Raw genomic sequence first — 115,343 nt, 5'->3', positions numbered from 1 at the left:
CTGATCCGCGAGCACAAACTCGAAGACGCCACCTACGTGGTCGGCCCGGAAGTGGGCATGACCTACCAGATCGGCAAGCTGCCGTACGCCGCGCTGATCGATAAGTCCGGCACCCTGCGCGCCAAAGGCCTGGTCAACTCTCGCGAGCACCTGGACAGCCTGTTCGAAGTCGAGCATTTGAAGCACGCCACGCTGCAGCAGTACCTCAATGCGCAACCGCACGCCCACGATCACGACCACGGCCACGGCCATAGCCACTGATAAGGCAGGGAGACCTTTATGAAACTGCTGGATCTGTTGTTTGAGCGTTCGTCCCGCCGTGTCGCCGACACCACTTCGCGCCGCAAATTGCTGGCGCGCATGGGTTCGCTGATGGTCGCCGGTGCCGCCCTGCCCCTGCTGCTGCCGCTGGACCGCACCAGCAAAGCCCTTGCCGCAGAGCCGGCACAGGCGGGTGATCCGGGTGATCCGAACAGCTGCGACTACTGGCGCTACTGCTCCATCGACGGCTTTCTGTGCAGCTGCTGCGGCGGATCGGTGACGTCCTGCCCTCCGGGCACAGAAGCCTCGCAAGTGACCTGGATCGGCACCTGCCGCAACCCGGCCGACGGCAAGGACTACATCATTTCGTACAACGACTGCTGCGGTAAGCAAAGCTGCGCCCAGTGCGCCTGCACCCGTAACGACAGTGAAGAACCGGCCTATCGCCCGTTCAACAACAACGATGTGAACTGGTGCCTGGCCGCCAAATCGCACATCTATCACTGCACTGTTTCGGTCATCCGCGGCGTCGCCGTTTAAACGCGCACTTTCCGCCGGTTGCTCACGCAATCGGCGGTTTTTTTTATCGGTCAATAACAGTCAACTGTGGCGAGGGAGCTTGCTCCCGCTGGAGTGCGCAGCGCTCCCAAAAGCTGCGCTTGCCTTAACTCTGGCAAATGGTTTTGGGGCTGCTTCGCAACCCAGCGGGAGCAAGCTCCCTCGCCACAGGGTGCAATTTCTTTCAAGCTGACTTTTTTCTTTATCGGCCACAACAACAAGAGAGGCCCTTCATGCGCACGTTGCTACTCCTCGGTCTCGTCTGCACGCTGACCGCCCCGCTCGCTTTCGCCCGTGCCATTCCCAATCCGGCGCAGGGCCATGCGCCGGGTAACGAAGAAGTCCAGAAGCCGATCGCCCAGGCCGGTTACAGCAATACCGTGAATTACCAGTTGCAATGCGCCGGTTGCCATCTGGACGATGGCAGCGGTTCTGCCGCCAACGACACGCCGCGGATGAAGGGTTTTGTCGGCAACTTCCTGAAAGTCCCCGGCGGCCGCGAATTCCTCGTGCGTGTTCCCGGCATGTCGCAATCGGCGCTGAACAACGCGCAACTTGCCGACCTGCTCAACTGGTTGATGCGCGAAGACGGCATGGCCGGCAGCAGCCGACCTGCGGACTACCAGCCTTACACCGCTGAAGAAGTCACGACATTGCGCGCCAAGACCATGCTCAACCTACCCGGCACCCGTGGCGAGTTGATCAAAGCCATGCGTGCCCAGGGCATCGACATCAATGACGGTATGAATTACTGACCATCGCGAGCAAGCTCGCTCCTACAGGATCAGGGGCCTCAATCACGCGATCACTGTTGCATAGACCGATCGATCAACATTTCCCCCGGACAGAATCACCCCCACCTTTTTGCCCTGCATCGTTTCACGCTCCTGGATCAGCGCAGCCAAGGCCGCCGCGCCCGCCCCTTCGGCGAGGTTGTGGGTGTCGGTGTAATACACGCACATGGCCTCGGCGATCTGCGCGTCAGTGACCGAGACGATCCGCGCCGCGCCAGCGGCATAAACGGCAAACGCTTCGGGGATAGGTTTGCGCACGGCCAGACCGTCAGCAAAGGTAGTGGCCGAAGCGGTTTCGCGGAGGCTACCCGCCTCGAACGATAGTTTTGCAGCCGCCGCCTCGCTGGACACCACCCCCACTACCTTTGTGCTCAAGCCCAACGCGTCGCGGGCGGCGATCACGCCACAAATCCCCGAGCCACAGCCAATCGGCACATAGACCGTGTCCAGGTCCGGCGCGGCCTTGAACAGCTCCAGCGCATAAGTCGCCACGCCTTTGACCAACTCGGTGTGAAATGGCGGAACCAGGTAGAGGTCATGCACTTGCGCCAGGCGTGCAGCCTCTTCACGGGCCTCATCGAAATCACGGCCATACTCGACCACCTCGCCGCCAAAACCGCGCATAGCCTTGTTCTTTTCGACCGAATTACCTTCCGGTACCACGATCAACGCTCTCAATCCCAGCGCGCTCGCCGCCAGTGCCAGACTCTGACCGTGATTGCCGCGAGTGGCGGTGACGATGCCTTTGACGTCTGGGTGCTCGCGCTTGAGCCAGTGCATGAAAGTAATGCCGCCGCGTACCTTGAAAGCACCCGTCGGTGTGTGGTTTTCGTGCTTGACCCACACCGCGCAACCCAACCGTTCGGCCAGCAAGGGCCAGGCGTACTGGGCGGTGGCAGGCATCACCTGGTAAACGTGGCGAGAAGCTTGTTCGATATCGTCGCGGGTCAGTCTGTGCATGAGAAGGTTCCCTGAAGTTTTGCCCAGTCTAGACTCGTCTGCCGCGTGGCGGCTTTCAAAAAACTGACCTGACTTTTGTGCTTCCACTTCACTACTATGCGGTTATGAGCCATCGAAACCATCCGCCACCACCGCTGCCCTCTGAACCGGTCCGCCGCATCGAGGCCGGGCCATGGGCGATTGAATTGCTGCCTGCCTCAGCCTACGCGACCCGTTATGTGGCCGCCCAATCGGCGATCGGCTTTGCCTTCGACAGCCAACGCGGCCGGCACGCTATCGGCAGTGACCGGGTGCTTCCCTTCGAGGCCATGCCCAATGGCCTGGCGTTCGTTCCTGCTGGTTGTGATGTTTTGTCCGAGTCGCCCAAGGGCGGTGAATACCTGCGGGTGATACGCACCGACGGCATTGCACTGGTGGGTGATCGCGCCTTCAACAATCGCCTCGACCCGCAAGCAACAACCCTCGCGCTGCAAATGCGCAGCGCGCTGTTGCGGGCCTCGGTTGAAGACGACTGGGAGGCGTGGGCGCTTGCTTTGTCTGAACGGGTAAACGCTAGCGACCCGTTGGCGACGCCGCCCCATGGCTCGATAACCGGTAACCGGATGCGCCTGCTCGATGAGTTCATCGACGCCGGCCTCGACAGTCCGCTGGGTGTATCGGCCATGGCGCAGTTGCTTGGATTGTCCGAAGGCTATTTCATCCGGGCCTTCAAGCACGCAACAGGCAAAAGTCCCCACAGCTACCTGATCGACCGCCGCCTCGCCAAGGCCCGCGCCTTGATGTGCGATTCGACCGCCAGCCTGTCGGCGATCGCCCACACCTGTGGTTTCAACTCTCAGGCGCACATGGCGACCACCTTCAAGCAACGCCTTGGCGTCAGTCCGGCGCAGTTGCGAGGTCACTCGAAGAGTTTTTAGCGCCTGGGTAACGGTAGATTGTTGCTAGGCGCATGACGCGGCAATGCGATCGAAATCAACGCTGCAAACAACACAAATGCACTCGATATCCATAAGCACGCTTGCAGTCCATACACCTGATAAACCCAACCGGAAAGCACCGTGCCGATCAAGCGCCCCATCGCGTTCGACATGTAATAGAAACCCACGTCCAGCGACACCCCGTCTTCCTTGGCATAGGACACGATCAAGTAACTGTGCAACGACGAATTCACCGCGAACAGCACGCCGAAAACCATCAATCCGCCGAGCAGCACAGCCTGTTGCGAAAGGCCGGTGTTCAGCCCTAGGGCGATTGCCGCAGGCAGGCCCGCCAGAGCAAGAGCCCAAAGAAATGCCGCACGACCATCGGGCACATGCCCACGTTTCTTGCCCGTGATGTTGGGCGCGAACGACTGCACGATGCCGTAGCCAATCACCCAGGCTGCAAGGAAGCCGCCAACCTTCCAGAAGTCCCAGCCGAAGACACTGCTCAGGTACACCGGCAACGCCACCACAAACCAGACATCGCGGGCGCCGAACAGAAACATACGCGCCGCCGAGAGGATATTGATCGCCCGGCTCTTGGAGAGAATGTCGCGAAACTTTGGCTTGGCTTTCGCTTTGCCCAGATCCTTCTTCAACAGGATCAAGCTGCCAACCCAGATCAACGCCAGTACGCCCGCCATGGCCAACAAGGCACCTTTGAAGCCGATCAAGGCCAGCAAGGCGCCGCCAAGAAAGAAGCCAACGCCCTTGAGTGCATTCTTCGAGCCGGTGAGGATCGCCACCCACTGGTAAAGCTTGCCCTGCTGCCCATCGGGGACCAGGAGCTTGATCGAGCTTTTGGCACTCATCTTGTTCAGGTCTTTGGCAATCCCCGACACCGCCTGAGCGCCCATCACCCAGGGGATGGTTAGCCAGGCCACCGGAACCGTGAGCATCAGCAGTGCCGCAACCTGGAGGCCCAGCCCGATGTTCATGGTTCGGTTCAGGCCCAGCCGGGCGCCGAGGTAGCCACCCACCAGGTTGGTGATCACACCAAAGAGTTCGTAGAACAGAAACAACGCCGCGATTTGCAGCGGGCTGTAGCCCAACGCGTGAAAGTGCAACACCACCAACATGCGCAAGGCGCCGTCGGTGAGGGTGAAGGCCCAGTAGTTGCCCGTCACGAGCAGGTACTGCCGCACTTGCGGCGCGAGGGCTGACAAGGCTTTCATGACCGCTCCTTAAACGGCCAGACCGACCATTTTGGCCAGCTCGACAGTGCGGTTGGCATAGCCCCACTCGTTGTCGTACCAGGCATAGAGTTTGACCTGGGTGCCGTTGATGACCATGGTCGACAGCGCATCGATGATCGATGAGCGCGGGTCGGTGCGGTAGTCGATGGACACCAGCGGGCGCTCCTCGAAACCGAGGATATCTTTCAGTTCATTCTCGGAAGCGTCCTTGAGGAACTGATTCACCTCTTCGACTGTGGTGGGACGCTCGACTTCAAAGACACAGTCCGTCAGCGAAGCGTTGGCCAACGGCACGCGCACGGCGTGACCGTTCAGGCGCCCACGCAGCTCCGGGAAAATTTCGGCAATAGCCGTGGCCGAGCCGGTGCTGGTCGGAATCAGGCTCATGCCTGAAGCACGTGCACGGCGCAGATCCTTGTGCGGTTGATCGAGAATGCTTTGGGTGTTGGTCAGGTCGTGAATGGTGGTGATGGAACCGTGGCGAATGCCCAGCTTCTCGTGGATGACTTTCACCACTGGCGCGAGGCAATTGGTGGTGCAGGAGGCGGCAGTGACGATGCGGTGCTGCGCCGGGTCAAACAGCTGATGGTTAACGCCCATCACCACGTTCAAGGCGCCTTGCTCCTTGACCGGCGCGCAGACCACCACACGTTTCACGCCTTGGTCTAGGTAAGCCTGAAGCACTGCGACGGTTTTCATCTTGCCGCTGGCTTCAATCACCAGATCGCAGCCCGACCAATCTGTGTCGGCAATCGCCTTGTTGGCCGTTACTTTGATCCGTTGACCGTCGATGATGACGCTGTCGCCCTCGGCGCTGGCTTCGTTGTTCCAGCGGCCATGCACCGAGTCGAAGTTGATCAGGTGGGCATGAGTCGCCGCGTCACCTGCTGGATCATTGATCTGCACGAATTCGAACTCTGGCCAGCTCCAGGCCGCTCGCAGAGCGAGTCGACCGATCCGGCCAAAACCATTGATGCCAACTTTGATAGTCATGTTGTTGTGCTCTGTATCTGTTGTCAGTGGGCGTTCGACTGGCTGTCGTACGGACCGGTGTATTCGATGCGGGGATCAGGTGATTTTGCTTTCACAGCACGCGGCTGCGCGTTCAGGGCGGTCGCCCATGTCATCAAGGCGTTTGGCATCAGGGCTCAACCAGTGCTTGTTGCTTTCCAGCACAGTGGTCAGCACGAGATGAACCCAATCGGGGAGATTCGGGTGCAGCCGGTAATACACCCATTGGCCTTGCCGCCGGTCCGACAACAGGCCGCAGGTGCGCAGTTGCGCCAGGTGCCGGGAGATTTTTGGCTGACTCTCGTTCAACGCGCAGGTCAGCTCGCAAACACACAGCTCGCCCTCACGGGTGATGAGCATCATCGTACGGACCCGAGTGTCGTCAGCCAGGCATTTGAAAACAGTGGTCGGCGTCAAAGGCTCAGCCATATCGAGGCCATGGGCTTTGCTGGTCAAGGTGAAGTCTCGCCTAATATACGGTTTGGCGAATATATGGTTATCCGCATATAAGGTAAAGAGGCAACGAACGACTAATCCATGAAGTCGATTGGCTGTCGTCCTGGAGATGGCGGGACAGAGGGCAGTCCCTCCCCCCGCCTCGATCGCAGCGACGCTATTGGCGAGTCATTTAATCGCCCATTTACTTACGGATCTGCAGCACCCGAAACGGCGAAAATGTTGCAGGGCACTTGATACAGCACATGCTCCGTCGTACTGCCCACCCATTTGCCCAGTCCCTTGCGATGGGCATTTCCCATGACGATCACATCGGCCCGGTGATGGGCTGCAAACTCGGCCAACGCTTTGCCCGGTGGCCCTTCAACGAAGTGTTGTCGCTCAAGGGGCACACCGTAGTGGTCGGCCAATGCGCTGAATGACTTTTGTAGCGACTTGCGCACATCGCTGCTGAAACCCGGCATCGTCACGGCCCCCGCGCCAGCGTCGGATAGATGCGTCTGCGACAGATCGTAGGCATGCAACAGATGCAACTCCGCGTTGCACTGCATGGACAACCCGTTCGCCGCCTGGATGATGCGGTCGTTGATGCCGGTGATCTGAGTCTCGGGGTGTGATGGATCGACTGCCGCCACGACCACCCGTGGCAGTGGGCACCTGACTTCGCTGACCAAGTGCACCGCCACTGGACATTCGCGCAACAGGTGCCAATCCAGGGGCGTGATGAAAACGCGTTTAAGCGCAGACTCGTGTTGCACGTCCTTGATCACCAGATCCGGCTGCATTTCTGCCACATGCCGAAGTATTTCTTGCAACGCGGTTCGCGTGACAAGCACTTCGGTACTCACCGTGACCCCGCGCCCGCGGATCAGATCGGCTTCATCCTTCAACCATTTTTCGTTCTCTTGCTGACAGGCCTCACGAAAACGCGCACCCGCACTCGTTAACTCCAAGAGGTGGGAGTCTTCGATGAACACCGTGATGTGCAGCGCCGCGCCCGTGGCCTCGGCAATGGCGACAGCTCGCTCCAACGCCGGGGTATGACGCATGGCGGGACCGACTATCAGAAAGAGTCGTTGATATTGGCTCATGTAACACCTCCAAACGTTCCGGGATATCCAGCGCCCCCAGCACTCTGGTCAGTCACGCCACCGACGATTGACTATCGCCTCAACTTTTTGGATCGACACTATCAATATACGCCTGGATACCATGGCGTGCCTGCCTTGTAGAGCACAGCTCCGGCGTGTTGCTGCGGCTGTTTAACCAGGCCATAACCAAAGGTAAACACATGCTGATTTAGTCAACCTTCAAACGGTGGGAGTATCGGCCACCATGATTTCGCGCCTGCGCTTGATCCGTCGCCAGTTGCGCCCTTCCTTCCCGAAATCAGAAGATTCGAACCAAGTTGCCCCGATATCAGCCCTTCAGATGGACCGGCGGGCAGGCACCTCGAGAGCAGACCTATACTGCCAAGTCATGTTGGGTCAGTGACAGCTTTGATCTCGAGGATAGGCGACATGGACCTTGATCAATTTGAAATGCTCCTCGGCGACATCTATGAGTCCGCCTGGTCAACGGCACACCGGAGCAAGGTGCTGAACCGGCTGGCGCAAATGACCGACTGCACAATTGCGCACCTGTATATTTCCGACCATCGCACCCGCAGGATCCTCGAGTCCTACTGTGGTGGGGATGAGCGGCCACTCAAAGAAAATGATATCGCTGTAGGTTCGCGTGGAAAATCGCATCCAGTAAACAAACATATAGCTTCGCAAATCGAGTTTCGGATATAGGTCTACGCTTCTCCATTTACACACACTTGGAGACACCGCGATGATCCGAGCCCTGCTGATCGCTTCCATGCTAGTTGCCGTCAGCTTTCCAGCGACTGCTGAAGTGACGCCATTCCCTTCATCGTTTCGGACGCAAGACATCGCAGTAGACGGTGCCAAAATCCATGTGCGCGTGGGCGGCAAAGGGCCGGCTGTCGTGATGCTGCACGGCTTCGGCGATACCGGTGATATGTGGGCGCCTTTAGCCGCCGACTTGGCCAAGGATCACACCGTTGTAGTGCCTGACCTCCGCGGCCTGGGCTTATCGTCTATTCCGGAGGGAGGCTACGACAAGAAAACCCAGGCGGGCGACGTTCGTGGGGTGTTGGCGGCGCTGGGCATCGAGAACGCGGTGATCATTGGCCACGACATAGGCACCATGGTCGCCTTTGCCTACGCCTCTCGCTATCCGCAACTGACCGATCAGTTGGTGGTGATGGACGCGCCTGTGCCGGGTATACCACCGTGGAACGACATTGTTCGCTCGCCAATGCTCTGGCACTTCGACTTTGGCGGCCCCGACGCCGAGCGCCTGGTGGCCGGCCGCGAGCGCATTTACCTCGACCGTTTCTGGAACGAATTCGCAGGTGACAGTGCCAAGGTCGATGAAGCCACCCGACAGCACTACGCCAAACTCTATGCCCGCCCTGGCACCATGCGCGCAGCCTTTGCCCAGTTTCGCAGCATTCGCCAGGATGCGGTGGACAACGAAGCGTCTATGAAGACAAAGCTGACCATGCCGGTGCTGGCCGTGGGCGGCGAAAAGTCCTTCGGCAACAACGAAGCGATCGTGATGCGCAATGCCGCAGACAACGTCAAGGAGCTGGTAATTCCGGGCGCAGGACATTGGCTGATGGAGGAAGCGCCCACTCAAATCATCCAGGCGATTCGCGATTTTATAACCCAGTGACGGAGTCTGAGTCTCGCCCGGCTCGACTCCGGAGTTGAATCTGCTGCGAGAGGCGAAAAAAGGCGCCGTATTGGCGCCTCAAAGTTATTAAGCGATTTTGATCACAACCTTTCCAAATGCTCCCCTCGCGAGATGCTCGTAAGCTTCTCGTGCTTTCTCGAACGGATATACCTGGTCGATCACGGGACGGATCTTGTATTCGTTGAGGAACGTATTCATCCGGTCGAACGATGAGCGCGGCGCTACAGCAATACCGCGAATGGTCGTCTGGCGAAAGATAAGTGGCATCAGATTGAGTTCAACGGTCTGGCCCGGCTGGATTTGTCCAAAGTCCACTAGCGAATACCAGGCCGTGAGCGCAGCAATAGGAAGTGTTGCGGCCTCTTCGTCGCTCATGTTGTCAGGTGCACCGACGGCGCTGTCCTCATGGATAATCATGTATTCGGCCAAACCACCGGGCAATGGCGAGCCGAAGCAGTACTTGCCGAACTCGGCAGCTTTACCAAAGCCGCAGAATCGCTGGACATCGGGCGACCTCAGGTCACTCGGTATATCCAGGAGTTGGAGAGGTCATTAGGTGTGCGCCTGTTCCAGCGCACCACGAGAAAGGTGGCACTCACCGCCGAAGGCGAGAGGTTCTATGAGCGGGTACAGGAAATTCTGGCGGGTATTTCTGCTGCGACCTCGATGTTCGACCGATCCGGAGCAACGCTCGCAGGCCGACTTCGCGTCGATATCCCGACCGCTTTCGCGCAAATGAAATTCATCAAAAGCCTTAAAGAATTCACCGCCTCCTACCCCGGTATCAACATGGTACTGGGCGTGACTGACCGGGCCGTCGATCTGATCGGTGAAGGCATCGACTGTGCGTTGCGTATCGGCGATCTATCGGATTCGACTTTGATTGCTCGCCCTATTGCGATGGCGACCATGGTGACGTGTGCAGCGCCCGAGTATCTGCACGAGCATGGTGAACCCGAAACACTCGACGATCTGGCCTCCCATCGTGGCGTTAACTTCTTGTCCGGTCAGAGCAACAGGACATTGCCTTGGCATTTCTCGGTAAAAGGTCAGGATCGCGCGTTTGTGAGTAACGCCGGCATCACCGTCACCGAGTCGAATGCGTACGTTCAGTGCGGGGTGTCGGGCTTCGGAATAATCCAGGCACCAGGAATCACCGTGGCCAAGCATTTGGACAGTCGCGGCTTGGTGGAAATTCTAAAGCCCTATCGACCAGCCCCTCGGCCTGTGTCATTGCTGTACCCAAGCCGGACGCATCTGGCGCCACAGGTTCAAGTTTTTATTGAGTGGCTGCGAGAGCGTTTTCCGCAGCTTCATTCTGACTGGCTGAAACCATAGCGATCATTGAACCAGTTCCGTGAGCGCCTGCTCTGGGCCGGCTGCAGCCCTTCGAAACAGGCAGCAACCAGTCAAACGCAGCCACTCAAGACGCCTAAAAATCCAAAGGTCGTTCAGCTTTGTGCTGAACCACGTGAATGTTAAACCGCCCCGACAACGCTTACGGGTAGGCCGGGACTGTCTTTGCCTGCTCGATCAGCCAATCGATGAGCAACGCTATCTCAGGGACATCGCGACTCTCTTCGTTGCAGATACAGAAATAATCCATCCCCGTCGGCACTTTCAGTGCAAAGGGCTGCACCAGGCGGCCCTCGTCCAAATCGCGTAATGAATTGATCTCGTCGCTGAGTGCAACACCATAGCCATCTCGCGCCGCCTGCAGGGCAATGCCGAAATCTTCCAGATGAACATCGGCATCACCTGGGTAAGGCAAGCGCGCCTCAAGTAGCCAGCGCCGCCATTGAGCGCCATCATCCTCATGCAACAGGCGGTGGTGAACAAGGTCGGACGGCTGCTTGAGCGCACGCGGGCCGCGCAGCAATTGCGGGCTGCAGACGGGAAACATATGCAGGCTTTGCAGTGGCCGCCACCAAAACCCCTCCCACGTCGGAGCGTCGTAGAGCACGGCGATATCGGCCCTGCGCCAGTCCACTTCGCTGATGTCGTCGGCAGTAATGACGCGCAGGTGAATGTGCGGATGTTCTGCACGGAAGGCGAACAACTTCGGCATCAGCCAGGCCGCGCCAAAAATCGGTTCCGTGGAAACGGTCAGGACTTTCGTCACCGGCTCCTGGAAGTACGCCTCGGAAATCTGTCGCACCCCTTCGGTGATCTCGCCGATGCCGCGGGCTACCGAGCGTTGTAGCGCCAGGCCTCGCTCGGTCAGCACCAAGTGGCGGCCCTGCTTGTAGAAAAGATCGATGCCGAGTGAGCCCTGTAACGCTCTTATCTGCTGACTGACAGCCCCGGCGGTGACATGCAGCTCAGCGGCAGCCGCACCGACATGGCCCAGCCTTGCAACACATTCAAATACGCGAAACGCATGGAGCGGAGGTAAGGGCATGCGGGCCAACCGTTTAGTTTTTCTACCTGTTTTACTGTCAGTTTATATAGATTGATTGGAATTCGAGCAACCGCAACAATTCATCCGGAGCCAGGCCAAAAACAATAATTCAAAAGGTGAGAAATTGATCAAGCACAAACTCCCCCGTTCGCTCCTCGCTACGATCTGCAGCCTGGGCCTGCTGACTGCTAACGCGTATGCGCAAGAGCGCACGCTGCGTGTCTACAACTGGTTCGACTACGTCGCCCCGCAGACGCTGGACAACTTCAAGAAGGAGAATGGCGCAAATCTGGTCTACGACATCTTCGACAGCAACGAAACCCTGGAGGCCAAACTGCTTACCGGCCACTCCGGCTATGACGTGGTGGTGCCGTCCGACAGTTTCCTCGCCAAGCAGATTCAGGCCAACGCTTTCCAGCCACTTGACCGCAGCAAGCTCCCCAACTGGAAGCATCTGGACCCGCAACTGATGAAGCTGATCGAGGCCAACGATCCGGGCAACCGCTTCGCCGTGCCTTACCTGTACGGAACCGTGCTGATCGGTTTCAACCCGGCCAAGGTCAAGGCTGCGCTCGGCGAGAGCGCGCCGGTGGACAGCTGGGACCTGATATTCAAGGAAGAGAACATTGCCAAGCTCAAACAGTGCGGCGTGGCCCTTCTCGATTCGCCGACGGATATGATCCCCATCGCCCTTCACTACCTGGGTCTGCCGCCCAACAGCACTCAGGCCAAGGACTACGAGAAGGCCGAAGAACTGTTGAAGAAGATCCGCCCCAACGTCGCCTACTTCCACTCCTCCAAGTACATGACCGATATCGCCAATGGTGACATCTGCGTGGCCGTGGGTTATTCCGGCAGTTTCTCCCAGGCGGCCAATCGCGCCAAGGAGGCCGGTAACGGCGTGGTGGTGGACATGCGCTTGCCCAAGGAAGGCGCACCGGTCTGGTTCGACGTGCTGGCCATCCCCAAGGATGCGAAGAACCCGGAGGATGCCCATGCCTTCATCAACTACTTGCTGCAGCCGCAGGTGATCGCCCCGATCAGCGACTTCGTCGGTTATCCCAACCCGAACAAGGACGCCACTGCCCTGGTCAGCCCGGAAATCCGCAACAACCCCAATCTCTACCCCGCCGCCGACATCCAGACTTCCCTGTTCCCGCTGGTGCCACTGCCGTCCAGTGCAGAACGCGCTCGCACCCGTGCATGGACCAAGCTCAAGTCAGGAACCTGACAGTAAATTGCGCTGTGTGAGCGTACACATTTCTGGGTCTGCTTCAGTTAAACCGCATTGAGAATCCCATGCTAAATGACAATTCAATAATCGATCAGGCGATGACGCGTGACAGCCTGTATGGCACCGACGGTGAACCGACCTACGGTGGTATCACCAGTTTTATGCGGCGTCGCTACACCCGCGATTTGCGTGGCGTGGATATCGCCATCAGCGGCATCCCGTTCGATACCGCGACCAGCAATCGACCGGGCAGCCGCTTCGGACCACGGGCCATCCGCGAAGCATCGGTACAGTCCGCCTGGGCGCGTCACTGGCCTTGGGAATTTGACCCGTTCGATCTGCTGGCGTGTGTCGATTATGGCGACTGCTATTTCGATTACGGCACCCCGGAGCAGACCCCGGCGGCGATCAGGGCCCATGCCGAGCGGATCCTGGCGGCGGGTACTGCGATGCTGACCCTGGGTGGCGATCACTTCATCAGCTATCCGCTGCTGCAAGCTCACGCGGCCAAGTATGGTCCGCTGTCATTGATCCATTTCGATGCGCACCATGACCTGGAGTCGGACGGCGAGGACAAGCGTATCGACCACGGCTCGATGTTCTATCACGCCGTCCGCGAAGGGCTGGTGGATCCTGCACGGTCCATCCAGATTGGCCAGCGCACGACCAATGACGACGTCATGGGCTTTCAGGTGCTCAATGCCAGCGAAGTGCATGATCGCTCTAGCAAGGAACTGGCGCAGATTATCCGGGCGCGCGTTGGCGACCATCCGGTCTATCTCACCTTCGATATCGACTGCCTCGACCCGGCGTTTGCCCCAGGCACGGGGACGCCGGTCTGCGGTGGACTATCGAGCCATCAGGCCTTGGCGATTCTGCGAGGTCTGCGCGGTATCAACCTGATCGGCATGGACGTGGTCGAAGTGGCACCGCCCTATGACCACGCCGAGATTACTGCGCTTGCCGGGGCCGCGCTGGCGATGGAGATGATCTGCCTGTATGCCGCGCGGCATAAGCTGTAAACCAGGGGGCTGGGCAGGCAACCCCGCCCGTTGAAACACCGCGTCCTGCTTAGTACCCAGGGGCTACAGAGGAGTGAATGAGCTCCGCAGGCCTGAGGGTAGTTTTTTATAGCTGGCCGGGCGCCCCGCAACAGATCGAAGCCTTCGCGCAGACCTACCGGGGCTTCGCGGGTGTCATCTCCTCGAAGGTGCCGGCCACTGGATACAGCGAGAACGCGCATCAGTGGTCAACGAACTGCTGTTGGGCTTTCTGAACGAGCCTTGATGAAGCAATTGAATGTCTATCCCAAGTGGGAGGGTTGTCAGTTAGCTGACCTGTCACGCTTATTTTTCCCTTTCTTTTCCGATGACCAGAAAATGCTCACCTCCATGACCAACCAGACAGCCCCCCTTGAATAAGCGCGAAAAGTGCCAGCTCGGGACTGCATGCTGCACACCTGCTTTAATACTCACCTCTCATTCATCCTGCAGTAGGTGCCATCATGGACATCAAGCAACTCAAATTCCTGATCGCCCTGGAGCAGACTCGACACTTCGGCCAGGCAGCTGCGCGCTGCCACATTACTCAGCCGACGCTGTCCATGCGCTTGCGCAATCTTGAGGATGAACTGGGTCTGGAACTGGTCACCCGAGGCCAGCGTTTTGAAGGATTCACCCAAGCGGGTGAACGCGTGCTGGCCTGGGCCAGAACCTTGCTGGCCGCCCATGACGGGTTGTTCGCCGAAGCCGCTGCGTGTCGCGGTCAGTTAGTCGGTAATTTGCGCCTGGGCCTGGTGCCACTCAGCGGCTTCAATCCAATCGGCTACATTCAGGCGCTTGCCAAAACCTTTCCGGAGCTCAAATACAGCCTGTCTTCCATGAGTTCAGACCAGATCATCGAAGCCCTGGGCACCAACCAACTGGACTTGGGTGTCTGCTATCTCGACCATGTGAACCCCAATTACCTGGAGTTTTTCGAACTGGGTGAAACCCGCGTCGGTTTACTGTACGACACGCGCCACTTCCATTTCGAAGGCACTGAAATGAGCTGGGAAGATGCCGCCGAACTGCCCTTGGGGATGATCAGTAATGGCATGCACTATCGAAAATCCATCGACCTGAGCTTCCGCAGCCGCGGGCTCGATCCGCAGCCGATTCTCGAAAGCGATTCGACGTATCAGTTGTATCAGGCAATCCACGAAGGTTTTTGCTGCTCGATCATGCCGCTGGACAGTGTCCTGGAAAACCCGATCGAGAATCTGGCCTTTATCAACCTGCCGGATGCCAGCGTGCTCGCCCCCCTGGGCCTGGTCATGCGCAAAACCGAACCGCGCTCGGCCATCGCCGAAAAATGTTTTGCTGAAGCCCGAAAGCTGTTTTGCGCACAGTCTGGGAGCTGATGCCGACTTCCCTAAAGCCCGCCTCGCGGGCTTTTTATTCCCTGCCCTCTGAACGTCTTACCGCCATTGGCGTTTTTTCTTTTTGGCGCTCTTGCGTTTTACGCCAGCAGGCTCAGCGCCTGGCGCTGGATCCTTGAGGGCAACCGTGGTCGATGGCCGCCGGAATCGATCCAGATCCCTGGTCCCCTTGCGCGCCACTTTGGCAAACAGCCAATAGAAGACGATGAGCAAGGGCACTGGCATGACCGCCATCAGCAGTGCGTGTTTGACGTCCGATAGACCGCTGGAGTCCACGTCCTCCAGCAACGAGACCAGTAGAATCATGGTCACCAACCACGAAAACAGGTTGCACATGCAGAGGGTCATCAACCGATAAAAAATCCGCCAGGGCCTGGAGGGATGATCGATGTTCTCGGAAGATGGCGGGATGACTTGTTGAGGTATCACGACACAGCAGCCAATGATTCCGGCGGCAAACTGAAAGGCTAAAACGTAAGGTGTCAGTGTCATGAGGAGGGGCAATCAAGTGCAGTGGCGAGGAGCACGCTGAGGAGTACACATGCGCTCTGGGCTTGAATCAGGGTCATATTGGCTATGACCCTGAAGCTCTGTTTCTGGAATTGTTTACCAGCGCATGCCTTTAAACGGATTCCATCCCTGTTCGCCTTTTCGTTCCTTGAGGTAGTAAGCGTAGTTGGTCGAAAGGGCGTAAAGCAGATTGAAGCAGAAGCCCACGGCAAAGTTGATTTGCTTGGCAAAGCTGACGTCGACGAGAGCGAAGACAACGTCCAGCGCGAGGGAAATGGCAATGAGGATCGCAAGCAGCGTCAGGTTTTTCTTCCACAGGCCCAGCACAAACAGGTAAATCGGCCCAAAGAAGAACGCAATGATGTTGGCGTTGATCTTTATCTTCTGTTTGAAGGGAAGTTGCTGCATTGCCGATTTGTAATCCGGTGCATTGGGCGCACCGTGAGCATCAAAAAACGCGAAACGCTCCTGCCATTTTGCGTTGTACTTGCTGCTGTCTTGCACTTGATCTGTCGTGTTCATTCAATAAGTCCTTTAATCCCTGAATGGTGTGTCTTCCAGATGTCCTTGGTGCTGCGTTGTATCTGGCCTGTTTCATATAGCCATTGCCAGTGTCATGAATGACCGGCAGATATGTCAAGTAGCCACCAAGCCACCGTATGAGCGCTCCTCCCGAAGTAAGTTCCCACGCCAAACCTATTTTTTACACACCCTGTTCGGCGCTGGCGCTACTACGATACCGGACTTGTCCGCTTGCCCGCCGGGAACCAGGCCGTGCTGGTCAATGACCGGCAGGATGGTTCGGGAAATCAGATTCCACTCGTCGTTGATACTGAAAGGCAGCACCGGCCGGATATTGATGACGCTTTGATAACCCTCCCCGCGGGGGCCGAGTTTCTGGTTCCAGTTGTATTGAATAGGCACGCTGTAGAGTGCGGCCACCGGGTTGAGCGATTGCTTGGCCAATTCTGCCTGGCTATCGGCTGACAGGCCGATATCGGGATAAATGAATGCAAAAGCCACCACCGGTGTGTAGCGATTTTTTTATTCATCAGCAACGCTTCCCGACTTGGAGAACATGGACTACCACTTGATAGGTGTGGCTGATCCAGGCCGGTTCAGCTTAGTTCAGGTTTTCTCGACTATAACTAAACGAATTGAGAAGGACAGCGCCGCGCCAGCGGGCTGAATGCCGATCTCTGGGTATTCATTCGCAGTTGCGCCTGATTGAACGGCCAACAGACGTTGGCTCAATACACTTCCAGCAGAGGATGCTGACATGCCCCCGTCTTCATCGCTTCGACTCTCAAGATGGCAGCGACCGTTGCTCGTCGCGGCCCTCGTTGCCAGTGTGCTGGCGTTAGGTGCCTGCGCATCGGTAGATGCACAGACCACAGCTTATGTCGGCGTCGAACACCCTGAGCCGACCCTGCCCAATGAAGTCCAGGTGCTACGCACTGAACCGACAAGACCCCATGTGCGGTTGGGCGAAATCCTGGTCGATGCCTCGGTCGACCCGGCACCGCCGATCACCGAGGTCGAACAAAAACTGCGTGAAGAAGGCGCCAAGCTTGGCGCGGACGCCGTGGTTGTCGTTTACGACCGCATTCAACCCGTCGCGGCCTATGTCACTGGGCCGTTGTGGAGCCGGGACATCGAAACGATTCAAGGACGCAAGCTGAAAGGCATTGCAATCAAGTACCAATAACGAGGTGAACCGCAAGGCAGTTAAGCTGTACCTGCCTTCTGCAAAAATCTTGTAGGAGCGAGCAAACTCGCACCTACAAGACCTCCCCCGGCAAATAAAGCAAAATTGCCATGTGTTCCCCTCGTTCTTTCATACGTCGCAGTGTTCACTGCCCGTTTTTGTCTGTCTGGAGTTTTCTCGATGTCCTCGCCCAATTCCCTGCCCGCAGCGCTGCTGGGGCTGGCCCTTGTCTGTCCGGCCATGACCCAAGCCCAAGGCCTGGAACTGGGGCAAGTGCTGATCGGCGCCGAGGATCAGAGCGACGAAGACCAGACGATCGAAGACGCCAAGGCCCGGCTGGCCGAAGTGCCCGGCGGCACCAACGTGGTCGACATGCGCCGTCCGCTGCAAGGTCGCGTCGCCAGCAATCAGGATGTATTGGCCTATCAGCCCGGGATATACGCCCAGTCTGCCGGCAACGAAGGCACCAAGATTTCGATCCGCGGATCGGGGATCAACCGTGCACCGGGCGCCCATGCTTCGGGGTTGTACGCCATGCTCGACGGTCTGCCGTTGACCGGTCCTGGCGGTACGCCCTATGAATTGCTGGAGCCGCTGTGGCTCGATCATGTGGAAGTGTTGCGCGGCGCCAACGGTTTCGACAGGGGTGCATTGGCCTTGGGCGGGGCCATCGACTACATCAGCCATACCGGCTACGACGCGCCGAAATTGCAGGTGCGCTACGCGACAGGCAGCCACGGTTATCAGCAGCGTCAGGTCAGTTCCGGGCAGGTGTTGGGAGCGTTCGACTACTACGTCGCCCTGACCGATGCGAACACCGATGGTTATCAGGACCACACGGCCAGCAAGAGCCAGGGCGTCATCGCCAACTTCGGCTATCGCTTCAACCCGAACCTGGAAACGCGCTTCTACCTGCGCCATCGTTCGACCGACAATGACCTCGCCGGCCGCGTGACCAAACACTCCATCGAACACGACCCACGGGCAGCCAACCCCGCCTACGTGAAGCGCGACGACAGCCGTGACCAGCCGGGCAGCACGTTTATCGGTAACAAGACCACGTTCTACATCGATGACGATTCAAGCATCCAGACCGGCCTTGTCTACCACGACTACCCCATGGACCTGCGCGAAGGGCCCAACCGCCTGAAGGTCGCGTACACCGATGTCAGCGGCACGTTCGATTACAAACGCCGCGACACGCTTTGGGGCCTGGCGAGCAACAGCACGATAGGCCTGCGCGTCACCAAACATTTGCCCAATGCCGGCGCCAGCGAGTTCGTGCGCATCCCCACCGGCAACACCGCCGGTTATGCCCCGGGCACGCTCATGCGCAACTTCACCTATCAAGGTTCGGACACCGTCCTGCATGTGGGCAATGATCTGGAAATCGCCGATGACCTGTGGCTGACCACCGGCCTCGCCGCGATCTACACCCGTCGTGAAAGTGATGTCACCTACCCGCAAGAAGGCGGCAAGACCAGCCTCAACGATTGGGACTACGCCCCGCGCGTGGGCCTGCGTTATCAAGTGACGCCGGACCTGCAACTGTTCGGCAACCTGAGCCGCTCGGTCGAGGCGCCACACCCGTGGTCGCTGATCTACAGTTCCAACATTCGTTTCCCGGTCGGCAGCGGCCCGGCCACCGGCACTCAGCGCGACCCGATCGAGCTGCAAAACCAGACCGCGACCACCCTGGAACTCGGCGGTCGTGGCGACAGTGCGATGGGCCAGTGGAGCCTGTCCTGGTACTACGCTCAAGTACACCACGAATTGCTGTCGGTGCTGCCAGATGCCAACGCCACCACGCCTTACGAACTCAACGCCAGCCCCACGGTGCATCAGGGCGTGGAAGCCAGCCTGCAAAGCAACCTGTGGTCCGGCGACGATGGCGGCCAACTGAACTTGCGCCAGAGCTACACCTTCAGCGACTTCCACTACAGCGACGACGATCACTTCGGCGACAACCGCCTGCCGGGCCTGCCGATGCACTACTACCAGGGCGAACTGCGCTACGACTGGACGCAGGGTTTCTTCACCGCGCTCAACACACAGTGGGTGTCCAAGGTCGCGGTCGATTACGCCAACAGCTACTACGCCGATCCTTACGCGATCTTCGGCGCGACCCTGGGCTACAACGCCCCCAAGGACGACTGGCAGACCTGGCTGGACATCCGCAACCTGACCGACAAGCACTACGCCGCCACCGTCACGCCGGGTTACGACGACAAAGGGTTGGACGCGGCGCGGTCGACGCCTGGCGAGGGAATGGCGATGTACGTCGGGGTGTCGTGGAGCCTGCGCTGAGGCCTCGCTGCACAGCTGAAATGTCGCTGAACAAACGGGGAAAAACAGGTTTCGATCATCGAAACTTGCGAAAAGCGACAGTCAGCTAAGCTTAGGCTCAGCTAATTGCCCACGATGCTCGCGGCGGCAGTGTTTGGATTTTTCTGGAGAGCGTCTGCAACAGCTATTCAGAGAATTCCAACATTAGCGCAGGACTGCCGTGATGACCGAGCCTCTCCTCAGTTTTGACGAACTCAAGCGTGCTGCTGCCAACGGCGAAATCGACACCGTGCTGGTGTGCATGGTCGACATGCAAGGTCGACTGGTCGGCAAGCGATTCCAGGTCGAGTTTTTCATCGACAGCGGCCATGAAGAAACCCACTGCTGCAACTACCTGCTGGCCGACGACATCGACATGGAACCGGTGCCAGGGTACGCGGCCGCCAGCTGGAGCAAAGGCTACGGCGACTTTGTGCTCAAGCCCGACATGCGCACCTTGCGCAAGGTGCCGTGGCTCGAATGCACGGCGCTGGTGCTGTGTGACGTGCTCGATCATCACCATCGGCAAGACCTCCCCCACAGCCCGCGGGCGATCCTGAAAAAGCAGGTCGAGCGCCTGCGCGAGCGCGGCTACACCGGCATGTTCGCCTCTGAACTGGAGTTCTACCTGTTCGACGAAAGCTACGAGGCCATCCACAAACGCAATTACCTCAAGCCGAAAACCGCCGGGCACTACATCGAGGACTACAACATCCTGCAGACCACCCGCGAAGAACCGGTGTTGCGGGCGATCCGTAAACACCTGCAAGCCTCGGGTATTCCCGTCGAGAATTCCAAGGGTGAATGGGGGCCGGGCCAGGAAGAGATCAACATCCGTTATGCCGATGCCATGACCATGGCCGACCACCACGTGATCATCAAGCACGCCTGCAAGGAGATCGCGCAGCTACAGGGCAAGGCGATCACGTTCATGGCCAAGTGGCGTTATGACGCGGCCGGTTCCAGCAGCCATATCCACAATTCGCTGTGGGACAAGAACGCGAAAAAGCCGCTGTTTTATGACGCCAAGGCCGAGTTCGGCATGTCCATACTGATGCGCTCCTGGGTCGCCGGGCAGCTCAAATACGCCAACGACATCACCTGTTTTCTCGCGCCTTACATCAACTCCTACAAGCGTTTTCAGGCGGGCACGTTCGCCCCGACCCGGGCGGTATGGAGCCGTGACAACCGCACCGCCGGCTTTCGTTTGTGCGCCGAGGGCAGCAAATCCATCCGCATCGAATGCCGCATTGGCGGCGCCGACCTCAACCCGTACCTGGCCTTCGCCGCCCTGATTGCGGCAGGGCTGGCCGGCATCGACGAAAAACTCAGCCTCGAAGCGCCCTTCGAAGGCGATGCCTATGTCGACGAGCATTTGCCGGAAGTCTCCAAGACCCTGCGCGAGGCCAGCGCCGCGCTCAAGGGCTCGAGCATGTTGCGCGAGGCGTTCGGTGACGAAGTGATTGACCACTACGTGCACACCGCCGAGTGGGAACAGAAAGAGTACGACCGACGGATCACCGACTGGGAACTGCAGCGCGGCTTCGAGCGCTATTGAGTAGCTCATGACTTCAATCATTCAACTGATCTCACCGGTCGATGGCCGGGTCTATGCCGAACGTCAGTACGCCGATGCGGCCGCGATCGAACAAGCGCTGGCCGCCGCCGCAAACGCCCAGAGCCAATGGAAACGTCGACCGCTAAGCGAACGCGCGGCGTTTTGCAGCGCTGCGGTGGACGCGATGTTGGCCATGAAGGATGAAATCGTCCCGGAACTGGCCTGGCAGATGGGTCGCCCGGTGCGCTTCGGCGCTGGCGAACTGCGCGGTTTCGAGGAGCGTGCACGGCATATGATCGCCATTGCACCTGACGCACTGGCGGCGCACGAACCCACGCCCATCAACGGGTTTCGACGGCTGATCAAACGTGAGCCACTGGGCACTGTGCTGGTGGTCGCCCCGTGGAATTACCCGTACCTGACGGCGGTCAACACGATCATCCCGGCACTGATGGCCGGCAATGCCGTCATCCTCAAGCATGCCTCGCAAACGCTGCTGGTCGGTGAGCGTTTCGCCGAGGCCTTGCGTCGCGCTCATCTACCCGATGGGTTGTTCCACAACTTGCTGCTCGATCATGCCCAGACAGCCGCGATCATTGGCTCCGGATGTGTGCAGCAAGTGAATTTCACCGGGTCGGTGGATGCGGGCAAGGCCATGGAAAACGCCGCCTCGGGACACTTCCTCGGCGTGGGTCTGGAGCTTGGCGGTAAAGACCCGGCCTATGTGCGAGCGGACGCCAATCTGGAGCATGCGGTAGAAAACCTGGTGGACGGCAGCTTCTTCAACTCAGGACAGAGTTGCTGCGCCGTTGAACGGATCTACGTCGATGAAAAAATCTACCCGCCGTTTATCGAGCGCTTTGCCGAGTTGACCCGACAGTACGTGCTGGGCAATCCGCTGGATGAAGCCACCACGCTCGGTCCGTTAGTGACACCGGGGGCGGCGTTCTTCGTCCGTGGGCAGATCGCCGAAGCGTTGGCCCAGGGCGCCAATGCCCTGATCGATTCGCAAGCCTTTGCCGCCGACGTGCCGGGCAGCGCCTACCTCGCGCCGCAGGTGCTGGTCGACGTGACCCACCAAATGTCGGTCATGCGCGATGAAAGCTTTGGTCCGGTGGTCGGCATCATGCCGGTGAGCGGCGATGACGAAGCCATCGCCTTGATGAACGACAGCGAGTTCGGGCTCAGCGCGTCAATCTGGACCCAGGACCTCGATGCCGCCGAACACCTGGGCAACCTGATCGACACCGGCACCGTCTTCATGAACCGCTGCGATTACCTGGACCCGACGCTGGCCTGGACCGGGGTGAAAAACAGCGGGCGCGGCGTCACGCTGTCGCGCCTCGGCTACGAGCACCTGACCCGCGCCAAATCCTTCCATTTGCGCCACGAGATTTGAGCCATGAGCCTGACTGGAAACTGGAATTACCCCACGAGCATTCGTTTCGGTGTCGGCCGCATCAGCGAGCTGGCCGAGGTCTGTCGCAGCCAGGGTATCCAGCGACCGCTACTGGTCACCGACAGTGGCCTGGCCCGGGCCCCGATCACCACGGCCGCACTGAACGCGATGCGCGATGCGGGCCTGGGGGCCGAGTTGTTTTGTGACCTCAAGCCCAATCCCGTCGAAGCCAACCTGGCCGGTGGGCTCGACGCCTGGCGTGCGGGAAAACACGATGGCGTCGTCGCCTTTGGCGGCGGCAGCGGCCTGGACATGGGCAAGCTCATCGCCTTCATGAGTGGCCAGACCCGCCCCGTCTGGGACTTCGAAGACATCGGCGATTACTGGACCCGCGCCGATGAAAGCCGCATCGCCCCGGTCATTGCCGTGCCGACGACCGCCGGCACGGGCTCCGAAGTGGGCCGCGCCGCCGTGATCATCGACGAGCTGACCCACACCAAACGCATCATCTTCCATCCGAAAATGATGCCACGCGTGGTCATCAGCGACCCGGCCCTGAGTGTCGGCATGCCGGCCAAAGTGACGGCTGGCACCGGCATGGATGCCTTGTCGCATTGCCTGGAAGCCTACTGCGCCCCCGGTTTTCACCCGATGGCCGACGGGATTGCCGTGGAAGGCATGCGCCTGGTGGCCCAGGCGTTGGTGCGCGCGGTACTCACCCCGTCCGATCTTGAAGCACGCGGGCAAATGCTCGCGGCGGCGGCGATGGGCGCCACTGCATTTCAGAAAGGTCTGGGCGGTATGCATGCGCTCGCGCATCCGATCGGCGCGCTGTACGACACCCACCACGGCATGACCAATGCGACGCTGATGCCCTACGTTCTGAAATTCAATCGCCCGGCCATCGAAGAACGCATCACCCGTCTGGCTGCGTACCTGCGTCTGCCCTCCCCGGGCTTCGACAGTTTCATGGCCTTCGTCCTCAAGCTGCGCAAGGACATCGCCGTGCCGCACACGCTGTTCGAGTTGGGAGTGGATGAGCAGCAGGCCGAGCTGATCGCGGACATGGCAATTGTCGACCCTTCCGCCGGGGGCAATCCGTTGCCCTTGACCAAGGCCGGCGTGACGGAGATTTTCCAGTCGGCATTCCACGGACGTTTGTAGGCGCGAGCTTGCTCGTGATGGACTCAAGGGCGACGCGGCTATTCAGAAAGCACGCGTTATCGTTGACGTCCATCGCGAGCATGCTCGCTCCTACAGACAGGTTTATCGGTTGCAAACAGGAGCAGTACGACAAGGGGTTGAAGGCCAGACCATCCGGTATTCCGGATGGATGCGTATCAAAACCTGAAGGGGCACACAACATGAACCCAGCAAGCCAGCCCGGCACCGGCGCACCGCCAGACGACGACACCAAGGTGCTGCACAGCATGGGCTATGCCCAGCAGCTCTCGCGAAGAATGGGCGTTTTCTCCAACTTTGCGATTTCCTTTTCGATCATCTGCATCCTCTCCGGTGGCATCAACTCTCTCGCCCAGGGCACTTCCGGGGCGGGCGGTGCCTCAATCGGCATCGGTTGGCCGATCGGCTGCCTGATCTCCGGGGTGTTCGCCCTCGCCATGGCGCAGATCTCCTCGGCCTACCCCACCGCTGGCGGCCTGTATCACTGGGGTTCGATCCTTGGTAACCGCTTCACCGGATGGCTGACGGCCTGGTTCAACCTGCTGGGGCTGGTCACTGTGCTGGGCGCAATCAATGTCGGTACCTATTACTTTTTCTTCGGTGCCTTCGGCCCGGGATTGGGCATGGAGGACACCACCACGACCCGGGTGATTTTCCTGGCGATCCTGACCGGGGTGCAGGCCTTGTGTAACCACTTGGGCATCGGCCTGACGGCCAAGCTCACGGACTTTTCCGGTTACCTGATTTTCGCCACTGCGCTGGCGTTGACCATCGTTTGCCTGATCTCGGCACCGAGTTATGAGTTCGCCCGACTGGTGACGTTCGCCAACTATTCCGGTGAGGCCGGCGGCAGCGTCTGGCCAGCGGTGTCCAACGGCTGGATTTTCATGCTCGGCCTGCTGTTGCCGATCTACACCATCACCGGCTACGACGCCTCCGCGCACACCTCCGAAGAAACCCGCAACGCCGCCATGTCGGTGCCACGGGGCATGGTGATGTCGGTGGTCTGGTCGCTGCTGTTCGGCTGGGTGATGCTCAGCTCGTTCGTGCTGATGCTACCGAACATGGATGAGGCTGCCAGCAAAGGCTGGAGTGTGTTTTTCTGGGCCATGGACACTCAGGTGAACCCGACATTGAAGCTCGCGTTGTATGTGGCGATTTTCATCTCGCAAGTGCTCTGCGGATTGGCGACGGTCACCTCTGTTTCTCGCATGATCTTCGCCTTCTCCCGTGACGGCGGCCTGCCGTTTTCCAAAGCGCTGTCTTCGGTCTCCCCGACCTTCCGCAGCCCGGTCGCGGCGATCTGGACCGGTGCCACCCTCGCCGTCCTGTTCGACTGGGGTTCGTCGGTGATCTCGGTCGGTGCGACGCCGGTTTATACGATCGTGGTTTCCTGCACGGTGATCTTCCTGTTCTTCTCCTTCATCATTCCTATCGTGCTGGGTCTGTTTGCCTACGGGACACCGAAATGGCCGACCATGGGGCCCTGGAACATCGGGCGCTTCTGGTACACCGTGTTCGCCCTGCTCTCGGTGCTTTCGATGGTGATCATTTTCATCATCGGCATTCAGCCACCAAATGATTGGGCGCTGTACATCACCATCGGTTTTCTGGTGTTGACCGCCATCGTCTGGTTCGGCTTTGAAGCCCGGCGCTTTCAAGGCCCGCCGGTGGGTGACATGATCGTCAAGCGCCAGGCCGAGATTGCGGCGGCGGAAGCGGCGTTGAACACGCGCGCGGGTGGCTGACGCCATTGCGTTCGGCCCGTTGGCGACACAGAGGGGGAAGCAGGATGACTGGAATAACAGAGCGCAAAGGCTCGACCTGGGGCCTGCTTTCCCTGCTCGCCATCAGTCTGGTGTTGATTCCGGGCTGCTCAGGCAACAAGTCCACGACTCGCTATGCGGCCCCCCGCATTGGCTCGGCGTGTTATGCAAAAGCGCTTCCCACTGTAGGTGAAGGCGGCCTGGCCTGGGGCGACACCTTGAGCATGGCGCGGCAAAAATCCCTGAGCAATTGCGCGCGCTTTGCGGGGCGATCCGGTGGAACGCCGAGTACCTGCCAAGTGGTGCTGTCAGAGTGCAAGCATTGATACAGCGGATTTTCGTTTGTGCGCCGCTTTTGCCGTTCTGTGCGACAGATCGCCTTTCAGGGGCTCCCGCATCACGCCCTCACGGTGGTAGTTTTGGAAATATCTGATTAAACGATCAGACTTTTCCCACAAACCGCCTGCAAAGGAATGCCACCAGAAATGGACTTTTCACTCAAGCACCTGGCCGCGGCCAGCCTGATGCTCGCCAGCCTGTCGTCGTTCACCACGGCCGCGCACGCCAACATCACCCCGCAACAGAGCGCGATCATCCTCAAGACCTTCAGCGATGCAAAGGTCACGGATTTCCGGCAGTTCCTGGGCAGCCTGGCCAAGAGCGACATCGCCAAATCCGACGACCTCGGCCCGGCCATCCGTGCCTTCCTCGACAACAAGCCGTTGACGGCAGAGCAGCAAAACGAAATCCATCGTTTGCTTGGCCTCTATGCCCGTGTGAAGTACGGCAGCGCGGCCACCGAAACCTTGAAGGAACTGGTGGCCATTCCGACCGTGCGCGTGGACGGTGTTGAGCAGCACGACAACCCCGAATTCATCAAGATTGCCGAGAAGATCAAGGGCCTGGCCAAGTCGTTCAACCTGAACTTCCGCAACATCGACAACCGCGTGTATGAAATCTCCCTCGACGGCACCGGCGATGAAGTCGTGGGCATTCACGCCCATGCCGATGTCGTGCCGGTCACGCCGGATAACTGGGTGTTGCAGGACGGCACCCGCCTCGACCCATTCAAAGTCACCCTGATCGGTGACCGCATGTATGGCCGAGGCACCGAGGATGACAAGAACGGCATCGTGGTTTCGCTTTACGCCATGAAAGTCATCAAGGAAGAGAAACTGCCGCTGGCGAGAAACTTCAAGCTGCTGGTCGACACCACCGAGGAAACCACGGGCGACGCCATCCCCTACTACTTCGAGCGCAACCCGACGCCGAACTACAACCTGGCGCTGGATGGCGGCTACCCGGTGGTGATCGCCGAGAAAGGCTACGGCACCGTCATGGCCAGCTTCGCCAAGCGCGCCGCGCAAGGCAAAGGCGCAGAAATCACTTCGATGACCGGCGGCCTGGCCACCAACCAGATTCCGTCGACATCGGTCGCGACCCTGGTGACAGACAAACCCGCAGAACTGGCGGCTGACCTGCAAAAGGCCGGCGCGGAGTACGCCAAACGCAATGGCGGCAACTTCACCGTCGTCGCCAAGGTCGAGGGCAAGGACGTCAAACTGACAGTCACCGGCGTTTCCGCCCACTCTTCCGAGCCCGAGTCCGGCGTCAACCCGGTCGCCAGGATGCTCGACTTCATCAATGGCCTAGACGGCAAGGTTGCGTTCAAGCACAACGAGATCACTGACGCTGCCCGCTACGCCGCTGATAACTGGGGCCTGGATTACCTGGGGGGCAAATTGGGGGTTGGTTTTTCCGATGAGTTCATGGGCCCGCTGACCACGTCCCTGACCTATGTCGGCATGGATGAAAAAGCCTTCAAACTGGCGATCAACCTGCGTGTACCGAAGGGCAAGTCGCCTGAAACGCTGAAATCCGAAATCGCCGGAAAACTGGATGCCTGGAGCAAGAAGAGCAAAATCGCCCCGGCCTTCGACTACGACATTGCCGAACCGATGTTCCGCAACCCCGAGGGTGAATGGGTCAAGGCGTTGCTCGCCGTGGCCAGCGAAAACCTCGGCATGGAACACAAGTTCGGCACCTCTGCCGGCGCCACGTCGGTGCATGAACTGCCCAACGGCGTGCAATTCGGCCTGGCCATGCCAGACGTCAAATACACCGGCCACAACGACAACGAGTTCAAGACCACCGAGCAGTTCCTGCTGGACTTGCAGATCGTGACCGAAATGATGGGCCGCATCGGGCAATTGCCGAAACTCTGATATCCCTTCGGACCCGCCGCCCTGGCGGGTCCATTTGCCTTCGCTTCCACTCCAAATGACATCCCTTCCCCAGTAGGAGCGAGCCTGCTCGCGAAAAACCAGAGGACGCCGCATTGCGTCTGGTTTCCCGCGTCATCGTTGGCCTCCATCGCGAGCAGGCTCGCTCCTACACGGGTGGATTCGGCGGATTGATGAACAATCCTCATGAACCCTTGCCGATTTACCCGTCTAGTTTCTAACCCTTCGCTCACTTACTGTTTGCACGATGTCAGTCACGATCCATCACGCTGCACGATTATTCAGGAGCAACATTGATGAATCCCCTGATCGCCCCATTGGTTGCGTTATCGCTCATGGCTGGAGAAACCAGCGCCCGGGCCGCCAGCGAGATCCGCATCACCAACGCGGGTTCCCAGCCCTCAATCAAGGGCGCGGCAGAAAACTTCACCGGTACGGTCCGGGTTGACGGCCTGTTCAAGGGCGATGCCCCTGCCCGCATCGGCGGTGGCACGGTGACCTTCGAACCCGGCGCACGCACGGCGTGGCACACCCATCCGCTGGGCCAGACGCTCATCGTCACTGCCGGCGTCGGCTACGTGCAGCAAGAGGGCGGCCCGCGTCAGGAAATTCGTCCGGGTGACATTGTCTGGATCCCGCCGCAGACACGTCACTGGCATGGCGCAACGGCCGCCAACGGGATGACCCACATCGCCATCGCCGAAGCCGAGGACGGCAAGGCTGTCACCTGGGCGGAAAAAGTCTCGGATGCGCAGTACCAAGGGCAATAGCCTGCGCAAGACCTGTAATGGATGGAGCTTTTTACGATGACCACTGACTCACCGAATGCACATCGCAAGACCGGCCCCCTCCCCGCGCTGATAGCCCTGTGTCTGGGTTTTGGGTTGGTGTCAGGGGTTGCCACTCGGAACGCCGAGGCATCGCAACCCATGGTCAGCACACAACCCGCATCAGAAACGTTGTCGACCCGGCAACAGGCCATTCCACTGATCGCCGCGTTCATGGCGACCAGCGACATGCCCAAGCTCAACGAAGCCTTGAACCAGGGCCTCGACGCGGGCCTGACGGTCAGTGAAACCCGGGAAATCCTGGTGCAGCTCTACGCCTACGTCGGTTTCCCACGCAGCCTCAATGCATTGAATGAACTGATGACGGTGGTGCAAGCGCGCAAACAACGTGGCATTCACGATGAGCCTGGACGCGAACCAAGCCGTGCCATTCCCACCGGTGAGGCTTTGCTCACGGCAGGCACGGCCAATCAAACCCGAATTTCGGGCGGGCCGGTCAAGGGGCCGGTGTTCGAGTTCGCCCCGGTCATCAACCAGTTCCTGCAAACCCACCTGTTCGGCGACATCTTCGAGCGTGACAACCTCGACTGGCAAAGCCGTGAACTGGCGACCGTCGGGGCGTTGGCCGCAACGCCGGGGGTGGAGTCGCAGTTGCGCTCGCACATGCGGGCGAGCCTGCGGGTCGGGCTGAGCGCAGCGCAATTGCGCCAGCTCACCGAGCTGCTGGCAAAGGGCGACGAACCCGCCGCCAAACGTGCAAGCACGGCCCTGGCACAGGCGCTTGACGCCTCGGGAGGTTGAACATGAAGACCGGAAAAAACCTGCTGAGCGCTGCGTTGCTGAGCTCGCTTGCCGCCTGTGCAAGCCATGCCAATGCCGCCGCGCCCTTGATGATTCAGGAGCAAGGCAGCTTCGCCGCTGGCGGGACGATGATCACCGCACCGGGCACGTTCGATCCACGCAAACCCATGACGCCAGATGGCCAGACTTACCACGGCGACCATGCCTACACCTTCTACCAAATCCCGGTCGATACGCGAAAACTGCCCATCGTCATGTGGCACGGCGCAGGCCAGTTTTCCAAGACGTGGGAAACCACCGCTGACGGCCGCGAAGGTTTTCAGAATATCTTTCTGCGGCGCCAATACGGTGTGTATCTGATCGACCAGCCGCGCCGGGGCGATGCCGGGCGCAGCATGGTCGAGGCGACAGTCAAGCCTGTCCCGGACGAGCAACTGTGGTTCAACCAGTTCCGCATCGGCCTGTGGCCCAACTATTTCGAGGGTGTGCAAGTTGCCAAGGATGCGCAAACGCGCGACCAGTTCTTCCGTGCGATGACACCGAACACCGGGCCGTTCGACATGAACGTGGTCTCCGATGGCGTGTCGGCGGTCTTCGAAAAAATCGGCCCGGGCATCCTGTTCACGCACTCGCAGGGTGGCGGGCCGGGTTGGTTGACGGCGATCAAGAACGACAAGGTCAAGGCCATCGTCGCGTTCGAGCCGGGCAGCAGTTTCGTCTTCGCGCAGGGTGAAGTCCCCGCACCGATTCCCAGCGCATTCGACACGGTGCAAGGCGCAGCGGTGCCGATGGATCAATTCATGGCGCTCACGCGCATTCCGATCCTGATCCTCTACGGCGACAACATTCCGGAGCACGCCGTCGACCTGCCCGCCCAGGACAGTTGGCGCGCCCGCCTCACCATGGCCCGACTTTGGCGCGATGCCGTCAACCAGCATGGCGGTGATGTGCGGCTGATCCACTTGCCGGAGATTGGCATCAAGGGCAACACGCACTTCCCCATGTCGGATTTGAACAACGTGCAGATTGCGGATCTGGTGTCCGGGTTTCTGACAGAAAAGCATCTGGATTGACGGCTACAGAACTTTTTTCAAACGGCCTTTTTAGTGCTCCGGAGATGCTTATGAGATACACCCTTTTGAAAGCTTCGCTGATGGCCGCCATGGTTGGTATGTCTGCTGGCGAAGCCGGTGCCGCCGACTACAAGAAGAACCCGTTCACCCTGGCCTACGACGGCGCCATTGCCAGGAATGAACCCGGCAAGGTCAACATCCATCCGGTCACCTACAAGCTCAATGACCTCGACATTGCGGCCAACGTTTACACCCCTGCCAACTACGATGCGAAGAAGGCTTATCCGACGGTGGTGGTGGCGCATCCGAACGGCGGCGTCAAAGAGCAAGTCGCCGGTTTGTATGCCCAGCGCCTGGCGGAACAAGGCTACATCACCATCTCCGCCGATGCCGCGTATCAAGGCGCAAGTGGCGGACAACCGCGCAGTATCGACAAGCCGGGGTACCGCATCGAGGACATCCACGGCATGGCGGATTTCATCACTCAGTATGCCGGCGTCGACGGCAAGCGCCTGGGCCTGCTCGGTATCTGCGGTGGCGGTGGCTACTCGCTGGCCGCCGCGCAAACCGACAAGCGATTCAAGTCGGTGGCGACTGTGAGCATGTTCAACTCCGGCCGGGTGCGTCGCAATGGCTACAACGACTCGCAACTGGACACCCTCGCGCCACGCCTGCAACAAGCTTCCGCTGCCCGCGCCCAGGAAGCGGCCGGCGGTGAAGTGCTGTATTCGGGTGATGCCAATCTCACTGACGAGCAGATCGCCAAGCTTCCGTTCGAGCTGTATCGCCAGGGTTATGAGTACTACTGGAAAACCCATGCCCACCCAAACTCGACGTTCAAATACACCACGAGCAGCCTGCTGGATCTGGTGCGCTTCGACGCGACCAACCAAATCGAACTGATCAATCAGCCGTTACTGATGATCGCCGGCAGCAAGGCCGACAGCTTGTACATGACCCAGGATACATTCCCCAAAGCCACCGGCACGAAAGACAAAGAGTTGTTCATCATCGACGGCGCCACGCACATCGAAACCTACTGGGTGCCCAAGTATGTGGACGCTGCATTCGGCAAGTTGACGCCGTTCTTCGCAAGAACCTTGTGACGGGCTCGTCGGGGTCGCGCATCCATGCGGAACCTGATTACATGGAATAATCCCGCGCTCCGCATGAGAGGCTCTCATCAATGTCCCGCGCCAACCTCAACGACCTGCAAGCCTTCGTGGTCATCACCCGCGAAGGCAACTTCACTCGCGCCGCCGCACAACTGGGCGTCTCGCAGTCCGCGCTGAGCCACACCATGCGCGCGCTCGAAACCAGGCTCGGCGTTCGCCTGCTCACCCGAACCACCCGCAGCGTTTCCCCTACGGAGGCTGGGCAACGGCTGTTTCTTTCGATGGCGCCGCGGTTCGAAGAAATTGAACTGGAGTTGGCGGCGGTCAGCGAGTTTCGCGACACCCCGGCAGGCAACGTGCGGATTTCAGCTTCCGAACATGCGGCGAACAACATCCTTTGGCCCAAGCTGTTGAAGGTCCTGCCCGACTACCCGGACATCAAGGTCGAAATCACCGTCGACTACGCCCTCTCCGACATCGTCGCGCAACGCTACGACGCCGGCGTGCGCCTGGGCGATCAGGTGGCCAAAGACATGATCGCCGTCCCGATCGGCCCCCCGTTGCGCATCGCGGTAGTGGGGTCGCCCGAATACTTCAAACAGCGGCCAATTCCAAAAGAGCCAAGGGATCTGGCCGCCCAAAACTGCATCAATCTGCGGCTGCCCACCCACGGGAGCCTGATGCAATGGGATTTTGAAAAGGAGGGTCACGAACTCAAGGCCCGTGTCGAAGGACAATGGACGTTCAACAGCAGCGTGCCGATCCTGCGCGCTGCCGTCGCGGGATGCGGCTTGGGGTTCCTGCCAGAAGATATGGTCGCGAAGGAACTTGCGGACGGAAGCCTTGTGCGGGTACTCGAAGATTGGTGCCAACCGTTTGCCGGTTACCACCTTTACTACCCCAATCGCCGTGAGCATTCTTCAGCGTTCGGCGTCGTGGTGGATGCGCTGCATTACAAGCGCTGAAGCGTCCATCGCTGAAAATGGCTCGTTACTTTGTCTCGTCCTTGGGGGTGCAGACGGTGTGGATATGGAACTGCACCCCGTCGAGTGATGCCTTGACCTGATCGGCTGCGTGCTGACAGGCCTCCTTGTTCTGATACTCGGCATGGTCGAGCGCCGGCGCTGGCAATGGGCTGTTTGTGCCAAGAATGATCCAGAGAATGTAATTCATGTTGCCTCGGATGCTGCGGGTAGATGAAGGAGTCTAGCCGTGGATTGATGACCGCGACACCGGGCATTTTTGAGTCTGTAGTCGATACCCGTCATGCAGGGACGTGGGCCGAGGCTGAGGGCCTGAGCCCGGATGCGATCGAGAAAATGTACAGCGGCCTGGTGAACCACGCCATTGCAGAAGAGTTGAAACACTGCGGCCCATCAACCCGACACCTGTCGCTAGTGTCAGGACTATCCGCCATGGATCGATCGCAGCCCTTCGCGACAGGCAACAATCGGCCAAAAACAGCCCGTCAGGTGTGCCTATGAAACCAGGACCGATTCAGAAGTCGCTCTGCTGGCGATTCAATATTATGATCGAAAGGCCAGCGAGGCTTGTACGATCGTGGCAGGCCAGGAGTTAGAACGGTTTGCCTAAGCCTTGAGAGCGCTTGCAAGGTCGCTCTTCACCCTCGCATTAATATTGAAGAATGTTTATGCGATTAGCGGTGACTCCTGCAGTAGACAATAACTATCGAGGGAGCGAAACATGAATGGTGATGGGGTAATGGAAAACAAGATTGGCAAAGGACAGTCTTTTGCCAAACGAATCTACCTGCCACGCCTTATTGGCCTGGCGATTGGCATGCTGAGCGTACTGGCCGCCATTGCGCCGCTGGGCCTGCCGGGATGGGTATGGGTACTGTTGCTTTTCAACGGCTTGGTTTGGCCGCACCTGGCCTATCAATTGGCCACCCGTGCTAGTGAGCCATATCAGGCGGAGCGGCGCAACTTACTCTACGACTCAGTGATGGGCGGGTTCTGGACCGCGACCATGCAGTTCAATCCGTTGCCTGCCGTCACCATTCTTTCGATGATGACGATGAACAACGTCGCTGCAGGCGGCCAGCGTTTATTCGTGCATGGCGCGCTGGCCCAAGTTGTCGGAATTCTGCTTGCGATAACACTGTTCGGCCCGCAGGTGCAACTTACTGCAACCGCCCTACAGATCTACGCCTGCTTGCCAATGCTGACGCTCTACCCATTAGCGCTGGGCTGGGTCTGTTATCGCCTGGCCATTAAGCTCGCCGACCACAAGCGCCGTCTTAGCGCCCTGAGCTGTACCGACAGTCTCACCGGCCTGCTCAATCATGGGGCGTGGAAGGATTTGCTTCACCTGCAGTTTTTCGCCTTCCGGCAGGAGAGCTTCGAAACGGTGATCGCGATCATTGATGTCGATCACTTCAAACAGATCAACGACACTTACGGCCATCTCGTTGGCGACAGCGTGCTACGCCAGCTGAGCGCCGAACTTAAGAAAAACCTTCGCCAAGGTGACCTAGCCGGTCGCTTTGGTGGAGACGAGTTCTGTGTGATCCTGCCCAACAGCCCACTGAGCCAGGCTGGCGAAATTATGGAACGACTGCGAGGGGCAATGGGCAACTACCGCAATGAGCAACTGCCTGAGCTGCGAGTCACCCTGAGTATCGGCTTGGCATCGTGCTGCAGTGCAATGACCGACGCCGCAGACTGGCTCAACGAAGCCGACAAGGCACTGTATGCGGCCAAGAACAGTGGGCGCGACAAGGTCCATTTCACCTTAGGCGACATCGTCAACGCACCTTGAATCACAGTGGATTCGCTAGACACCTAGTAAACCAATTTTTTGATCTGTAAACCAATGAGGTTAACAACTCAAAAAAGTGGTTTATAGCAACCAGGTAATTTCCTCGTGGAAACTGCTGGGATAATGCCCCGATGGAGCTCGTGTTTCGCAGCTTGAAAACGGAATGGACCAGCACACGCCGTAGTTACGACCGGCAGAGAACGGCCAATAGCGGTCACTCAGGTAAACACGAATTCGCACCTTGAGCCGGGTAGCTCGCAGATCCTCATGTTGTAAAACAATACACCTAAGAATGTGATCGCCAGAGCCCACCTAGCTTGTCGACAATGACCAGAGCCACCCACTATGGTTTGAAGTTGATATTGAAGTACCAACAGGCCAATTTAAAAGGCTTTTTTTGGCGCTGGACGTCGATACACGGAGCAATAAACATCAAGATTCTGCATCCTCGAGCCTTTCTGGTGAAATGCGCGACCGGTTAAATCAGTTCAGATCAGTCGTTTCCTTTGTGCCTGCTTTCTTCTCGGCAGGATAGATCTCGTACAGCCCGATCAATCCGCATAAAGACTCAATATGTCGTCATACTTGCCGCTCTGTTTGATCTGGTCGAGTGCCCGTTGCCATCGAGCCACTTCCGAACCAGGTGTGCTTTTGGACAGTGCTATGTATCCATCGGAGGTGAGGATCGTCACCGGCGTTAGACGCAATGCAGAGGCAGAGACCTTGGCTTCGGCCAGCTTATGTTGTAAGCCCCATATCGATGAAGCTACAAGCAGCACTCTGCCCGCTTGCAGCATCTTGAAGCAGCCCGAATAGCTATTGCTACGGATGATGGCAGTAAAACCTTGGCTCACAAGGGCAGCATCATCCACGTTGTGGTTCAGCACACAGACGGGTAAATGGCGAGCATCAGATAGCGTTTTGATTCCGGTTGGATGTTCGGCGCTTTCATATAGCCGATCCGTTTCGCTGGAAATCGGCCCTACCCAATTGACGGTCGATTCCCTGTCCGCCGTTCGGCTTACATTGAAAAAGGCAATGCCTTCGTTTTGTTGTACCAGCGCCAGGCCTCGAGCCAGTGGCACTTCGGTAATCTCCATAGGCTCGCCGAGCTCTGACAACAACGCTCGTACCAGCTCTAGGTAGAAGGCGCGCTTCCCACTATGTGGCAAGCCGCGCAGGCTCCCGCTCGTACGGGACACCTCAAGGCCGGTACTGTGCGTCAATACCTGCCACTCATCGGCCAGGACATGGGATGAGCTGAAAGCCAGAATCGCGGCCAACATCCTCCTTTTCATACATCCCACTCGGGCCGCTCCTGTTCATCCTTCGAGTCACTATAAACGCGTCACCAGATGATTCAAGTCGACAGCGAGCATCGACAACTCGCCCTACGGTCATCGATTGGTGCCAGCGTTTTCAGGCACTCAGATTGGGCCTCCGATTCCCATCGAACGACGACAGAGTGCCAATGTTTTCTAACGGGCGCCATCTGAAGCCTCGTCTAATCCCGTCAGCAAGTGCAAACGGTCGGAGGGTATTTATTCAAAGAAATAGATTGTGCTTGAGCACGCGAGGACAAATTCGAGCCACCTTCAGAGGTTGGGTTAGCCAGTTGGACAGCAGCATCCTTGAAGTTTGTCTTACACCAAGCGTAGCTGATCAAATCCTAGGTGCATTGAATGTAAAGCCTTCCTGAAAATCTATCATTGACTGCCAGCCACGACTGGCAGCAATGGGTCGACTTCTGCCGGTCATGAAAGGCAGAAACCGGCCAATAACGAACGCTCGATTACAACCAATTCACCTGCTGAGGCGCTAAGGCAGCCCAATGGCGTGCTCATGCAGACGACGCAGATGGAATTCGTCGATGAGGTCGTTCGCTGGAAAACCAGTGAGCTGCCGCACTGATATTTTTTCAATCAGCTGCATCCGGTCGGTCTTCTGGCGGGTAGTACAGATAGTAGCCACAGCGCTGCTGAACTGATCACCTTTCTGGAGAGAAGGCATGAACGCTAAACGAATGCTCTGCATTGTCAGCACTACGCTGGCTGCAACCTGCTTGTTGGGCACAACGCCCACTGCCTACGCGCAAACAGATCTGCCCGACAGCATCAAGGTCCCGGACGGTCATAAGATCGCGCTGGAAACCGTGGGGACGGGCGAAATCACCTATGAGTGTCGCGACAAGGCTAACGCCGCTGGCCAGACCGAATGGACGTTCGTCGGCCCCAAAGCGGTACTCAGTGACCGCAGCGGCAAACAGGTTGGCACTTACTTCGGGCCGCCTGCTACCTGGCAAGCCAAAGACGGCTCGAAAATCACCGGGACGCAACTGGCAGTTGCCCCCTCAAGTACTGGCGACCTCCCTTATCAGTTGGTAAAGGCCAATCCGGCTGAAGGTAAAGGCGCTATGAGCGGTCTCAGTTATGTCCAGCGTGTGGCCGTTAAAGGGGGTGTGGCGCCCATGACAGAGTGCTCCGCCGCAAATAAAGGCAAACGGGAGGTCGTGCAATATCAGGCGGATTATATTTTCTGGGCCGCAAAATAAGTCGCAGGTACGGAGCAGGTTGTCAGCGCACAAAGTCGTCTACGCTGCTCCCATGGAACCCCGGCCTTCGGGCTGGGGTATTGACCTCACGCTGACGGCTGAAAACCTTGTCCTTGCCTGAATCCCTTTTTGACTATGAGGCCTGCCTGATTGCTTGCGCCCGAGGCGAGCAACTGGCACTGCGCAACTTATATGAGCAGGAAAGTGCGCGTCTTCTAGGGGTTGCCAAGCGAATCGCTCGCGATGACGCCCTAGCCGAAGATATCGTGCACGATGTCTTTATCAGGATATGGACCCGTGCCGCCAGTTTCGATCCGCAACGAGGCTCCGCGCGTGGCTGGATCTTCAGCGTGACGCGGCATTTGGCGCTCAACTTCATGCGTGATACCGCCAGGGAGGTACACGTCAGCGAGCAAAGCGAAATGGCGCAGCAAGCGTCAGCCTCCATGGAGACATCGCGAGAGAGTATGGATCGCTTCGATTTTCAGGCCCGCTCAGGGCGTATTTACAGTTGCCTTGAGCAACTGGAACCAGTGCGGCGTAACTGCATACTTCATGCGTATGTAGACGGCTATTCGCACTCGGAAATAGCGCGAAAGCTGGATGCCCCATTGGGGACTGTCAAAGCCTGGATCAAGCGCAGTCTTGTGGCATTGCGCGAGTGCATGGGATGAGCATAAACCCGGAGGGTGAAAGCCCCGACCGCATTGACGAACTGGCCAGTGAGTATGTGTTAGGCACCTTGCCAGCCGAGCAACGCATCGAGGTACAAAAGCGTCTCTCTCAGGACGCCGATTTGCGCGCGGCTGTGGACGCGTGGGAACAGCGGTTGCTTGCCTTGACCGAACTGGTTGAACCGAAAACACCCACTCCACTGCTCTGGGGGCGAATCGAGCGCAGCTTGAACAGCAATGACCGGCGTGCGCCACGGGTGACCGCCGCTACGCAGCAAGTCTCATGGTGGAACCTTGTACCTTTATGGCGTGGGCTCGCGGCAGCAGGTTTTGTCTCAACCTTATTGCTCGGAACAATTCTGCTGACACGCACTGCTCCGGATACCACCTACGTGGTTGTTCTGGTGGCTCCGCAGAACCAGGCGCCCGGCTGGGTCATTCAGGCGAGCAACCCAAGGGAAATCCAGCTGATACCGTTAGGGGTAGCGCAAGTCCCAAGCGACAAAGTACTTGAGTTCTGGACCAAAGCGGATGGTTGGCAAGGGCCGGTATCCCTTGGGTTGGTCAAACCCGGGCAAACGCTTTCTGTCCCTTTGGATAAATTGCCAGCACTGGAACCCAATCAGCTTTTTGAGCTGACCTTGGAAAACCCCAACGGCTCGCAGACTGGCAAACCCACAGGACCGGTACAGTTCATTGGTCGGGCGGTCAAAGTGATTTGATGAACATATCGTGACCTGGCTTTCGATTTTTACTTTGGATCAACTTAGTTACTGCGACAGGCAGAAATCGGCCAGAAACGGACCCTCCAAATTCTCTCGCTCTGCGCTCGAAATTGAAGTATCTCCTTCCCGCAAGGGCGCGCAGATAATCCCTCCGTCCGCCGAACCTTGCATAGGTATAGGGGGTATGCCTATCATGCGCAATGTATAGGTAGGGGGGGTATCCCATGGGTCATATTGCAGCAAACAAAGACGATCTTCTCAAGCGCGTAAAACGCATCGCCGGACAAATCCAAGCCGTTGAGCGGGCATTGGAGTCGGACCTCGATTGCGCCAAAACACTGCACCTTGTTGCCGCTACTCGCGGAGCCATCAATGGCTTGATGGAGGAAATCATCGAGGAACACGCGCGGGAGCATGTCGCGAACCCTGCTCTCAGCGAAGAGGAGCGTAACCAAGGCGTCGAGGAACTTCTTGAAGCCATTCGCCGTTACTCCAAGTGAACGCATCCAGGAACACGCTCATGAAGAGCACGAACATCAACTACACACACGACCATGTGTTCCTTGGCTCAGCGCACGACGAAAATGCCAAGCGTACGCTTTGGGTTGTGGCACTGACCGTTGTGATGATGGTTGGCGAGATCACCGCTGGCTATATCACAGGCTCGATGGCGTTACTGGCTGATGGCTTTCACATGGCAACTCATGCTGGCGCATTGGGCATCGCGGCGGCGGCTTATGGATACGCAAAACGCCACGCTTCCAGCCAGCGCTACAGTTTCGGTACCGGAAAGGTTGGAGACTTGGGCGGATTCGCCTCGGCGCTGATTCTCGGTATGGTCTCCCTGGGAATTGGCGTTGAGTCTGTCATGCGCCTCTTGCAGCCAACGGAAGTTCAGTTCGGCACCGCTACGCTCATCGCGATTGCCGGTTTGATCGTCAACATTGTCAGTGCCCTGCTGCTGGGCCACGGGCACAGTCATGGGCACGATCACGATCACGATCACGGCCATGCCCACGCCCATCACGGGAACGACAACAACCTGAAATCGGCCTACGTCCACGTCATTGCAGACGCGCTGACTTCCGTTCTGGCCATTGCTGCACTGCTCGCCGGCCGGTATCTCGGCTGGGTGTGGCTGGACCCGGTCATGGGCATTGTCGGCGCCATTGTTATTGCGCGCTGGGCATGGACCTTGATGGGGACCACCGCAGGAGTACTGCTGGATCAGACAGACGCACACGTTGCCGAGGAAATCCGCGAACTGGTTGAGAAACCGGGGGATGCCACTATCACGGACTTGCACGTCTGGCGGGTTGGACCGCAAGCCCATGCGGCCATCGTCAGCGTCCTTGGTGAGGCCACTGCGAACGCCGATAGCATTCGTGAACGTCTCAAGCCAGTTCACGAAGTCAGTCATCTGACAGTCGAGTTTCGACCTCTCTGATTCAGCACTTGCCCACCATTGTCTCCAAAGGAACCCGTAATGCCTCCAGGGAAACGTGAACTGGCACGAATCGAACGTCGGTTGATAACCACGCTCACCGAAGCGTGCGAAACAGCAAAAGGTGAAATCAAAGGCTTTGCTTGGCTCACCCACATCGCAAACCTGAACGCGTTGGCTGAAACCCTGAAGGTAATCTGGGTATTCGAGACCCTGGCTGACAGAAAGAACGCCCTGGTTGACGCTAAGGCGCGCATCTTCGAGTTGACGTCCATCGCGTTGAATGACGCCAACATCGACCTGATCCCTTCAGACCACAGTGTCCGATTCGACTCTGAGGAGGAGTGTCTGCGAACTCACGGAGGCGACTGGAAAATCCGCCTGACTCAATCACGTGCGGCCAAAGGTGGCTGACAATGGCTAAAGAAATCGAGAATCCCTGCATCTCAGTTTGCCAGCTCAGTGGTGATTTGTGTGTGAGCTGCGGGCGAAGCAAGGAAGACATCAGAAAGTGGAAACGCATGAAGCGGCCTGAAAAAATGGCCGCGGTGCAAAGGGCGAATGTGCGCTTGAAAGGGCTGAAGAAAGCACAGGGATAGTCACTTGTTCTGGATGACCGCTTTGGGTCGATGCTGTTGAAAAAGTCGGATTTTCAGCTCACCTGAACTCAGGCACGGCCACCAGCGGAGAACCTACTCACCACATTGAGTGGTTTTTCAGCCCTTCGTTGACCTTTACTGCTTTGTTATTGGGTTAATTTGAGGTTTTTTGCTTGGTGCAGGCGCGTGACTGGTGCCCCTTGAGAGGTAAGTTTGGCCAGCCGTCGCAGGTTCTGTACCGCGGCAGCCAACGTGAACTCATCGGTCGCGCCACTCATGCCACGTAGTCGCAAGCGATCCAGTTTCAGGATGCGCTTGAGGTGGGCAAATAACTTTGGAAAAGGTCGAGTGGTTGGGGACTTCATCTTAAAACAGTCGCTCCTGCCCACTTGATAACTGTCCCATCATGCTCTGTGATCCCCCGCCGGCCAATGAAGCAATTTTGCCGCAGGTCAGACAGGGGAGCTACTTTTTCAACAGAATCGCCCCATAGCGGACATTGGCGAAACTTAGGTGTACGAGTACTGAGTAAGCGTCCGGAAATTCACTTTCCGAACGGTGAGTAGCCGTTTGAAAGTCGCTAGCTGGCCCAGTTTTTGTTGCTGGCGCTTGCTGTAGCGTATGCCTACACTCCAAAAGCCTATCATTCCAGTACAGGGCGGCGGACAAGCTCGTGCAAGGGCGCTCACAAGGATATGTCGAGTTGGATCGTGAGCAATTACCTACCAGCAGGTGCATATTGAAAACAAATCCGTGCTGGGGAGCGTTGCTTGCGCTGGGAGGCTTGTTGGGGCTGGGCATGCCCTGCGTGGAAGCACGTACGCTGTCCCAGATTCAGGAAAGCGGCGTCCTACGCATATGCGTGGCTGGCTCAAGCGCTTCCTTCTACCGGACTAATGCGGAGGCGTTCGCGCAGTCACTCGGTTTACGCCCACAGGTAACGGAACTGCCGAGTTTCGATGCGCAGTTTCACGACGATCGGGGCGAGACCGTACGCGGGGAAAGCTACGACCCGAAGCTACTCGCCGACGGCCGCTGTGATCTTTATCCAAATGACTTGCATATCATCCCTTGGCGCGAAACGAAGATGTTGCTCGTGCCCTACTACCGGGTACGCAACCTGGTCATCGTCCATCGCTCCAACCAGCCCCAGGGCAACGAGGTGTCTGATTTGCTCGGTCTGACGGCGGCAGTGCAGAAGGGCACGGACTACGAGCAGTGGATCGATGAAGCCAACCGCGGTCCTCTCTCCAGTCAGCCGGTCAGAATGGTCTATGCGCCAACCGAACAGGCGGTGAAACTGGTCGCCGATGCGAAGGTGGATTTCACGGTATTGGGTAGCGAAAGCGCGCTGCGCTGGGCTCGTGAAGATCCCGAACGTCTCTCCATTGCGTTTCCGGTCAGCGAAGCGACCAGCGTTGGGTGGGGTGTTGCGCGCAACGCCCCGGATCTCGCGCGAGCGCTGGAGCGTTTCTTCCAGTCCAGCAATCGCATTGATTCGCCGCTCGATGCGAGCTGGCGGCGGTACTATCGCGTATCGCTCATGGAATACCGGCTGTTCGAGGATTCCTTCAACGAGGATAGCCTCGATATCAAAGCCGTAATGAGCTGGGCGATCCCGAGCTTGGTCGCGGTCCTGCTGTTGCTCGGCGCCATGCTGGCCTGGAACCGACGCCTCAACCGGGAAGTGGACGAGCGCAAGCGCGTTGCCGCAGAGCTGGCCGAGCGCGAAGCTTTCACCCGCGCGCTCATGGATACCAGCCCCGCCAGCCTGGTGCTGGCAGATCGGAACGGGGCCGTCAGGGAAGTAAGCCAACGCTTTTCACAGGCGACCGGTTATGTCAGCGAGGACCTGCTCGGGCGCAACGCCACGAGCCTGTATGTCGATCCTGAGGAGCGCGAACGCTTCCTCGAACTGCTGACACGAAACGGCAAGGTCGAACACTTCGAGACCCGCCTGTTGCACAAAAATGGATCAATTCTCTGGGTTCTGGTCGGTGCATCATTCGTGACAATCCACGGTGAGACCCTGGTCGCCAGCTGGGTGCGCGATGTCACGGATCATCATGCGGCAGCAGTGGCGCTTAGCGAAGAACGCGCACGGCTGCAGGCAATCCTCGATACGAGTCCAATCAACATAGCCTTTTCTACCCAGGGCGTGATCCGCTTCGCCAACCCCCGCTTCTGTGAAACGTTCGGCGTAGGCGTCGGTGACGCTGCTTCGCAGATTTACGCGAATGGGCATGATCGCGAAGCCATCGTCGAACGACTCACGGACGACGGCATCGCAAAGGGCCAGGAAGTACCGATGCGTGACCGGCAGGGGCGCGAACGCACCATGCTTGTCACCTACCTGCCAATCCAGATCCAGGGGGAGCAAGGGCTGCTCGGCTGGCTGCAGGATATCACCGAGCGCAAGGCAGCAGAGCACGCGCAGCAGCGGGCGAAGGAGATTGCTGAAGAGGCGACGCGGGCAAAAAGCGACTTCCTTGCAAACATGAGTCACGAAATCCGCACGCCCATGAATGCGATCATCGGCATGTCCTACCTTGCGCTGAAGACTTCGCTGGACCAGCGGCAGCGCGATTATGTCTCGAAGATCCATAAGGCGGGCACTTCGCTGCTTGGCATCATCAACGACATCCTCGACTTCTCCAAGATCGAGGCCGGCAAGCTGAGCGTCGAGGCAGTGCCGTTTGAGATCGATGCGGTGCTCGACAACGTGTCCTCGCTGATTGCGCAAAGGGCTTACGACAAGGGCATTGAGCTGCTGTTCGACCGGGCGTCGGACGTTCCCAAGACGCTGCTTGGAGATCCGCTGCGCCTGGGCCAGGTCATCCTGAACCTGGTAGGCAACGCAGTGAAATTCACCGAGCATGGGCAGGTGACAGTCGTGGTTCGCAACCTGGGCCGCACCGGCGGCAAAGTTCAGCTGCAGGTTCGTGTCCGCGATACCGGTATCGGCATGACTCCCGAGCAAACCGGGCGACTCTTTGAGGCCTTTGCCCAAGCCGATAGCTCTACCACGCGACAATTCGGCGGTACCGGCCTGGGCCTTGCCATCTCGAAGCGCATCGTCGAGCTGATGGGCGGAACGATCGCGGTGAACTCCGAACCGGGCAACGGCAGCACGTTCTCTTTCAGCGTCTGGCTTGGTCTTGACCAGCATATGCGTACGCAGCACCAGATTGTCCCTGCGGAGCTCGCCGGAGCGCGCGTCCTGGTCGTCGATGACAATGCCGACGCGCGCCAGATCCTTTCCGACATGCTTCGCGTAGCGGGGCTTTCGCCGGTCGCGGTGGCGTCAGGCGAGGCTGCTTTGGAGAGCCTTCGCGGTGCTGCGGCCGACGACCCGTTCCGGGTGCTATTGGTGGATTGGCAAATGCCAGAGATGGATGGCATCGAGACGACGCGCCGGGCGCTTGGCCTGCAGCCTGCACTGTACGCCGTCATGGTCAGTGCATTTGGGCATGACGAAATGCATGCCGCTGCGCAAGCGGCCGGCATTCGCGCGTTCCTGGTCAAGCCGGTCAACCAGTCCTCGCTGGTAGAGGTACTGGTCAACTTATTCGCGCCGCAAACGGGCGTGGTGGCGCTAACCGTACCCAATGCGCAGGCGCAGGTGCTCGCCGGAGTGCGCCTGCTCGTCGCGGAGGACAATGAAATCAACCAACAGATTGCCAGGGAGCTTCTCGAGGCTGCCGGTGCCCTGGTGGAAGTTGCCGGCAACGGCTGCGAGGCGCTGTCAATGTTGGCTGCAGCGCAATACGACGCGGTGCTGATGGACGTACAGATGCCGCAGATGGATGGTCTCGAGACGACCCGGCGTATTCGCGTCGAGCCTCACTGCGCACAGATCCCGGTGATTGCTATGACCGCACATGCCAGGGTCGAGGACCGGGAGCGCTGCATCGAGGCGGGCATGGACGACCATGTGACCAAGCCCGTGGATCCGCAAGCACTCATCGCCACGGTTCTGCGCTGGGTCGTACCTCGGTCGGCGGCAGTGGAGCCGTCCAGCGCCGCATCGGGCGAGGAGCGCCTACCGGACATTCCAGGGCTAGATAGCGCCGACGGACTGAGGCGAGTGGCGGGCAATCGCCAGCTATACATCAAGCTGCTGGGTCAATTTGCCGACCGCTGGGCTTTGGCAGGGCAAGCGCTGGGGAACGCGCTGCGCGCGGGTGATCGGGCGACGGCCGAGCGAATGGCCCATACCGTGAAAGGCGTTGCAGGCAACCTCGGCTTCAGCGGCCTGCAAGTCATGGCCGGTAAGCTGGAAACCGCGATCAGGGCGCACGCTGAGTCGGACGCATTGGTGAATGAATTGATCGAAGCGCTCTCGCTGGCCGTGCATGCGATTCGCCAAGCGCTGGGTAGCGGCCAGGCAGCACCGGCAGTGGTATCGAGCGTCGACTGGGCACAGCATGCCATAGCGCTCATGCACCTGCTGGAGGCCAATGACGGAGCAGCGCCGGATTATCTGGAGCAGTATGCGGATTCGTTGCGCGGAGCACTCGGCCAGGACAGTTTCGAGCAGTTGCTGAATGAGGTGGACAACTTTGACTTCGAGGCCGCACGGCTAACACTCAAACGTGCATCGACGGCCCGCGATACCCCGTGCTGGAGGGAGCATCATGAGTGAAACGCTAAACTACTCACTTAGCCCGATCATCCTCATTGTCGATGATACGCCGGAGAACATTAAGCTGATCAATGGCCTGCTGAAGGACATCTACCGCACGCGGGTGGCCATCAGCGGTGAGCGCGCGCTGAAGGCAGCGGTGCAGGAGCCTCGCCCGGATCTGATTCTGCTCGACATCATGATGCCTGATCTGTCGGGGTATGAGGTGGCAGAGCAGCTCAAGCGCGATCCGCGCACCGCTGATATCCCGATCATCTTCATCACCGCCATGGCGACAATGGAAGACGAGATCCTGGGTTTGCAGATGGGCGCCGTGGACTACATCACCAAGCCGATCAACCCACCCATCGTGCTGGCTCGGGTGGAAACCCAATTGAAGATCAAGGCGGCCGCCGACTTTTTGCGTGATCAGAAGGCTTACCTTGAGCAGGAAGTCCAGCGCCGCACCGCCGAGCTCACCGCCATCCAGGATGTGACCATTCAGGCCATGACCTCGCTGGCCGAAACCCGCGACAATGAGACGGGTAACCACATTCGACGAACTCAGCACTACGTCAGACTACTGGCCGAGATGCTTCGCGAACATCCGAGGTTCCAGCATTTTCTCAATGACGAGAGCATCCGCCTGCTGTTCAAGTCGGCTCCGCTGCATGACATCGGCAAGATCGGCATACCCGATGACATACTGCTCAAGCCGGGGCGCCTCACGCCGGAAGAGTTCGAGACGATGAAGACCCATACGGTACTGGGACGCGATGCCATCCGGCATGCCGAAGAGCAGTTGGGCATCTCGGTGGGATTTCTGTGCCTTGCCAAGGAGATCGCCTACAGCCACCACGAGAAGTGGGATGGTACCGGTTATCCCGACGGGCTGAGTGCCGATGACATCCCCATCAGCGCCAGGCTCATGGCGGTGGCGGATGTCTATGACGCGCTGATTAGCCGACGCGTATACAAGAAGGGCATGTCACACGATCAGGCGCTGGAGATAATCCGCCAGGGATGTGCTACGCATTTCGACCCAGAAATCTGCGAGGTTTTCCTGGCCAACCATGAGCAATTCCAGGCTATCGCGGTGCGTTTTGCTGATCGCGGTCAGGATGGTTAATCAACGCGTCGCCGTGAAATCAATGCCCAGGGCTTCACCGACAACAACGGAACACGACTTTTTCGTGGAGTGCCTCCCTATGACCTTGGCCCGCAAACTGTTTATTGGCGTCGCACTGGCCGGCCTGCTACTCGGCGGTTGCACCTCCCAAGTCACCGAACGCGAGCAGTACTCGGGCTTCCTGTCCAACTACGACAACCTGCAGGAAGTGACCACCACCACGGGCGAGAAGGCCATGCGCTGGGTGAGCCCGTCGTGGAACCCGAATGCCTATGACACCATAGCGTTCCGAACGCTGGAGTTTTATCCCGCGCCCAAACCCAACGAGCAGGTCAATCAGCAGACGCTGGCCGAGTTGCAGGACTTCATGTCGAGGAAGGCCAAGCTCGTGCTGGGCCAGAAGTACCAGAGGGTGTCTAACGCGGCCGCTGCACCGGCCGGATCACGCACTCTGATCCTGCGTGCGGCCATCACTGGCGTCAGCGCTTCGAACGAAGGCATGAAGTGGTATGAAGTGATGCCGATTGCGGCGGTTGTCGGCGCGACACAAGCCGCCACCGGATACCGGGACCAAGACACTAATCTGTTCATCGAAGCCGAGTTCATTGACGCGAAAACCCATCAGACAATCGCCAAAGTGGTGCGTAAGGTATTCGGCACGCAGCTGAAAAACGAGAGTCAGCGAATCACCACCAAGGACTTTAAAGACGCTATCGAAAATCTGAATACCGACCTCTGGACGTTCATTCACCGTTGACCATTACCTGGCTTCCACCGGATTACAAGGGTGACGTGCCTGCGGTCAACATGGAAAACGTCGGCGCCAAGTACCCGGCCACCTTCGTCGATGCCAAGGGTGAGTTCCTCTCGGGCAGCAATGCCTACGCAAACCTGGAGATTTGCAAAAGCAGTAAACATGAATGCCTCGGAGATATGAGCGTAGGAGCGCTCATATCTCCGAGTAAGTGGCTTGAAGTCATTAGGGGCGGTTTTTACCCACCGTTACCTAACCTCGTACGAAAGCGAGCAAATCGGCGTTGATCGTATCGGCGTTCGTCGTAGGCATTCCGTGTGGGTAGCCCGAGTAGATTTTCAGCGTGCTGTTTTGCAACAGTTTGGCTGACAAGAGTCCAGAATTTTCATAAGGCACGATCTGATCATCATCACCATGCATCACCAGCACGGGGATCGTGATGCTTTTCAGGTCTTCGGTAAAATCGGTCTGAGAAAAGGCCACGATCCCATCATAATGTGCCTTTGCGCTGCCCATCATCCCTTGTCGCCACCAGTTCAAGATGATGCCCGCTGACGGTTTGGCACCAGGGCGGTTATACCCGTAGAAAGGTCCGGTCGGGATATCGTGGTAGAACTGCGCGCGGCTGGCCTTCAGCTGTGCCTGCAAGTCATCGAAAACCGATTTTGGCAGCCCGCCGGGGTTGTTGTCGGTCTTCACCATCAACGGCGGTACGGCGCTGATGATGGCGGCCTTCGACACTCGGTCTTCGCCGTGGCGAGCAATGTAGTGGATGACTTCCCCACCGCCGGTGGAGTGTCCTACATGGACAGCACCTCGTACGCCAAGATGGTCGACTACGGCCGCAACGTCATCGGCATAGTGATCCATGTCGTGCCCGTCCCAGACCTGACTGGATCGCCCGTGGCCGCGTCGGTCATGTGCAACGACCCGGTAGCCGTTGGCCAGAAAAAAGAGCATCTGCGCATCCCAGTCGTCCGCACTGAGTGGCCAACCGTGATGAAAGAAGATCACTCGGGCATCGCGCGGCCCCCAGTCTTTGTAAAAGATCTCAACACCGTCCTGCGTAGTGACATACCCCATGTTCGCATCTCCTGTATGAAATGGAGGCCATGATCAGAGTCGTGTTCTGATCGTGTCCCTTATTGAACAAAGTGCAGCCCACCCAACAGGCGGTCAGAGGAGCCGATCCTGGTCTGGCTCACTTGCCCCTGAGTTCCATTAAATCTGCGCCGCTTGGCCGCCAGATCACTTAAGGTTTAAAGTCAGCTTTAAGGTCAATGGCTTTTTTGGGTGGAATATGAGAATAGGCGAACTGGCGAAAATCAGCGGATTGGCGCCTTCACGCATCCGTTTCTACGAAGCGAGCGGCCTGATCATATCTGTCGAGCGCAAAGCCAACGGCTATCGGGACTATGCACCTGACACGGAGCGGGTTCTGGGAATCATTACCGGCGCACAGGCTGCGGGGTTTTCATTGGAAGAAATCCGCCAATTACTGCCGATGAATGCGAACGGTTGCCAGCATGACGCGTTGCTCAGTGGGCTCAGGCGCAAGGTTGAGGAAATCGAGATCCTGCAGCAGCGGCTGGCCCTGAATAAAGCGCAACTGCTACTGGTCATCGAGGGCGTCGAGAGCAAGCCCGAAGGCATGGGTTGTGCGGACAATACGCAGATGCTGTTGCAACGTCTGCGCGAAGAAGGTGTGGCGGCAGTTTCAGGCAAGCCGTGATGTGCGTCTTCCAAGTGAAGGCAACCATGTCCGGAGTACATCCGATCGAGAAGCGGTTGTGAAGCAAAGTACCGCTTAGAATGTTTCTACTCCTTTGTCGGTCGCCGAAAGTGCAAATATATATAAGCTCGCCTGGTTTGCGTCAGCAAGCAGCTGGTAAGCCGTGTGAAGGTGCCCGCCTTTCTATTTATAGAGCGATTGTGTATTGGAATATGGGGAATGCTTATAGATTGGAAAGACGGGATGCTTACCATTCGCGGCAGCAGCGACAAGCTGAGGTGTAGAGCTTGCCGTGATGAGCCGGGGGCTTGCGAAGATGTGCAGAAAAAACCAGTTTTGTCTGATAGACACGCGCAAGTTGCTGAGGCACATTGGGCAAGGATATCTATTTAGTTAGAAATATGAGGGACTTGTGAAATCGCATAGCATTTTGAATTGCAACTGGCAATATTCAGCAAGTGATTTTGCAGACTGCCGAAACATTGCCAAGGGCGCTGTTTTCATTATTGCGTCGGGGAGTTCCGCGAAGGACTTTCCTATTGAGCGATTTGCAGACATTCCGATGATTACCATGAATGGCGCAATCTCGATGTTTGCTAAAACAGATATCAGGCCATTTTTTTACGCGTGCACTGACTTAGGTTTCCCCCGTCAGCAACCAGAATTATTTACCGTGGCGCTGAAGCTCAGCCAGCATGTTGCTCTGTGGAAAGATCAGCTGGACGCATTGCCCGTAGTACCGGCCGGAAGAGTCTTTCCACTGAAAAAGGTGAGGGATCCATCCTTGCTGGAGGCACTGGTAACACGCGAAAAGGGCCTGATACGCAACCGTGCATTTTGGGGCAAGCGATCTAGGTCACTGGGGTTCAGCAAGGATCTATCACTCGGGTTTTTCGATGCCCGCACCGTAGCCTACCTGGCCTTGCAGATTGCTTATCATGTCGGTTTCACCAAAGTGTTCCTTGTAGGTGTCGACCTGAACCAATCTGTGGGTCGCTTCTATGAAACCGGCAAGGTCGCTGTATCGCCCTGCGGGTTGGATCAGCACTTCCCTCGAAGAATTCTGCCTTCATTGCAGCTAATGGCCAACAAAGTGATGGGCGATCAGTTCGCCGTTTACAATCTTTCCCCCACGTCACGAATTCCGAAGTCAGTGATTCCGAAAATTGGCCTTGATGACGTTGAGGCTCTGCTCAGGCATACATAATGTGTCTTTAAATGCAGCACGTGACCAACGCAGCACGGTACAACTGACCGAATTTTTCGCTTCAACAATAATAAATGCGCAGTTCCACCCAGGCAGAGCGCCCGATTGAACATCGATACCCGAATCAAGTTCCGTCATCTGGTGTGTTTTCTCGAAGTGGCGCGCCAGGGCAGCCTGGCCCGTGCTTGCGACAAGTTGGCCATCAGCCAGCCCGCGCTTTCCAAAACGCTGAAAGAACTGGAATCCCTGCTGCAAGCCTCTCTGTTTGAACGCAGTAAAAAGGGCTCGACACTGACCGAGGCCGGGGTGGCCTTTTTGCGGTATGCGGGCCCGAGCGTGCAATCGCTGCGTGAAGGGGTCAACAGTTTGCGCTCCGGGGTACATGAACCCATTACCGTGCAGCTTGGTGCGCTGTCCACGGTCGAAAGCCTGTTGGTACCTGAAGTGGTCGCCCGACTACACGAGCGGCATCCCGCGCTGGTGGTCAGTGTGGTGACCGGGCCCAGTGCCTACTTGCTGTCCCGACTGCGGGTCGGTGAACTGGATCTGGTGGTCGGCAGAATGACCGATAGCCCATTGATTCTCGGGCTGGCGTTCGAACACCTCTACAGCGAATCCATGACCCTGGTGGTCCGTAGCGGCCATCCATTACTCGCCGATCCACTGGGGCATAAAAATCTCGAAGACTACCCGCTGGTATTGCCGTCGGCAGGGACGACGATCCGCAAGTTCGCCGACAGCCTGTTTGTGCAGCACGGGATAACGCCATCCCGACAACGCCTGGAAACCCTTTCGGTGGCCCTGAGCCGACGCTATGTGCAATGCAGTCAGGCCGTCTGGGTTGCGCCATTTGACGCCGTCAGGCAGGACTTGAGGCAAGGCGATTTGATGGAGCTGGACCTTGGGATGCGTGAACCTGGCGGTTCCGTGGGGCTCTGCACAAATCCGGTGTTGCCCGTGACACCCGCAGCCCAGTGGTGCGTGGAAGCGTTGCGCGAGGTCGGTGAGGAATACCGGGAGGGCAAATATCCATAACCATATGGATATGCTTCAAGTCGTTTTTTTCAATTTTTGGTTGGGTCGCACAAGCGGAAACTGGGTGTCACGTCGCTGCCAAGGCAGTGCCCGCCTCCGTCCAACCATAACAACAGGAAAAACGACATGTCTGATGCGCACGACAGCCGCTTCGTCATTCGTGACCGTAATTGGCATCCCAAAGCCCTGACTCCGGACTACAAGACTTCCATCCTGCGGTCCCCTCGCCAGGCACTGGTGAGTATCCCCCAGTCTTTATCCGAAACCAGCGGCCCGGACTTTTCCCATCTGAAGATGGGTCAGCACGACAACGATCTGCTGTTGAATTTCAATCACGGTGGCCTGCCCGTTGGCGAACGCATCATCGTCGCCGGCCGTGTGTGTGATCAGTATGGCAAGCCGATCCCCCATACCTTGGTGGAGATGTGGCAGGCCAATGCCGGCGGTCGTTACCGGCACAAAAAAGACAGTTACCTGGCGCCCCTCGATCCGAATTTCGGCGGCGTCGGCCGTGCCTTGACCGACCGCGATGGCAACTACAGTTTCCGCACCGTCAAACCCGGCCCTTACCCATGGCGCAATGGTCCCAACGACTGGCGGCCGGCGCATATCCATGTCTCCATCAGCGGCCCGTCCATTGCCACGCGCCTGATTACCCAGCTGTATTTCGAAGGCGATCCTCTGATCCCCATGTGCCCGATCGTCAAGTCGATCGCCAATCAGGAAGCGGTGCAAAGCCTGATCGCCAAACTGGATATGAGTATGGCCAATCCTATGGATTGCCTGGCTTATCGCTTTGATATCGTTCTGCGCGGCCAGCGCAAGACCCACTTCGAAAACCGCTGAGGAGGCCTGCACATGCCCGTTCAACTTCTGCCCGAGACGCCGTCGCAAACCGCAGGCCCCTATGTCCATATCGGACTGGCACTGGAAGCAGCCGGAAACCCGCCGCGCGATCAGGAAATCTGGAACCTGATGGCAAAACCTGGCGCGCCAGGTGAGCACATTCTATTGATGGGTCACGTTTATGACGGTAACGGCCACTTGATTCGTGACGCATTTCTGGAGTTCTGGCAGGCCAATCATGACGGCCTCTACGACAACGGTTTCGACCTCGAAAAGCCCTTCAACTGCTTTGGCCGCACCGCCACGACCGATGTCGGTGAATGGACGATCAACACCGTGAAACCGGGCGTAGTGAAAAATGCCTCGGGTGTTCCCATGGCCGCGCACATCAACGTGGCGCTGTTTGCTCGGGGCATCAACATTCACTTGCAGACCCGACTGTATTTCGACGACGAACCCGAGGCGAATGCGGTAGATCCCGTGTTGAACCTGATCGAACAACCCCATCGGCGCGAATCCCTGGTAGCCAGGCGCTGCACGGTTGACGGGAAGCTGGCCTACCGTTTCGATATTCATGTTCAAGGCGAATCGGAAACCGTGTTCTTCGACTTCTAACCACACTGAGCAGGTGTTGAGACGCCAGCGCTCAACACCCGCTCGGCGCCTTCTTATGCTCGCTGCAAGACCGACTCGCCCGCCTTCGGCGGCAATCGCAGGTTGTCCAGCAATGCAATCCCCCCAATCGCCGCGACACAAAGGAACGCCAGCTGGAAGTCCACTGTCTGTGCCTGCCCGGTATTGCCGTGGATGGTCATGGCGAGTCGCAACAGCAACGCGCCCACGGCAACGCCCATCGCCATGCTCAGTTGGAAAAACATACTGAACAGGGTTGAAGCATCGCTCATCTGCTCCTTGGGCACATCCGCAAACCCCAGCGTATTGAAAGCCGTGAACTGCATGGAGCGTGACAAGCCCCCAACGAACAGAATCAACAAGACAAGCGCCCTGCTCATGTGCTCATCCAGCAAGGCACAAGCCGCGATCGCCAACACACCGAGGACACCATTGACCATCAGCACCTGACGAAACCCCCAGCGTTGCATTACCGCCGAGGTGAACGGTTTCATGGCCAGATTGCCCGCAAACACGGCCAGCACCAACAGCCCCGCATCCAGCGCGGAAAGACCGAAGGCCAGTTGAAACATCAGCGGCAGGAGAAACGGTAAGGCGCTGATGGCGACCCGAAAAATCGACCCGCCGCACAGGCAGACGCTGAAGGTACGGATGCCCAAAACACCCAGCCCCAACAATGGCTGAACATGACGACGCATATGTCGCCAGGCCAAGACCCCGAGCACCGCACCAGCACCACTGAGCAACAGTGCCTGAAGCATATTCGCCTGGCCTTGCCCCAGCATTTCGACGCCAAACAGCAGCGCAGCGCTGGCGCTGCCAGTCAGCAGAAAACCACTGAAATCGAAGGTTCGGGCAATGACGTGTTCTTGCTTGGGAATCAGGAACAGCGCGGCCACCAACGCCAGCACGCCCAACGGCAGATTGAGGTAGAAAATCCACGGCCAGGAAGCGTGGGTGACGATGAAACCGCCCAAGGGCGGCCCGAGCACCGGAGCGACCAGACCGGGCCAGGTAATAAAGGATATCGCCCGCACAAGGTCTTTCTTCTCGGTGGTGCGAAGCACGGCCAGGCGTCCGACCGGGACCATCATCGCTCCGCTGATGCCCTGCAACACACGCGCAGCGACAAAGGTTTCCAGGCTGGCACTCATTGCGCACATCAACGAGGACAGGCTGAACAGCACGATCGCCGAACTGAACACAAGCCGTGAACCAAAGCGATCGGCCAACCAGCCGCTGATGGGGATGAACACCGCCACCGCGAGCATGTAGACGCTCATCCCGATGTTCACATCCACCACCGGCACGCCAAACGTACGGGCCATGTCCGGCAGTGCCGTCGCGATCACCGTGGCATCAAGGTTCTCCATGAAAAACGTGACAGCTACCAACAGGGCAATCCACATCGAACGGCGTTGAGACACAGTCACCCCCATCCATGAGCCTCCTCAATAAAGTGCAGCACCGCGCTGGAACGCTCATCGATGCGTGAAATCAACGACAGTTCGCTGACCATTTCCGCTTGAACCAGCGGCACGATCCGAATGCCGGGCATGGTCAACCGGGTCATCGTTTCGGGCACGATACTCAAGCCGATACCGGCAGCCACCAACCCGGGGATGCTCATCAGTGACGGCACATACATGATGTTCTCGGGGTGCAGCTGGTTTTGCCGGCACGCCTGGAGGGTGTGCGAGGTCAGGCCGATGCCGGCACTGTCCTGCAAAAACACGAATTTCTCGTGGCGCAGCGTCGCCAGTTCACCCGTGAAGCTGTCCGCCAGTTCATGGTTGTCCGGGATCAGCAAAACCAGCCTGGATTGACTGAAATGATGGGTGCGCAGACGATCCGGCAGGTGATCCTTGAACACCCGGGCAAAAGCCAGGTCGAGTTTGTGGTCCAGCAACATGTCGAACTGTGCGCGGATCCCCGCGTCCACCAGCGACACTTTGACTTCCGGGAAAGTACTGAAGTAATGGCGCAGCAATTGCGGCAGGTTGGCCTCGAACAACGCCGAGTGGTAGCCGATGTTGATCTCGCCAACCTCCCCGCGCCGGGCACGCCGTGCGGCGGCAATCGCCAGTTCGCTGGATTCGATGGACTGCCGCGCATGGGGCAAAAACGCCTCGCCCGCAGCGGTCAACGCCACTCCTCGATTCTCCCGGCGGAACAGGGCCAGCCCCAGCTCGGACTCAAGTGTGCGCATCAATTGACTCAGCGCCGGTTGCGCAATACACAGTTGTTCAGCCGCCCGGCTGAAGTGCTGCAAGTCGGCAGCGACAACAAAGGCTTTCAGATGACGCAGTTCCATGAATCCCACCCATAAGGCCAGCTTATCTATTTGTCTTGATTTCGATAATTATTCTGTAGAGGGGATGCGCTAATGTCTACTCACTTCGACGTTTCCTGCCCGTGCCTATGCTCGAACGGAATCGTATGGGTATCCCGTAACCATAAAAACAATGACGAGCACCTCAATGAGCACAACCAGTCACGAGACTCATGATTCGCGCATGCCTCGCAAAGCGGTGACCGCCGCGACCGTTGGTACCGCTTTGGAGTGGTTTGACTTCACGCTGTATGGCGCGGTGTCGGCGACCATTCTGCCCAAGCTGTTTTTCCCGGCCATGGAGCCGACCGCCGGCCTGCTCGCCTCGCTGGCAACGTTTGGCGTTGGCCTGGCCGCCCGTCCATTGGGCGCGATTACGTGTGGTTACCTCGGTGACAAATTGGGCCGCCGCAATCTGATGCTGGCTACCGTGACCCTGATGGGTCTGGCATCGGTACTCATGGGCCTGTTGCCTACTTATGCTCAGATCGGCATTTGGGCACCGATCCTGCTCGTTCTGCTGCGGATCATTCAAGGCTTCGCGCTGGGCGGTGAGTCCACCGGGGCACAACTGATGGCGCTGGAGCACGCATCTCCCGACCGACGCGGACGTTATTCCGGCTTGCTCGGCTTGTGTTCGCCCCTCAGTCAGATATTAGCCAACGGCGTATTGATGGGCCTGGCCGCGACACTGTCCAGCGAACAATTCGAAAGCTTCGGCTGGCGAATCCCGTTCCTCATGAGTTTCGTACTGGTGGTGGTCGCGATTTTCATCCGCCTGAAAGTCGATGAAACCCCAGCCTTCATCGCCTTGAAAAAGACCCCCATCAAGCAGGAAAAAAGTCCGCTCAAATCCGCCGTGGGCAGCCACTACAAAACCATCCTGCGTTTGATGTTTTTCTTCTGCTCGCCCGCTGCGCTGTTCTATCTGATCGTGATTTTCTCCCTCAGCTACCTGACCAAGCACCTGGGCTTTAGCCAGTCGACGGGCTTCATGTCGCTGATGGTGGCAAACATGTGTGCAATCTTCGGTGCGCTGGCCGGTGGTTATCTGTCCGACCGTTGGGGCCGCAAAAAGGCGCTGGCATTTGGTTCGTGCATGACCTTGCTGATCCTGTTCGTCTACTTCCCGATCCTCAACACGCTGAACGTTGCCGCCATCATGGCAATCATGGGGCTGTTCCTGGGCTTCACCCAGTTTCAAAGCGGTATCCAGCCGGTGGCATTCGCCGAAGCCTTCCCGACCCAGGTCCGCTATTCGGGTTCGGCACTGGCGTACACCGGCGCCAACCTGGTGATCGGCGGTCCTATGCCAATGATCGCCGTGTATCTGATGAGCCAGTCGAACAACTCGCCGTGGCCTCTGGTGACGCTGTGCGCCGTGATCAACCTGATCTCGCTGGCCATGATTCTTATCGGCCCTGAAACCCGCGGCATCGACCTGAACGCCGTCGCGGCACCTGATGCGGACACGACTGCCGCTCCAGCCCTTCTTTCCAAATAACGCAGCAGGACGACCATGAACCGCACCGTCTTCATCCTTAACGGCCCTAACTTGAACCTGCTGGGTCGTCGTGAGCCGCACATCTATGGCCACACCACACTCGATCAGATTCGTCAAAGCAGTGAACGGCTGGCCGAGGAACTTGACCTGGTCTGCGACTTTCGCCAGACCAACCACGAAGGCGTGATGGTCGACTGGATTCAAGAAGCCTTCGAGCAAGGCGCAGCCTTGATCATCAACCCGGCCGGCCTGTCGTTTCATTCGATTCCGGTGCTCGATGCCCTGAAGCTGCTCAGCGCACCGCTGATTGAACTGCATCTGTCGAACATCCATGCACGGGATGAACTGCACCGCCACTCCATCATGTCCGGCGCGGTCAATGCGGTGATCTGCGGTATGGGGGCCGACGGCTATCCGCTGGCAATCAGGGCCATTGACGACCTGCTGCGTCGTCAGGTGGCCAACAGCTAACACCCCTCTTCGCCAAACGCTTACACGGCGGTCTCTCGGCAGATGGTTGCCAGAGCCGCCTGCGCCTGAAATTCAGTCGCACGCTGCAAAAAACCGCCAAAAAAATAATAATTCACTGCGAGAGAATCCTCATGCATCACTCTGTTTTTCGCCGTAACGTGCCCGCACATTACGCATTGATCGGCCTGACACTGGCACTCGGTGCAGGCGTGGCGACTGCGGCTCATGCCGATGAAAATAGCGGTTTCATCGAGGGTGCAACCAGCACGCTCAACCTGCGCAACGCGTACATCAATCGCAACTTCGTCAACCCCGCCTATCCGCGTCCAGCCGCACCACAGAACAAAGCTGAGGAGTGGACGCAAAACTTTATTCTCGATGCCCGCTCCGGCTATACCCAAGGTCCGATAGGGTTCGGCGTGGACGTCCTGGGACTTTATTCGCAAAAACTCGACGGCGGTAAAGGCACCACGGGCACGCAACTGTTGCCTGTCCACGACGATGGACGCCCTGCTGACAATTTCGGACGCTTGGGTGTTGCGGCCAAAGCCAAGGTTTCAAAGACAGTGGTGAAAGTCGGCGAGTGGGTCAGTACCCTGCCAATCCTGCGTTCGGATGACGGTCGGTCGCTGCCGCAGACCTTTCAAGGTGCGCAGATCACTTCCCAGGAGATCGGCGGGCTGACGCTGTATGGCGGTCAAATCCGACAAAACAGCCCGCGCAACGACGCCAGCATGGAAGACATGGCGATGAACGGCAAAGCGGCGTTCACTTCCGACCGATTCAACTTCGGTGGCGGTGAATACACGTTCAACGAAAAGCGCACTACGGTTGGGCTCTGGTACGACGAACTTCAAGACATCTACCAACAACAGTACTTCAGCCTCAATCACAGCCAACCGGTGGGCGATTGGACGCTAGGCGCCAACATGGGCTACTTCGTTGGCAAGGAAGACGGTGCCAGCCTGGCCGGCGATATGGACAACAAGACCGCTTTCGGCCTGTTCTCCGCAAAACTGGGCGGCAACACGTTTTACGTCGGCTTGCAAAAGCTCACCGGCGATACCGCGTGGATGCGGGTCAACGGTGCCAGTGGCGGGACCTTGGCGAACGACAGCTACAACTCCAGCTTCGATAACGCGCAGGAACGTTCCTGGCAGGTTCGTCACGACTTCAACTTCGCAACCGTCGGCGTTCCTGGCCTGACGCTGATGAACCGTTACTTGAGCGGTGACAACGTGCACACCGGCGCTATCACTGATGGCAAGGAATGGGGCCGCGAATCTGAATTGGCTTATGTGATTCAGTCTGGCGTCCTGAAAAACCTGAGCGTCAAATGGCGCAACTCAAGCATTCGCAGAGACTACAGCACCAACGAATTTGACGAAAACCGGCTCTTTATCAACTACCCGATTTCGTTGCTGTAGTGCGACTCGCATAAACACGCTGCGACCCTCCAAGTGGATGTGAATGAGACCAGGTTGATCTGAAAGCGGGGACTTAGACGATTTTCTTTGTCGAGTCCCCATTCACCGTCCGACTATCATCGGCCGAAAACGGCCTGCCACGTTCGCTATAGGCAGCAACTGCCAATAGCGGACGCTCCCCGCTCATGCGCCCGCCTATACACCGATTTACGGATGATCTGGAACAGGTGTGGTCGTGATGTCGAACGCTTTGTGAAGATCGAGTTCTGACAAACTTCGGCGAAATGTTCCCGAGTGCCAGTGACCGCCACCAGATACTTTGGGAAACCCCGAAACGCCTGTTCGGCTTTACCGCCTGACCTGAAAAATCACCGATCACTCAGAACGGCTCACGCTCTCGCGAGGCCACCACCGTTATCCCAACAGTGCGTGCTTTCATCCAGACACCCCGCGGCCGCCTGATCTCCACTGATGGTCAGTTCAAGCAGCAGCACTCGCTCAATGGCTGGCACAAATTCAATGAACAGTGGTCGATGGGCGGTGAAATGGTCTACGGCCATCAATCGGGCGACGGCAAGGCGTCGACCGTGGACATCGTCACCAGCCCTGGTTTTGACGGCGCGCACTGGTGGGGGCCAACGTCGCGTTGACTTACCAGCAACGCAAGGACTTGTCGTTTTCGGTGCGGGCCGAGCATTTCGACGACCCGGACGGCTACGTGCTGTTCCCCTCTTCCACCGCACGCGGCGCCTTCAATGCGCTGACCACGGGGCTGCGCTACGATTTCAACAAGTACCTGACCCTGCGCCCGGAACTGCGCTACGACTGGTTCGATGGCCGCGATGACGCGCGTCCTTTCGGCCAGGGTGATGCACGAAATCAACTGACCGGGACTGTGGAAGCACTGGTGTATTTTTGAGGTCAGCAGCCTCGGAGAAAAGCTCAGCGGCAGAAAGGCTACTCGAGGCCGACGGCGAACTCACCGTCGGCCTCGAGCGGGGTAACTGCAGGTGTCATTGCAACTACCTGACGGAAAATCGACGATCCAAACTACGACCCGGTTACAGGATTTTAAAGGGAACGTTGATAATCAAACGGAACTCTTCGATATTGTTTTCCAGTTGCAATGGGCTGGACCGGTGCCAGACATAACCGCTCATCACACTCGCCCCTTTGAAATTACCGGACTGCAAGGTGTAGCTGGCCAGCGTGCCGACTTCATACTCGTTTTCGTCATCCTGTTTTTTAAAGTCGGCGTACATGCCGTTTGAGCCGCCATTGTAGTGGGTGGCATCGATACCCCAGCCCTTGATGTACCACACCGAGGTCTTCAAGCCTGGTACGCCGTAAGCGGCAAAGTCGGTCATGTAATTGATCTGGTACGACTTTTCGTTTGGACCGTTATAGTTCGAGAGTGCGACGTTAGGCAGGTTGATTGCATTCGACTCACCGACAAAATCGAAGAATTCGTCGCCATCGATTTTCTGCAGGCCAAACTTCAGCGTATGGTTTTTCCAGGTCGGTGCGACGCTCAGGCCGTAGGCCTGCTGATCGATGTAGCCGCCCTTTTCGGCACCACTGGACTGGGTGTTATAGACATCCAGCTGCATGTCGGTACTGATCGGGCCCCACTGGTATTTCTTGCCCAGGCCAAAGTACTCACGGTCCCAGATATCGTCGAAGCGCGACAGGTAGGCACTGGTGCGCCATCCGCTTTGGGTCACGAAATCTGCACCACCGTAGGCGATGAAGTCGCCGGTGACGTGCCGGTACGTATAGGTCGGCGTCAGATCCTGAGTGCCCGCGCCAGTTCTGGGGGATGCCCTGTCGAAGTACCCGGACTTGATCGTCAGGCCGTCGATATCACGGCTTTCCAGCGAAACACCGTCGAAGGAAGCGGGCAGAGTCCGGGTGTCTGCGTAACCCATGACCGGCGTTCTGGACATCTGCTGCCGACCCACTTTCAGCGTTGTCTGCGCGAGCTTTACCTTCAACGCCGCCACGCCGATTTTGCTCCAGTCGTCGACCACATTGCCGTCCTTGTCCACCAGCACGCGATTGCTGCCGCCAGCCGTTGTCAGCTGGCTGCGCTCCAGCGCCACTGCCGAATAGGTTGAGACGTCGAGACCGAAACCCAGGGGGCCTTGAGTGAAACCGGATATGTAATCCAGCTTGAACCCCTGCACCCAGGCAGTACGGTCTCGCACCGCACGGGGGCCATCATTGGTCTGTGCGCGGAAGTGAACAGCCTTGCTGCCGATTTCATGGGAATACCACTGACGCGTATTGAGCGTCAGTGTGCTGTCTTCGACAAACCCATGTTCCTCTGCAAAAACCGGCGACGCTGAAATAGCGGCCGCGAGCATACCCGCCGACCATACTGGAAGCTTTTCTGTGCGGTACATTGACTTTGCCTATAGCGGAGTTATTGGCAGACGAACGTCTGAAATTATTGTTGTTGTTTTATCGCGAGGTCGAAGGCGCTTTATCTGCGCACTCCAACCTTCTGCTTCGCATAAATGCAATATTGCACGGGGTGCCAGCGGTTATTCCTGAACGTTGGTGTCACGTGATTCAGGCAGCATCCGCATGGCAATAAGGCTAACGATGCTGATACCGACCAGGTACCAGGCGGGGGCCATGGGGCTGCCGGTTACAGCAATCAGCCAGGTGACGATGAACTGGGTACTGCCACCAAAAATCGCGGCACCAAAGGCATAGGTAATTGACAGGCCGGTGCTGCGCACAGCGATCGGCAACAGCTCCGGTACCTGGACGATACCCGCCGCGCCAAACATGGCCGTCAGGGCTGCAAGTACCGCATTGACGGTCAGCAGCGTGACCAGACTGGGTGACCCCGTGAGCCACAGGAACAGTGGGACGATCAGCAAGGTCAGCGCGACCCGAGGTAAAATGTTGGTCAGGCGCCGTCCGTAACGATCACTCAGATGCCCGCCAATCAGGGAAAAGACAAAGGTGACGATCCCGCCGATCAGCACACTGCTTTGCGCGACCGCTGCCGGCAGCTTCAGCACCTGTACCGCGTAGCTCACCATGTAGTTGCCGATCTGCGATGCGACCGCGATCGAGGCGAACAACATCATGCCCAGGATCAGAATCTTTTTGTGGTTGCGCAGCACTTCGCCGACTATCGCGCTACCGCTGCGTTCATCGGTGCCCTCGTGGGTCTCGGGCAGGGACTTGCGCATGTACACCACCAGAGGAATCAGCACCAGGCTCAGCAGGAACGGAATCCGCCAGCCCCAACTGGCCAGTTGCTCAGTGCTCAGACTCAGGGACAGCACCACCCCGAGCATGCCGCCAACGGCAACGGCCAAGCCTTGGCTGGCGACTTGCCAACTGGCGTAGAAGCCACGGCGGCCGGGAGGTGCAGCTTCAATCAGCAACGAGGTGGCAGGACCCAGTTCACCGCCCAGGGCCAGGCCCTGCAGCAGGCGGCAAAAAACCACGAAGATGGGGGCCGCGATACCAATTGACTCGTAGCTCGGCGTGATGGCCACGCCCAGCGTGCCAAGGGTGATCAGGGCCGCGGTCAGGATCATTGCCGGTTTGCGCCCGGCCTTGTCGGCAAAGGTGCCGATCAACACACCGCCCAGTGGCCGCGCGAGAAAGCCGACGCCAAAGGTCGCTGCCGCAGCCATCAGGCTGCCGTATTCGCCTGATACCGGAAAAAAGGCTTTGCCGATGTAGATGGCGAAATACGCGTAGATGACAAAGTCATAGAACTCGAGCGCATTACCTGCCACCGCGGCGGCGACTGATTTCTTGCTGATGGTGGGGTGTGGAATTGCCCCTTCAGGGCTTTCCTCACTTGGGTTTTCAGTGATCGACATTGTCGAGTAGTTCATGGATCAAGATCTCTGTATTTATTAGAATTTATCTTAAACAGGTCCCTGTTTTCCGAGGTATGCCCTTACCAGTTTTCCAGTCCTTGCAGTGCCTGAGCCACGACATGGCTGGCTTGCGTCCAAACGGGTGTTTTCCAGTCCGCGTGGTTGGGGTAGAACAAATCCTTGAGTCGCTGGGTGATCTCGCTGCTTTGCGCCGTGTTCTGCTTGCCGTGGCGGAAAACCCAGTGGTCGGCCCGCAGCGTCGTGATCACTTTCTCGATCGGGTACGTGCCGAACTCCAGGCAAATGCCAATGTGTTTGGCCGACGGGCATTCCTGCGAAATGGCCACCTGAATCGGGCCGCTCATCGGCACGCTGGTAGAGCTGCCGGCATGTACATCGGTGATCTCACCCCACCAATTCCTGGCTGTCTCCAGGGTGCAGATGTCACGGGTGGCGAAGATTTTTTCCCCGTAGCCGTAGGGGCCAAGTCCAGTATGGACGTCGACAGAAGCGATGACCGTAGCGTTTGCGGCATAGGTACGCAGGATCTGCCGGAAGGTGGTGTTGCTCCAGGTCGGCGTCTGTCCACCAAAGAACATGCCGTCCGGGTAGTGGTATTGGCCCAGGGAAATGGCGCACTGGAACTTCTTGTCACCATGGGTCATTCGGTATTGCTGCAATACCTGATCATCCTTGGGGGGCCATTGCGCAGGCAGCAGTGCCTCATGGATTTCGTGATAACCCTCGTTTTGAGGGAGCGGACCGTCGAACTGAATGAAGTTACGGTTCAGGTCGACGTTTTCCTGGGTCACTCGCCGCAGGTGGGAAAAGCCGTGCGGGTTGATCGCGTGAACATAGAGAATCGCCGTATCGTCCGGCTTCGGCGTATCGAGCCGCAGCGTGCCTGTCTGCACGGCCGAACCAGGAAAGCCTTCCACGCCATGCACGCCGCTGAGCACGATCAGCACTTTGGAAGCGTCCCTCGGACCGTCGAACACGACATCCGTTGCCAGCGTTTCGTCATTGGCACCTTTGAGATTCAGCTCATAGCTGTCGATCGACAGCCCTCGCTGGTGGGCAGCCGCAAAAAACTTTTCGCGTGCTTGTGCATACGAATCACTGAAAAGATCGTCGATGTGTTCTGCGTTCATCATGAAATCGAGGTCTCGGCGTCTGCAGCTTGTACGATCGAACGCAGGCGCGTTTCGCGGCGTCGTCGGCAGGCATCACCAAATGCCTTGAATATGTCGCGGGACAACGGGTCATCGTGCACGCGCATCTCCGGATGCCACTGCACCGCGAGGGCGAAGCTGCTGGCGCCCGTGACTGAAAACGCCTCAATCAACCCGTCCGGTGCGGTGGCCTCGACCGTCAGGCCGGTCCCGAGCCTTGCGATGCCTTGATGGTGCAGGGAGTTGACTTGCGCATCATCCGTGCCTCGCAGCCGGGACAGCAGCCCACCCGCAGCAACCTTGATGCCGTGACTGTATTGGTACCACTCGACGATGGGGCGGGAATGGTCACCTTCGCGATGGTCAATGGCCCCGGGGCGCTGATGAACGGCACTGTCCAGCGTGCCACCCCAGGCAACGTTCATCTCCTGGAAACCTCGGCATATCCCCAATACCGGGACCCCCGCTTCGACCAGCCTTCTGACGAGCGGTAGAACCGTTGCGTCTCTGGCCAGATCCAGCGTCGAGACGTCCGGCGTGGCGGTGTCGCCGTAACGCAGCGGCGAAATATTTGACGGGCTGCCAGTGAGCACCAGCCCATCGATATTGGCCAGCAGGCTCTCGAAGTCAATGGCATCGGGGTCAGCGGGCAGCGCCAGGGGCAGTGCGCAAGCCGTGCTCGCCACTGCGTCCACGTAACCGTGCAGCAAGGTATGCGCGGGATGTCCATAGCGATCCACGCGATCGGTGGCGATGGCAACAAGGGGTCTGGCGCCGTCCGCGAATAGTGGCGATCTGGTCATGATCAAGTCCCGTAGGGGTAAACGAAAACCCAGTCTATGAGATCGTTTAATCATGGTAAATTGCATAATAAATTCTAATTTCATGCATTAACTGCAAGTGAGAAACCCGTGAACACTCGACAGTTGCAGCACTTTCTCGCCCTGATGAACACCGGATCGCTCAGCGCTGCGGCCGATGCGGTGCACCTGAGTCAACCGGCGCTCTCCAGAAGTATCAAGGCGCTGGAGGACGAACTGCGGGTGTCGCTCTTTGACCGGACTAATCGTCGATTGCACCCCACGCCATTCGCGATGGAATACCTCGAGCGGGCAAAGCGCATCGTTTTCGAGGAGCGTGAAGGGGCGCGAACGCTAAGCCTGATGAAGAATGGGGCTTATGGCCCGCTCGTGTTCGGCCTGGGCTCGTCGGTGGCCCATGACTTCCTGGCCTCGTTGATCCGGCAACTGCTTGCCACGGGCCCGGGCCTGAAGATCCAGGCTCAGGTGCACAGTACCGATGTGCTGCTCGATGCCCTGCAAAAGGAAAGGCTCGACTTCTTCATTGGTGACGTGGGTGCGGCCGCCCGCTACCCGGAGCTAATGGTCGAGCCTTTGTACACCTGCAGTTTTGGCTGGTTCGCCCGGGCCGGGCACCCGCTGGCCGGGCGCAAGGGCCTGACCATGGATGACCTGAAAGAGCACCCGTTGATTGGCTCCGGATACATCAATGAGATGTTGGCAATGAAAATGGCCCATCTCTATGGCATGCAAATGCCCATCGAGACCAACTTTGCCGCGAGCATCAATAACATCGAGACGGCGCACGACCTCATTCTGAGTACCAACGCGCTTTTCCCCACCACGTTCCTCGCCATGATCAAACTGCTGAGGGAAAAGTCCGTCGCGATCCTTGATGTCCAGCCACCCTTTGAGTTGGACCTGACCCTGGGCATCGTGACGATCCGGCATCGAACACAGACGCCCGCCGCGAAGCAGTCGTTCAACATCATCCGGTCGTATTTCCAGGAGGCGGAGCAGGAGATCGCGGCGTATCTATAGTCGTGCCTGACGGGGCGCATTACCCACCACGGGTCCATACTGGTTGATTGCATCGACCCAAAAAGTGACTCAGACAGTCACTCGATCAACTGGACAGGGAATGGCAAGCGCTACAGAAATACTGAGGAAACGAAAATGAAAAAGCCATTGTGTTTCGTCATGCTGTTGCTGACGACAGGTCCCGTGCTGGCCGCCAGCGCGTCATCTGTCGCCGATACTCAGTACAAGTATGGGATGCACCTGGATATCGCCGAGGTGGTCTCGGTGACGGCAACGCCCGTTGAGGACGCAGTGTATCCGGCGACCATGGAGTACATCGACCATCAAGGCCAGACGCAACGGCTTGCGTACTTCCTGACGGACACCACTTGGGGCGGTCAGTAGTTCTGGTCAGGTCGCGCGTCGCGATTGATGCGGGTGCATGGAGTGACCGGCAAGGTCGCGGCCGCCTTTGCTGCGCCGCCTGAATCAATGGGGAGTTGCGGTTACGCAACGCGACGTTGCGACCAGTATCAGAAATGAGCATCGAGAAAGTGAGTTTCAAGAAGGGTCAGCACTCAGACCTTTGGCTATTCAGGCACCGTCCTCCAGAACTTTTCTCTGTTTATCGGTCTATGTGGATAGGCACATCCGCTCCGTCAGCACGCCCCCACAGGCTGACCTCTGTCAGATGGCCACATGCCCAATTGTCAATCAGAGGTTGTCTTCGCTCATGAAATTCCATGTCCCCCGGATGGTGCTCCTCGGCCTGTTCGCGTTCGCGGCAGTGGGCTCGGCATCAGCCACACAGTTGAAGACGTCAACCCCTGTTTTCGCCACTGAAGTCGCAGCCGTTCAGGCTCCTCTCCAGCCCGCCAGCAATCCTTGGCCGACCTTGGCCAGTATGGCTGGCACGCAACAAGCGCCTTTACTTGCCCATGACGACCGCCGGTACTGGCATGACGGCCACTGGCATGATCGCAGAGACGATTGGCGCCGGGACGACTGGCGTAGAGATAAATGGCGTAGAGAACAAGCCCGCCGAGAAGCCGAACGCCATCGTGATTGGGAACGCCACCAGGATCGGGCCATGCGGCACCGTTACGAGGACGACCGCCGTTACTATCGCCGCTAGTGCAAAGTGCCGCTCTCTTTCCAAGCCGATGCTCAACTGCGAAAGGCCTTATCTAAGCAGGGTCTATTGCTGCTCTTCATGCAGGACAGCAATCGGCCAAAATGGCCGGTGGTCGTTGCATTACGATTGTCCCCGGTGTTTGGCTAAGCTTAATAAATCAGGGTGAAATCAAAACTTAATCAATAGCGGCCATCAACGGATCTGGATTGGCATCCAGGCGGCACTCCAAAGGGAGACGGCTATGTATGCAGTGATAAGAACCTACCTGGGTACCGGAGCAAAAGAGCTTTTCCAGCGGTTGGAAGAGCGCCATGTCGACGTCGAAGCGACCCTGCGCACAGTGCCTGGCCTCGTCAGCTACACACTGTTGAATACGGGTGATGGCGGCACGTCGGTAACGGTTTGCACGGACAAGGCCGGCAGTGATGCGAGCCTGAAAGTCGCGCGTGAATGGGTTCAGAAAAATGCATCGAACATCCACGCAAACCCGCCGATCGTAACGGAAGGTCCGGTCATTGTGCAGATCAGCTAGCGGCCAATCCGCAGGGTGGTGAGTGCTATACTTTTTTCAGATTGCATGAGGTGTGCAACTACGTTCCCCACAGTACAGCTACCGACTGCTGCAGGACAGAGGAGGTCTACAGCAAACCCGAAACGGGAGGTGTGGCATGAACCGACACTATTACATCAGTGACAATCTCAACGATCTTGAAACCGTGGAATATGAACTGGAAGCCAGCGGCATCAATTCCGAACAGATACATGTACTCAGTGAAAAAGTTGCTGATGTAGAAGACCATCACCTCCACGAGATCAGCTCTTTAATGGAACAGGATGCGGTTCACTCGGGTGAGATTGGTGCGGTGATCGGCGTGCCGCTCGCGGCGCTGGTCCTGGGTGGCGCCTATTGGATGGGCTGGACCGAATCCGCCGCAGGCTGGATGCCCTTTATCTTCCTTGCCATTGTTGTATTGGGCTTCTGCGTCTGGGAAGGCGGTTTTTTTGGCTTCCAGGTGCCGAACACTCACTTCCGCAATTTCAAACAGGCCGTAAAAGACGGCAAACATATCTTCTTCGTGGATGTTGAACCGAGTCAGGAATCGGTACTGGACCAGGTCATCAAACAGCATCCGAAGCTGAAGATCGCCGGCACGGGAACGGCTGCCCCCCACTGGACAGTGGCCTGGCAGCACAAATGGCATCAGTTCAAGCGAGTGATATCGGGTTAGCATCTGGAGACAAGGTCATCCGAACGTTGCTCACTGGCCAAAGAAAATGCCCCGGCTGAGGAAAATATAGTCTGCCTCGGTGGCCATCAGCCCGATGAGCACCAGTAAACACAACGGTGGCACCAGTATGGCGTAGACCAAGGCCAGGCGCTCCCATGCCATGTGCATGAAGATGGAGACAATCAAACCCGCCTTCAACAACATGAAAGTGATAATCAGGGACCACCGAAGGTAGCCTTGGAAGTGGAAGTAATCGACCAGGTACGACAGCGTACTGAGGACGAATAACAGCCCCCAGATCTTGAGGTACAAACTGATTGGATGTTGCTGACCCTGAGCAAGTGCCATCACTCGTGCTCCTCTACCATAAATAGAAGAATGCAAAAATAAACACCCACACCAAATCCACGAAGTGCCAGTAAAGCCCGGCTATCTCGACGTTCTGATAGTTTCCGGAGCGCTCATAATCTCCACGCCATACCTTCAGCGCCACAATGCTGAGGTAGAGAGCGCCGATTGACACATGCAGTCCGTGAAAACCGGTAATCATGAAAAAGCAGGCACCAAACTGCGCCGCGCCCATGGGGTTCCCCCAGGGACGCACCCCTTCTGCGATGAGCTTGGTCCATTCAAACGCCTGCATGCCGACGAAAGTCACCCCCAGGGCAGCGGTTGCCAGCATCAGCGCCGTGGTTTTCGCGCGATCACGCCGATAGGCGAAATTGACGGCCATGGCCATGGTGCCGCTGCTACTGATCAGCACAAAGGTCATGATGGCGATCAGAATAAGCGGGATTTCCTTGCCGCCGATCGTCAATGCGAACACTTCACTGGGGTTCGGCCAGGCGCTGGTGATGGTCATGCGTACCGACATGTAGCCGGTCAGGAAACAGGTGAAAATAAACGTGTCGCTGAGCAGGAATATCCACATCATCGCCTTGCCCCAAGGCACCTGCTTGAAGGCCTCTTTATCCGAGGACCAATCGCTGGCGATGCCCTGCCATCCCGGTGCAGGCGGCGTACCTGATGGACTGGACTCGGCTTGGGCTTGTGGGTGCAATGCCATGGCTGTTCACCTCAGGCCGCAGAATCTGGCGATGGCTTCATAGGTTTGCGGCGTGCTGGTCAGCAGCGCGAAGAGCACGAACCAAAGGCCCAGCAAGTAATGCCAATAGATGGCACAGAGCTCTACGCTGGCGCTGAGTTGTGCCAGTGGCACATGCCGCAAAAATTTAGCGACGGTCCAGCACCAGACGATCAGCCCGCCCAGCACATGGAGCCCATGCAGACCGGTCAACAGGTAGAAGAAACTGTTGGCCGGATTGCTGGCGACAACGTAGCCCCAGGCGACAAACTGCTGCCAGAGCCAGAGTTGCCCTGCCAGAAAGGCAATGGCAAACACGCCCCCCAATGTAAAACCAATGACCGTTGCGCCCCGCCTTGCCTGTCGGGCGGCCATGCGCGAGCACTGCAGTGCGATGCAACTCAATACCAGAAAAGCCGAATTCAACCAGAGCGGCCAGAGATCGCCTAACGGCGCCCAAGGCTCTGTCAGGGGGCGCCAGTCGGTCATTTGTGAACGGGCAATAAAGGCAATCAGGAAGAGGAAAAATAACGAACTCACCACCACCAGAAACAAGCGCAGGCCTACCTTCGCGGTTTGCCTTCTATCGGCAACCTCGGCGCCCTGAATACCCTCAGGGTCGCGACTCCAACTGCCGCCGGGATCAGCGCCACCGATGTTTCTCAATAGCAGCCTGTTCATGTCTTGATGTCCGCTATTTTAGGTCCGGCACTGAGTTGCCGCATGTGCTCCAGCGCCTCGGCGGAGACCGTTTGCGGCACAAAATCCTGCTCGATCCCCGGCACACTGTAGTCATAGGCCCAGCGATGCACGACCGGCAATTTCTCTCCCCAGTTACCGTGTTTCGGCGGGGTGTCCGGTGTTTGCCATTCCAGGCTGGCCGCGCCCCAGGGATTACTGCCTGCGGGTTTGCCCTTGAATGCACTCCAGGTCAGGTTGAACAGAAACAGCAGCTGAGAAACGCCGACCGTCAATGCGACCACCGTAATGAAAGCATTCAAGTCTTGCGCGGACTGCGGGATGAAGGCGTAGTTTTCATAGGCGTAATAGCGACGTGGCATGCCCTGGAATCCCAGGTAGTGCATGGGGAAGAAGATGGCGTAGGTGCCCAGAAAGGTAATCCAGAAATGCAGCTTGCCCAGGGTGTCATTCCACATGCGCCCGGTGACTTTCGGGAACCAGTGATAAATGGCACCGAACACCACCAGGACCGGGGCGACCCCCATGACCATATGAAAATGGGCCACGACGAAATAGGTGTCCGAGAGCGGGATGTCCACGATCACATTGCCGAGAAACAACCCGGTCAGACCACCGACCAGGAAGGTGACGATAAAGGCCAGGGCAAACAGCATCGGTACGGTCAGATGGATGTCGCCGCGCCACAAGGTCAGTACCCAGTTATAGACTTTCAGCGCGGTCGGCACTGCGATGATCAACGTGGTGACGGCGAAGAAGAAGCCAAAGTACGGGTTCATTCCGCTGACATACATATGGTGCGCCCAGACCACAAAGCTCAGTACGCCAATCGCAATAATGGCCCACACCATCATTCGGTAGCCGAAGATGTTTTTACGCGCATGGGTACTGATCAAGTCGGAGACCAGACCAAACGCAGGGAGCGCAACGATGTAGACCTCCGGGTGGCCGAAGAACCAGAACAGGTGCTGGAACAATATCGGGCTGCCACCCTGGTGATCGAGCTGCTGCCCCAGCGAAATCATCGCCGGCATGAAGAAACTGGTGCCCAACAGCTTGTCGAACAGCATCATCACCGCACTGACAAACAACGCTGGGAACGCCAGCAAGGCCATGATCGAGGCCATGAAGATGCCCCATACCGAGAGCGGCATGCGAAACAAGGTCATGCCGTGCGTGCGCGCCTGCAACACCGTGGTGACGTAGTTCAACCCGCCCATGGTGGCCGCGACAATGAAAATCGCCAGTGAGACAAGCATCAGGACAATGCCCCACTCCACCCCCGGTGTGCCCTGGGTAATGGACTGTGGCGGATAGAGCGTCCAACCGGAACCGGTCGGGCCGCCAGGGACAAAAAAACTGCTGAGCAACACCACTACCGCCACCAGGTAAAACCAGTAGCTGAGCATGTTGACGTAGGGGAAGACCATGTCGCGGGCGCCCACCATCAGCGGGATCAGGTAGTTGCCGAAGCCCCCCAGAAACAACGCCGTGAGCAAGTAAATGACCATGATCATGCCGTGCATGGTCATCGCCTGATAGTAAGTACTGGCATCCATGAACGCCAAACTGCCGGGGAAGCCAATCTGCATGCGCATCAAGCCGGACAACACCAGAGCGATGAGCCCCACGAAGATCGCCGTCAACGAATATTGAATGGCTATGACCTTGTGGTCCTGACTCCAGATGTACTTGGTCAGGAAACTCTTGGGCTCGTGCAGTGCTTCTGTTTCAGCTTGCTCCGCATAGGCCATCACGTCATCCTCCTGCCGAAGTTTCAGTGTATTTCTGGCTGCTTTACGGCTACTTCCCTGGCTCCGCCTTGTTTGCGTCAGCGTCAGCATTCGCTTTGGATTTGATAAAAATTATTAGGGCTTTCAGCTCCTAGTCACTCGGAGCCGCCGCACCCAGTGACTTGATCAGGGCGATGACAGCACCCAGTTCATCGTCTTTGAGAGTATAGGCCACCATGACCGGCGGGTAGCCCTGCACCAGTCGGGCCTTCGGATCGAGAATCGACTCTTTCAGGTAGGTTTCATCGACCTGCACACTGCTGCCATCGGCAAGCTGTTCAGTGCGGCCGTACAGCCCTTTCCATCCCGGGCCGAGACTGGCACTGCCATCCTGGCTATGGCAGGCCTTGCAGCCGAGTTGTTCGGCTAGCTGGCGGCCTTTTTCCAGCACGCTGTCGCGACCGGGTTTGGCCGCTGTCGTCAATGTCTGCGCAAAAGTCGGTTGGCCTTTGAGCCATTGATCGAAGTCGCCCTGCTCTTCCACGATCATATGGCCGCGCATGTTGTAGTGACCTACGCCACAGTATTCAGCGCAAAGGACTTCGTACTTTCCGGTTTTAGTCGGCGTAAACCAAAAGTACGACACCATCCCTGGCACCATATCCATCTTGCTGCGAATTTGCGGCACATAGAAATCGTGCAGGACATCTTTAGCGCGCAGCAAGACTTTCACCGGCCGATCGAGCGGAAGGCGAACTTCATTATTCATGACAAGCACATCGTCCTGCCCTGCAGGATCCTTGGGATCAAGGCCGAAGGGATTGGCGGAATCAATAAACCTGATATCCGATTTTCCCAGCTTTGCGTCCTGGCCGGGAAAGCGAAAAGCCCACTGCCACTGCTGGGCTACCACTTCAAGTTCGTAAGCTTCTTTCGGCACACGGATGAAATCGTTGTAGACAACCAGGCCTGGCGCCAACATCCCGGCAATGCCGACCGAAGTAATGATAATCAACCATAATTCCAGCTTTTTACTTTCTGGCTGATAGGCCGCCCTGGCGCCCTCCTTGTGTCGATACCGCATCACCGCGACCGCCATGAATACCGTGATGGCAATGAAAAATATTCCGCTGATGATCAGGGTGATGAACAGGGTGGTGTCTATGGATCCCCAGTTGGAAGCGGCCGGCGTCGCTTGCCAAGGCGCTAGTAGATGGAATAGCACTGATGCAATAACGATTAGTATCAGGACAATTGCTATTGCCATTTGCTCTTCATCCTATTCCTGTTGTTCATTGGTTATGCATAAGCATCGCCACTGACCTACAAGCAGGGCTGACAAACACCACCCATCCGGGCGGTAAAGTCAGTAAGAAGTATAGAGCCCATCGGGTTGTACCGTGGGGTTGGCAAGCGAGGCGCGGTGACCGGCTATACTGAAATTCTGATGGCGGACAGCAGAGATCGGCCAGAAGCGGCGCAAAAAATCGAACCCTGCCCTTGTGCAGTCATCCAACATACGCGATGGCGTTGAGCAGGAACGATAACGACAGATTCCAGCAATCCACATGGGAGGTTTCGTCATGAGTGCCCTGACGATCGAAGGCTGGTGTAAAACCAGCGGCGCCCAAAAGTCCACCCCGATGGGGGAAGTCCATTTCTATGTCGACGGACCGCTGCATGTTCGTCTGGAGCAGGCCGAAGAGCGCTTGCAGAAGTCCCACGAGCCGGAAGCCATGGTCGATGTCGACATGGACTCGATGGATTTGATCATGCCCGAGGGATACGCACCCTTGTCCGACTGCCAGATGCGTGTCTATCTGCAACACGAACGCGGACAGTTCCACCTGGTTGGACACCGAGCGAGTGACGGCAGCTTGATCTACACCAACGCGGTGTTGATTGATCAACTGCTTGAGTAGCGGCTACGTGAATTTGGTACCGAACTAACATCAATATCGGGTACTGCTTTTGATTCACCGGTATTAGCCACTGTAGCGGGTCGACGGCAGTGTTTTCGCGCACTGCCGTCTTCTTGTAACGGTGGTGTCGCTGAGTCAGCACCGTCGTGAGCAGTAGAATATCGGCCGCGCACCTCGCTGCGGCGCCAGATATTTGCCCTGAGTGGGGGGCCGAGCATCCCGGATTAGCCAGAAATCAGGTTAGAGTGTTCATCAATCTCTGTTCATAGCACCCTCCTCTCGATTCGCGTCATTGCGCCAAGCAATTCCAGCGGACGAACCGGGCAAAAAAAACCGTATATCAATCGTTGTTTGAAGAATGAATCGTCCGCTGTTTGTTTCTCTAGATGGGCCCAAGGGAACCGGCAAAACCACACTGCTGGAGGCCGTTACCAAAGTACTGAGGGCAGACAACAAAAAGGTGATCCGCCTTTGCGAGCAAAAAAGCGATCCCGATAGGGGCGAAACAATGGCCCTCGTGAACAGGCTCGTCAGAAATCCCACCCGGGATCTGGAGTTGAGGGTTTGTGAGCGCTTTGCTGATAGCCGTACCTGGATTTCCCAGCACGTGCTGACTAAACAGCCACCAGGCAGCATCATCCTGATCGATCGCTGGTACCCGTCTGACGCCGCGTTTCGCCGGATAGTCCCGTTTGCAGAGATTCTCCAGTTGAACATTGATCGAAACGTGCGAGTGCCAGACCTGCATGTCGGGGTTGTCACCGCCCCTGATATTTCATGGGCCAGGGCAACGGCACGACGGCGTGGGCTGAGCAGTACCGTGATCCATAAGCTGGAAGAACATGTCGCTTGTACCAAGGCATTCGAGCGAGCGATTGCAGATCACGGCTGGGTTTTATGCCGTAATGAAGGAACGATCGAAGACGCAACGATGCAGGTGACTTCTGAGATCTATAGAGTCCTCGATGCCCGTTAGGCGAAGTTCGCTGCGCCGGCCTGTTCCGGGTTATGCGCCTTACGGTACTAGCGATGGTTGCGATAGCGTTCGGTCAAGGACTGCACGAGGGTGACGTAGGATTGCGTCTCGGCGTAGGGAGGCACCCCGTTGTACTCGACCACGGACGCTTCGCCAGCGTTGTAGCCTGCCAACGCCAGCATCTGGTTGCCGTTGAAGCGCTTGAGCAGCCAGGCCAGGTAGCGCACGCCGCCACGAATGTTCTGTCGTGCGTCGAACGGATCGTCCACGGCAAAGCGCTGGGCGGTGGCGGGCATCAACTGCATCAACCCCTGGGCGCCGGCTTCGGAAATGGCGTTGGGGCGAAACGCCGACTCGGCATGTATCACTGCGCGGACCAGCGCCCTGTCGACACCATAATGACCCGAAGCGGCTTCGATCTCCCGCCGATAGGATTGGGTGTCCAGGCGCAGTGAGGCAACCTTGAAATTCTTCGGCGCCATGCACAGATAGCAGCCCTTGATGACATATAGCTCAAGGGCATCGACCCGTGCGGAGATCCCGACGGGGCGCCGGCTGACATATTGACGAACACCCCTGTGGATGAAGGTGAACACCCGAATCCGCACCGCGCCTGAGTCGTCGTCCCGCACAAGCGGCAGGGCCATTGCCTTGGCACCGGCGCCCGTCATGCCATTCAGGCGAGTGCAGCGGGCGCTGGCGATGGCTTGGCTGGTGTAGCTGATAGCGCCGTCCCTGGTTTGGCACTTGAACATGGCGCTGGCGCACAGTGGAGTGACCAGCAAGGCCAGTTCGATGCAGCCAAGAAGGCTCTTGCGAGCCCATCGCCGTGCTCTGGAACTCATCACATCGCTCCGCGCCGAATGCGCCGATCGGGCCTGGGGCGCCTGGCCCGGGTGCTGCCTTTGCAGGGCTCATTCTGGGTGAACCGCCCTTTGTTCTGTTATACCCCTTGTAACCGGCCTTGGAACTTGCGTTGACGTACGGGCTGCCGGCGTGGCCGTTATTTGCCCTTCACGACAGGCGGAAACCGACCAGTAGCCGACCTTGCAAACCTCCATCTGAAGTGGATGGCCGCATTAAGGTCGTTTCACTGTCGGTCGCAGATCTTGTTACACGATGCGAAGCAAATCTGATACGAAATGCGTCAGTCAGCAGAGTGATCCATTATCGATTCCTGCTGACTGAGCTTTAATTGACTGACTCTGTGTTCAACGCTGAATACATTACTGGACTTAGTGCCCCAGTATTTTCGACAGGAAGAGTTTTGCCCGCTCCGAAGATGTCCCGTTAAAGAATGCTTCAGAGGATGTGTCATCAATGATCATCCCCTCTTCCATGAACACCACCCGATCTGCCACCCGTCGAGCAAAGCCCATCTCATGGGTGACCACCATCATCGTCATGCCGTCCTTGGCTAGCGACACCATTACGTCCAGCACCTCGTTGATCATCTCAGGATCCAGCGCCGAGGTTGGCTCATCGAAGAGCATGATGACCGGATCCATCGATAACGCCCGGGCGATGGCAACACGCTGCTGCTGACCTCCAGAGAGCTGTGCCGGATACTTGTGGGCATGCGCGCTGAGGCCCACACGTTCAAGCAATGCCAGACCTTTGGCTTTCGCATCGTTTGTCGGACGATGGAGCACCTTCGTTTGTGGCAACGTCAGGTTCTCGATGATCGACATATGGGGGAACAGCTCGAAATGCTGAAACACCATACCCACTTGCTGGCGCAACTTTGGCAGATCCGTTTTTGCACTGCCGATCGATTGCCCATTCACCAGGATTTCGCCTTTCTGAAAAGACTCAAGTCCGTTGACCGTCTTGATCAATGTCGACTTGCCTGAACCTGAAGGCCCGCACACCACTACAATTTCGCCTTTACTCACGTGCGTCGAGCAGTCTTTGAGGACTTGCAAATTTCCGTACCATTTATTGATTCCGCGCATTCTGATGCAGTGTGGCTGAACATCTGCAGAGAAGCGGGAAACCGATGCCACTGCGGCGTTAGTCTGAATCATTTGTCGAAGTACCCCGCGCGAATAGAGGCGCCTATCAGATTGACAATCAAGCGTCCCGCCGTCACGCAGGTGAGGTTGCTTGCGTTGTCTTTACCCGGCTGGATTTCAACGATATCCATACCGACTACCCGTCCTTTTTTCACCAATCCGTGAATGAGTTTGCGTGCCTGTAAAAAAGTCACGCCACCTGGGGCCGGACCATCTACAGCGGGCATGATGGTTGGATCGAGGCCGTCGGCATCAATGGTCAAGTAGTAGTTCCCACCATCGGGAATTCGCGAAAGTACTGCGTCCATGCCGATCTCATGCAGTTCATAGGCACTGATTAACTCCGCACCATACTCGCGCGCGACCTCAAGATCTTCGGGGCGTGCGCTACCTTGGGCGCGCAGTCCGATCTGGAAGATTTGGCCGACATGGGCCATTTCGGAGGCACGACGTATTGGGCTGGACAACCCTTCCCGAATCCCGTTCACGTCGTCGCGCCAGTCAAGGTGCGCATCGATATGGATGATGGTGATCGGGTCGAGACTGTCGTAGGCCCGTAAAACCGGCGTAGTAATTCCGTGGTCACCGCCAAGGATGACGGGTAGCGCTCCGGCTTTGAGAAGCTGGCGTACGGCCTGCTCGGCACGCTCATAGTGCTCACCCGGTTTGGCGACATCTGGCAAGACATCACCACAGTCGATGAATCGGATATCGCTACGGCCTTGCAGCAACGGGCCATCGATATCGAAATCATAATGCCGTGGATCACGCACCATACGGTCAGTGAGCTGACGTATTGCTAGTGGTGCATTGGTCTGGTCGTTGGTATATGAGCGCGGGCCGTAAGGCGAACCAAAAGGCATGCCAAGCACCGCAATATCCGCCTGTTGAAGGTTGTCCAGATCGGTCATCAGTTCTGAATAAAGCAGGGTCTGATGGCTGGTACGTGGGGCGACGGTCAGGTTCTTCATAAAAACTCCTAAATGATGGGATTTTCTAGCGATGCCGCCAGTGTCTTTCACGGGCTTCCAGTGCTTGGCCAAGCGCATCGAGGACAATGCTCGACAGCCAATAGAGCAATGCAGCGGTGCCTAACACTTCGAGATAGGCGAAGGTGTCAGCGGTCATCAGGTTGCTCTGATAGGTCAGCTCAGGAAGACTGGTTACCGAGAAGATCGCGGTGTCCTTGAACATCATGATGATCAGGCTGGTCGTAGGCGGGATCAGGTAGCCGAAGCTTTGCGGTACGACCACGTAGCGCTGAACCTGCCAGACGGAAAACCCCAGCGACCGCGCTGCACGCGCCTGGCCGGCAGGCACACTCTTCAAGGCGGCACGCAGGATTTCACTGAAATATCCGGCCGTGTAGAACGCCGTGGCACCAATGGCGATCGCAAACGATGAGGCTTGCACTCCTAGCTGCGGCAGGCCGAAAAACAGCAGATACACCACGATCAGGAATGGAACATTTCGGACAAGTTCGACATAACAACGGGCAAACAGCCTTGGCAACCAATGCTGGGCATCGGCCATGTAAGCGAACAAAGCACCGATCAACATCCCCAGCGGAATTCCTATGGCACTGACCGTCGCGGTGATTTTCAGCCCCTGCAGCAACGCCGGGATTGCGTGGCTGATCACTTCAATATCAATGGGCATTTGGCATTACCTTGGCAATGCGGCGCTCGATGAGTCGCGAGATCGACGAAGCGCACAGCAGAATAAGGAAGTAAACGATCGCTGTTGCACTGAACACTTGCAGTGGCAGATCGCTTTGCAGCGTCGCGTTACGAGCCACGGTCGCAAGCTCACTGACAGCGATGACCGACAGCAGCGATGAGGCTTTGAGCAGTACGGTGTACTCGTTGGTCAGCGGCGGAATGGAACGATGGAACATCTGCGGCAACAGCACGTAACGCCACTTTTGATGAGCGCGCATTCCCAGCGCCTGGGCTGCAGCCACCTGACCTCCAGGAATCGAAGTCAAAGCGCCTCGCAGGATTTCACTGATGTAAGCCGCCGTGTTCAAAGACAGGGCGAGGATCCCCGCTTCGAGTGGTGTCAGCTCAATACCGATCAGGCTCGGCAAAACGAAATACGCGATAAGCAACTGGATCAACAACGGTGTGCCGCGGATGGCACTGACGTAGACCATCACTGCGTATCGGAAAATTGGACCTGCGGCGACTCTAAGGAGAAGTAAAAGGACGCCGAGCCCGAGCCCTATCAGAAAAGCCAGGCTACTTGCGATAAGTGTTGTCGCTGCTCCTTGTAGTAGCCCATCGAAAAAGGGGCCCAGCGCGGTGTGTGCACTCAACCAGCTCGTCATTACCTGACCCTCCCTTTAGAGGGCCGCTTCAGGCAGATACCCTGAAGTCGGTAATGTCATCGTTTCGCCGAACCATTTTTTTTGCAGTTCCGCCAACTTGCCCGTCGCACGCATCTCATCAAGGGTTTCGTTGATAAAGGTGCGTACTTCAGGATTTTTAGCATTGACTACCCAAGCCAACAGCTTGGCATCGCCGACTTCGCCAACCGTCTTATAAACGTCTGGCTGGCGACGCATTTGCACAGCCAATACGTTGCTGGGTAGAACACCCACATCGATCGAGCCATTGGCAATCGCCAAGCCGACATCGGGATAGCCCTGGAACAGCTTGAGGTCAGCGTAGCCCTGCCCTTTGCCGGCCTTGAGTGCTCGCTCGTATTCCTGCAGTGCTTGTTGGGCTGAAGAACCCATCTGGGTTCCCACCACTTTGCCTGCTACATCCTCGGGCTTGCTGATAGTGGTGTTGTCCGCCTTGACGACGAACAATGAGCGGACAATACCGATGGGCTGACTGAATGCGAACCGTTTGGCACGCTCCGGTGTGATCCCGACGGAAGTGGCCACGAAATCAAATTTGTTGCTCATCAATCCGGGAAGCAAACCGTTGAACGGCAAGTTCAACTGCTCCAGCTCGACGCCGAGTTTGGCGGCCATCAGTTCCAGAATATCGTGGCCGTAACCCACCACCTTGCCGTTTTCAACGAACTCATAAGGTTCGTAAGCGGCTTCGGTGCCCACTGTCAGCTTGCCACGCTGCTTGATGTCGGCAAGCGTACCTGCCTGGGCTAATGCGAAGCTTGATGTGCAGATAACCAGCGAGGTCAAGAGCACGGTTTTGACGATGCTTCGGCGACTGAGTGTTGTCATGATGCGGTCCCCCATTTCTTGGAGTGTTGTATTTGTGAAGGTTGCTGGAACCAAATTAGCCAGCGCGAAAGCACAAGTAAAATCACTTTATTGGCAATATGGTCTTGGAATCTGATACCTTTTTTCCCATGAACCGATTTGACCTGACCGAGCGTGACTTACGTTCTCTGCGTATTTTCTGTGCTGCCGCTGAAGCCGGTGGATTTGCTGCGGCTGAACGCCGGCTAAATATGACCAAAGCCTCCATCAGCAGGCATATCAAGGAGGTAGAGGAGCGCTTGGGTGTGCGCCTCTGCGAGCGAGGTCCGGCAGGTTTCAAGCTGAGCGCGGCAGGGAGGGTGGCGCTGGAGTTGACGACTAATGCACTCAACTCTCTTGAACGAATCAAGCCTGAAATTGATGCGGTACGTGCTGTGATATCCGGCACCGTCTCGATTGGTACTGTCGAGCACATGCTCGCCGATCCGAATTGCCGACTGACCGAAGCGCTGAAAGAACTGAGACGACGGGCACCTAATGTTCAGGCAGAAGTCGCCGTAATGACCTTTGCCAATTTGAACCAGGCACTGCGCGAACGCCGGGTGCAGGTGGCCATTCGTGGGATGTACAGAAAAGAGCGAGTCTTTCATTACCAAAAGCTGTTCGTCGAAGAGCACCGCGTGTATGTGGCGAATCAAGCGCGGAGCGAGAAACAGCTTCGCCCTCAATTGGTTTATCGACCGCATCCCTTCGTCGAAGAAACGCTGGCTGCGCATGGTTTTGAACGTGGGCCCGAAGCCGCAGGACTGGAAGCGATCGCGATGCTTGTTGAAGGTGGAGGCTATGCCGGGCTGCTACCGGAGCATTATGTCGAACTCATTGCCCCGCGCTTCGACTTGCGGGAGTTACCGGACAGCCCCGTGTTCCATAACACCATCTGCGCAATAACCGAGGCTTCTCGCCCTCTGTCACGAAGCGCAGAGCTTTTTCTAGAGATCCTTGAAGAATTGCATGCAAGCGACTCGTCCATCTCGAATCGATATGGAGCCAGATAGAAAACGAATGGTTCAGTCAGTCGAGTTGTCACCCTTCGCGAAGAAGGTAGTGAACAGGCAGTCAAGATCTCACCATGAGTCAGATCCTGCGGCGATCTTGGGCCTGATATTTCAAGTGTTGCTCCGCGATTTTTTGCCCTTGCTATGCTCACAGCATCTGTTTCTACAGAGGCGAGCAGCATGGCCGCACAAGGCAAGCAAGTCCCATTCACATTCAAGGCTATGGCTAGCTCGGCGGGTGGGTTCCTTATCGTTTGGGCTGCCATGAAGCTGCTCGACACCTGGTTCGACCTGACGTTGTTAGCCGAGACCAAGGGCTGGCTGCTACGTTTTCGGGATTGGCTTTTGCTGGAAACGCCAATGCCGAATTGGTCTGCGCTGATGCTTGTCGCGATTTTAATCAGCACGCTGTCTGTCGCGCTTTACTACGCCCGCTTCACTGACGGCGCTAACGGCGAGTTACATGAGATAGAACGAAAAGTTTACAAAATGAACAACCCTCAGTTTCCGCAATTGACGGATAACCAAACGCTACTGATGGAGGCGTTGGCCTACCATGCAAACTTCAGAAAAGTTGCAAATTTAGACTCGGTTTGCAAACTTGTCTCGCTCAGTACGTTAGAAGTTGAAACCGGTTTAAATCAACTTCAGGTTAAACGTCTTGTCAGGCGAAAAGTGACACGAGGGACGTTCGGCTCCACCGTCTTTGAACTTACCCTGGAGGGTAAGGATTATGCATTAGAGCGACTTGAGCTAACGTAATATCGACACATGGGTCGTGACCCAGGCTGCTTTTTTGAGTGGCATTGTTCACCCTATGGGCGACATGATTCGCCCGAACGTTCGGTGAGTCAGCCTATCTCTCGAGAAAAACCACAGGACGAGCTATCTACGACCACTGGTCGCATTCGCCGATCACAGGTAGCAAAAAATCAGAAACCCGCTATTACGTTAATAATTGCAATTTCATTCATTGCACATCGCCACAGGAACGCCCCAGGATGCGAAACGCACTCAAGCATTCGAGACTCCGTTTTGGCTTTTTACTTTCTGTTATCTCAATAGGGCTGATCGCTTGCAGCAGCAACGATAATATTAATACACCCAATAAAGAAATGACTCGACCACCTATCGATGATAGCGAGACTTCCTCTGTGCGTGTCACGACCAGCTGGATACGACACTCGCTTAGCCAAACTGACTGCCTGAAACACGCCCGAGCGGCACTTACAAAAGCGAGATACTTTGTTGATGCAGGAGAAAGATCAGTCTTTGGGTTTCGTGAAGGCATGACTTTTTCGATCCGCTGCGACTACGAAGGCGTTGCTTTTTTAGCAGTGGCTTATCGCCAAAGACCCAGTACTCAAATCCAGGATCGGATCTTGAATGAAATAACCAGGTTATTTTAAGGACTAAGGACAGAGGTAAAGGGGCTCGTCCACAGAAAGATCGAATGCAGGTCTGGACGGTACAAATGGCTCTATTTGACTTTGCCGCCTCAAGGATGAGGGCGAATGAGATACCGTGTTGAGCTGTCGATCTGTTCAACTCCCAGGGAAATCAATGCTGAGCTCACTTGTATCGAATGGCCAGTCACTCACGCCGGCCCCATCAGAACGCTCGGTCCCATGGTGGAGCTTTACCAAAACAGTCCTGGCCGTGACGACACTGTCTCTGGTGCGTGATGGGCTGGTGGGACTGGACGATCCGATCCTCGATCAACCTTTCACGTTGCGCCAGTTACTGCGGCATGAGGCCGGTCTCGCCGATTATGGCGAACTGGCGGAGTATCACACTGCCGTTGCGAACAATGAGCCAGCCTGGTCGGCAGATGAAATGATGCAGCGCCTTGAGGGTGCTCGACTTCGATACAGTCCCGGAACCGCTTGGCACTACTCGAATGTCGGTTACTGGATGATTGGAAAACTGATCGAACGGGTGACTGATCTTGCGCTTGAAGAGGCCGTGAGTCGACGTGCACTAACGCCCTTAGGCTTGTCGAGCGTTCGCTTCGCTAAAACGCGAGCAGATTTAGCAGAAGCCTCTCCTGGAAACCCACCGAATTATGACCCCGCCTGGGTCTATCACGGCCTGCTGATCGGTCCTCTTTCACAAGCGGCGCTATTGCTGGATCGACTGCTCACCGGACACCTTCTCCCCACGGACTTGCTCCAGGCAATGCAGACCGCACGAACATTGGGCGGTCCGATTCCCGGACGTCCATGGGTTACACCGGGATATGGCCTTGGTGTAATGCAGGGCACAACTGAAGGCGGCTTGATCCTGTGCGGACACACAGGCTGCGGGCCTGGAAGTGTCATTGCTGTTTACCGCATCAGCGACGGCGACGCCTCGGCTTGTTGCGCAGCGTTTGGGACAAATGTCAGTGAAGGCGCCGTCGAAGCACACGTCGTCGACCAATTGAAACAAGCCTTGAGGAACTACGTTTGAGGCGTCCGCGCCCTCTTCGACTCCGCTCCCTTGATTCTCTCGACGTCAGTTTTTTGGGCCGATTGCCGTCCTTCGTGAAAGGGTTGAAAAAGATATGGCCTCCAAGGAATCGAACCGTCGCCCAGCGGTCCAACGCGGGTCTGGACAACGGCGCCACGCGCCCGAATGATCACCTGCCGACCGTCATTGCCCTTGGAGAGCCTTTTGTCAGCTGTCTTTTCGCGCCAATTTTTCCGGTGGGCGTTACTGCTCTTTTGCGGTGGCGCCACGTCGTCTGCACTCGCCTGCCCGACCGGGCAGTATCAAGTCTGCGTGGTCGCCTGCTTTTGTGCGCCAGGTTCCGAAGAGGACTTTGGGACGATCTTCAAAGACATGAACCAATTGGCGGCCTCGGGATTGGAGAACTGGATCGTGATGTCGCGCAACAACGCGGCAACGGGCGATGTTCTACCCATCCCGCTGAACATCCGGGCCCAACTCGAACCCTACTACGACATTCAAGTGCTCGACACGGCTCGCTACAAGGTCGGGGATGAAACGGAGCTGAACGCTGCCAATACCCTGCTGCAGAATCCCGATATCAATGCCGTCACCCTGGTAGACATCATCGTCTTTCGCGACGCTGAAGATGCACTCAACAATGTCGCGCTCTGGGCACATGAGTTGAAGCACGTGCAGCAATACCAGCAATGGGGCGTTCGCGAGTTTGCCACTCGCTACACCCGTGATTACTCAGCCGTCGAGGCGCCCGCCTACGAGATTCAAACGCAGGTGGGAAATGCCTCGAGAGCCGCCGTCGAGCCGCAGACACCTCGAACACCATGAGTTCTGTCAGTGATCGTCAGAACCACCGAAGCGCAAATCAAAGGCTATGTAATCCGACTGGAAAATATCCTGATCGGGTTTGAAATGCGCTTTGTGCTGTTGCCTGCTCCCGTTGCACGGGCCGTCATCCTGGATGGCATCGAAGGCACTCACACCGGTCAGCTCGGCGTTAAGATCGCCTTTAAGTCGCTCTGCACTCATATTGTTATTTTCCTTACGACTGAAGGTCATTCGGCCGGGCAGCGCACGGCCGATCGAAGATCGAAATGGGGGATCGCCACGCAGTTCGTAGGGAGGAGTTTATCGACGCGCAGCATGTCAACCTTTCTATCGGCGACAACGCGTTAGCATTTCATGACAATTTGTTTCCGCTGATCCGGTCCGCACCGATCAGAGCATTTTCTCCAGACCGATTTTGTCGCTGAGCCAGGCTTTGAAACTGCGCCATGTTCCGCCGGGTTCCTCGTACAAGGTATGCAGTTGATCGTCGTCCTCCGTGACCCAGACGATTTCGCCATTTTCCAGTCGGGCCTGATAACTCATCGCAGGCGCCATGCCCTCAAGCGCCAGCTCGCGCACGTAGCCGGCCAACTCGGCGCTGTCGACCAGCACCCCGACTTCGGTGTTCCAAAACACAGAACGCGGGTCGAAATTGAACGAGCCGATGAACACTTTTTGCAGGTCCATAATCATGGCCTTGGTGTGCAGGCTGGAGTCCGAGCCACCACTGAAGCCAAACGATGAAGCGCGACCGGGGTCGTCCGGCTGGCGCCGCAGCTCATAGAGCTTCACGCCGTGTTCGAGCAGGGTCTTGCGGTAAGGCGCATAGCCGCCATGCACCGCTGGCACGTCGGTAGCTTCCAGCGAGTTGGTCAACAGGCGTACCTCCACACCGGCATCGGCACGACCGAGCAAATAGTGCATACCCGGCTGCTGCGGGACGAAATACGCCGAGATCATGATCAGTTCTTTATCGACGCTATCTAGCTCAGGCCGCAGTTGCGTGGCCATCAATAGCGAGCGGGCCGGCTCGTCGTCGGCCAGTACCTTGCTCGGGGCGTCCCACATTGCCTTGCCGTGGGCCCAGATCAGTTGCTTGCGCCAGGTGGCGAGTTGCGGCTTGGACCGGTAGGTCATGAGATGGTCGTACAAAGCCTTGTTCTCGGTACGTGAAGTCAGGAGCGATTGATCCAGACGCTGGCGGCTCTTGGCCAGGTCTTCGGCGGTTGGCTTGTTGATCAGGAAGTCGCTGATCGGCTGGCTCAGGGTGCTGTTCCAGTACTGATCAAAGCTCACGCCCAACTGCCCGGCAACCGGGCCGATGCACAGCAGGTCCATGTCGGTGAAGTTGAGGTCGGGCTTGGCGTCAAAATACTCATCGCCCAGGTTACGACCGCCGACGATAGCGACGCTGTTGTCGGCCAGCCACAGTTTGTTGTGCATGCGCCGGTGCTGTTGGGAAAGATCGAGCAGACGGCCCATGGCTCGGGTCACCATGGTGCTGCGTCCCAGATGCAACGGGTTGAACACACGGATATGGATGTTCGGGTGCACGGCCAATGTAGCGATGACTTCTTCCTGGCCGTCACTGGCGGTGTCATCGAGCAGGATGCGTACGCGTACACCGCGATCGGCGGCCAGCAGCATTTCACGCACCAGTGCCCGGGTGCTGAGACCGTTGTGCACGATGTAGTACTGCAGATCGACGCTTTTTTGCGCATTGCGGATCAACTCGGCGCGCGCCCGGAACGCTTCACTGCTGTTGGGCAGCAAGCGAAATCCGGAGCGCCCTTCCTGCGGTGCGGCTTGCGCCTGGATCGAGCGCCCGAAAGCCGATTCGCTGGCAGGTATCACCGAGCTGTAGTCATGGGGCAAACGCGTGGGGGTCGCGCAGCCAGCGAGCACCAGTGCGACCAACACGGCGGGAATGAACCGGAAGATGGGCAAAGGCTCGTCCTCGCTGGATGTGTTCTGACCTCAGGAACCCGCCTATGGTTACGACCCCACGGCAATCTGCACGCCTGATTTCAGTAAAGCCCGGTTCAGCCAACGTGTCGAAGTTTCCGACCATTCCCCCCAGAATGGATCAAGACAGGTTTTCGAGTAACTCCAGTGCCTGATCGAAATCGAAGCTCTCCGCTTGCTGAACAACCCGGTGCAACTGCTCGACGACCCGAGGGCCTGACGCCAGCCCCTGCAGTTCGTGCAGGGCGGTCAGCGCCAGGGTGTCGCTCTCGGCCAGCAGATGCCGGACGTGGGCCAATTGCGCCTGCCATTCGCTGTTGAAGGGTGCGGTGACGGCGTCTATGGGCGCTGTCGGTTCGGTCAGCACCGATAAGCCTTCCAGCACGATGGCCAGGCAGCGTTCGACCTCCACCAGCGAATCTGTCAGGTCCTGCCCTGCGCCACCGTTCAGGCACGCCTGTTCCAGGACGCCGGCGTCGTTCGCCAGTTCAATCGCACCGATGTTACCGGCCGTCCCGCGCAAGGTGTGGGCCAATCGGATTGCCACCTTCGGATCGCTGTCAGCTCGGGCCGCCAGGAACTCGGCGCTAAAAGACTGCTGGCTGGCGCAAAACTTGCGCAGCAGGCGCAAATAGAGCTCGACCTTGCCCATACACGTGCTCAGGCCTGCACTCAAATCAATACCGGGAAGGCTGGCCGGCAGCACGTCTGTAGACTCCGTCGTCAGCGGCGAAATGACGGCAACAGGAGCGCCGCGACCCACTCCCGGATGTATCCACCGGGCCAACGTGGCGAACATGTCTTCGACGTTCAAGGGTTTGGAGATGTGATCGTTCATGCCGCAGGCAAGCGCCCGTTCGCGGTCCCCCGCCATGGCGTCGGCGGTCATGGCGATCACCGGCAGATTCGCCCAACGAGGCTGCTCGCGTATTTTGCGGGTCGCGGTGTACCCGTCCATCACCGGCATCTGGCAGTCCATCAACACACCATCGAAGTCCGAGTCCCGCTCCAACTGGTCGAGCGCTTCCTTGCCATGATTGGCCAGCAACAACTCGATACCGGCGCTCTCCAGCAGTTCACACGCCAGTTCGCGGTTCAGCTCATTGTCTTCCACCAGCAACAGTCGCGCGCCACGCAGGCTGGCCATGGCGCTGGTGCTCTGGTCGGTGCGCTTGTTGGCCCGGGTATCGACGTGGGGGATTTTTCCCAGCACGGTGCCCAGCGCCTCCAGCAACGTCGACGGCGTCACCGGTTTCGTCAGTACCACCGGCAATTGAATGCCGTGCCGGCTGGCTTCTTCGCGAGCCTCTTCGCGACCAAAAGCAGTGACCATGATCACTGACGGCGTTTTCACCAGTTTGGCGGCCTGCATCTGCCGCACCGTCTCCACGCCATCCATGCCGGGCATGCGCCAATCCATCAGCACCAGGTCATAGGGCAGCCCCTTGGTTTCGGCTTCCACCAACATGGCCAGTGCGGCTCGACCACTTTGCGCGACGTCCACTTCGACACCAAAACCGCGCGCCATGGTGGACAGAATCTCGCGCGCCGTGGCGTTGTCGTCGACAACCAGCACACGGCTACCCACCAATTCGTCGGCGGTCAACATGCGGCGTAGATGGGCGTCGCGCTGCACGCCCACGCTTACCTCGAAATGAAAAGTGGACCCTATGCCCGGCTCGCTCTCCACCCAGATGGTCCCGCCCATCAGCTCCACCAGATGCTTGGAGATGGCCAGGCCCAACCCGGTGCCGCCGTATTTACGCGTGGTGGAACTGTCGGCCTGGCTGAACGGTTGAAACATGCGCGAGCATTGCTCGGCGCTCATGCCGATCCCGCTGTCGCGCATCCAGAAATGCAGTTGCGCCTGCTCACCTTCGGCGCTTCGCAGTTCTGCACCGAGCACAATCTCGCCCTGCTCGGTGAACTTCGTCGCATTGTTGCCCAGGTTGATCAGCACCTGGCCCAGGCGCAACGGATCGCCGACTAACGCGGTCGGCAGTTCAGGTGCCGTGTTGAACAGCAATTCCAGACCTTTGTCCTCGGCTTTCAGGCCAATCATGCTGGCGAACCCGTCGAGCACGTCCTCGAGATGGAAGGGAATGTGTTCGAGGTTCATCTTGCCGGCCTCGATTCTGGAGAAGTCGAGGATATCGTTGATGATGCCCAGCAGGCTTTCGGCCGAGCGATGGACCTTCTCGATGTAGTTACGTTGACGGTGGTCGAGTTCGGTTCGCAAGGCCAGGTGGCTCATGCCGATGATGGCGTTCATCGGAGTGCGGATTTCGTGGCTCATGGTGGCCAGGAAGTCGCTTTTGGCCCGGGTCGCCTCCTCCGCGGCCTCGCGTGCGCGCTGCACCTCGGCCTCGGCGGTCTTGCGATCGGTGATGTCAAAGTACCAATTGGCATCCATGCCCCGCTCTCCCAGTGTCATCGAGACAGCCGACACCAGTACGTCAAAGCGTTCACCACCGGCGCGCTGCATCGTGGTCTCGAAATTCAGCACCTGACCTTGCGAGGCCGCAGCGAGAAAGCGCTGGCGTGCCTGCGGGTCGACCCAGAACTGCGCCGGATCCGTCCCCTCCAGTTCCGCCAGACGGGTTCCGAACAAACTGTTGAACTGCGGATTGCAGTAGCTCGGACGCCCATCGAAGTCTCTGATCACCATGGCCACCGGGCTGCTGTCGAGCACGGCGCGCAACTGGGACTCACTGGCTTTGAGCGCCGCTTGCAACTGACGGCGCTCACTGACATCACGCACCGAAGCGCACACGCAGGTTTCACCCCCGTCCAGACTCGGCAGGTGCGACAGGCTGATCTCGGCCGAAAAGTGGCTACCGTCCTTGCGCACGCCTTGCAGGTCATCCAGATAGCTTCCCATCTGTCGAGTGTCGCCGTGGGCCACGAACTCCTTGCGCAGACCCACGTGGTGCTCTCGACTGGCGACGGGCACCAGACGTTCGATTTTCTCGCCAATCAACTCACCGGCCGCGTAACCGAACAGTTGATCCAGTTGGCGATTGGTTCGCAGGATCTTTCCGTCGGCATCCACCACCAGCATGCCGTCCGGGGCCGCTTCGATGATCCCGCGATACCAGGCCTCGGTCGCACGCAAGGCCGACTGCTGGGTTTCGAGCGCCTTGGCCTGTTCTTCCAGTTGCAGCGCCTGTTCCGCCATTTCATTGGCCTGGCGACGGGTTTCTGCCAACAGCGTCTTGACCGCCTGGTTACGCTCCAGAATCGCCATCGCGGCAGCCAGGCGTGGCGTGGCCTCATGCAACAGCTGTAATTCGCGCTCGCCCAACGGCTCCAGACCGGCCAGTTCGAGTACGCCCAGCAGCCGCTCGCCGCGCACGATGGGTTGCAGCAGCAAACAACTCGCTGTCATCTCGCCAAGCGGCGAGTGCAAACGCCATTGATGCTCCGGCAGCGCCTGAAACTGACGTGGCTGACGATCCACCGCGCACTGCCCCAACAGACCATCGCCGAACAAGACTTGTGCCTCAGGCGGTCGCTCGGCATCGGTCGCATAACGGCCCATCAGCGAAAGCGTGCCGGCGTCCTCGTTCGCGCTGTAAAGCACCCCTTGGCAGATTCCCTGCAGGCCGGCCATGCACTGCAGAAACACCTGCGCCAACTCGGCGGGCGTTTCAGCCTGTTGCAGATCAACCTGCAACTGGGCGGTATGCGACTTGATCCAGCGCTGGTGCTCCAGCTGTTGGGACTCGCTCTGCAGTTTGGCGATGGCCCGTGCCAGGTCGCCCGTTTCGTTATTCATGTCGGTGTGAGGGATCGGCTGATCCAGCTGCCCGGCGGCCAACTGGTCCACGGCCACCCGCACCCGGTTGAGCGGATTGCGTATCGATTGGCTGACCAGCCAGGCCAGCAGCAGCGCCAGCGACAGGCCTCCGAACAACAATATGTAGGTCAGCAGGGTGCTGCGTTCGGCATAGTCGGCAATGTCCTTGGCCGTGTCGCGAATCGAGGCTTCCTTGATCTGGGCGATCGCGTACAAAAGGGTGTCGGCCTGCTGAGCCAGTTGCTGGAACTCACTGCTATTGAGCAGCACCAACGCCTGACTCTGCTGGCCCTGATCGATCAATTGAAAGGCGTGATCGCCATGGCGCTGCAACTGTTGCAGCAACAGGTCGAACTCGGCGAGACGTGCCAGATTCTCCGCACGCCGCAGGGTCACTTTGGCCTGGGCCAGCGCGAGCTGCAGCCGATTCTGGATGTCACGCAACTGCTGCAGGGATTCGACGCGGATCGATGCGCTGTCGGTGCCTACCGCACGCTGCAGTGCTTGCATCATATGGGGCAGTTGAACCCGCGCTTCATGCAAGTACTCCATGCCCACCAGTTCCTGCAGGTAGAGTTTCTGCATGTCCTGCTCCAGCGAATGCTGGGTCCGCAGGCTTTGTACACCGAGCACCAGCACCAACAGCAGTAGCGCGGAAAACCCCAGAATCAGTTTGTGCAGAAGCGCAAGGCGCTCAAGCAGGGTGCGCAATCCGGCCATGGCCTGTCCTCGTGATCCTGATAAAAATACGGGTGAAGGGAGTGGAAAGTACCGGGTTCAAGGCGTCTGGCCGCTACGTTCCAGGGCGGCCTGTTTGGCTGCCATGTCCTGATTGGTGTCGGCGAAACGCTCGGCAATGGCCTGGAACTGTTCAACGCAGGCCAGGAAAGCGTCGCAGATGTCCGGATCAAAGTGGCTGCCTCGCCCCTGCCGAATAATCTCGACGGCCTGCTCGTGGGGCATTCCGGATTTATAGACCCGACGGCTGATCAGCGCGTCATAGACATCGGCCACCGCCATCAACCGGGCGCTGATGGGAATATCGTCAGCCGCCAGCCCCTGCGGGTACCCGCTGCCGTCCCATTTCTCCTGGTGACTGTAGGCAATCTCCTTGGCCAGAACGAGGAAGTCGACGCGAATGCCGAGCGCATCCTCGGCATGCTGGATGGCGTCACGCCCCAACGTTGTATGAGTCTTCATGATCTCGAACTCTTCCTCGGTGAAGCGTCCCGGCTTGAGGAGGATATGGTCGGGAATGCCGATCTTGCCGATGTCGTGCAGCGGCGCCGACTTGAAGAGCAGCTCGATGGTCTCCTCGCTGAGGAAGGGACTGAAACGCGGATGATCGCGCAGATGCTCGGCCAGCACCTTGATGTAATGCTGAGTCCGGCGGATATGGTTGCCGGTTTCGTTATCGCGCGTCTCGGCCAGTGAAGCCATGGCCTGGATCGCCACGTCCTGGATCGCAGTCACTTCACGGGTCCGGCGCTCGACTTCTTTTTCCAGATAGTCGTTGTGATCGCGCAGGAAGTCCTTCGCCGCCTTGAGTTTGAGTTGGGTATCCACCCGCGCCAGAACCAGCGCCGGTCTGATGGGTTTGGTGATGTAGTCGACGGCCCCGAGCTCCAGGCCATGGATCTCATCTTCGGTTCCGGCCATGGCCGTCAGAAAGATGATCGGAATATCACAGGTGCGCGGGTCGCGCTTGAGCCGCTCTGCCACTTCATGGCCGGACATTCCGGGCATCATGATGTCGAGCAGGATCAGGTCCGGTAGCGTATCGCCTTGCAATACCCGCAAAGCCTTTTCGCCACTATTGGCGGCCTTGACCCGGTATTTATCCTTGAGCAGATCGGTCATCAGCATCAGGTTATCGGGCGTGTCATCGACCACCAGGAGGGTAGGCGCACTGTAACGACTCTGTTCGACACTCATGGCCGGCGGCTCCCTGTCAGATATCGGCATCCCAAGGCGACATTTTCACCCCGGCGAAACAGAGTTTAGCTGCCATACTTGCGTATCGCCTACCCGCGTAGCACATGATTCAGGCAATCAATCGCTTGACGATCAGTATTTGATGTCCCGCGCTGTGCGACGTGTGTCCTGCTTGGTGCTGCGCTTTTCCTGACGACAATCGGCGTTGGTCTTGTCACTGCTCTTTCTGCAATCATCCTTGGTTTGTCGTGCCGTAGAGCGCCCGTCCTGACGGGTATCCCGTGCTTCACGCCGTTGCTCACCCTGCTCGGTCGCGTACGCCGGCAGTGACACCGACTGCACACCCGCGGCGACCAGGAACAGCGCCGCCAGAGTTTTCAAACATTGCTTGCGAATCATGATTCTTTCTCCAATTCGAAATCGCCCGGTTGCGTCTCAGGCCCACCGAGGATGTTCAGGGAAATGTGTCTGACGTTACCCACAAAATTGCTTCGTGGCACATGAGATCTGACGATAGGACCCCAAAGGCAGTCCCGCAAGGAGCGTATTCTGCAAAGATCGCAAAATGGCCATCGACAGCGACTAAGCTTTTGCAATGAAACATCGCCGCCGAGGAGATCTCCATGAGCGTCTCGCTGCCCGAACTCGATGCCGCCCTGCCCGGTCTGGCTTGCAAGATCCGCGTGCTGGACGCCCTGGCCTGGCCGGTTGGGGTCGAGGAAGACTTCCTGGAACATTGGCGCGGCGGTCAGGCACGATTACCCCGCGTCGAGCTGCGCCCGCGCGATCACAGTGCCGGGATCGTCGCCCTGGAAGATTTCGCTGGCCGCTGCGATGAGCAGCACCCCGCCGGGCATCACCTGGCCATGACGGCGCGCAGCTATGCCAAGGCCGGACGGATGCTGGGCGCCATTGGCACGCCCGCGTTCACACAATATTCGTCAGCGTTGTATCGGCGCCCGGATTTTGAGTATCCGCGCCTGAAACTGACCATGGTGGACGCGGCCCGATTTTTCCTCGATACCACCGATGCCTTGCTCGGCGGCACCCGAATTCCGCCGAGCGAAGCGGATATCCCGGCCGAGGCCTTCGCTGCCTGGATGCAACCGGAACTGGACCAGTTCTTTGGTCCGGGTCGAATTACCGTCGCACTCGATCCCACCCTGGCGGCCAAGGCGATCGCGGGTTCAAGCCGCATCCGCCTGCGCGCCAGCGCGATGTTCTCGGAACTGGACAAGAACCAGTTATTGCAACACGAAGCCTTCGTGCATGTGGCAACGGCACAAAATGGTGCACGCCAACCCAACCTCAAAAGCCTGGGCCTGGGGGCGCCCCGCACGACCCAGACTCAAGAGGGCATCGCGACCCTCGCCGAACTGTTCACCGGCAGCATGGACATCAACCGCCTGCGGCGCCTGGCCCTGCGCGTACTTGGGGTTCAGCAGGCGCTGGACGGCGCCGATTTCATTCAGGTGTTCGAAGGATTTGTCGCGGCCGGTCAGTCGCAAGAGGAGTCCTTTCGCTCGACCCAGCGGATTTTCCGCGGCGCCGACCTGCGTGGTGGATCGGCGTTTACCAAGGATGCCGCGTACCTGACCGGTTTGCTCGGCGTCCACACCCTGCTGCGCATTGCGATCCGTGATAATCGACCGGAACTGGTCAGCCATCTGTTTGCGGGACGCATCAGCCTGGGGGACACCTTGCGACTGGCGCCACTGTTCGACTCCGGCTGGCTCCAGGGACCGATTCACGTTCCGGCCTGGGCCAGCGATTTACGTCGGCTCGCCGCCAACCTGGCGTTCTCTGCCTTTATTACCCGGATCCAGCTGGATGTACTCGATCTGGACGTGCTCATGGCCTTCGCCGACGAACACGAAGACGATGCGAGCGCCCTGTGATCAGGGCAGCATGAAGTCCGAAGCTGTCCCAATTTGCGAAGAAACTGTCCTGCTACGCCAATAGCGTCCCATCCGGCCTACCTACTATAGGCCCCGGCACCTCTGCCCATCAGCAGGGGCCTGCCACCTATAGCGGATGCTCAATATTGCGCACCGCCGTACAGCACGGATTGGAGACAACAATGACAACAGTCACCGCAACCCAAGACACTCCTTCACCCCTCACCCCCTCGGCACCCGCGATTATCCGGTCGTCAGTGCGCCAGCATTCGATCAAAGTGGAGATCTGCTCCCCCGCCATCGGCGCTGAACTCAGCAACATCAACCTGGCCGATGCAACCCGGGACCCTGAGCTGATCGCACAAATCAGGGCGCTGTGGTTGAAGCACAAAGTGCTGTTCTTTCGCGATCAGGACCTCACCCCTCTGGAGCAACAGCAATTCGCCGCGCAATTCGGTGAGCTGGAAGGTCACCCATTGGCGCCGAGCCATCCAGAGGCGGACAAGCTGTTGATGCTGTATCGCAACCTTGACCCAAGCAAGCCCAAGACCTATGTCGAAAAGGCCAGTCGCGAAAACCTCTGGCATGCCGATGTCACCTACAAGAAGGCACCGCCCCGTGGAGCGGTATTGCGCTGCGAAATGGGTCCGGAGTCGGGTGGCGACACGCTGTGGTCAAACATGGTGATGGCTTACGAAAACTTGCCACAGGCCATCAAGCAACGAATCGACGGTCTGTACGCCAAACACAGTGCCGAGCATACCTTTGGCGCCCAGTTGCCACGCGACGACCGCCATGCGATGGCCGCGAAAAACCCTGCCGCCGAACACCCGGTGGTACTTACCCATCCGGAAACGGGCGAAAAGGTCTTGTTCGTCAACTCCGCGTTCACCACCCATTTCTCGAACTTCTTCAACTTCGAAGACATCCGCTACGGCCAGGACTTCATGCCCGAGGCTCATCACCTGATGAACTACCTGACGTCTCAGGCCGCGATTCCGGAATATCAGGTACGTCTGAAGTGGCGAACCAACACGATTGCCATGTGGGACAACCTGCAAGTCCAGCACTACGCGGTGGCTGACTACGGCAATGCGCCAAGAAAGATGCTGCGCGCCACACTCGCTGGCACCCCGCTCAGCTGATTCGAACTGCTTCCAGATATATCCAGGGCACCCGACCATCAGAGATGGGTCGGGCGGCCGTGGCTGCCGACGAATACTCGATCTGATACGCCGTAATGGAGATAAACATGTTCTACGAACACGTCGACACCGCCGTCATCGGTGGCGAATCACTGCCGAGAAAAAACGCGAATGGGGGCGCCGGAGCGCCCCATCGTTAGAACTGCCCGAGAAACGTCAGGAGCAGTTCGTTGACTTGATCGGCGCTTTCTTCCGCGGCGCTATGGCCCACGCCGGACAGCAGAACCTTCATCTGTAATCCGGGTAGATAGCTGTCGAGCTGGTCATAAAGGCTGCGTATTTCGATCGGCTCAAGCGAAGGGTCGGCAGCACCACCGATGAACAGGCTCGGCTGGCGCACCACCGCGCCGTCAAGAAACGCTGTGATTTCCCAATTCCGGTCACGACAACGGTAGTAGTTGAGGGCGCCGGTGAACCCTGTACGTGTGTATTCAGCGACGTAGTAGTCGAGCGCCCGCGCGCTCAACCATGACGGGAACTCGCCCTTCGGTTCAGTGAACGCGTTGAGGATAGGCTCACCGGGCTCGATGAACAGACGCCAGCGTTCAGCCCCGACAGCGCTGCCGGAGATTGAGTAGAAAACGCTACGCAATGTTTTTCTCGGATCGCAGGCCAACTCGCGATCCGGCTTTTCGAGTTGCTGGAAATACAGGTGGTGATACACCCTGCCCTTTGCCATTGCCTGTAAACCTGCGGTCGGTTTGACCTTGCCGCGTGGAGGCACCGGCGTATTGAGCATCACGAGACCACAGAACAGATCCGGCCTCAGCATCGCCGCGGCTTGGGCCACCCAGGCACCCAAGTCGTGTCCAATGATCACCGCGGACGTTTCGCCCAGAGCCGTCATCAAACCCACCATGTCGCCGACGGCCTGGCTCATGTCATAGGCTTCAATCGCATCGGGCCGATCGGTCTGGCCAAAACCCCGTTGATCGGGGACCACGACGCGATATCCCGACTCGGCCAATGCCACGATCTGTCGCCGCCACATGTACCAGAGATAGGGAAAACCGTGCAGCAGGATGACCAGCGGGCCCTGCCCCTCGTCGATGTAATGCAGGCGAATGCCATTGAGTTCAGCAAAGCAGTGGTTGAATGCATCAGGATCGTCGGCGTCCACTTGCGTGATCGCTGCGAGCGGCTGGCCGATTCGTTTTGCAGTGCGTGTGTCCATGTCTACCTTCATCTTTTTGTCGTTATTGGCATGAAGGTAGCCGTGACAGGACATCCTGCACTAAGCTCCTCAGGACACAATCTTGTGAAATTGGGACATGTAGATCTATGTTCACCCTGACGCGAAGTGCCAGCCTTACCAACTATGAGCAGGTCTCGCGCTCAGTGGGGCTCGATCCATTTCGCATGCTGCGCCTGGCCAGGTTGCCGGCCAGCGTCCTCGACGATCCGAATATCATGATTAGCACCGACTCGGTGGGGTGGTTGCTGGAGGAGTCGGCCCGTCTGTCCGGCCAAGAAGCTTTCGGATTGTTGCTCGCGCAGACACGACAACTGTCCAACTTCGGCATGCTGGCGCTGCTCATTCGCGAAGAACCGACATTGCGCGCAGCCCTGCAATCGTGCGCACGCTACATGCGGCTGCATAACGCCGGAGTGGAGTTGCGACTTGAAGACATGGGCGACCTGGTGCTGCTGCATGTGGGTGTGAAGATGCAGGGTCATAACGGGGTCTGGCGCCAGGCTATCGAGCAGTCGACAGGTATCGGACTGCGCACGTTGAGCGTGCTGACACGCAATACGTTCCGCCCTGTGCGGGTCAGTTTTACGCACGAGCGACCTGCCAGCCTTGACGTGCACCATCGCGTGCTGGGAACAGCCATCGAATTTTCACAGGAATTCAATGCCATCGTTTGCCGCGCGCGTGACCTGGACATGCCCATTCCCGCAGCTGACCCCGCGTTGCACCGCGAGGTGAAGCGCTCGCTGGACCTGCAGTTGGCCAACCAGCGTGACGAACCGTCGCAGCGGGTACGCCAGATCGTCAAGATGCTGCTGCCCAGCGGACTGTGCTCTGTGGATGGGGTTGCCCAGCACCTTGGCATGCATCGACGCACCCTTAACCGACACCTGGCGACCGAAGGCCAGAGTGTCACAACGATCATCAATGCGGTGCGCGCTGAACTCGCCGAAGAGTACCTGGCCAACAGCAAACGTCGATTGTATGAGGTCGCCGAACTCCTCGGCTTTTCCTCGGCCGGAGACTTTTCACGCTGGTTCCGCAGCCAGTTTGGCAAGCCCCCCTCGGATTGGGCTGCCTGCTACAGAGTGAGCAAGGCGACGCGGTCGGTTTAGCCTTTTCGATCCTTTCGACGGTGTGCAAATTCTGCGTTTTCGGTCTTTCTGACTCGCTTCAATGCTTTTTTAATGTGAACTGAGCCTGACTGCCATGCGAACCTGTCCAGCACTTCTGTGACCCTCTGCTGGCCCCCGCGAAGCCCCCTAATTGTGCGGCGCGCGCAGTTTTGAGGCGTTTAGCCCGTACGGTCCGACTCATCCAGCTGTCAAAACTTTGTCTGTATTATTTTTTTCTTCAGAAAAAGTCATGAAACTGACGCTTTTCAATCCGTTGTTTCTATTTGACTTTTTATTCTGCTGACGGAAATTCAGTGTTTTTTTGCAGCGGCACTTTGCCACTTTTTCGGGTACCTCTTACTAATCTGGTCTGCTCCTTGCTTTGGAAGAGTCGTCGGTGCCGCCAAGGCATCGCCAAGATAGGGCGCTTCGAGAGAGACCTCTGTTGTACCTCCACGGACTGGGTATCTCCTCGACAGTGAAGCGCTTTTCCATCGGCTGACCACAGCCGTTTTCGATGTACCTGCCAAAAATCATTCTTCGACTTTCATAGACGAGTGTCAGGTTATGGCGGGCATCGATAAGGAACCATTGAACCCAGAATGGCCGCATCAGAAGAGGAAGAGTTCTTCGTTTGCGGCCCGCCTGTTCGATCGAACCAGTGCAGCCAAGTTTTTCGGTTGGATGCTCCTGTTCTGCACCCTGGCGTTGATCTGCGACAGCCTCGACCCCGAGCTCCTCGACCCAACCAATCAGAAGTTCATCCTGCTGGTCGGCGGGCTCGGTGCCTGGCGCTACGCCAATGCAGTGATGCACTACGTGCGCGGCATGTATTTCCTGCACTGGAAGTTTCCACTCATGCGACGGGCCGTGGAGCGAATGGGCGACTCCGCCCTGCCCTCACACCTGTTCATGGTGGTGACCAGCTTCCGTATACCGACCCATACCACTTACCGGGTCTATCAAGCGTTGTTTCAGGAGGTGCAACGCCTGCCGGTGCCCTGCACGGTGATCGCTTCAATCGTCGAGAAGGCCGACGAGGACTTCATCAAGCAGATTTTGCGCCGTGAAGTGCGAGACCTCAGTAGCATCCGTCTGGTGGTGGTGCGCGCCCGCGGTACTGGCAAGCGCCATGGCCTGGCCCACGCCTTCCGTGCCCTCTCGCGACAAATGCCGCTGGACGATGCCGTCGTCGGAGTGGTCGATGGGGACACGATGATGCTGCCCGGTTGCGTGGGGAACGCGGTGAAGTTCTTCGCCTACCTGCCCAGCGTCGGTGGCATCACCACCAACGAATTCTGCGAAGTGGAAGGCGGCAAACTGGTACGCGAATGGCATTCGCTGCGCTTCGTCCAGCGACACATCAACATGTGCTCGATGTCACTGTCGCGGCGAGTGCTGACCATGACCGGACGGCTATCGTTTTTCCGCGCCCGCGTGATGATCGATCCGGGCTTTATCCGTGACGTCGAATCCGACTTCCTCGACCACTGGCGGCTCGGCCGCTTCCAGTTCCTCACCGGCGATGACAAATCCTCCTGGTTCAGCCTGATGCGCGCGGGCTGGGACACCTTCTATGTACCCGACAGCAACACCGTGACGGTGGAGCATCCGCCAGACAGCAACTTCTTCCGCGCGTCGCGCCAGCTGATGTTCCGATGGTACGGCAATTCGCTGCGACAAAACTTTCGTACCACCAAGCTGTTGGGCTTGCGTCAGTTGGGAGTGTTCACCATGTATGTGCTCTACGACCAACGCATTGCCATGTGGACATCGCTACTCGGGCTGGCTGCCTCAGTCATCGCCGGGCTGGTACTCGGTATGCAGTTTTTTATCGCCTACCTGTTCTGGGTACTGCTGACCCGTACCCTGGCGACGCTGCTGTTCAGCTTCACACAGCACCCGGTCGATCCGCTCTATCCGCTGGTGCTCTATTACAACCAGATCGTCGGCTCGCTGATGAAGGTCTATTCGCTGTTCCATCTCGACCAGCAAAGCTGGACGCGGCAAAAGACCACCCTCAGCTCCACCGGTTCGTCCTTTGATGTCGCCCTTAACCGCTGGTCCTCGAAAACCATGCTGGTTTCTGCGGTTTCGCTGTTCCTTGGCACAGTCGTTCTCCTGCTTGAGATTACTCAACGTTAGCCCCGAGGCCATCGTCCTATGAGCATCGCCACCAGTCTGTCTGCGAACGTAGTCCATGAAGCCACCGACGAACGCCAGTTCGTGCGAATCAAGATCCCGGCCACGGTAATCTTGCAGAGCTGGGAGGGGCCGCTCGAATGCGAAATCCAGGATATCTCGCTGGGTGGCATCAGCCTGCTCTGCGGCAAAGAGCTGAAGATTGGCTCAATGTACTCCGCCAGCATTCGTCTGAATCTTTCGACGATCAATATCAACATTGACGCCAGGATTCGCGTGGTCTCCCAGCGCGCTGATGAAGTCGGCGCCGAGTTCATCGAGCTCGACGCGCAGAAGCGGGACATCCTGCGCTACATGATCGCCGCCTATATGTCAGGCGAGGTCGCCGACTTCAACGGTCTGTTCAACGTGATGCAACGGGAAAACTACATCAAGGAGAGAAAGAAGGTCACCAGCAGCTCGCGCACCGTCTTCGAACGCCTGCAGGCCATGCTCGGCAGCCTGCTGTTCCTTGCCCTCGGCCTGCTGGTGATGAGCCTGCTGGCATACAAAACCTACCTGTTCTTCTTCCGTGTCTCGGCCGCCCACGCACAGGTCAGCGCCGAAGCCTATCAGGTGAACATGCCGGAAAACGGCTACGTGAAGTTCATGGTCGGAGGCGATGCCGGTGAAGTGAAGGCTGGCGAACCAATCGCCACGGTGTCGACCCAACTGCTCACCAACTTCAACAGCCCTGCGGACCTGCAGGCGCTGGCCAGCTTGTCGCAGAGCGATCTGCAGACGCTGCTCGGACGTTCACTGATCGAGACGGTAATCGCCAGCCCCTGCGACTGCTACGTTTATTTTCCAGGACGCAAGCTGGATAGTTACGCCTACAAGACTGACCCGCTGCTGCACCTGATACCCAAGGATCAACCCCTGGTAGTCAAGGCCAGCTTCCCCTTTGACAAGCTCAAAGACATCAACCGCATCCAGCGCGTCAGCCTGCGCGTGTCCGGTATGCCCGGGGCATTCGGTGGCAAGGTGGTGGGCTCCGCGGTGGATAGCGTCAACCAGATGCTGGTGCTGAGCATCCTGCCAGAGACCACGCTGCCACTGTCGGCGTACCAGCATCCGGTGGCGGTCGATGTGTACCTTGACCTGCCCTTCGACCCAGGTTTCTAGGAGGCTGGTCATGCGCTTGAAGAACGCCTCTGCCTCCCTGATCTACTTGGCCCTGGCGCTATTGCCGGGGCTGCCGGTGGACGCCGCGAGTCTGCCGGAGATCCGCTACCGTCTGTTCAAGGACAGCCAGGCCGACGTCGAGGCCGATCTTCGTGAACTGGCGACCCGTGGCGACTCGGCATCGCAAATGCTGCTGGCAGACCGTCTCGCTGCTTCACCGGACGCAGGCCGCGTGCAAGAGGCCGTCGAACTGTATAAGCGTTCATTCGACGATGGCCTCGGGCAGCTCAACGCGCTGACGGGGCTGGCCCGATTGAGCGAACGCAACCCGCGGTACCGCAACCAGAACCAGGCGTTCTTCAAGCATGCCATCGGCCTCTATTCGCACGAGCGAGACTTCAACACGCTGTCTTCGACACTGGAGGTCTTCCTGGCCTACCCGCAGGAGTTCCAGGGCGAGGAAGTGACGCGGCTGATCAACCTCTACGACCAGGCTTGCGTGGAGAACTGTTTCAGCTTGAGCTACCGTGCCGCGCTGGCGGAACTGCGCGGGCAGTACGCGCAGGCCGAAAGCTACTATCGCCGCGCCATGCTCGACGATGCCCGCGCGGTGGACCGTTACTATCGCTTCCTCGGCGAACGCCAGGAGGAAGTGTTCAGGGCATATGCCAAGACTCTCGAAACCCGAATCCCGAACCTGCCTGTGGACGTGGTGCAGTCCATCGGCAACCACCTGAGCAGCCTCTCCGGCGAAAACGATCCCTCGGTGCTGCTCTGGCTCGACAACGCCATAGCCCGCGGTTCGGAGTCGGCATTGGTCACCAAGGCCAGCTACATGATGTCGTTCGCCGACAGCTACGGCTATGAGGACACCCTGGCCCTGATTGACCGCATCGAGGCCAGTCAGTCGCAGCAGGGCCGCGCTCTGCGCGCCTCCGCCTACATGGTGCGTAACTGGCGCATCCTCGATCCCCACAAAGCCTACGACATCATCCGCGGCCTGCTCGCCGAGGGGTACCAGAACGCCAACCTGAACCTCGGCGAACTCTACAGCATGGGCGGGCTCGATGAGGTCGACCAGCTCAAGGCCATCGAGACCTACGAACGCCTCGCCGATCAAGGCTCGGCCTCAGCCTTCTATCGCATCGCCACCATCTACGGACGCGGGCGCGGCATATGCAACGACAAGATTCGCGCCTATGCCTACGCAAAAATCGCCGTGGACTACGGCGAGCTCGGCGCGATCAAGTACCTGAATGAACTGCAAGCAGAGATCAGTCCGGCAGACATCAGCGCGGCCTTGCAGGCGCGGGTGAACATCATGAAACAGGTCAAGGTACAGCTATGACGAATGGACTCTCCAGCATCCTGTTTCTGTCGCTGCTGACTGGCAGTCTGAGTTCGGTACACGCCGCCGCCGAGGCGGACAACTCAGGCGCTGCGACTGGCGAATCCACTCGGGACGCCACCCAAATACCTCCCGCAGCGGGCACGGAAAACCTCGTCGTGCAGCAGAAACTCACCGTACAGGGTGGCTACGGACCGGATAACTCGACCCTCGGCGAGGATCGCAAGGGCTTCTACAGTCTGCGCTACGAGCCCTCGCTCACCTGGTACTCGCCGGATCGCCAGTTCCCCACATGGCAGGGTTTCGCACGCGCCTGGCTGAACTACGCCTCGGCGCAGACCACCTCGCCCCTCCAGGAGCCGAACGAGCAACAGCCCGAGTATTTCAGTTCCGAAATGCGCGAGTTCTACCTCAAGCGCAACCTGCTGGGCGGCGACCCGCGCTATTCGCTGAGCGTCGGCCGGCAGAAGTTCGCCGACCACTACGGCATATGGTGGGACGATAGCATCGAAGCCCTGCGACTGGACTTCGTCGACACCTTCGCCACTGGCTTCGTAGCCGTGGCGCGCAAGTTCCATAACTACAACACCGACAACAACAGCCTGCGCGATAACGACCGTGACATCACCTACGGGATGGGCGAATACGCCCTGCGTTGGAGTGAAAGAAACTGGATCGGCACGCGACTGATGATCGAGCAGGACAGCTCGGGGGACGACCCGGACGATCGCAGTGATTTTCGCGGAGGCCGCCTCGGTCTGTTCGCCTACGGAGACAACTTGCGCGTCTCGCCGCTGTTCAGCGATTACCGCCTCGAACTGGCGGCGCTCAAGGGTCGTCTCGACCTCACCGACAGCGCTGGCGCAACCAGCAATGAACACACCCATGGCTGGGCGCTGATCGGCAACATCGGCAAGCGATTCGATGAAACGCCCTGGAAGCCACGGCTTTCCCTGCGTGTCGGACTGACCGACAAGCCGTCCAACGAGAACGAAGGCTTCTACCTCAATAACATCCAGTCAGACCGCGTCACCAACAAGGAGACCTACACCAACGGCTTGCTCAGCTCTTTTCTCAGCGTCGACCTGCACAATCTGGCGTTCTACAGCGTCGCAGTGGAAACCCAGCCCAAGCCGCGAAACAGCTTCGACGTGCGACTTTCCGACCTTTATCTGCGCGATGCCGACGGCGGCATCCCGATCAACGTCGCCGATGACCTGACCGCCACCGGCAGCAAGTCTCTCGGACAGATCCTCGACACCAATTACTACTGGCAGATGCTCCCGATAAACCTGCACGGCCAACAGCTGCATCTCAACCTGCTGGCCAGTGCGGGGTATTTCTGGAGCGGGAATGCCGTCAAGGGCCTGGACGATGACTTCCAGGTCAGTCTGGGCGTGGTGCTGCGCTACTAAACATCATGAGAGGAACACCAACATGGTCTTTACCTCGAACATCTTCCTGTACCTGTTCCTGCCACTGTTTTTGCTGGTCTATTACCTGGCCAGAAACTCCTGGCGCAACTACGTGATAGTCGTCGCAAGCTACTGCTTCTACGCGTGGTGGCGACCGGATTTCCTCCTGCTGTTCGTCGGCATCTCCTATTGGAATTATTGGTTCGGCCTGCGCATCAAGGCGCGGCTGGATGCCGACGACAAGTCCGGCGCCGAACGCCTGCTGTGGTTGGGTATCATCGGCAACCTGTGCACCCTGGGCTACTTCAAGTACGCCAACTTCGGCGTCGAAGTGATAGCTGCAGCCCTGGCGCCGCTGGGGATCAATACCTTCACGCTGGAAACCATCATCCTGCCGCTGGGTATCTCTTTCTACGTGTTCCACGCACTGAGCTACATCGTCGATATCTATCGCAAGGATGCCGAACCGACCAACCGCTTCGTTGACTTCGCTGCCTTCGTCGCTTTGTTTCCGCATCTGGTTGCCGGTCCGATCCTGCGTTACAGCCTGCTGGCCCCGCAGTTGCGAGAACGCACCCACTCGCTGGAGCTGTTTTCCCTCGGTGTTTGCCGCTTCATGCTCGGTTTCGTCAAGAAGGTACTGATCGCTGACTCGCTGGCGCCGATGAACACCCTGTTCATGGCCGAGGGTTCGCCGCAGTTCATTGACGCCTGGTTTGGCGTGTTCGTTTCGCTGGTTCAACTGTACTTTGACTTCTCCGGCTACAGCGACATGGCCATCGGCCTGGCGCTGATGATGGGCTTTCGCTTCGCCGAAAACTTCAACCAGCCGTTCCTGTGCAAAAGCCTCACCGAATTCTGGCGGCGTTGGCACCTGACCCTGGCCGACTTTCTACGCGACTACGTCTACCTGCCGCTTGTACGCTCGCGCAAGGTCGGCGGTGATACCGCACTGTTCATCACCATGCTGCTCTCCGGTTTCTGGCACGGCGCCAGCTTCGCCTTCATCTTCTTCGGCCTGTACTTCGCCGTGATCATGGTGCTGGAACGCCGCCTGGGCATCGCCACCAAGGTCAACACACCGTACAACTTCTGGCACAACATGCGCGCGCTGCTCTTGTTGCTGCTGTGCATGCCTCTGTTCATCACCGGCAATCTGAGGCACTCGCTGGAGATCTTCTCCGGCCTGTTTGGCCTCAACGGTCTGGGCAGCCTGGACATGTACTTCCTCGGCACCTCCAGCCTGAGCATGTCCTTCGTGCTGCTGGCGGTTGTCTGGCTGGTGGTTGCCGGGATGATCAACAACCGCTTCTACCTGCGCAACCAGGAGCCCTACTTCATGCAGAGCGTCAGCGGGTTGACTGCACTGATGCTCTGGGCCGGCTTCGGCATCTCGGTCACGCGGCTCGCCGCGAATTCCTTTTCCCCCTTCCTGTACTTCCAGTTCTGAGGAGATCGCCATGTTCCCCGTCATGAAGAGCGCTAGCAAAGTCAATGGCATCGCTTTCTGCATCCTGCTCGCAGTGATGCTGGTGTACTCCATTCCCAAGGTGGTGAGCTTCCTCAGGACGCAGCCCGATGCCCTCGCGCTGTTCCTTGACGGCCGCCTGCTGCGACAGCTGGAGATGACCTACGACCGCGAGTTCGTCCTTCGTGATACCGCCATCCGCACCTGGGCCGACCTTCAATACCTGGTCTTCGGCGAAGGCAGCAAGGGCGTGGTAATTGGCCGTAACGGTTGGCTGTTCACCAACGAGGAGTACATGATCCCCAATGACTATTCGCACGCAGTCGCCCAACATGTGCGGAACATCGCCGAGATCGAGGAGCAGCTACGCCAGCACAACAAACGGCTGATCCTGATGCCGGTGCCGATGAAGCTCGACATCTATGCCGAGTACGCACAGCGGCGCTTCGATGCGCGCACCGCGGGTATCTATGATGACTTCGTGGCGCGCCTCGCCGAGCAGAAAATCGAGACTGCACCGGTTCGTAGCGCGTTCCTCAGTGCCAAGGACAGCACGCAGCTGTTCCTGAAAACCGATACCCACTGGTCGCCCTATGGTGCCAACCTGGCGGCGCACGAAGTGGCGCGCCAGCATCCCGAACTGATCGGCAAGGCGCCCTACGCCACACAGCATGTGGCGCAAAAGGGCTATCACGGCGACCTCCTCAACTTCATCCAGGTCAGCGACTGGCTGGTCCCCTGGCCGTTGCTTGGCGACAACATCCCGGTGTTCGAAACCATAAGCCGCAACCAGTCGCTGGATGATGCCTTTCTGTTCGACGACCAGTCAGAGTCGATCATGCTGGTCGGCTCCAGCTACACCAAGATCGACGACTGGAACTTCCCCGGTTTCCTCAAGGAGTCGCTACAGAATGACCTGCTTACCACCGCCGTGGAGGCTCGCGGGCCCTTCCAGGCGATGGACGACTTCCTTGCTGGAAAGCAACTGAGGAACGACAGCATCAAGACCGTTATCTGGGAGTTCCCTGTGCGCACCCTGCTGGCGCAGAAGCCCAGTTCCAATAGTTGGCAGGCCACCATGAACCAGTTTTTCTAGGCACGGCCTTTTCGCCCCCCCCCCGAAACATGGAGATGACGACGATGAAAACCACGTTCCTTGGTAGCCTGCTCAGTTTGGTGCTGCTCGTCCCAAGCCCCGCCCATGCCGCCGACGGTAACGGTGGCCTCTATGCCAGCCCACCGCCGCCCGGTTCGGCCTTCGTGCGCGTGCTCAACCTGGCCGGCGCCCCAGTGGACGTTCATCTGAAGGGCAAGAGCAAGGCCCAGAAAGTCAGCGGCGGCCACCTGGGCGGCTACCTCTACATCACCCCCGGCAGCCAACAGTTGACGGTGGACAAGACCAGTCTGGACCTTGGCCTGAAATCCGATTCGGCAACCACTGTGATCTACGACGGCAAGGCGCTGAAGCCCATCGTCGACACCTATAGCATGGACCCGACAAAAGCTTTGGTGGCGTTCTACAACCTTACCGAGAAGCCATTGGCGCTCAAGACCCTCGATGGCAAGCATGCCATTGTCGACAACATCGCGCAGAACCAGATGGGTACGCGCCTGGTGAACGAGATCAAGATTGGCTTCGCCGCCTATAGCGGCGAGCAGAATGTAGCGAAGTTCGACGAGCAGTTTCTCAAGAAAGGCGGGTCCTACAGTTACGTGGCCATCGCTCAGGGCGGTCAGGTACGGACCCTGAGCCTGGCCAATTCGTTCGACTCTTTGCAGTGAAGCGACATGCCCGCCCGCCAACCCGAAGCCTGCGGTGACCTATGAAGCACACCTTCCGTACAGTCTGCACCTTACTGCTCGCCTGGATTGCCGTTGGCCTGCCGGCGAGCGCGCAGGAGAACTGCGACCTGCAGTGTCTGATTTGCCCCGCGCTGCACGATCCGCAGCAGTACGCCGAAGGAATCATGAAGTCGATGAAGGAAGTGACTCCGGGCAAAGACAAGTGGCTGTTCCGCTCGGAAGTCGACCTCTCCAACGACTTTTTCATCCCCAAGGAAATGCAGCCCGAATATGCCCGGCTGATGGCGACCTTCGCCGCCAGGCAGATCAAGGTTGTGTTCGCCGTGCAGCCGACCCGCGGGCTGATGCACCGCGACAAGATTCTGCCAGAGCGCAGCTTCGGCTTTTCCTACCCCACCGCCTCGCGCAACCTGGAAAACTTCCTCGGCCAACTACGTGCTCCAGGTGCCCTGGTGCCGGACGCCATGGTGCTGGTGCGCAACCCGCCCAAGGAAGAGTATTTCTTTCGCCGCGATCACCACTGGACACCCTCCGGTGCCCAGGCCACGGCAAAGATCGTCGCCGCAGAAATCAAGCGACAGCCCTTCTACGCCGGACTGGCCAAGAAGAGCTACCGCACCGAGGCCGGGATGATACTGCCCAAGGACGGTACCATGAGCCGGGCGCTGAAGAAGATCTGCGGCAACAACTACGGCTTCCAGTATGTCCGCGGCTTCCAGACCGTCCCCGCGGCCGACGATGCCAGCGCACTGTTCGAACAAGCCGCCGCCCCCGAAGTGATACTGGTCGGCACCAGCAATTCGGCAGCGCGCGACGACGAAATGAAGAACTACAACTTCGATGGCTACCTGAAAGAATTCCTCAACGTCGACATCCTCAACTTCGCCCTGGCCGGTGCCGGCCAGGACGGTTCGCTGCTGCAATACCTGCAGTCCGACAGCTACAAGCCGGATGCGCCACCCAAGATGATCATCTGGGAGCTGCCGGCCAGCTTCCACCTGGAGACGCCGCTGATGTACCGCCAACTGATCCCGGCGATCAACGGCGGCTGCGCCAAATCGCCGCAAGTGCTCACCAGTAACAAGCTCGAGCGTGCATCGCTGGTGCCCGGCCAGCGCATCGAACTGTTGAGTAATAGCGGCACACGGCGCCTGGCAATGACCGGAAAGTACGGCTTCCTGGACATCAAGCTGTCGGACAAGAGCGTCAAGGACTTCTACATCATCACCTACTACGACAACGGCGCCCGCGATAAAGCCTGGTTCCGTCGCGAGGCTATTGTCGACGGTGGTCAGTTCTACCTGGAACTGAGCTCCGCCGCAGAGTTCAGCAACGCAAACCTGCTGTCGGTGTTCCTCGAACCGGTGCAGCCCCTGGACACGCCGATCTCGATGGATGTGAAACTATGTCTCTGAGATGCCTCCCCCTGCTCCTGCTCGCAGCGCTGCTACCAGTGACCCAACCCTCCAACGCAACCGCAGGCGGCACCCGGTCGATCTGGAGCCTGCCGACGAGTGTCACGGCGCCCTCCGTGCTGCCCGACTATCACTCGCTGGTATGCCCCAAGCCGGTGATAGAGCCCTTCACTGGCGCCCTGCTGGTGGACAGCAAATACGACCAGAGCGACCCGACCAAGTCCACACTGGGCAAGGGCCAATCCCAGGAGTCCCAGCGTATCCACGACAGCGTGGCCAGCTATGGCAAGATGCTCAGCCTGTTCGCCGACTATTACGCCAAGGCGCAAGACCCGCCGCACGCCGCTATGGCTCTGGCGTGCATGGACCAATGGCTGGAGGCCTGGGCCGCCGCCGGAGCCCTGGAAAACCGCGAAGCGAACAAGACGGGTATCGCGGTGCGCAACTGGGCACTGGCGGCAATCGCCTCCAGCGTTCTCAAATTGCAAGCCCTTAGCGGCAACCAACTGCGACTCAGCGAGCGGCAGAAGCAGTGGCTGGACCGCCTGGCCGGCATCATCATCGAAGAGTACGATCCGCGCCTCGCCCCGTCCTTCGGCTATTTCAACAACCACGACTACTGGGCCGCCTGGTCCATCGGCTCCACCGGCATGCTGCTCGGCAAGCAGAGCCGCATCGACTGGAGCGCCAAGGTGTTTCGCCGCGCCATGCAGCAGATCACCCCGTCGGTCGGTGGCGACTATGCCTATCTGCCCAATGAACTGGCGCGCGGGACGCTCGCCGCCAACTACACCCACTACGCTCTGGTACCGCTGACCCTCGTCGCCGAAACCCTGCGGCTCAATGGCGCCAGCGTCACCGCCGAAGACAGCCGCAAGCTCGACCTGCTCGCCAACTTCGCTGCCCGGATCGTGCTCGCCCCCAATGGCCTTCCGGAGTTGCAAGGGCAAAAGCAGCAGAAGGTGCCGCCGTACAAGATGGCATGGCTGGTCCCCTTCCTGAGCCACAACCCGCAGCACGTTTTGGCACGCCAGTTGTACGGCGCCGAACACGGCGATGTGGACGGCTACCGGCAGATCGGCGGACACATCAAGCCTTTCTACCCTAATGTCGAATAACCCAGGCCCAGGTGAAGCCCATGCCCAGATCGCTCCCCCCATCCGCTGCCCATGCCCTGCTCTGCTTCCTGTGCTGCACACTGCTACCACTGGCACAGGCGCAGAGTCTTCTGCGCCACCAGCTCAGCGACGTACCGGCCACCGAGCAACAGCAGGAAATCGAGCGCGTGCTGCAGGCCGCCGACCAGGGCGTGGACGCTAATCAGGTGCGCGAGTCGCGCCCCGTCGGGCGCGCCTCGGTGAGCCTGAGCAGTCTGTTCTCCTCGCAGGAGGGCAGCTGGCCCTTCGAACCCTTCGTGCACAACGGTCTGTTTCGCGTCATCGCCAGCTACCAGACAAATCACCCGCTGGTGGTGGTGGTACGCGGCGGCGGCATCGGTCTGGCGCAGTTGCACCAGGCACTCGGCGACGAGCGCGTGATGAGCCGGCACAACGACGGCTACTTGCTCAGCTACCCACTGCTGATCGCCCCCGGTGCAGCACTCAACATCGTGGAGAGCACCCTCTACCTTCGCACCCAGTCCGGCACTGCACTGATCAACCAAGGCGATCTGACCCTAAAGCACGCCACCCTGACCAGCTGGAGCGACGGCCAGCCTGCCGAAATCAAGCAGCCGTTCCGTCCCTTCGTCATGGCCTGGGCCGGCAGCCGCACCCGCATCATCGACTCCAGTCTCAGCCGCCTCGGCTACAACGCCCACCTTTCCCGCGGCCTGACGCTCGCGCGCAGCACCGAGCAAGCTCTCGGCCTGGCGCCGGCAATCCTGTTGATGAGCGGCAGTCGGATCAGCGAGCTGTCCAGCGGTGTCGAATTGCAGAAGGCCGAGGCGCGCATCGAAAACAATCGTTTCGACGACCTGCAACAATACGCCCTCGACCTGTTGGACAGTCGCGCCAGCCTGGTTGGCAATCATATCGCCACCGTGAAAAACCAGAGCGCCATTCGACTGCGCGGCACCAGCAGCGGCGTGGTGGAACGCAACGTGATACTCGGCGCTGGCAAAGCTGGTATTGAGGTGCTGGACCAGCATGGCGAACTGGTGCTGCGACAAAACATGATCGGCGCTACGCAAAACGGCATCTTTCTTCGCCAGCTTGTCGATAAAAAGGACACCCCTCTACTGCTCGCGCAGAACTACATCGCCAACACCGCCAGCAGCGGCATCGACGGCGAAGCGATCGGCACCGTCTATGTCATCGACAACCGCATCAGCACCACGCCGGAATACGCCATCAGCATGCGCAATCCGACAGGCCAGCCGTCGCGCCTGGTGCTGGTGGCTAACCGACTGGCCAATGCCGGCAAGGCGATGATCCGCACAGAGGGCATAGATCGGGTGGTGCTGGGGGACAACCACTACCAGATGGGACAGACTGATCAACAGTTGATGGCTGGCGACCTGATGCCCGTGCAGAGTCTGCTGGTGGAAGCCACGGTGATGAACCCTTGTATCGTCGAGGTATGGATCTGGGCCGAGGCCGGCACCAGCCCCCCCGCCAGTCTGCCCGGCAACTGCCTGCGCGGTAATGAAACCGGGGATCGAGGCGAGTTCCTGCGTCTGAGATCAAGCAGCGGAAACTGACGCAGGTCTGCCGAAAGGTAGGCAGTGCAGCAATGTATATCAGGCTGGATTCAATTTGGATTCAACCTGATACGACCAAGGCAAGGTGCACAGGTCATCCTGTGCACCCTCGTTATCTAGCCTTTGACAAGCACCACGCCCCCTGGAGCAGCGGAAGGCTTGCCCCGAGATTCGTGTGTCCTCCCGTAGGCATCCTCCAATCGTTCGATATCGTCCTCGCCCAGATAACTGCCCGATTGAACTTCGATGATCTCCAGCGGGATTTTGCCGGGGTTGGCCAAACGATGCACCGAAGCGACCGGGATGTAAGTGGACTCATTTTCGGTGAGCAGGAAAACCCTGTCGCCGCAGGTTACCTGAGCGGTACCGGACACTACGACCCAGTGCTCCGCTCGATGGTGATGCATCTGCAGGGAAAGCTGGGCGCCCGGCTTCACGGTAATGTGCTTGACCTGATGACGGGTGCCGCTGTCAACCGAGTCATAGGCACCCCATGGACGATACACAGAGCTGTGGTTCTGAGTTTCCTGACGGCCATTGGCATCCAGGATACCGACCAGCTTTTTCACACTTTGCACGGCACTCTTGTGCGCGATCATCACCGCATCCTTGGTTTCTACCACCACCACATCGTCCAGTCCCAGCAGCGTCACCAGCTTGCCGCTGCTATGGACGAAACAGTTGTGACTGTTGTGGCTGACCACGTCACCCTTGAGCACATTGCCGTCTACGTCTTTCGCATGCACGTCCCACAAACTCGACCAACAACCCACGTCGCTCCATCCAGCGGCCAGCGGCACTACGCAGGCACTCTTGGTACGCTCCATCACCGCATAGTCAATCGAATTGTCCGGACAGCACTCGAAGGTCCCTGCATCAATGCTGATGGCCGCATCGCTACTGCGGCTTCGCTCCAGGGCCAGTACGCAGGTCTCATGAATATCCGGCTCATGTACGCGCAGCTCTTCGAGATACCGGCTGGCGCGGAACAGGAACATGCCGCTGTTCCAAAAATATTCACCGGACTGCACATACTCGCCGGCTTTTTGCAGATCCGGCTTCTCCACGAAGTGTTCGACCCGAAAAACGCCTTCGGGCAGATCGGGGCAAGGCTCTGCGAACGCCCCCTTTATGTAACCAAAACCGGTCTCCGGGCGTGTCGCGGGTATGCCAAATAACACCATGCCACCCTTTTCAGCGGCGGCCTGCGCCTGCTGAAGTCCAGAATGCAAGGCCGCCCCATCCGTGATCACGTGATCGGCTGGCAATACCAGCAGCAGTTCGTCACGCCCCTCGGCGAGCAGTTTAAGGGCCACCAGAGCGACTGCCGGAGCAGTGTTGCGGCCGAAGGGCTCCAGCAACATCGCCTGGGCTGTGCAACCGATGGCAGCGAGCTGCTCGTTGACGATGAAACGATGTTCCTGGTTGCAGACAATGATCGGCTTTTCCATGCCATCGAAAGTCAACCGCTGCAAGGTCTGCTGAAAGAGCGTGCGCTCACTGGTCAATGCCAGAAACTGCTTGGGATACAACTTTCGCGACAGGGGCCAGAGCCGCGAGCCGCTGCCGCCGGACAAAATCACTGGAATCATTTTTGTTTCCTCCGAATCTTTCATTGTCGATAGATATGAAAGCTCCGCTGGGATCGCATCCCGAAAACCGGAGGACTGCCCTTCTCTGTTTTCACCTGCAAAAACGTCCGACGGCGCTATCGCTCGAACGTCTGGATGGCGTTGTCGTGGTCCCCGTTACCAGCAGATACCTTCCGACTCGTGGTTGCTCGAATGGTCCATGAAGCCCACCAGATCGACGACTTTCTTGCCGGGTGGTACCTGTCGCGCCACGGCATCGAACATCTCGTCGCCGTTACCCAGGACGATGATGTCCGCATCCTCCACTATCTGAGTCAGGTCGGAGCGCAAGAGTGAGGAAACGTGGGGGATCTTCGACTGGATATACTCTTTGTTCGCACCGTGGACACGGGCGTACTCGACGTTGCGATCGAATATCTGCAGGTCATAGCCCTTGCCGATCAACATCTCGGCCAATTCCACCAGCGGGCTTTCGCGCAGATCATCGGTTCCAGCCTTGAAACTCAGGCCAAGCAGGGCGATCCGGCGTTTTCCATAACCGGCAATGAGGTTGAACGCCGTCTGCACCTGCACCGCATTGCTGCGCATGATCGCAGCCAGAAGCGGGTGTTCTACGTCCAGTTGACCGGCACGGTAGGTTAGCGCACGCACATCCTTGGGCAAACATGATCCCCCGAAGGCAAACCCCGGGCGCATGTAATAACGCGACAGGTTCAGCTTATTGTCCAGGCAGACGACGTCCATCACTTCACGCCCATCCACCCCGACAGCCTTGGAGATATTGCCGATCTCGTTGGCGAAGCTCACCTTGATGGCGTGCCAGACGTTGCAGGTGTACTTGATCATTTCCGCCACCTCGATGCTCTTGCGCACGATGGGCGCTTCCAGCTCTTTGTAGAGCGCTTCGAGCATGTCCGCGGTACGTTGGTCGAGTTCACCGATAACAGTCATTGGCGGGTGGTCATAATCCTTTATTGCCGTGCTTTCCCGGAGGAACTCCGGGTTGACGGCAACGCCGAAATCAATCCCCGCCCTCTTGCCCGAACAGCTCTCCAGAAGCGGGATCACCACGTTTTTCACCGTGCCGGGTAGCACCGTACTGCGCACGACCACCGAGTGCCAGGCGCTCTTGCTGCGCAAGGTCTCTCCTATTTCCCGGCATACCGACTCGATATAATTGAGTTCAAGGTCGCCATTCTTCTTGCTTGGCGTGCCAACGCAGATAAACGAGATTTCCGTATCCATGACGACGGACTCTACATCGGTAGCACCTCGCAGGCGCCCCGAACGCGCGCCCAATTCAAGCAAGTGCTCTAGGCCCGGCTCGACAATGGGCGACTTACCCTGATTGATCAGATCGATTTTCACCGCAGAGATATCCGCCCCGACCACGTCATGGCCGCGGGCAGAGAGACAACCAGCGCATACAGCGCCCACGTACCCAAGACCAAAAATGCTAATGCGCATTTGTACCTACTCCTCTCACGCCCCTAACAAAGAGCGGACTCTCGAGCATGGGAAACATGCTTGAAGTTCGCCCGCCACAGCAAGACAGTCAGGTACGGCTCGGTCCTGAGCCCACATTCGAAAGCGTCACGAATGCTGTACGGCATACTTCACATGGGCGCTGTCCCTGTAATTAACGGTGTTGCATCGGGTTAAACTCGACCCTTCAGCAGAAGCAAAGTAAATGCCAACAAAATAAATGCAGCCTATTTGTACAACATCGAAAAAAGTTATCCATAGAAAACAAGCAATTATAAACACCCCCACACCATCAATTTAATTACGCCACTTGACGACAGCACTAAAAAGAAGCAATAGATTTTCATGACGCATTCTAAGCGCGCACAAGAACAATCAAATATCAGCACAAGCAGACAATCTAATTAGATACGCAAGCAATTGATAAACAAGTATATTTATTAACAAACAGAAACACGCCAACATTCAGACGCCAATATAATGATGCGCGACCTGATCGGCTCGCTTATCGACATCGACAATAATCCTGAAATCACCCGTGCATTGAGTTTTCTGCAGTGTCCAGGTCGCTTCAAGAGGCAAACTGACGGAGTCGTCGAAGGACGTGGAGTTGGCAGACGTCAAACGGTCAGGCCCGGCAAAAGGTCTCGCTCTGCGCCTGCGCCATGCGTTGTATCGCAATGAGCAAAGTGCAGCCTCGACATTCAGAAGCGACAACGAAAAACGGATCAACATCAACTGCACGCTTAAGGTCTGGTGACCGACGGAAGAAACCCAAGGCTCATGACCAGGTCACCCGACAGCGACATCCATGTAACAGGATGTCGGTGTCCGGTTTTTCCTGCTGCAAGGGTCACATTGCAGCGCGCCGGCTACTGGCGAACGCACTCGTGCCGAGCCAGCGCCACAAATTTTCCGCATCCTGCACGGCGCCATCTACACGCAGCTCTCGCGACTGAAGAACCTCCTTGGGTGTGCGGTCGCCCGCCCACACCTCGGTCAACGCGCGCACGCTGGAGTCCACGACGAGCGTCAGTTCGCGTCCGGGGTCGTCGCGGCACAGATCTGCCACCCCCTCTTCGACCACCAGCCACCACGCTTGCTCGCCGGAGCGGGCGTCGCGGAACCTGAAGTGGATGATCACCGGCCGGGACGGGAACATCTCGATGCGCGCGAACCGGCGCACGTCCCACATCAACAGGCCCGCATCGAGTTCGTCATCGCGCAGGCGACTGCCGATCCAGCGTGCGCCCCAATGCCCCAGCGCCATGATGATGGGGCGCAAATCCTCGCCCGCCTCGGTCAGGCTGTACTCCCAGACTTTGCCGACGGCCTTGCGATGGACAACGCCGATATCTTCCAGATGGCGCAGCCGCTGCGCCAGCAGACTGGTGGACATCCGGGGTACGCCGCGGTGCAGCTCATTGAAGCGCTTGCTGCCGCAGAGCAATTCGCGAACGACCAACGGTGTCCAGCGCTCACACAACGCTTCAGCACCGCGGGCGACCGTGCAGAACTGACCGTAACTTTCGTCCATCGCCTGTCCTCCGAACCTGCAACGCTTCAGATTCTGCACTAGTCTCGCGACTTCTCCACGCGCACGCTGAAGCCTTCGAAAGCCAACCGCCACAGGAGAACGCCATGACCAAGATAGCCATTATCCAGCGCCCGCCCGTGCTGCTCGATCGCAGCGCGACGATTGCCCGGGCCGTGCAGTCGGTCGCTGAGGCCGCGGCGGCGGGCGCCTCGCTGATCGTTTTGCCCGAACAGTTCATTCCAGGTTACCCGTCATGGATCTGGCGGCTGGCGGCGGGAAGGGACGGGGCTTTAATGGGACAGTTGCATGCGCGGCTGCTGGCCAATGCCGTTGATATCGCGAATGGTGACCTGAGCGAATTGTGCGAGGCCTCCCGGGTTCATGCCGTGACGATCGTGTGCGGCATCAATGAATGCGACCGGCGCCATGGCGGCGGCACGCTCTACAACAGCGTAGTCGTTATCGGCGCGAACGGCGAAGTGCTCAACCGACACCGCAAGCTTATGCCAACGAACCCCGAGCGCATGGTCCATGGTGTCGGTGATGCGTCAGGGTTGCGTACGGTCGATACACCGGTCGGCCGCATTGGTGCGCTAATTTGCTGGGAGAGCTATATGCCGCTGGCACGCTATGCACTGTATGCCCAAGGAGTGGAGATCTACATCGCCCCCACGTACGACAGTGGCGATGACTGGATCTGCACGATGCGCCACATTGCACTTGAAGGCCGTTGCTGGGTGCTCGGCAGTGGCACCTTGCTGCGCGGCAGCGACATCCCCGATGACTTTCCGGCTCGCATGCAAATGTTTCCGGATCCGCAAGAGTGGATCAACGACGGCGACTCGGTGGTGGTCAGCCCCCAAGGCCGGGTCACCGCCGGCCCACTGCACCGGGAGGCAGGCATTCTGTATGCGGACATTGACGTCTCACTCGTGGCCCCCGCGCGACGGGCGCTCGACGTCACCGGGCACTATGCGCGCCCGGACATTTTCGAACTGCAGGTTCGGCGCACGCCGGCGACAGCGGTGCACTACATCGACAAGTGAA

At 58.2% G+C, this 115,343-nt stretch carries 104 protein-coding genes and 6 pseudogenes (1 of these 110 running past the window's edge); 71 read left to right on the top strand and 39 right to left on the bottom strand.

Features of this window, described 5'->3' with window-relative positions; translation table 11 throughout:
- The 3 genes from mauD to QYH43_RS09665 all read left to right on the top strand — a co-directional run.
- Window positions 1–261: the 3' portion of a methylamine dehydrogenase accessory protein MauD gene (mauD, locus tag QYH43_RS09675; RefSeq protein WP_301156939.1), read on the top strand. Its footprint begins 366 nt before the window's first position; the window shows 261 of its 627 coding nt (coding positions 367–627); its start codon lies beyond the left edge, outside the window; its stop codon occupies window positions 259–261.
- An 18-nt stretch (window positions 262–279) separates the two neighbouring features.
- The gene (locus QYH43_RS09670; protein WP_008050506.1) at window positions 280–801 is read left to right on the top strand and encodes a methylamine dehydrogenase light chain; all 522 of its coding nucleotides are present in this window, start codon (window positions 280–282) and stop codon (window positions 799–801) included.
- A 251-nt stretch (window positions 802–1,052) separates the two neighbouring features.
- The gene (locus tag QYH43_RS09665) at window positions 1,053–1,574 is read left to right on the top strand and encodes a cytochrome C (RefSeq protein ID WP_301156938.1); all 522 of its coding nucleotides are present in this window, start codon (window positions 1,053–1,055) and stop codon (window positions 1,572–1,574) included.
- Window positions 1,575–1,616: 42 nt separating this feature from the next.
- Here QYH43_RS09665 and QYH43_RS09660 read toward each other — a convergent pair whose 3' ends face one another.
- Window positions 1,617–2,573 (bottom strand): threonine dehydratase, encoded by a 957-nt coding sequence (locus QYH43_RS09660; RefSeq protein ID WP_301156937.1) that lies wholly within the window; start codon window positions 2,571–2,573, stop codon window positions 1,617–1,619.
- Window positions 2,574–2,677: 104 nt separating this feature from the next.
- Between QYH43_RS09660 and QYH43_RS09655 the strand changes: the two genes are divergently transcribed.
- Window positions 2,678–3,490: a helix-turn-helix transcriptional regulator gene (locus QYH43_RS09655; RefSeq protein ID WP_301156936.1), complete on the top strand. Its 813-nt coding sequence runs from the start codon at window positions 2,678–2,680 to the stop codon at window positions 3,488–3,490.
- Here QYH43_RS09655 and arsJ read toward each other — a convergent pair.
- The 4 genes from arsJ to QYH43_RS09635 form a co-directional block, all read right to left on the bottom strand.
- Window positions 3,487–4,728 carry an organoarsenical effux MFS transporter ArsJ gene (gene arsJ / locus QYH43_RS09650; protein WP_095056744.1) on the bottom strand — a complete coding sequence of 414 codons (1,242 nt, stop codon included), beginning with the start codon at window positions 4,726–4,728 and terminating at the stop codon, window positions 3,487–3,489. The two genes, QYH43_RS09655 and arsJ, sit on opposite strands and share 4 nt — an antisense overlap.
- Window positions 4,729–4,737: 9 nt before the next feature.
- Window positions 4,738–5,742 carry an ArsJ-associated glyceraldehyde-3-phosphate dehydrogenase gene (locus tag QYH43_RS09645; RefSeq protein ID WP_095056745.1) on the bottom strand — a complete coding sequence of 335 codons (1,005 nt, stop codon included), beginning with the start codon at window positions 5,740–5,742 and terminating at the stop codon, window positions 4,738–4,740.
- 75 nt (window positions 5,743–5,817) lie between these two features.
- Window positions 5,818–6,189: a metalloregulator ArsR/SmtB family transcription factor gene (locus tag QYH43_RS09640; RefSeq protein ID WP_095056928.1), complete on the bottom strand. Its 372-nt coding sequence runs from the start codon at window positions 6,187–6,189 to the stop codon at window positions 5,818–5,820.
- A 215-nt stretch (window positions 6,190–6,404) separates the two neighbouring features.
- Window positions 6,405–7,307, bottom strand: coding sequence for a universal stress protein (locus tag QYH43_RS09635; protein ID WP_095056746.1), 903 nt, complete (start codon window positions 7,305–7,307; stop codon window positions 6,405–6,407).
- Between the two features lie 429 nt (window positions 7,308–7,736).
- Here QYH43_RS09635 and QYH43_RS09630 point away from each other — a divergent pair, with 429 nt between their 5' ends.
- Together QYH43_RS09630 and QYH43_RS09625 are read left to right on the top strand one after the other, a co-directional pair.
- Window positions 7,737–8,012: a hypothetical protein gene (locus QYH43_RS09630; RefSeq protein WP_095056747.1), complete on the top strand. Its 276-nt coding sequence runs from the start codon at window positions 7,737–7,739 to the stop codon at window positions 8,010–8,012.
- A 40-nt stretch (window positions 8,013–8,052) separates the two neighbouring features.
- Complete coding sequence (locus QYH43_RS09625; RefSeq protein ID WP_095056748.1) at window positions 8,053–8,961, top strand: alpha/beta hydrolase; 909 nt, start codon at window positions 8,053–8,055, stop codon at window positions 8,959–8,961.
- An 87-nt stretch (window positions 8,962–9,048) separates the two neighbouring features.
- On the opposite strand, the pseudogene QYH43_RS09620 reads toward QYH43_RS09625, so the two are convergent.
- A pseudogene (locus QYH43_RS09620) lies at window positions 9,049–9,441 on the bottom strand (zinc-binding dehydrogenase); the annotation flags it as partial.
- On the opposite strand from QYH43_RS09620, the gene QYH43_RS09615 reads away from it, so the two are divergent.
- On the top strand, window positions 9,388–10,320 hold the full coding sequence (locus QYH43_RS09615) for a LysR family transcriptional regulator (RefSeq protein ID WP_095056749.1): 933 nt from the start codon (window positions 9,388–9,390) through the stop codon (window positions 10,318–10,320). The pseudogene QYH43_RS09620 and the gene QYH43_RS09615 overlap by 54 nt on opposite strands.
- 160 nt (window positions 10,321–10,480) lie before the next feature.
- On the opposite strand, the gene QYH43_RS09610 is transcribed toward QYH43_RS09615, so the two are convergent.
- Window positions 10,481–11,383 (bottom strand): LysR substrate-binding domain-containing protein, encoded by a 903-nt coding sequence (locus QYH43_RS09610; RefSeq protein ID WP_095056750.1) that lies wholly within the window; start codon window positions 11,381–11,383, stop codon window positions 10,481–10,483.
- A gap of 163 nt (window positions 11,384–11,546) precedes the next feature.
- On the opposite strand from QYH43_RS09610, the gene QYH43_RS09605 reads away from it, so the two are divergent.
- The 3 genes from QYH43_RS09605 (at window position 11,547) to QYH43_RS09595 (ending at window position 15,018) form a co-directional block, all read left to right on the top strand.
- A complete protein-coding gene (locus tag QYH43_RS09605) occupies window positions 11,547–12,614 on the top strand; it encodes a polyamine ABC transporter substrate-binding protein (protein WP_301156956.1) in 1,068 nt (355 codons plus the stop codon).
- A 68-nt stretch (window positions 12,615–12,682) separates the two neighbouring features.
- Complete coding sequence (gene speB, locus QYH43_RS09600; protein ID WP_095056751.1) at window positions 12,683–13,639, top strand: agmatinase; 957 nt, start codon at window positions 12,683–12,685, stop codon at window positions 13,637–13,639.
- 482 nt (window positions 13,640–14,121) lie between these two features.
- On the top strand, window positions 14,122–15,018 hold the full coding sequence (locus tag QYH43_RS09595) for a LysR family transcriptional regulator (RefSeq protein ID WP_095056752.1): 897 nt from the start codon (window positions 14,122–14,124) through the stop codon (window positions 15,016–15,018).
- Between the two features lie 57 nt (window positions 15,019–15,075).
- Here QYH43_RS09595 and QYH43_RS09590 read toward each other — a convergent pair whose 3' ends face one another.
- From QYH43_RS09590 to QYH43_RS09580, 3 genes and pseudogenes are all read right to left on the bottom strand, one after another.
- Window positions 15,076–15,342: a hypothetical protein gene (locus QYH43_RS09590; protein ID WP_301156935.1), complete on the bottom strand. Its 267-nt coding sequence runs from the start codon at window positions 15,340–15,342 to the stop codon at window positions 15,076–15,078.
- Window positions 15,343–15,642: 300 nt separating this feature from the next.
- The gene (locus QYH43_RS09585) at window positions 15,643–16,068 is read right to left on the bottom strand and encodes a DUF2628 domain-containing protein (RefSeq protein WP_095056754.1); all 426 of its coding nucleotides are present in this window, start codon (window positions 16,066–16,068) and stop codon (window positions 15,643–15,645) included.
- 213 nt (window positions 16,069–16,281) lie between these two features.
- A pseudogene (locus tag QYH43_RS09580) lies at window positions 16,282–16,572 on the bottom strand (transporter); the annotation flags it as partial.
- Between the two features lie 253 nt (window positions 16,573–16,825).
- Here QYH43_RS09580 and QYH43_RS09575 point away from each other — a divergent pair.
- The 13 genes from QYH43_RS09575 (at window position 16,826) to QYH43_RS09515 (ending at window position 32,469) form a co-directional block, all read left to right on the top strand.
- The gene (locus tag QYH43_RS09575; RefSeq protein WP_095056755.1) at window positions 16,826–17,254 is read left to right on the top strand and encodes a hypothetical protein; all 429 of its coding nucleotides are present in this window, start codon (window positions 16,826–16,828) and stop codon (window positions 17,252–17,254) included.
- Between the two features lie 180 nt (window positions 17,255–17,434).
- On the top strand, window positions 17,435–19,561 hold the full coding sequence (locus tag QYH43_RS09570; RefSeq protein WP_301156934.1) for a TonB-dependent receptor: 2,127 nt from the start codon (window positions 17,435–17,437) through the stop codon (window positions 19,559–19,561).
- Between the two features lie 202 nt (window positions 19,562–19,763).
- Window positions 19,764–21,137, top strand: coding sequence for a glutamine synthetase family protein (locus tag QYH43_RS09565; RefSeq protein WP_095056757.1), 1,374 nt, complete (start codon window positions 19,764–19,766; stop codon window positions 21,135–21,137).
- Window positions 21,138–21,144: 7 nt separating this feature from the next.
- Window positions 21,145–22,536, top strand: a complete 1,392-nt coding sequence (locus QYH43_RS09560; protein WP_095056758.1) for an aldehyde dehydrogenase family protein — start codon at window positions 21,145–21,147, stop codon at window positions 22,534–22,536.
- A 3-nt stretch (window positions 22,537–22,539) separates the two neighbouring features.
- Entirely contained in the window at window positions 22,540–23,700 is a 1,161-nt protein-coding gene (locus QYH43_RS09555) for an iron-containing alcohol dehydrogenase (protein WP_095056759.1), read from the top strand.
- Between the two features lie 200 nt (window positions 23,701–23,900).
- Window positions 23,901–25,466: an amino acid permease gene (locus QYH43_RS09550; RefSeq protein ID WP_095056760.1), complete on the top strand. Its 1,566-nt coding sequence runs from the start codon at window positions 23,901–23,903 to the stop codon at window positions 25,464–25,466.
- A gap of 44 nt (window positions 25,467–25,510) precedes the next feature.
- Window positions 25,511–25,810 (top strand): hypothetical protein, encoded by a 300-nt coding sequence (locus tag QYH43_RS09545; RefSeq protein ID WP_301156933.1) that lies wholly within the window; start codon window positions 25,511–25,513, stop codon window positions 25,808–25,810.
- A 159-nt stretch (window positions 25,811–25,969) separates the two neighbouring features.
- Complete coding sequence (locus QYH43_RS09540; protein WP_301156932.1) at window positions 25,970–27,709, top strand: dipeptidase; 1,740 nt, start codon at window positions 25,970–25,972, stop codon at window positions 27,707–27,709.
- A gap of 314 nt (window positions 27,710–28,023) precedes the next feature.
- Window positions 28,024–28,497, top strand: coding sequence for a cupin domain-containing protein (locus QYH43_RS09535; protein ID WP_301156931.1), 474 nt, complete (start codon window positions 28,024–28,026; stop codon window positions 28,495–28,497).
- Between the two features lie 36 nt (window positions 28,498–28,533).
- The gene (locus tag QYH43_RS09530) at window positions 28,534–29,316 is read left to right on the top strand and encodes a carboxymuconolactone decarboxylase family protein (protein ID WP_095056764.1); all 783 of its coding nucleotides are present in this window, start codon (window positions 28,534–28,536) and stop codon (window positions 29,314–29,316) included.
- Between the two features lie 2 nt (window positions 29,317–29,318).
- Window positions 29,319–30,389: an alpha/beta fold hydrolase gene (locus QYH43_RS09525; RefSeq protein ID WP_301156930.1), complete on the top strand. Its 1,071-nt coding sequence runs from the start codon at window positions 29,319–29,321 to the stop codon at window positions 30,387–30,389.
- Between the two features lie 50 nt (window positions 30,390–30,439).
- Window positions 30,440–31,495, top strand: a complete 1,056-nt coding sequence (locus QYH43_RS09520) for an alpha/beta hydrolase (protein ID WP_095056766.1) — start codon at window positions 30,440–30,442, stop codon at window positions 31,493–31,495.
- 80 nt (window positions 31,496–31,575) lie between these two features.
- Complete coding sequence (locus tag QYH43_RS09515) at window positions 31,576–32,469, top strand: LysR family transcriptional regulator (protein ID WP_095056767.1); 894 nt, start codon at window positions 31,576–31,578, stop codon at window positions 32,467–32,469.
- 25 nt (window positions 32,470–32,494) lie between these two features.
- Here QYH43_RS09515 and QYH43_RS09510 read toward each other — a convergent pair whose 3' ends face one another.
- The gene (locus tag QYH43_RS09510) at window positions 32,495–32,677 is read right to left on the bottom strand and encodes a hypothetical protein (protein WP_095056768.1); all 183 of its coding nucleotides are present in this window, start codon (window positions 32,675–32,677) and stop codon (window positions 32,495–32,497) included.
- A gap of 68 nt (window positions 32,678–32,745) precedes the next feature.
- Between QYH43_RS09510 and QYH43_RS09505 the strand changes: the two are divergent.
- A pseudogene (locus tag QYH43_RS09505) lies at window positions 32,746–32,871 on the top strand (isochorismate-pyruvate lyase); the annotation flags it as partial.
- A gap of 355 nt (window positions 32,872–33,226) precedes the next feature.
- The gene (locus tag QYH43_RS09500; RefSeq protein WP_095056931.1) at window positions 33,227–34,285 is read left to right on the top strand and encodes a diguanylate cyclase; all 1,059 of its coding nucleotides are present in this window, start codon (window positions 33,227–33,229) and stop codon (window positions 34,283–34,285) included.
- A gap of 551 nt (window positions 34,286–34,836) precedes the next feature.
- Here QYH43_RS09500 and QYH43_RS09495 read toward each other — a convergent pair.
- Entirely contained in the window at window positions 34,837–35,568 is a 732-nt protein-coding gene (locus QYH43_RS09495; RefSeq protein ID WP_159953400.1) for an ABC transporter substrate-binding protein, read from the bottom strand.
- A 725-nt stretch (window positions 35,569–36,293) separates the two neighbouring features.
- Between QYH43_RS09495 and QYH43_RS09490 the strand changes: the two genes are divergently transcribed.
- The 7 genes from QYH43_RS09490 (at window position 36,294) to QYH43_RS09460 (ending at window position 40,278) form a co-directional block, all read left to right on the top strand.
- Window positions 36,294–36,836, top strand: a complete 543-nt coding sequence (locus QYH43_RS09490; protein ID WP_095151308.1) for a DUF3455 domain-containing protein — start codon at window positions 36,294–36,296, stop codon at window positions 36,834–36,836.
- A gap of 107 nt (window positions 36,837–36,943) precedes the next feature.
- Entirely contained in the window at window positions 36,944–37,510 is a 567-nt protein-coding gene (locus QYH43_RS09485; RefSeq protein ID WP_177450532.1) for a sigma-70 family RNA polymerase sigma factor, read from the top strand.
- Complete coding sequence (locus QYH43_RS09480) at window positions 37,507–38,232, top strand: anti-sigma factor (RefSeq protein WP_095151309.1); 726 nt, start codon at window positions 37,507–37,509, stop codon at window positions 38,230–38,232. Before QYH43_RS09485 ends, QYH43_RS09480 begins: the two co-directional genes overlap by 4 nt.
- Before the next feature lie 227 nt (window positions 38,233–38,459).
- The gene (locus QYH43_RS09475; RefSeq protein WP_095056773.1) at window positions 38,460–38,735 is read left to right on the top strand and encodes a metal/formaldehyde-sensitive transcriptional repressor; all 276 of its coding nucleotides are present in this window, start codon (window positions 38,460–38,462) and stop codon (window positions 38,733–38,735) included.
- 20 nt (window positions 38,736–38,755) lie between these two features.
- Window positions 38,756–39,682 (top strand): CDF family Co(II)/Ni(II) efflux transporter DmeF, encoded by a 927-nt coding sequence (dmeF, locus tag QYH43_RS09470; RefSeq protein ID WP_095056774.1) that lies wholly within the window; start codon window positions 38,756–38,758, stop codon window positions 39,680–39,682.
- Between the two features lie 39 nt (window positions 39,683–39,721).
- Window positions 39,722–40,093 carry a hypothetical protein gene (locus QYH43_RS09465; protein WP_095056775.1) on the top strand — a complete coding sequence of 124 codons (372 nt, stop codon included), beginning with the start codon at window positions 39,722–39,724 and terminating at the stop codon, window positions 40,091–40,093.
- Between the two features lie 2 nt (window positions 40,094–40,095).
- The gene (locus QYH43_RS09460) at window positions 40,096–40,278 is read left to right on the top strand and encodes a DUF1289 domain-containing protein (protein WP_008033373.1); all 183 of its coding nucleotides are present in this window, start codon (window positions 40,096–40,098) and stop codon (window positions 40,276–40,278) included.
- 146 nt (window positions 40,279–40,424) lie between these two features.
- Here QYH43_RS09460 and QYH43_RS09455 read toward each other — a convergent pair.
- Window positions 40,425–40,610, bottom strand: a pseudogene (locus QYH43_RS09455) (hypothetical protein); the annotation flags it as partial.
- Window positions 40,611–40,981: 371 nt separating this feature from the next.
- On the opposite strand from QYH43_RS09455, the gene QYH43_RS09450 reads away from it, so the two are divergent.
- From QYH43_RS09450 to QYH43_RS09440, 3 genes are all read left to right on the top strand, one after another.
- The gene (locus QYH43_RS09450; RefSeq protein ID WP_301156929.1) at window positions 40,982–44,923 is read left to right on the top strand and encodes a response regulator; all 3,942 of its coding nucleotides are present in this window, start codon (window positions 40,982–40,984) and stop codon (window positions 44,921–44,923) included.
- Window positions 44,916–46,031, top strand: a complete 1,116-nt coding sequence (locus QYH43_RS09445) for an HD-GYP domain-containing protein (RefSeq protein ID WP_095056777.1) — start codon at window positions 44,916–44,918, stop codon at window positions 46,029–46,031. Before QYH43_RS09450 ends, QYH43_RS09445 begins: the two co-directional genes overlap by 8 nt.
- 79 nt (window positions 46,032–46,110) lie before the next feature.
- The gene (locus tag QYH43_RS09440) at window positions 46,111–46,788 is read left to right on the top strand and encodes a DUF3313 domain-containing protein (protein WP_095056778.1); all 678 of its coding nucleotides are present in this window, start codon (window positions 46,111–46,113) and stop codon (window positions 46,786–46,788) included.
- Between the two features lie 249 nt (window positions 46,789–47,037).
- Here QYH43_RS09440 and QYH43_RS09435 read toward each other — a convergent pair whose 3' ends face one another.
- Complete coding sequence (locus QYH43_RS09435; RefSeq protein WP_095056779.1) at window positions 47,038–47,868, bottom strand: alpha/beta hydrolase; 831 nt, start codon at window positions 47,866–47,868, stop codon at window positions 47,038–47,040.
- Between the two features lie 217 nt (window positions 47,869–48,085).
- On the opposite strand from QYH43_RS09435, the gene QYH43_RS09430 reads away from it, so the two are divergent.
- The 5 genes from QYH43_RS09430 to pcaG all read left to right on the top strand — a co-directional run bounded on the left by QYH43_RS09430 (window position 48,086) and on the right by pcaG (window position 52,220).
- A complete protein-coding gene (locus QYH43_RS09430; protein WP_095056780.1) occupies window positions 48,086–48,517 on the top strand; it encodes a MerR family transcriptional regulator in 432 nt (143 codons plus the stop codon).
- A gap of 412 nt (window positions 48,518–48,929) precedes the next feature.
- Window positions 48,930–49,724 carry a lipopolysaccharide biosynthesis protein gene (locus tag QYH43_RS09425; RefSeq protein WP_095056781.1) on the top strand — a complete coding sequence of 265 codons (795 nt, stop codon included), beginning with the start codon at window positions 48,930–48,932 and terminating at the stop codon, window positions 49,722–49,724.
- A gap of 105 nt (window positions 49,725–49,829) precedes the next feature.
- A complete protein-coding gene (pcaQ, locus tag QYH43_RS09420) occupies window positions 49,830–50,759 on the top strand; it encodes a pca operon transcription factor PcaQ (RefSeq protein ID WP_301156928.1) in 930 nt (309 codons plus the stop codon).
- A gap of 126 nt (window positions 50,760–50,885) precedes the next feature.
- The gene (gene pcaH / locus QYH43_RS09415) at window positions 50,886–51,605 is read left to right on the top strand and encodes a protocatechuate 3,4-dioxygenase subunit beta (RefSeq protein ID WP_095056783.1); all 720 of its coding nucleotides are present in this window, start codon (window positions 50,886–50,888) and stop codon (window positions 51,603–51,605) included.
- 12 nt (window positions 51,606–51,617) lie between these two features.
- Window positions 51,618–52,220 (top strand): protocatechuate 3,4-dioxygenase subunit alpha, encoded by a 603-nt coding sequence (gene pcaG, locus QYH43_RS09410; RefSeq protein ID WP_095056784.1) that lies wholly within the window; start codon window positions 51,618–51,620, stop codon window positions 52,218–52,220.
- Window positions 52,221–52,273: 53 nt separating this feature from the next.
- On the opposite strand, the gene QYH43_RS09405 is transcribed toward pcaG, so the two are convergent.
- Window positions 52,274–53,677, bottom strand: a complete 1,404-nt coding sequence (locus tag QYH43_RS09405) for an MFS transporter (protein ID WP_301156927.1) — start codon at window positions 53,675–53,677, stop codon at window positions 52,274–52,276.
- Window positions 53,668–54,552, bottom strand: coding sequence for a LysR family transcriptional regulator (locus tag QYH43_RS09400; protein WP_095056785.1), 885 nt, complete (start codon window positions 54,550–54,552; stop codon window positions 53,668–53,670). Before QYH43_RS09400 ends, QYH43_RS09405 begins: the two co-directional genes overlap by 10 nt.
- A 166-nt stretch (window positions 54,553–54,718) precedes the next feature.
- On the opposite strand from QYH43_RS09400, the gene QYH43_RS09395 reads away from it, so the two are divergent.
- From QYH43_RS09395 to QYH43_RS09380, 4 genes and pseudogenes are all read left to right on the top strand, one after another.
- Window positions 54,719–56,074, top strand: coding sequence for an MFS transporter (locus QYH43_RS09395; protein WP_095056786.1), 1,356 nt, complete (start codon window positions 54,719–54,721; stop codon window positions 56,072–56,074).
- Between the two features lie 15 nt (window positions 56,075–56,089).
- Window positions 56,090–56,545 (top strand): type II 3-dehydroquinate dehydratase, encoded by a 456-nt coding sequence (locus QYH43_RS09390; RefSeq protein WP_095056787.1) that lies wholly within the window; start codon window positions 56,090–56,092, stop codon window positions 56,543–56,545.
- A gap of 131 nt (window positions 56,546–56,676) precedes the next feature.
- Window positions 56,677–57,972: an OprD family porin gene (locus tag QYH43_RS09385; RefSeq protein ID WP_095056788.1), complete on the top strand. Its 1,296-nt coding sequence runs from the start codon at window positions 56,677–56,679 to the stop codon at window positions 57,970–57,972.
- A 437-nt stretch (window positions 57,973–58,409) separates the two neighbouring features.
- A pseudogene (locus QYH43_RS09380) lies at window positions 58,410–58,891 on the top strand (outer membrane beta-barrel protein); the annotation flags it as partial.
- Between the two features lie 142 nt (window positions 58,892–59,033).
- On the opposite strand, the gene QYH43_RS09375 reads toward QYH43_RS09380, so the two are convergent.
- The 4 genes from QYH43_RS09375 to QYH43_RS09360 all read right to left on the bottom strand — a co-directional run bounded on the left by QYH43_RS09375 (window position 59,034) and on the right by QYH43_RS09360 (window position 63,801).
- Window positions 59,034–60,338: an OprD family outer membrane porin gene (locus tag QYH43_RS09375; RefSeq protein WP_301156926.1), complete on the bottom strand. Its 1,305-nt coding sequence runs from the start codon at window positions 60,336–60,338 to the stop codon at window positions 59,034–59,036.
- Window positions 60,339–60,518: 180 nt separating this feature from the next.
- Window positions 60,519–61,841: an MFS transporter gene (locus tag QYH43_RS09370; protein WP_095056790.1), complete on the bottom strand. Its 1,323-nt coding sequence runs from the start codon at window positions 61,839–61,841 to the stop codon at window positions 60,519–60,521.
- A gap of 65 nt (window positions 61,842–61,906) precedes the next feature.
- On the bottom strand, window positions 61,907–62,977 hold the full coding sequence (locus tag QYH43_RS09365) for a M14 family metallopeptidase (RefSeq protein WP_095056791.1): 1,071 nt from the start codon (window positions 62,975–62,977) through the stop codon (window positions 61,907–61,909).
- Complete coding sequence (locus QYH43_RS09360) at window positions 62,977–63,801, bottom strand: gamma-glutamyl-gamma-aminobutyrate hydrolase family protein (protein ID WP_095056792.1); 825 nt, start codon at window positions 63,799–63,801, stop codon at window positions 62,977–62,979. Before QYH43_RS09360 ends, QYH43_RS09365 begins: the two co-directional genes overlap by 1 nt.
- A 108-nt stretch (window positions 63,802–63,909) precedes the next feature.
- Here QYH43_RS09360 and QYH43_RS09355 point away from each other — a divergent pair, with 108 nt between their 5' ends.
- The 5 genes from QYH43_RS09355 (at window position 63,910) to QYH43_RS09335 (ending at window position 67,182) form a co-directional block, all read left to right on the top strand.
- Window positions 63,910–64,839 carry a LysR family transcriptional regulator gene (locus QYH43_RS09355; RefSeq protein ID WP_095056793.1) on the top strand — a complete coding sequence of 310 codons (930 nt, stop codon included), beginning with the start codon at window positions 63,910–63,912 and terminating at the stop codon, window positions 64,837–64,839.
- Window positions 64,840–64,974: 135 nt separating this feature from the next.
- Window positions 64,975–65,223 carry a DUF2790 domain-containing protein gene (locus QYH43_RS09350; RefSeq protein WP_301156925.1) on the top strand — a complete coding sequence of 83 codons (249 nt, stop codon included), beginning with the start codon at window positions 64,975–64,977 and terminating at the stop codon, window positions 65,221–65,223.
- 328 nt (window positions 65,224–65,551) lie between these two features.
- Entirely contained in the window at window positions 65,552–65,953 is a 402-nt protein-coding gene (locus tag QYH43_RS09345; protein WP_095056934.1) for a hypothetical protein, read from the top strand.
- A 241-nt stretch (window positions 65,954–66,194) separates the two neighbouring features.
- The gene (locus QYH43_RS09340) at window positions 66,195–66,485 is read left to right on the top strand and encodes a hypothetical protein (RefSeq protein ID WP_095056794.1); all 291 of its coding nucleotides are present in this window, start codon (window positions 66,195–66,197) and stop codon (window positions 66,483–66,485) included.
- Window positions 66,486–66,621: 136 nt separating this feature from the next.
- Window positions 66,622–67,182, top strand: a complete 561-nt coding sequence (locus QYH43_RS09335; protein WP_301156924.1) for a magnesium transporter — start codon at window positions 66,622–66,624, stop codon at window positions 67,180–67,182.
- Between the two features lie 30 nt (window positions 67,183–67,212).
- On the opposite strand, the gene QYH43_RS09330 is transcribed toward QYH43_RS09335, so the two are convergent.
- From QYH43_RS09330 to QYH43_RS09310, 5 genes and pseudogenes are all read right to left on the bottom strand, one after another.
- Window positions 67,213–67,530, bottom strand: a complete 318-nt coding sequence (locus QYH43_RS09330) for a cytochrome C oxidase subunit IV family protein (protein WP_095056796.1) — start codon at window positions 67,528–67,530, stop codon at window positions 67,213–67,215.
- A gap of 13 nt (window positions 67,531–67,543) precedes the next feature.
- Window positions 67,544–68,248: a heme-copper oxidase subunit III family protein gene (locus QYH43_RS09325; protein ID WP_095056797.1), complete on the bottom strand. Its 705-nt coding sequence runs from the start codon at window positions 68,246–68,248 to the stop codon at window positions 67,544–67,546.
- 6 nt (window positions 68,249–68,254) lie between these two features.
- Window positions 68,255–68,947: a cytochrome c oxidase subunit 3 gene (locus QYH43_RS09320; protein ID WP_301156923.1), complete on the bottom strand. Its 693-nt coding sequence runs from the start codon at window positions 68,945–68,947 to the stop codon at window positions 68,255–68,257.
- A complete protein-coding gene (gene ctaD / locus QYH43_RS09315; RefSeq protein ID WP_095151415.1) occupies window positions 68,944–70,719 on the bottom strand; it encodes a cytochrome c oxidase subunit I in 1,776 nt (591 codons plus the stop codon). Before ctaD ends, QYH43_RS09320 begins: the two co-directional genes overlap by 4 nt.
- 49 nt (window positions 70,720–70,768) lie before the next feature.
- Window positions 70,769–71,965, bottom strand: a pseudogene (locus QYH43_RS09310) (c-type cytochrome).
- A 316-nt stretch (window positions 71,966–72,281) separates the two neighbouring features.
- On the opposite strand from QYH43_RS09310, the gene QYH43_RS09305 reads away from it, so the two are divergent.
- Together QYH43_RS09305 and QYH43_RS09300 are read left to right on the top strand one after the other, a co-directional pair.
- Complete coding sequence (locus QYH43_RS09305; RefSeq protein WP_095056935.1) at window positions 72,282–72,620, top strand: hypothetical protein; 339 nt, start codon at window positions 72,282–72,284, stop codon at window positions 72,618–72,620.
- A 358-nt stretch (window positions 72,621–72,978) separates the two neighbouring features.
- On the top strand, window positions 72,979–73,596 hold the full coding sequence (locus QYH43_RS09300; protein ID WP_301156922.1) for a dTMP kinase: 618 nt from the start codon (window positions 72,979–72,981) through the stop codon (window positions 73,594–73,596).
- A 47-nt stretch (window positions 73,597–73,643) separates the two neighbouring features.
- Here QYH43_RS09300 and QYH43_RS09295 read toward each other — a convergent pair whose 3' ends face one another.
- The 6 genes from QYH43_RS09295 to QYH43_RS09270 form a co-directional block, all read right to left on the bottom strand.
- A complete protein-coding gene (locus QYH43_RS09295) occupies window positions 73,644–74,441 on the bottom strand; it encodes a lytic transglycosylase domain-containing protein (RefSeq protein WP_301156921.1) in 798 nt (265 codons plus the stop codon).
- 390 nt (window positions 74,442–74,831) lie between these two features.
- Window positions 74,832–75,551, bottom strand: coding sequence for an amino acid ABC transporter ATP-binding protein (locus QYH43_RS09290; RefSeq protein ID WP_223530247.1), 720 nt, complete (start codon window positions 75,549–75,551; stop codon window positions 74,832–74,834).
- A 68-nt stretch (window positions 75,552–75,619) separates the two neighbouring features.
- A complete protein-coding gene (locus QYH43_RS09285) occupies window positions 75,620–76,582 on the bottom strand; it encodes an agmatinase (RefSeq protein ID WP_095056803.1) in 963 nt (320 codons plus the stop codon).
- Between the two features lie 25 nt (window positions 76,583–76,607).
- Window positions 76,608–77,270, bottom strand: a complete 663-nt coding sequence (locus tag QYH43_RS09280) for an amino acid ABC transporter permease (protein WP_095056804.1) — start codon at window positions 77,268–77,270, stop codon at window positions 76,608–76,610.
- A complete protein-coding gene (locus QYH43_RS09275) occupies window positions 77,260–77,940 on the bottom strand; it encodes an amino acid ABC transporter permease (protein WP_095056805.1) in 681 nt (226 codons plus the stop codon). Before QYH43_RS09275 ends, QYH43_RS09280 begins: the two co-directional genes overlap by 11 nt.
- Window positions 77,941–77,955: 15 nt before the next feature.
- Window positions 77,956–78,807, bottom strand: a complete 852-nt coding sequence (locus tag QYH43_RS09270; RefSeq protein WP_095056936.1) for a transporter substrate-binding domain-containing protein — start codon at window positions 78,805–78,807, stop codon at window positions 77,956–77,958.
- A gap of 104 nt (window positions 78,808–78,911) precedes the next feature.
- On the opposite strand from QYH43_RS09270, the gene QYH43_RS09265 reads away from it, so the two are divergent.
- The 6 genes from QYH43_RS09265 (at window position 78,912) to QYH43_RS09240 (ending at window position 83,465) form a co-directional block, all read left to right on the top strand.
- Window positions 78,912–79,841, top strand: a complete 930-nt coding sequence (locus tag QYH43_RS09265; protein WP_218232046.1) for a LysR family transcriptional regulator — start codon at window positions 78,912–78,914, stop codon at window positions 79,839–79,841.
- Between the two features lie 180 nt (window positions 79,842–80,021).
- Window positions 80,022–80,603 (top strand): hypothetical protein, encoded by a 582-nt coding sequence (locus QYH43_RS09260; RefSeq protein WP_301156920.1) that lies wholly within the window; start codon window positions 80,022–80,024, stop codon window positions 80,601–80,603.
- Window positions 80,604–80,842: 239 nt separating this feature from the next.
- Window positions 80,843–81,250 (top strand): hypothetical protein, encoded by a 408-nt coding sequence (locus QYH43_RS09255; RefSeq protein ID WP_143498332.1) that lies wholly within the window; start codon window positions 80,843–80,845, stop codon window positions 81,248–81,250.
- 154 nt (window positions 81,251–81,404) lie between these two features.
- A complete protein-coding gene (locus QYH43_RS09250; protein WP_301156919.1) occupies window positions 81,405–82,292 on the top strand; it encodes a serine hydrolase in 888 nt (295 codons plus the stop codon).
- Window positions 82,293–82,496: 204 nt separating this feature from the next.
- Window positions 82,497–83,117: a DUF4157 domain-containing protein gene (locus tag QYH43_RS09245; RefSeq protein ID WP_301156918.1), complete on the top strand. Its 621-nt coding sequence runs from the start codon at window positions 82,497–82,499 to the stop codon at window positions 83,115–83,117.
- A 9-nt stretch (window positions 83,118–83,126) separates the two neighbouring features.
- Window positions 83,127–83,465, top strand: a complete 339-nt coding sequence (locus tag QYH43_RS09240; RefSeq protein ID WP_301156917.1) for a hypothetical protein — start codon at window positions 83,127–83,129, stop codon at window positions 83,463–83,465.
- A gap of 42 nt (window positions 83,466–83,507) precedes the next feature.
- On the opposite strand, the gene QYH43_RS09235 is transcribed toward QYH43_RS09240, so the two are convergent.
- From QYH43_RS09235 to QYH43_RS09220, 4 genes are all read right to left on the bottom strand, one after another.
- Window positions 83,508–85,058 (bottom strand): phospholipase D family protein, encoded by a 1,551-nt coding sequence (locus QYH43_RS09235; RefSeq protein ID WP_301156955.1) that lies wholly within the window; start codon window positions 85,056–85,058, stop codon window positions 83,508–83,510.
- Window positions 85,059–85,203: 145 nt separating this feature from the next.
- Window positions 85,204–89,601 carry a response regulator gene (locus QYH43_RS09230; protein ID WP_301156916.1) on the bottom strand — a complete coding sequence of 1,466 codons (4,398 nt, stop codon included), beginning with the start codon at window positions 89,599–89,601 and terminating at the stop codon, window positions 85,204–85,206.
- A 57-nt stretch (window positions 89,602–89,658) separates the two neighbouring features.
- Entirely contained in the window at window positions 89,659–90,816 is a 1,158-nt protein-coding gene (locus tag QYH43_RS09225; protein WP_095056811.1) for a two-component system response regulator, read from the bottom strand.
- A 132-nt stretch (window positions 90,817–90,948) separates the two neighbouring features.
- Complete coding sequence (locus tag QYH43_RS09220) at window positions 90,949–91,215, bottom strand: hypothetical protein (RefSeq protein ID WP_095056812.1); 267 nt, start codon at window positions 91,213–91,215, stop codon at window positions 90,949–90,951.
- A 224-nt stretch (window positions 91,216–91,439) separates the two neighbouring features.
- Between QYH43_RS09220 and QYH43_RS09215 the strand changes: the two genes are divergently transcribed.
- Together QYH43_RS09215 and QYH43_RS09210 are read left to right on the top strand one after the other, a co-directional pair.
- Complete coding sequence (locus tag QYH43_RS09215) at window positions 91,440–92,714, top strand: flavohemoglobin expression-modulating QEGLA motif protein (RefSeq protein ID WP_301156915.1); 1,275 nt, start codon at window positions 91,440–91,442, stop codon at window positions 92,712–92,714.
- 272 nt (window positions 92,715–92,986) lie between these two features.
- On the top strand, window positions 92,987–93,859 hold the full coding sequence (locus QYH43_RS09210; RefSeq protein WP_218232047.1) for a TauD/TfdA family dioxygenase: 873 nt from the start codon (window positions 92,987–92,989) through the stop codon (window positions 93,857–93,859).
- A gap of 196 nt (window positions 93,860–94,055) precedes the next feature.
- Here the strand turns inward: QYH43_RS09210 and QYH43_RS09205 are convergent, their stop codons facing one another.
- A complete protein-coding gene (locus QYH43_RS09205) occupies window positions 94,056–95,093 on the bottom strand; it encodes an alpha/beta hydrolase (protein WP_301156914.1) in 1,038 nt (345 codons plus the stop codon).
- 107 nt (window positions 95,094–95,200) lie between these two features.
- Between QYH43_RS09205 and QYH43_RS09200 the strand changes: the two genes are divergently transcribed.
- From QYH43_RS09200 to QYH43_RS09150, 11 genes are all read left to right on the top strand, one after another.
- Window positions 95,201–96,226 (top strand): AraC family transcriptional regulator, encoded by a 1,026-nt coding sequence (locus QYH43_RS09200; protein ID WP_301156913.1) that lies wholly within the window; start codon window positions 95,201–95,203, stop codon window positions 96,224–96,226.
- A gap of 684 nt (window positions 96,227–96,910) precedes the next feature.
- Window positions 96,911–98,371: a glycosyltransferase gene (locus QYH43_RS09195; protein ID WP_095056940.1), complete on the top strand. Its 1,461-nt coding sequence runs from the start codon at window positions 96,911–96,913 to the stop codon at window positions 98,369–98,371.
- Between the two features lie 18 nt (window positions 98,372–98,389).
- Window positions 98,390–99,532: a PilZ domain-containing protein gene (locus tag QYH43_RS09190; protein WP_095056816.1), complete on the top strand. Its 1,143-nt coding sequence runs from the start codon at window positions 98,390–98,392 to the stop codon at window positions 99,530–99,532.
- 10 nt (window positions 99,533–99,542) lie between these two features.
- Window positions 99,543–100,880 (top strand): tetratricopeptide repeat protein, encoded by a 1,338-nt coding sequence (locus QYH43_RS09185; protein WP_095151429.1) that lies wholly within the window; start codon window positions 99,543–99,545, stop codon window positions 100,878–100,880.
- Entirely contained in the window at window positions 100,877–102,295 is a 1,419-nt protein-coding gene (locus tag QYH43_RS09180; RefSeq protein WP_095056818.1) for an alginate export family protein, read from the top strand. Before QYH43_RS09185 ends, QYH43_RS09180 begins: the two co-directional genes overlap by 4 nt.
- Window positions 102,296–102,317: 22 nt before the next feature.
- A complete protein-coding gene (locus tag QYH43_RS09175) occupies window positions 102,318–103,745 on the top strand; it encodes an MBOAT family protein (protein WP_256580299.1) in 1,428 nt (475 codons plus the stop codon).
- Between the two features lie 10 nt (window positions 103,746–103,755).
- Window positions 103,756–104,859 carry an alginate O-acetyltransferase gene (locus QYH43_RS09170; protein ID WP_095056820.1) on the top strand — a complete coding sequence of 368 codons (1,104 nt, stop codon included), beginning with the start codon at window positions 103,756–103,758 and terminating at the stop codon, window positions 104,857–104,859.
- 44 nt (window positions 104,860–104,903) lie between these two features.
- The gene (locus QYH43_RS09165) at window positions 104,904–105,545 is read left to right on the top strand and encodes an alginate O-acetyltransferase AlgF (protein ID WP_095056821.1); all 642 of its coding nucleotides are present in this window, start codon (window positions 104,904–104,906) and stop codon (window positions 105,543–105,545) included.
- A 41-nt stretch (window positions 105,546–105,586) separates the two neighbouring features.
- Window positions 105,587–106,981, top strand: a complete 1,395-nt coding sequence (locus tag QYH43_RS09160) for an alginate biosynthesis protein AlgX (RefSeq protein WP_095151432.1) — start codon at window positions 105,587–105,589, stop codon at window positions 106,979–106,981.
- Complete coding sequence (locus QYH43_RS09155) at window positions 106,972–108,099, top strand: alginate lyase family protein (RefSeq protein ID WP_301156912.1); 1,128 nt, start codon at window positions 106,972–106,974, stop codon at window positions 108,097–108,099. Before QYH43_RS09160 ends, QYH43_RS09155 begins: the two co-directional genes overlap by 10 nt.
- A 20-nt stretch (window positions 108,100–108,119) precedes the next feature.
- Entirely contained in the window at window positions 108,120–109,682 is a 1,563-nt protein-coding gene (locus QYH43_RS09150; RefSeq protein ID WP_095056824.1) for a right-handed parallel beta-helix repeat-containing protein, read from the top strand.
- 116 nt (window positions 109,683–109,798) lie between these two features.
- Here the strand turns inward: QYH43_RS09150 and QYH43_RS09145 are convergent, their stop codons facing one another.
- The 3 genes from QYH43_RS09145 to QYH43_RS09135 all read right to left on the bottom strand — a co-directional run bounded on the left by QYH43_RS09145 (window position 109,799) and on the right by QYH43_RS09135 (window position 114,296).
- Window positions 109,799–111,274, bottom strand: a complete 1,476-nt coding sequence (locus QYH43_RS09145; protein ID WP_095056825.1) for a mannose-1-phosphate guanylyltransferase/mannose-6-phosphate isomerase — start codon at window positions 111,272–111,274, stop codon at window positions 109,799–109,801.
- Between the two features lie 156 nt (window positions 111,275–111,430).
- On the bottom strand, window positions 111,431–112,741 hold the full coding sequence (locus tag QYH43_RS09140) for a nucleotide sugar dehydrogenase (protein WP_095056826.1): 1,311 nt from the start codon (window positions 112,739–112,741) through the stop codon (window positions 111,431–111,433).
- An 871-nt stretch (window positions 112,742–113,612) separates the two neighbouring features.
- On the bottom strand, window positions 113,613–114,296 hold the full coding sequence (locus QYH43_RS09135) for a helix-turn-helix domain-containing protein (protein WP_095056827.1): 684 nt from the start codon (window positions 114,294–114,296) through the stop codon (window positions 113,613–113,615).
- 104 nt (window positions 114,297–114,400) lie between these two features.
- On the opposite strand from QYH43_RS09135, the gene QYH43_RS09130 reads away from it, so the two are divergent.
- Window positions 114,401–115,342 carry a carbon-nitrogen hydrolase family protein gene (locus QYH43_RS09130; RefSeq protein ID WP_095056828.1) on the top strand — a complete coding sequence of 314 codons (942 nt, stop codon included), beginning with the start codon at window positions 114,401–114,403 and terminating at the stop codon, window positions 115,340–115,342.
- Window position 115,343 lies beyond the last annotated feature (1 nt).

Source organism: Pseudomonas sp. C32 (genome assembly GCF_030417915.1).
In the GTDB taxonomy this organism is placed as follows: domain Bacteria; phylum Pseudomonadota; class Gammaproteobacteria; order Pseudomonadales; family Pseudomonadaceae; genus Aquipseudomonas.
Note: the sequence above shows the minus strand (reverse complement) of the source record. Positions and strands in the feature narration are given on the sequence as shown.

Coding starts and splice junctions, on each gene's coding strand:
- QYH43_RS09255 (WP_143498332.1), top strand. CDS start 80,843: ATGCGAAACGCACTCAAGCATTCGAGACTCCGTTTTGGCTTTTTACTT.
- QYH43_RS09150 (WP_095056824.1), top strand. CDS start 108,120: ATGCCCAGATCGCTCCCCCCATCCGCTGCCCATGCCCTGCTCTGCTTC.
- QYH43_RS09475 (WP_095056773.1), top strand. CDS start 38,460: ATGGGTCATATTGCAGCAAACAAAGACGATCTTCTCAAGCGCGTAAAA.
- QYH43_RS09305 (WP_095056935.1), top strand. CDS start 72,282: ATGAGTGCCCTGACGATCGAAGGCTGGTGTAAAACCAGCGGCGCCCAA.
- QYH43_RS09200 (WP_301156913.1), top strand. CDS start 95,201: ATGTTCACCCTGACGCGAAGTGCCAGCCTTACCAACTATGAGCAGGTC.
- QYH43_RS09160 (WP_095151432.1), top strand. CDS start 105,587: ATGAAGCACACCTTCCGTACAGTCTGCACCTTACTGCTCGCCTGGATT.
- QYH43_RS09185 (WP_095151429.1), top strand. CDS start 99,543: ATGCGCTTGAAGAACGCCTCTGCCTCCCTGATCTACTTGGCCCTGGCG.
- QYH43_RS09555 (WP_095056759.1), top strand. CDS start 22,540: ATGAGCCTGACTGGAAACTGGAATTACCCCACGAGCATTCGTTTCGGT.
- arsJ (WP_095056744.1), bottom strand. CDS start 4,728: ATGAAAGCCTTGTCAGCCCTCGCGCCGCAAGTGCGGCAGTACCTGCTC.
- QYH43_RS09250 (WP_301156919.1), top strand. CDS start 81,405: ATGCTGAGCTCACTTGTATCGAATGGCCAGTCACTCACGCCGGCCCCA.
- QYH43_RS09625 (WP_095056748.1), top strand. CDS start 8,053: ATGATCCGAGCCCTGCTGATCGCTTCCATGCTAGTTGCCGTCAGCTTT.
- QYH43_RS09300 (WP_301156922.1), top strand. CDS start 72,979: ATGAATCGTCCGCTGTTTGTTTCTCTAGATGGGCCCAAGGGAACCGGC.
- QYH43_RS09530 (WP_095056764.1), top strand. CDS start 28,534: ATGACCACTGACTCACCGAATGCACATCGCAAGACCGGCCCCCTCCCC.
- QYH43_RS09610 (WP_095056750.1), bottom strand. CDS start 11,383: ATGCCCTTACCTCCGCTCCATGCGTTTCGCGTATTTGAATGTGTTGCA.
- QYH43_RS09330 (WP_095056796.1), bottom strand. CDS start 67,530: ATGGCACTTGCTCAGGGTCAGCAACATCCAATCAGTTTGTACCTCAAG.
- QYH43_RS09205 (WP_301156914.1), bottom strand. CDS start 95,093: ATGGACACACGCACTGCAAAACGAATCGGCCAGCCGCTCGCAGCGATC.
- QYH43_RS09335 (WP_301156924.1), top strand. CDS start 66,622: ATGAACCGACACTATTACATCAGTGACAATCTCAACGATCTTGAAACC.
- QYH43_RS09180 (WP_095056818.1), top strand. CDS start 100,877: ATGACGAATGGACTCTCCAGCATCCTGTTTCTGTCGCTGCTGACTGGC.
- QYH43_RS09540 (WP_301156932.1), top strand. CDS start 25,970: ATGGACTTTTCACTCAAGCACCTGGCCGCGGCCAGCCTGATGCTCGCC.
- QYH43_RS09375 (WP_301156926.1), bottom strand. CDS start 60,338: ATGCTCGCGGCCGCTATTTCAGCGTCGCCGGTTTTTGCAGAGGAACAT.
- QYH43_RS09155 (WP_301156912.1), top strand. CDS start 106,972: ATGTCTCTGAGATGCCTCCCCCTGCTCCTGCTCGCAGCGCTGCTACCA.
- QYH43_RS09190 (WP_095056816.1), top strand. CDS start 98,390: ATGAGCATCGCCACCAGTCTGTCTGCGAACGTAGTCCATGAAGCCACC.
- QYH43_RS09285 (WP_095056803.1), bottom strand. CDS start 76,582: ATGAAGAACCTGACCGTCGCCCCACGTACCAGCCATCAGACCCTGCTT.
- QYH43_RS09635 (WP_095056746.1), bottom strand. CDS start 7,307: ATGAGCCAATATCAACGACTCTTTCTGATAGTCGGTCCCGCCATGCGT.
- pcaG (WP_095056784.1), top strand. CDS start 51,618: ATGCCCGTTCAACTTCTGCCCGAGACGCCGTCGCAAACCGCAGGCCCC.
- QYH43_RS09480 (WP_095151309.1), top strand. CDS start 37,507: ATGAGCATAAACCCGGAGGGTGAAAGCCCCGACCGCATTGACGAACTG.
- QYH43_RS09360 (WP_095056792.1), bottom strand. CDS start 63,801: ATGACCAGATCGCCACTATTCGCGGACGGCGCCAGACCCCTTGTTGCC.
- QYH43_RS09655 (WP_301156936.1), top strand. CDS start 2,678: ATGAGCCATCGAAACCATCCGCCACCACCGCTGCCCTCTGAACCGGTC.
- QYH43_RS09445 (WP_095056777.1), top strand. CDS start 44,916: ATGAGTGAAACGCTAAACTACTCACTTAGCCCGATCATCCTCATTGTC.
- QYH43_RS09325 (WP_095056797.1), bottom strand. CDS start 68,248: ATGGCATTGCACCCACAAGCCCAAGCCGAGTCCAGTCCATCAGGTACG.
- QYH43_RS09320 (WP_301156923.1), bottom strand. CDS start 68,947: ATGAACAGGCTGCTATTGAGAAACATCGGTGGCGCTGATCCCGGCGGC.
- QYH43_RS09550 (WP_095056760.1), top strand. CDS start 23,901: ATGAACCCAGCAAGCCAGCCCGGCACCGGCGCACCGCCAGACGACGAC.
- QYH43_RS09670 (WP_008050506.1), top strand. CDS start 280: ATGAAACTGCTGGATCTGTTGTTTGAGCGTTCGTCCCGCCGTGTCGCC.
- QYH43_RS09365 (WP_095056791.1), bottom strand. CDS start 62,977: ATGAACGCAGAACACATCGACGATCTTTTCAGTGATTCGTATGCACAA.
- QYH43_RS09440 (WP_095056778.1), top strand. CDS start 46,111: ATGACCTTGGCCCGCAAACTGTTTATTGGCGTCGCACTGGCCGGCCTG.
- QYH43_RS09590 (WP_301156935.1), bottom strand. CDS start 15,342: ATGATTCTACTGGTCTCGTTGCTGGAGGACGTGGACTCCAGCGGTCTA.
- QYH43_RS09220 (WP_095056812.1), bottom strand. CDS start 91,215: ATGATTCGCAAGCAATGTTTGAAAACTCTGGCGGCGCTGTTCCTGGTC.
- QYH43_RS09465 (WP_095056775.1), top strand. CDS start 39,722: ATGCCTCCAGGGAAACGTGAACTGGCACGAATCGAACGTCGGTTGATA.
- QYH43_RS09515 (WP_095056767.1), top strand. CDS start 31,576: ATGTCCCGCGCCAACCTCAACGACCTGCAAGCCTTCGTGGTCATCACC.
- QYH43_RS09545 (WP_301156933.1), top strand. CDS start 25,511: ATGACTGGAATAACAGAGCGCAAAGGCTCGACCTGGGGCCTGCTTTCC.
- QYH43_RS09395 (WP_095056786.1), top strand. CDS start 54,719: ATGAGCACAACCAGTCACGAGACTCATGATTCGCGCATGCCTCGCAAA.
- QYH43_RS09340 (WP_095056794.1), top strand. CDS start 66,195: ATGTATGCAGTGATAAGAACCTACCTGGGTACCGGAGCAAAAGAGCTT.
- QYH43_RS09345 (WP_095056934.1), top strand. CDS start 65,552: ATGAAATTCCATGTCCCCCGGATGGTGCTCCTCGGCCTGTTCGCGTTC.
- QYH43_RS09130 (WP_095056828.1), top strand. CDS start 114,401: ATGACCAAGATAGCCATTATCCAGCGCCCGCCCGTGCTGCTCGATCGC.
- QYH43_RS09460 (WP_008033373.1), top strand. CDS start 40,096: ATGGCTAAAGAAATCGAGAATCCCTGCATCTCAGTTTGCCAGCTCAGT.
- QYH43_RS09290 (WP_223530247.1), bottom strand. CDS start 75,551: ATGCGCGGAATCAATAAATGGTACGGAAATTTGCAAGTCCTCAAAGAC.
- QYH43_RS09215 (WP_301156915.1), top strand. CDS start 91,440: ATGAGCGTCTCGCTGCCCGAACTCGATGCCGCCCTGCCCGGTCTGGCT.
- QYH43_RS09405 (WP_301156927.1), bottom strand. CDS start 53,677: ATGGGGGTGACTGTGTCTCAACGCCGTTCGATGTGGATTGCCCTGTTG.
- speB (WP_095056751.1), top strand. CDS start 12,683: ATGCTAAATGACAATTCAATAATCGATCAGGCGATGACGCGTGACAGC.
- QYH43_RS09615 (WP_095056749.1), top strand. CDS start 9,388: ATGGATAATCATGTATTCGGCCAAACCACCGGGCAATGGCGAGCCGAA.
- pcaH (WP_095056783.1), top strand. CDS start 50,886: ATGTCTGATGCGCACGACAGCCGCTTCGTCATTCGTGACCGTAATTGG.
- QYH43_RS09195 (WP_095056940.1), top strand. CDS start 96,911: ATGCTCCTGTTCTGCACCCTGGCGTTGATCTGCGACAGCCTCGACCCC.
- QYH43_RS09565 (WP_095056757.1), top strand. CDS start 19,764: ATGACCGAGCCTCTCCTCAGTTTTGACGAACTCAAGCGTGCTGCTGCC.
- QYH43_RS09595 (WP_095056752.1), top strand. CDS start 14,122: ATGGACATCAAGCAACTCAAATTCCTGATCGCCCTGGAGCAGACTCGA.
- QYH43_RS09490 (WP_095151308.1), top strand. CDS start 36,294: ATGAACGCTAAACGAATGCTCTGCATTGTCAGCACTACGCTGGCTGCA.
- QYH43_RS09640 (WP_095056928.1), bottom strand. CDS start 6,189: ATGGCTGAGCCTTTGACGCCGACCACTGTTTTCAAATGCCTGGCTGAC.
- QYH43_RS09570 (WP_301156934.1), top strand. CDS start 17,435: ATGTCCTCGCCCAATTCCCTGCCCGCAGCGCTGCTGGGGCTGGCCCTT.
- QYH43_RS09560 (WP_095056758.1), top strand. CDS start 21,145: ATGACTTCAATCATTCAACTGATCTCACCGGTCGATGGCCGGGTCTAT.
- QYH43_RS09520 (WP_095056766.1), top strand. CDS start 30,440: ATGAGATACACCCTTTTGAAAGCTTCGCTGATGGCCGCCATGGTTGGT.
- QYH43_RS09435 (WP_095056779.1), bottom strand. CDS start 47,868: ATGGGGTATGTCACTACGCAGGACGGTGTTGAGATCTTTTACAAAGAC.
- QYH43_RS09260 (WP_301156920.1), top strand. CDS start 80,022: ATGGCCGCACAAGGCAAGCAAGTCCCATTCACATTCAAGGCTATGGCT.
- QYH43_RS09140 (WP_095056826.1), bottom strand. CDS start 112,741: ATGCGCATTAGCATTTTTGGTCTTGGGTACGTGGGCGCTGTATGCGCT.
- QYH43_RS09225 (WP_095056811.1), bottom strand. CDS start 90,816: ATGAGTGTCGAACAGAGTCGTTACAGTGCGCCTACCCTCCTGGTGGTC.
- QYH43_RS09280 (WP_095056804.1), bottom strand. CDS start 77,270: ATGCCCATTGATATTGAAGTGATCAGCCACGCAATCCCGGCGTTGCTG.
- QYH43_RS09510 (WP_095056768.1), bottom strand. CDS start 32,677: ATGAATTACATTCTCTGGATCATTCTTGGCACAAACAGCCCATTGCCA.
- QYH43_RS09170 (WP_095056820.1), top strand. CDS start 103,756: ATGTTCCCCGTCATGAAGAGCGCTAGCAAAGTCAATGGCATCGCTTTC.
- QYH43_RS09660 (WP_301156937.1), bottom strand. CDS start 2,573: ATGCACAGACTGACCCGCGACGATATCGAACAAGCTTCTCGCCACGTT.
- dmeF (WP_095056774.1), top strand. CDS start 38,756: ATGAAGAGCACGAACATCAACTACACACACGACCATGTGTTCCTTGGC.
- QYH43_RS09270 (WP_095056936.1), bottom strand. CDS start 78,807: ATGACAACACTCAGTCGCCGAAGCATCGTCAAAACCGTGCTCTTGACC.
- QYH43_RS09665 (WP_301156938.1), top strand. CDS start 1,053: ATGCGCACGTTGCTACTCCTCGGTCTCGTCTGCACGCTGACCGCCCCG.
- QYH43_RS09350 (WP_301156925.1), top strand. CDS start 64,975: ATGAAAAAGCCATTGTGTTTCGTCATGCTGTTGCTGACGACAGGTCCC.
- QYH43_RS09295 (WP_301156921.1), bottom strand. CDS start 74,441: ATGAGTTCCAGAGCACGGCGATGGGCTCGCAAGAGCCTTCTTGGCTGC.
- QYH43_RS09575 (WP_095056755.1), top strand. CDS start 16,826: ATGCCCCCGTCTTCATCGCTTCGACTCTCAAGATGGCAGCGACCGTTG.
- QYH43_RS09430 (WP_095056780.1), top strand. CDS start 48,086: ATGAGAATAGGCGAACTGGCGAAAATCAGCGGATTGGCGCCTTCACGC.
- QYH43_RS09230 (WP_301156916.1), bottom strand. CDS start 89,601: ATGGCCGGATTGCGCACCCTGCTTGAGCGCCTTGCGCTTCTGCACAAA.
- ctaD (WP_095151415.1), bottom strand. CDS start 70,719: ATGGCCTATGCGGAGCAAGCTGAAACAGAAGCACTGCACGAGCCCAAG.
- QYH43_RS09385 (WP_095056788.1), top strand. CDS start 56,677: ATGCATCACTCTGTTTTTCGCCGTAACGTGCCCGCACATTACGCATTG.
- QYH43_RS09585 (WP_095056754.1), bottom strand. CDS start 16,068: ATGAACACGACAGATCAAGTGCAAGACAGCAGCAAGTACAACGCAAAA.
- QYH43_RS09175 (WP_256580299.1), top strand. CDS start 102,318: ATGGTCTTTACCTCGAACATCTTCCTGTACCTGTTCCTGCCACTGTTT.
- QYH43_RS09390 (WP_095056787.1), top strand. CDS start 56,090: ATGAACCGCACCGTCTTCATCCTTAACGGCCCTAACTTGAACCTGCTG.
- QYH43_RS09370 (WP_095056790.1), bottom strand. CDS start 61,841: ATGAACTACTCGACAATGTCGATCACTGAAAACCCAAGTGAGGAAAGC.
- QYH43_RS09500 (WP_095056931.1), top strand. CDS start 33,227: ATGGAAAACAAGATTGGCAAAGGACAGTCTTTTGCCAAACGAATCTAC.
- QYH43_RS09145 (WP_095056825.1), bottom strand. CDS start 111,274: ATGATTCCAGTGATTTTGTCCGGCGGCAGCGGCTCGCGGCTCTGGCCC.
- QYH43_RS09525 (WP_301156930.1), top strand. CDS start 29,319: ATGAAGACCGGAAAAAACCTGCTGAGCGCTGCGTTGCTGAGCTCGCTT.
- QYH43_RS09400 (WP_095056785.1), bottom strand. CDS start 54,552: ATGGAACTGCGTCATCTGAAAGCCTTTGTTGTCGCTGCCGACTTGCAG.
- QYH43_RS09535 (WP_301156931.1), top strand. CDS start 28,024: ATGAATCCCCTGATCGCCCCATTGGTTGCGTTATCGCTCATGGCTGGA.
- QYH43_RS09275 (WP_095056805.1), bottom strand. CDS start 77,940: ATGACGAGCTGGTTGAGTGCACACACCGCGCTGGGCCCCTTTTTCGAT.
- QYH43_RS09165 (WP_095056821.1), top strand. CDS start 104,904: ATGAAAACCACGTTCCTTGGTAGCCTGCTCAGTTTGGTGCTGCTCGTC.
- QYH43_RS09135 (WP_095056827.1), bottom strand. CDS start 114,296: ATGGACGAAAGTTACGGTCAGTTCTGCACGGTCGCCCGCGGTGCTGAA.
- QYH43_RS09645 (WP_095056745.1), bottom strand. CDS start 5,742: ATGACTATCAAAGTTGGCATCAATGGTTTTGGCCGGATCGGTCGACTC.
- QYH43_RS09630 (WP_095056747.1), top strand. CDS start 7,737: ATGGACCTTGATCAATTTGAAATGCTCCTCGGCGACATCTATGAGTCC.